Below are 115,343 nucleotides of genomic sequence, written 5' to 3' on the forward strand. Positions count from 1 at the left end.
ATCAGAAGAAGCAAGCTTCTTCATCATTCGCTCGACTTGCATGTATTAGGCACGCCGCCAGCGTTCGTCCTGAGCCAGGATCAAACTCTCCATAAAAGAGAACTTAAAAAGCTCATTTTGTTTTGCTGGCATCATCATTAAATGATGTCAAAATTGTTTTGCTGTCAAGTTAACCGAAGTTAATCTTTCAAGCTATATATCTTAACGTTTTGCATGTTCAGTTTTCAATGTTCATTTTGTCGTTTCGTTTTTTGCGACTCCTCTAATTTATCACCTTCGTTCCAGTGAGTCAAGAAGTTTTTTAAAAAACTTTTTTGTCGTAAGTTTGTTGTTTCGTTTTTGACGACGCTTATTATAATACAACATAAAGTTTTATATTGTCAACAATAAAAACGAACAATTTATTTGTTCGTTTTTATTAAGCGCCAATTATTGGATTACTTTGTAGCATCTATGCATGATCTCATTGCTTTTTGTCGTCTGTTTTTCTATTAAAATAAATCCTTTATCTACTAAGAACTCAATAAAAACTTCAAGATCCACTGAATACTTTTTTAGTTCTTCTTGTTCATGGATCTCTTGGATAGTCCAAAATTCTTTTGAAGACAAAACTTCTAATATATGTTGAGCCCCATCCTTTGTTCTTGAATGAATCAAAAACTCACTAGCTAAAAATAAAAGTTCTAATCGTTTTTCTAATGATTCCTTACTTGAAATAAGTTCATCGTATAATTTATAAATAGCAGGATCTAATTGTTTGACTTGCTTCCATACCATCACCTCTGGATGCATCCCATTTTCGAACACAGCAAGACGCGCTAAATGATGTAAAGAATCTACTATATGGTTATATGCATCTAGATAATTTAACTGTTCAAAAAATACTTTACCTTCCATATACCTTCTACTAAGCTTCGCGAATTCAATACCCATTCTCACTTTTCGGCTATTTATCGGAAAATCATCTAACTCTTTTTTCAACGTTTCTACATATTCATTGCGATCGAAAACAACTCGCCCGTTAAGGATCCAGTCAACTAATTTTGGATTTGTCCCTACAAGCAACCATTTTTTAAGTTGTTTTTCGGTTATAATATGCATCGCGGCTTTCTTTTCATCATAGGAATAATGTTTTGTAAAAATTGGTTGTTCCGCTTCTAAAGTTACTATCAATAAAATAGAATCAAAAGTATCCGTAATAGGACTGACTTCCTCACGCTTTTCTATCGATATGATACCTATCGTATTTGAATCACTTGCTCTCTCTTGATAAATCGGTCTCAATAACGCTTCCAAAATGGAGCCTCCTTTGTTTCCTTCTAATATAGCTTTTCGACAATTAGTTTAAATTTCCTTCTAACCTTTCTTAAAACATTACTGACTCCTAAAATATGATATAGTGGATTTAGAATTTAGGAGGATGAAAAATGAAACCTTATAAAAACAAAATAAATCGAATACGCTCCTTTGCACTTGGTCTCATATTCTTTGGATTCATCATTATGTATGGCGCCATTTTCTTTAGAGAAAATGCAATTTTAGTAACCATTTTCATGACACTTGGATTATTATCCATCATAGGTAGTACAGCTGTATACGGTTGGATTGGCTTATTATCTACTCGAGCAGTTCAAGTCGTATGTCCTAACTGTGGGAAACATACAAAGGTTCTAGGTAGAGTGGATATGTGCATGTACTGCAAAGAACCTCTTACACTTGACCCTAATCTAGAAGGACAAGAATTCGACCAATCACTTAACAGAAAGAAATAACGTATTGGGTTCAATTGCAATAAAAAACGAGCGTAGTCGATACGCTCGTTTTTTATTGCACTTTCGTTGCATGTTCTTTACAAGTAGGACATGTTCCGTATATTTCCATACGATGCGAACTTACATCAAAACCAGTTAAATGGGACGCTAAATGCTCGACTTCATCCAAACCTGGGTAATGGAAATCAACAATTTTTCCACATGTGTTACAAATCATATGGTAATGATCATTCGTAATAAAATCGAATCTACTAGAAGAATCACCGAACGTTAGCTCTTTTACTAATCCCGCTTCTCTAAAAACGCGTAGGTTATTATAAACAGTTGCAACACTCATGCTTGGAAATTTACTTTCTAATGCTTTATATATATCGTCCGCAGTTGGATGGGCCATAGATTGAATTATAAATTCCAATATCGCATGGCGTTGAGGCGTAATTCGTACACCAGTTGATTTTAATGTATCTAAAGCATCTCTTAAATGTACTTCCGTCATCGCTATGCACCTCTTTTCATATTCATTATTAATTTGTAATCGTTATAATAAGTATAAAGAAGAAATGCAGTAGCTGTCAAACTTTAAGAGTACCAACACTTTAGTTGTTCTTCTAATAACCCCTTTTTGCATCAATTGTATTTTCAAATTGTTTGCTTCCATTCAACCATTCCGTCAAATTCCTAGAAAATATCTCTAGCGCTCTTACAACATATTGTGAAGAAAGACTTGAAGCATGGGGAGAAACGATGACATTGTTCATCTTCCAAAATGGGTGTCCACTTGGAAGTGGCTCCTTTTCAAATACATCTAAAACAGCATATGCTACATTTTCATCTTTTAGTGCTTGGAGTAATTCATCTTCTTTTAAAACATCTCCACGACCAAAATTCATAAAGATGGAAGATGGTTTCATACACTGAAAATGCTCGTATGTAAGCAAATATTTCGTTTCTTCTGTGCTAGGAAGGAGCGAGATAACAATATCCGCTTCTGGCAGGGTTTCTTTAAGTTGATTAAAAGAAATCATTGTGTCCATAGAAGATGCTGTGTTGCCGCTTCGATTACACCCAATCGTACGTACGCCGAATGCTTGTAGAATCCTACCGACCTCGCTACCGATTGCACCAGCACCTAGTATTAGTGCAGTAGAACCAAAAAGCTCCGATGACTTCAATTTTCGTACCCACTCCCCATTTCGCTGATTTTCAGCCATAGTTGGAAGTGATTTTTTGATGGAAAGTATATGGGCAATGATGGACTCTGCCATTGGCGTTTTATGAATCCCTCGAGCATTCGTCAGCAGAATATTCCGACTTGCTATTTCCTCTAAAGGCATTTTTTCAAGTCCGGCAGAAGCGACCATAATCCATTTTAGTTGCACCGCTTTTTCTATATGTGACGCAGAAAGATCTTCTCCATACGTCACCAGTATATCAGCCGTTTTTAAAGCTTCTTCGTCTAATGATTTTTGAAAGATGAAGTCTACTTGTGGAAACTTTTCTTTTAAACTACTTTGTTGATCTTGCTTCGGGCAAAAGGAGAATAATATCTTCACTTTTGCTCACCATTTATAGCTATTTCCTTTAATATTTCTAACGCCTCTTCTACATGCCCGGCCACTTTCACTTTCCGCCATTCTTTTACAATTGTGCCTGTTGGGTCGATTAAAAATGTAGAACGTTCAATTCCCATGAATTCTTTTCCGAACATTTTTTTTAACTTCCATACCCCATATGCTTCGGATACTTCATGTGTATCATCGATTAACAACGAAAATGGAAGTCCATGTTTTGCGATAAATTTTGTATGTGCCTGTTCATCATCTGCACTGACACCAAGAATAACCGCATTTAACTCGGCAAACTTCTCGTGTGAATCCCGAAAATCACACGCTTCTGTTGTACAACCTGGTGTAGAATCTTTCGGATAAAAATACAAAACAACATACTGCTTTCCTGCAAAGTCATCTAATGATACAATTTTACCTTGCTCATTTTTCAATGAAAACTTTGGTGCGATCATTCCTTCAAGTACTGTCATCCTATTCCCTCCTTTATTTCTAATTCTATCGTATCGAATTAGCGAAGGAGATTCAATTTCTTTAGCGTTTTTCACTATAATTGTCTACAATAGAAACATACGAAAATAGCGGAGGTTACAAACAATGAAACAAACGACATCTGAACAAATACAAATAGAAGCACTAGAACATATCGTAGGTGGAGTGAATAGCCCATCTAGATCGTATAAAGCAGTTGGTGGAGGAGCACCAATCGTCATGGAGCGAGCAGCAGGGGCTTATTTTTACGATGTAGATGGCAATAAATACATTGATTACTTAGCAGCATATGGACCTATTATTACTGGTCATGCACACCCACATATTACAGAGGCTATCACAAAGGCTGCACAAACAGGTTTACTGTATGGTACACCTACAAAGCATGAAGTGACTTTTGCCAAAATGTTAAAAGAAGCAATCCCTTCTATGGATAAAGTACGCTTCGTAAACTCAGGTACAGAAGCAGTGATGACAACCATTCGTGTCGCACGTGCATTTACAGGAAGAACGAAAGTCATGAAGTTTGCAGGTTGTTATCACGGGCATTCTGATTTAGTATTAGTAGCTGCCGGATCAGGACCTGCTACACTAGGTACACCTGATTCTGCGGGAGTTCCTCAGTCGATTGCAAAAGAAGTGATTACGATTCCTTTTAATGATCCAAAAGCATATGAGGATGCGATGGAAAAATGGGGAGAAGAACTTGCTTGTATTCTAGTAGAACCTATCGTAGGAAACTTTGGAATGGTCGAACCAAATGAAGGCTTCTTACCACTTGTTCATAAAATAGCAAAAGACAAAGGGGCGTTAGTAATTTATGATGAAGTAATTACTGCATTCCGTTTTCACTACGGCGCTGCCTCTACTATGTTAAATGAAACACCTGACTTAACTGCTCTAGGAAAAATTATCGGTGGAGGTCTTCCAATCGGGGCGTATGGCGGGAAAAAAGAAATTATGGAACAAGTCGCTCCATTAGGCCCTGCCTACCAAGCGGGAACAATGGCTGGAAATCCAGCGTCTATGCAAGCAGGTATCGCTTGTCTAGAAGTATTGCAAACTCCCGGTTTGTATGAAGAATTAGACAGACTTGGAGAAATGTTAGAAACTGGAATCGTTGAAGCTGCGAAGAAAAATGATATTACAATTACCGTAAACCGTATAAAAGGTGCTCTATCTGTTTACTTTACAGATGTTAAAGTAGAAAATTATGAGCAGGCGGAAGCAAGCGACGGAGAACAATTTGCAAAGTTCTTCAAACTAATGCTAGCACAGGGGATTAATCTCGCTCCTTCTAAATACGAAGCTTGGTTTATCACGTCTGCCCATACGGAAGAAGATATAAAAGAAACAATTACTGCGGTTCAACATGCATTCGCCCAGTTAAAGCAGTAAACATTTAAAACCGGAACGAACTGAAAGGATAGGATTCAATGAAATTAGGAGCTCGCGTTTTTAAAACTGGAGTAGCTATCGTTTTCTCGTTATTCATAGCCGATTTACTCCAGCTTCCTAGTCCTGTTTTTGCAGGAATAGCTGCGATATTTGCCATTCAACCTTCTATATATAGATCCTATTTGACTGTTATAGAGCAAGTGCAATCTAATCTAATTGGAGCAGCAATTGCAGTGGTTTTCGCCCTTATGTTCGGGAATCACTTTATAGTGGTTGGATTTGCTGCAATCGTTGCAATTATGCTCATGTTAAAATTAAAGCTAGAAAAGACGATTCCTTTAGCACTTGTTACCGTTATTGCCATTATGGAAATCCAAAGCGATAACTTTTTCACATATGCTTTAATACGATTCTCTACCGTATTAGTAGGTGTTATATCCGCATTTATTGTGAATCTAATCTTTCTACCACCGAAATTTGAATCAAAATTATTTAATGCCATTCACTACACGCAAGACGAGATTATTCGTTGGACTCGGATTGCGGTACGTAGTGCATCTGAGCATAACTCTACAAAACAAGCACTCAATCAATTAAAAGAACGTCTGGCTCGCGTAGATCAACTGTATTCATTTTTCAAAGAAGAACGTGGTTATTCCAAAAAAGCAATTTATACAAAAGGAAGAAAACTAGTTGTTTATAGAGAACTTATTTCCACTTCTTATAAAAGTTTAGATGTATTGAAAAGACTTCATCTCCATGAAAATGAGGTTTCAGAACTTCCGGAGCATTTCCGAATGATGATTAAAGAACGATTAGATGCACTTTTAGCTTATCACGAACAACTACATTTAAAATTCACCGGAAAACTAAAGCCTGAACATATTGAATGGCAAAGTTCAGAAGCTTTTATCCAAAGGCAAGAAGTAATGGACATTTTTGTTCAACAAATTGCATTAACTCGAATTGAAGAAGAATTCTCGACGTATCACTTACTTCATCTGCTATCATCTATTTTAAAATATGAAGAACAACTAGAACATATGGATACATTAATCACATCCTATTTGAATTTTCATAGTGAAGAGCTTACGGTACAAATAGAAGAAACGCCTTACTAACCCAAAAAAGTGTCACCTAAGTAGCTAGGTGACACTTTTTTTAATTCTTCATCCTCGGGTCTAAAGCATCTCTTAGCCCATCGCCCATTAAGTTAAATCCTAATACGGTCAACATAATAGCGATCCCCGGGAAAACCATCGCCCACGGTGCATTACGCAAAACGACGCGTGCATCTGCAAGCATTTTTCCCCATTCTGGCTGTGGTGCTTGAGCTCCTAAACCAAGAAACCCTAAAGCAGCAGCTTCAATAATAGCAGAAGCAATGGCAAGTGTACCCGCAACTATTACAGGGGCCATTGAGTTCGGGAGAATATGAGAAAACAAGATTCGTATATCTTTCATCCCGATCGCTTTTGCCGATGTTATGTATTCCTCTTCTTTAATACTCAAGACTTTTGAACGAATGAGTCGACCAAAGTTAGGAATATTAATAATCGCAATGGCAATTAAGGCATTTTGTAAGGATGGACCTAATACAGAAACAACCGCAATCGCAAGTAAAATACTAGGAAAAGCAAGCATGATATCGAATATACGAGAAATAATCGTATCAATCCACTTCCCGTAGTAACCTGCAATAATACCTAAAATACTTCCCGCAACAACGGATCCAACCACTGAAAAAAATCCAACCCAAAGTGAAATTCTCGCACCATGTATGACTCGTGAAAAAATATCTCTCCCCAAATCATCTGTACCAAACCAAAACTCACTAGACGGTGGGAGTAAACGATGATCTTTTATGGACTGCTCATTAATGCCCTGTGGTGCGAACAAAGGACCAAAAATCGCTAAAAGTATGAAGAAAAGAACAATTCCCGCTCCTATAAGTGCCATTTTATTCTTTCGAAAGCTTCGCCATGCATCTCTCCAAGGACCGGTGGACGTATCTTTTTTCACAATTAGTTCATCTGTAGAATTCGGAACCATCTGCGTCATATCTAATTCCCCCTTTTAGTCATATTTAATCCTTGGATCGACTAGGCCGTATAAAATATCAACAAATAAATTAATCATAACAAAGATAAATGCAACGATAAGGATACCTGATTGTATAACTGGATAATCACGGAATTGAATTGCATCATAAATATATCTTCCAATTCCCGGCCAACTGAAGATTGTTTCTGTTAGTATCGCTCCGCCTAACAATAATCCCATTTGTAACCCGATAACAGTTAATACAGGAATGATCGCATTTTTTAAAGCATGTTTGTATACAACCCAAAACATTTTTTGCCCTTTTGCTCTTGCAGTACGAACATAATCGGCACGCATCACTTCTAGCATACTAGATCTTGTCATCCTTGCTATAATAGCCATTGGGATTGTTGCAAGCGCAATACCAGGTAATACTAAATGTTTCAACACTTGTCCAAGTTGATCAAATCTTCCGTTGATAATGGTATCTAGTACATAAAAATTAGTGATTGCGGAAACAGGATTTCTCACTTCTTCTCGACCCGATGTAGGCAGCCATTGAAGTTCAATTCCAAATAACCATTGTTCCATCAAACCTAACCAGAAAATAGGCATGGATACTCCGATTAATGCGATAACCATTGCTAAGTAGTCGAACCATGAATTTTGAAACCAAGCAGAAATAATTCCAGCATTAACGCCGATAATGACTGCAATAATGACTGCAAACAAAGCTAATTCAAAAGTAGCCGCTAAATATGGCCATATCTCGTTAGCAACAGGTTGAACTGTTCGCATAGACTCCCCTAAATCACCTTGAAAAAGACCAATTAAATAATCAAAATACTGTGTATACCAAGGTTGATCTAGTCCTAACTTTGCTCGTAAAGCAGCTACCGCCTCTTCAGATGCAAGTTGTCCTAAAATAACTTGTGCAGGATCTCCAGGAATTGCTCGAATAATCATAAATACAACAAATGTCATTCCAAGTAAAACAGGAATCAGTTGCAATAATCGTTTTCCAATATAGTGAAGCATGCTCTTCACCTCTTTCGTTTGTTTGAATCGGAAAGGGGAGAAATCATGAAGACCTCTCCCCCATCTTACTTTTTACTTAAAGTCGACATGCGATAGTAAATCGGATCCAGTCGGATGAGGTAAGAAATCTACTAGCTCAGCCTTACCTGCAAGTAGTGGAGTTGAGTGAGCAAGTGGTACCCAAGGAGCATCTGCAAAAATAATTTCTTGGGCTTGCTTATACAATTCATTACGAACATCTTCATCCACTTCTGTTTGAGCTTCAATTAGGATCTTGTGTAAGTCTTGGTTGTCATAATAAGTGTAGTTATTGCTTCCAATATTATCACCATCTAGTAATACGTAGATGAAGTTGTCTGCATCTCCGTTATCCCCAGTCCAACCTAGTAAGAATGCATCTGCTTCTCCCTTACTAGCTTTGTCTAAATATGTTGCCCATTCATAAGAGACGATTTCAGCTTTTACCCCAATATCCCCTAGGTTTTTCTGAATAGCTTCCGCTACTTTTCTTCCATCTGGCATATATGGACGTGGAACAGGCATTGCCCATAATTCCATTTCAAAGCCATCTGCAAATCCTGCTTCCGCTAATAATTCTTTTGCTTTTGCCGGATCATATTCATATCCTGCAATATCTTCGTTGAATCCAGGAATAGAAGACGGAAGTGGATTTTTCGCTACTTCTGCACGTCCTTCGAAGAATGCTTCCACAATTGCTTCCTTATCAATCGCATAGTTAATCGCTTGCCTTACTTTTGCATTGTCAAAAGGTGGACGTGTAGTCGTTAAACCTAAATATCCAACGTTCATAGATGGACGTTCAAATAATTGTAAGTTTGAATCTGCTTCAACCGTTTGCCCATCTGCTGGGTTAATGCCATCTGCTAAATCAATAGCACCAGTAAGTAAATCATTTAAACGGGCTGAATTATCTGGAATAGAACGGAATATAACTTTATCTAATTTTGGAAGAGCTGCATCCCAATAACCATCAAATTTCTCAATTGTGATGGAATCATTTCGTTTCCATTCAACAAATTTAAATGGACCAGTACCAACTGGATTATCGCCAAATTTTTCACCGTCTTTTTCAAATGCAGTTGGACTTGCGATTGCAAAAGGACTCATGGCAATATTTTTTAAGAAAGGCGCTTGTGCTCGTTTTAGTTTAAATACGACAGTATAATCCCCGTCTGCAGTAACTGAATCAATGACATGACCTTCATCCCCTTTGAATCCACCAAACATGGAAGCATAGTATGGGAATTGATCCTCTGTACCATTTGCCCAACGCTCAAAGTTTTTCACTACAGCGTCTGCGTTAAAATCAGTACCATCATGGAATTTTACTCCTTCGCGAAGGGTAAATGTATAAGTAAGACCGTCTTCAGAAGGCTCCCATTTAGTTGCTAACCCTTCATGAATCGTTGTATCTTGCTCACCAAAGTCTAATAATGTCTCATAGATGTTTTTCGTAACTTTAAAAGACTCACCTTCTGTTACTCTAGATGGATCTAATGAAGTGGAGTCACCTCCACGCCCAAAGACAAGCACTTTATCCCCAGTCGATGTAGAGCCAGTATCCCCTTCTGTTGAACCTTCATTTTCATTATCTTTTTCTGTGTTGCCTTCCGATGCATCATCAGAACCACATGCAGCAAGAACTACACTTAGTGCTACTAGCATCAAAAGCAAGAATGACCAAATTTTCTTTTTTCCCAAATTAACCCCTCCGTAAATATATTATCAATGCTGCACTTGCTCATTATATAAATGGCAGGCAACAAAATGACCAGGTTTTACTTCATCTAAAGTAGGTACCACAGACGCACAAGTATCCATTTTAAATGGACATCTAGTATGAAATGTGCAACCTGTAGGTGGATTTGAAGGACTTGGAATATCTCCTTCTAGTACAACCTGCTCCCTTTGATGTTTAGGATCAGGAACAGGGACTGCGGAAAGTAATGCTTTCGTATATGGATGAAGTGGCTCCGCATATAAAGACTCACTTGTAGCAAGTTCCGCCATTCTTCCTAGGTACATAACACCAACGCGATCACTTATATGACGCACCACCCCTAAATCATGCGCAATAAATATATAAGTTAGCTTTAATTCTTTTTGTAAATCTTGCATAAGATTAAGCACTTGGGCTTGTATCGAAACATCGAGCGCAGAAACTGGTTCATCCGCAATGATTAGCTTTGGATTTGTCATCAATGCTCTTGCGATTCCAATACGTTGTCTTTGCCCACCGCTAAATTGATGTGGATATCTTTTGGCATGATAACTGCTTAGTCCAACAATTTCTAGAAAATCATGTACTTTCTTTTTTCTGCTTTTTGCATTTCCTATGTTATGGACAATTAGCGGTTCCATTAATATTTTTTCAACCGTATGTCTTGGATTTAACGATGCATATGGATCTTGAAACACCATTTGAATTTCTCTTCGCGCTTTTCTCATTTCCGAACTGGATATACTCGTTAATTCTTTTCCATCAAAGGTTACTCTACCTTCTGTCGGTTCTAGTAATCTCATAAGCATGCGACCAGTGGTAGATTTACCACAACCTGACTCACCCACGATTCCTAGTGTCTCCCCTTCATTCACATGGAAAGATACATTATCTACCGCTTTCACATAACCTGATTGTTTGGCCAATACTCCCGAACGGATAGGAAAATACTTTTTTAATCCTTCAACTTGTAGCAGCGGTTTTGTCATGAACTTCTACCTCCTTCTGATCGTATAAGAAGCATCTCGTTTTATGATTATCAGATGTTTCATATAATGGAGGAGTTTCTTCTGTACATCTTCCAAAAACTGATTCACAGCGAGCAGCAAATCGGCAACCAGTTTTTATCGTACCAGGCTTTGGTACATTTCCAGGTATAGAATATAGACGCTGTTTTTTATAGCGCATATCAGGTACAGAAGCGATTAGTCCTTTTGTATAAGGATGTTGCGGGTCATGGAAAATCGTATCTACTGTTCCTTCTTCTACTACTTTTCCAGCGTACATTACAACTACGCGCTCGCATGTTTCAGCTACGACACCTAAATCATGAGTTATTAAAATAACAGCTGTATTCAGTCTTTCATTCAGCTCTCGCATTAGTTTTAAAATTTGTGCTTGAATTGTTACATCTAATGCAGTCGTCGGTTCATCCGCAATAAGCACCTTTGGATCACAAACAAGTGCCATTGCTATCATTACACGTTGCCGCATACCTCCTGAGAGCTGATGAGGATAATCTTTCATCAATTCTTCCGCTCTAGGTAAACCAACAAGTTTCAACATTTCAATAGCTCTTACCTTTGATTGTTTTTTACTCCAGTCTTTTTTATGCAGTGTAATCGCTTCCATTAGTTGGTTTCCTATTGTAAATAAAGGATTTAAAGACGTCATAGGTTCTTGGAAAATCATCGCTACGTCATTTCCACGAACTTTCCGCATCTCTTTCTCTGAGAACTTCGTTAAATCTTTCCCTTTAAATAAGATTTGCCCATTTGTAATTTTCCCCGGTGGGCTTGGCACAAGACCCATTATTGAAAGCGATGTAACACTTTTACCACAGCCTGATTCCCCTACGATTCCAAGTATCTCTCCTTCTTTTACGTGAAAATCTACATAGTCCACAGATGGAATGACACCGTCATCTGTGAAAAAGGAAGTTTGGAGGTCTTTGACTTCTAATATGATTTCACGTTCTGTCATAACGCACCCCTTTTGTTTTTAAATAATTTATAATTTTCTATTAATTATTAGTTATATTAATATTTTACACAAATTAACCTTATATGCAACACTTTTTTAAAAATGCCAAAGAATGACCCTTCTTAAGAGATATTTTACCTTATAGGGATAAAGCGTCTTAGCAAGTTTAATAAGGAGGCCGCTATATTTCCGCTGGGCAAGTGACGAGCCGCTACGTGGCTAACGCACTTGCAGGGTCTCACACCTCCGAGCAAAATTCCAAAGAATGGCTAAGGGCAATCAAAAAGCAATTGAGAGCAACTAATTTCTTACAATAGCTCTTTACTCGGATGGAGAAGACCATGATTTAGGCATATTATAGGAATAATATGTCTAAAAACCCGTCTAACTCGCCTGGCAGGTATCGGCTCGACTAGTTCATCGAGTTCGCAGTGTATATTGCCTCGTTCAGCCATTTATTGTTAATTTCGGACACTGATAAGTTAGTGTTTTTTCATGGATTTTCGCATCAGGACGGCGACTCCGAAGGGATTAAGTGAGTAAGATGAGACTTCACAACGTACGCGCGTAGGCGCGGCGGTGAAGGCTCATCACTCACCCCACGGAAAGCGTCCGCCCTGCTGCGAAAATCCCTGCGGACACTTCATACAACTCGCTACGACACATTATCCCTAAAAAGTAATACACTTTATATTAATTTACTAAATAGCAAAGCTCCCGAAGTCGTAACTTCGGGAGCTTTTACATGATTATTATTTATCTAATTGTTGTATTTGGAACAAATTATAATATACATTTTGTTGATTCATCAATTCCGCGTGACTTCCGTTTTCGACTACTTGACCATCTTCAATAACGAATATATTATCCGCATGCGTGATTGTTGAAAGTCTGTGTGCAACAATAATGGTTGTACGATTCGATGCTAGACGCTCTAACGAATCTTGAATCAACGCTTCGCTCTCTAAATCTAACGCTGAAGTAGCTTCGTCTAAAACTAAGATAGTTGGATTTTTCAAAAATACGCGTGCTATAGCTACACGTTGCTTTTGACCACCAGAAAGCTTTACGCCACGCTCCCCTACTTTTGTTTCATATCCTTCCGGTAATTCCATTATGAAATCATGCGCATTCGCCGCTTTTGCGGCTTCTATTACTTCTTCATCTGTTGCATCTGGTTTCCCCATTAATATATTTGCTTTAACTGAATCACTAAACAAAATATTATCTTGTAACACGATTCCTATTTGCTTTCTTAATGAATCAATCGTTACATCACGGATATCATGTCCATCGATTCGGACACTACCACTTGTTACATCATAAAATCTTGGAATTAAGCTTATAATAGTCGATTTACCACCGCCACTCATTCCGACAAATGCAATTGTCTCACCGGCTTTCACATGGAAATCCAAGTTGTTCAAAATTGTGCTTCCATCTTTTTCATATTGAAAGGAAACATTCGAAAATGTCACTTCTCCTGTAACATTTTTTAATGTAGAAGCCCCTTTTTTATCAACAATATCATACTTTTCATCCATCAATTCAAAAACACGATCCATCGAAGCAAAAGACTGTGTTAATGTTGTGGAAGAATTAACTAAACGACGAAGTGGACTATATAATCGTTCAATATATGCAACAAAGGCAGCCATCGTTCCGACCGATAGTCTTCCGCTAATCGCTTCGTACCCCGCATATGCAATGACTAGTAAAGGGGCAATATCGGTTATCGTATTAACAACTGCAAACGCTTTTGCATTCCAAATCGTTTGATCGACTGCTTTATCTAAAAATTCCTCATTTGCTTCGTTAAATAATTTTTGTTCATGCTTCTCTAATGTAAATGTTTTAATAATGCTCATACCTTGTACACGTTCATGTAAATAACTTTGAACACCAGCTAGAGCTTGCGAACGTTTTCTCGTTAAATCGCGAAGTCTTCCGAAAAAGTATTTGACACTAAACGCATAGAATGGAAATGCGAGCAATGTGACAAGGGTTAACTTTACATTCATTGTAAGCATTATCCCAATTGCAATGAGTATAGTTGCTAAATCCAACCAAACATTCATGAGTCCAATCATGACAAAGTTCTTTGTTTGCTCTACATCATTTATTACCCTGGAAATAACTTCACCGGCACGTGTATTAGAGTAGTATTTTAACCCTAATTTTTGTAGATGAATATAAAGTTTTTCTCGAATATCATACAGTATTTTATTGCTCACTAACTGCGCTAAATACTGTCTGTAGTACTCAATTGGCGGACGAACAATTAGGAAGACTAAGGCAGTTCCACCAAGCCAATATACTAATTGCTGAATTTTTTGGTCTGCTGTAAGAGTTTCTTCCCCGATAATATCATCAATAACGATTTTAATAAGAATCGGTATAAATAATGGTATGGCGAATTTGATAATCCCAATAACTAGTGTTAAAAATATTTGAAAGTTATATGGTTTAACAAATTGCATATACCTTTTCATAGATCCCATGTAATGACTTCCCTTCCAAAAATCAAATTCGCCTTGGCGTATTTGCTCCTGCGCAAGCTCGTCGCAGAAAACAGTGCGTCCAGATTTTATCGAGCTTGCTCGATAACTTCCTCTAAAAATCTGCGGCATCCGCCGGAGTCTTTAGGCCAACAGGATGTTGGTCACTCAGGCGTTGCCGCACTACGCGGCGATCTTAGCCAGAGTTCCTTGACATTCAGCAGTTTTTGTTTACTGAATGAAGTTAAAAAAACCTGTTGTTTGTATTCAACAGGTTTTTCGTCTACTCGTTTAACTGTTTATAAAAATGATAGCGACTCGTCCATGCTTCGATAAAATCTGGAGCAAATGGACCCCTTCTTTGCTTTATCCAAGAAATAAGTTTTTCTATATTACGATCAAGAATACCGTCCATTTCTTCTGGATACTTCATTTCTTTTTTATGTTGTTCGTATTCATCTTCGTCTAGAATCGTATAGGTCATGTCTGGAAAGACCTTTACATCTAAATCATAATCAATATACTTTAACCGCCCATCACTATAAACAAAAGGCGAACTCATATTGATGTAATAGTATACACCATCTTCTCGTAACATACAAATAATGTTAAACCAATGTTCGGCGTGAAAGTAGCAAATGGAAGGTTCTCGTGTAACCCACGTCCGACCATCCGCCTCAATAACCAGCGTCCGTTCATTTGCCCCAATCACAATATTTTTAGTGCCTTTTAAAACCATTGTTTCCTGCCAGACACGGTGGATACTACCATTATGCTTGTAGCTGTGTATTTGTATCATTTCTCCTTCTGTTGGAATCGCCATCTTTTAGCCACCTTTTCGACAAGCGTTTGATTCAAATTCGCCTTGGCGTATTGGCGTCCAGATCAAGTAAGGAAGTTAGCTTAGGTGCCTTGCGACAACACTAACCGACCTGCATCACGCTAGCCTGAGCTTGCTCGATAAGTTCCTCACAAAATCTGTGACATCCGCCGGAGGCTTTAACTTACTTCAGCGCCCTCCCGAATTAAGTTAAGTTTGTTTACTTATTTACTCATTATAACAATCCGTTTCAAAAAACTATAGTAAAAAAATCATAAGTGGCTATTAAGTGTACATTGTTTTCTGAAACTTCCCATAAATAGTAGTTTGTTCCCTAAAGAGATAGTCCATAGTATAAAGTTCTATTAGTGGATCCGGGTGATGGATGAGCCTTAACCACCTGCTTCTAAAGTGTTACATATATGAGATACTTATTCATTCCCAGACAGTAAAAAAATCAGCGGAGACATAATGTCTCCGCTGATTTTTGGTGAATCCATTTAATTACTTTGTTTGGTTGGAAGAACCATACTTACCGCTAGCTTGTTGTTTTTTCAACTCTGCTTGACGATTTTGTTCTTTCACTTGTTGAATATCAGTTTCAGAAGCAAACTCTTGGTTTTGATTTTGGTTCTGCTGTTTTCTGTTATTCTTTTTCATGGATATCACCCCCGTACATCTATATCATGTACAGTTAATGAGAATGTATTCACTCTTTTTTATTTTTTATCGATTTCCATGCACTCCATATCTTTAACACTGGTACAGGCATTGGGAGCGTTTCGATTTCATCTTTTGTAAACCATTTACATGAAGTTTGAAGTTCCTTTTCTGCTTGTAATTTCCCCTCAAAGCTTTCCATTTCCCAGACTAAATGAGAAAAAATATGCTTGAACGCTATTAATTCTTTACCTTTTAAAATTTCAATCCCGTAATCATGTTCGATTACTTCTTCCGTAGTATGTGTTGCGGTTGGCAGCTCTACCATTGGAAATTGCCACATATTCGCCAGTAATCCTTTCGAAGGTCGTTTTTCAAGTAAAACTTGGCCATCATCATTCTCAATAACAACAGCTTTCATTTTATGTACTTTTGTTTTTTTATTAATTGTTTTAATCGGTAATTGTTCTTGCATTCCTTCAAAGAATGCTGTGCAATTTTCTCTAACGGGACAAAGTAAACATTTTGGTTTTGTCGGTGTACAAATGACCGCTCCCAGTTCCATTAAACCTTGATTGAATGCAGAAGGATTGTCTTCATCTATTAGCTCCATTACCGCTTCTTCAAATATTTTCTTCGTTTTTGGTTTGGCGATATCTTCTTTTATCAATAACAGTCGAGAAAGAACTCGCATGACATTGCCGTCTACTGCATGCTCTGGAACCCCGTACGCTATACTAAGAACTGCTCCTGCTGTATATGGTCCTACTCCTTTTAACGTGGAAATTTCTTTTCGAGTGTTTGGAACGACGCTTCCATATGACTCGACGACTTCTTTCACACCGGCTTGTAAGTTGCGTGCACGCGAATAATAGCCTAACCCTTCCCATTCCTTCAGTAATTCTTCTTCTTTTGCATGAGCAAGCGATTCTAGGGAAGGATATTTTGTGATAAATCTTTCATAATAAGGTATAACAGTATCTACTTTTGTTTGCTGGAGCATTACTTCTGACACCCAAATTTTATATGGATCTTTCGTCTTTCTCCACGGCAAATCACGTTTTTCTTCTAAAAACCAGGATACTAAAGCATTTCTGACTTGGGTTTTATATAGTTCGTTCAATGTAAATCATTCCTTACGATTAGTGACATGAAAAAAAGGGTATATCAACATTAAGTACTTTGTTATTTTACCGTTTTTATTTTATGATGGTAATAACTTAGTATCCAAAAAGGAGTTGGTAAAGCATGGATACAGGTACACATATTGTGATGGGTATTGCACTTGGAGGATTAGCACTTGCGGATCCTGTTGTTGCAAGCAGTACCCTAACTACAACTGCTGTTATTGCAGGTACAATTATTGGATCTCAGGCACCTGATATAGATACTGTTTTAAAATTGCGGAATAATGCCGTGTACATTCGACATCACCGTGGCATTACACATTCTATACCAGCTGTTCTGTTATGGCCACTTCTAATTTCAGGTGTACTATGGCTTATCATGCCAGAAGCAAACTTATTGCATTTATGGTTATGGACGTTTCTAGCTGTTTTTTTACATGTGTTTGTCGATATTTTTAATTCTTATGGAACACAAGCCTTGCGACCATTTTCTAGAAAGTGGGTTGCTTTAGGCGTTATTAATACATTTGATCCGATTATTTTTGGTATTCACATAATCGGTTTGTTGTTTTGGATGTTTGGTGCAAATCCAGTAACGACGTTTCTTATTATGTACGCGATTATACTCGTCTATTACATTTTAAGATTTGCCGTTCAAAGTGCGGTTAAAAATTCCGTCAAACATACAATTCCCGATGCCGACGAAATAATTGTTGCTCCGACGATGAAATTTTTCCAATGGCGAGTGGCTGCTATTTCTGAAACACATCATTATGTTGGACGTGCTTATGGTAGATCCATTTCTATCTACGATAAATTTGAAAAAGTACCGTTACCCGAAACAGATTTAGTAGAGGCTGCACTAGAAGATAAAAACCTTAGTGCATTTACCTCATTCTCCCCAATTTTCAGATGGGAGATAACGAAATTCGAGAAATTATATGAAGTCCGCTTAATCGATCTTCGTTATAGAAGTAATGACTATTATCCATTCGTTGCAGTAGCTCATTTAAATGATGAGCTCGAAATTGTCAACTCTTACACAGGCTGGATTTTTAGCGAAGACAAACTCCGCAAAAAGCTCGACTTCATGCCGAACTAAAATGTTTAAAACGCTAGGATTTAAAATACCCTAGCGTTTTTATTAATGTAAAAAATCATCTGTTTCTAATAAATGTTTGTACTTTTCATTCGTGCTAGCAAATTCATGTAATTGTGCACCGTAGCTTTCAATCCATTTTTTAATAACCATTTCTGTTACAGTAGCCCCTTTATAGTCATAGCCTGCACGGGCATAGGATGATTCAAAATCTGACCAAAGTAATTCAATCCATGCACGTGCCTTAGCTGCAGATAGTTGGTCATTTTTTTCGAGTAATTGATAAGTTAACTCATCTATTTTAGTTTGCATATTATTTTCCTTCCTTTAAAGGCTCTAATAATGAAATAGGTAATGCTTCTTCATACTTATCGCCACCTAATCGGTATCCCCAGGCAAATCTCCCTTTCAAATACTCCACTTGAAAGAATACACCTGGATCACTTGTAATACGGTAAAGTTCACCTGGTTTAATCGAAGATGGATCCGTTAAGAAACTTTGAGCCATTGTTGCTTTCCTTTCATATACTGCATACTCATTTACAATGCCTAATTGCTCCGCTTTTCGAGCTTTCTCTTTTAAATTGGCAATTTCTGTTCTAAGTTCTTGTTCCGTCATATCACTATATTTTTTTTCACTCATCTTGTTGTTCTCGCTCCTTTTTTTCTATATAAAGGTCAATATGTTCAGCAGGAAATCCTTTTTGATACAGCGCTTGTTTAACGCGTCTCCTCAACTCGTAATCATTATACTTAGAAGCGTATTTTCTCCAAATTTTATCACCTTGACTTGCGATTATTTCTTCCCATTCTTCTTCGCTTTTGTCGAGTTCGAATGAGTCTATTGCTTGGGAAATAATTGTAAAATTATATCCTTTTCTTTGCAAAGCATTCTGTACTTTTTGTTTAATTTGGCTTGGTGTTTTTGCTTCGTTTTGATTGATAATTTTCTCGGTTAACGCACGTGCAATAGCAAGTTGCTCTTCCTCTGAATACGCAGCTAATACTTCTTCTTGTAGGTCTTTTTCAATTCCTTTTTTCTTTAACTCTTGGCGAATTGCAGCAGGACCCTTTTTGCTATTTTTCTTTTGAGTTGCTACTAATGCTTTTGTAAAGCTTTCATCATTTAAAAATCCATGTTCATGCAATTTTCGAACTGCTTCTAAAATGACTGCTTCTCCATATTCACTTTGTAGTAACTTCTGTTTTACTTCATGCTCACTCCGCATGCGGTAGCTTAGAAAGTTAATCGCTTTATTATAAGCCTTCCTTACTTCATCATCAAAAACCATTTCATCAATAGTGAAGTCTTCTATTACTTTTCCTTTAGTAAGTTGATACTTTATAAGCACTGCCTCATCCACACTAAAAGCATACTTTTCATCTAAGTATAAATTATACCGTTCATTATTGTTTTTTTGTCGTCCTATTTTTGTAATAACCGGCATTTAATAACCTCTCCATTCATTTCTCTACTATTATAACGTATATATTCATAGGTGTTGAACGTTTCGCATGCTAAGATGTTAGATAAAGGAGGTTGGATGGAATATGAAAATTGCAATAACTGGTGGCACTGGATTTGTTGGAAGAGAAGTGACGAAGCTTTTAATCGAAAAAGGGCATGACGTTTTTATTTTGTCTCGTTCGGTCAATAAACAAACAAATAAAGTAACATATATCAAGTGGCTAACAGAAGATGCTGCTCCTGAAAAAGAGTTAAATGGGATAGATGCATTCATCAATCTTGCTGGGGAATCCATTAATAATGGTCGCTGGACTACAACACAAAAACAGAAAATTTACGATAGTCGTATGCAAGCAACTGAGGAAGTACTTCGTATTATGGAAGCTTTAACAGACAAGCCAAAAGTTCTTGTAAATGCCAGTGCAATTGGGATTTATCCAGCCTCAAATGAAAAAATATACACCGAGCAATCACTTGAAGTTGGGACAGACTTTTTAGCTAAGACGGTTCATGATTGGGAACAAAAAGCGAAACTCGCTGAAAGCTTAGATGTTCGTGTAGCATATGGAAGATTCGGTATCATTCTTGGAAAAAGTGATGGTGCACTCCCTCTTATGGCGCTTCCTTATAAAATGTTCGTCGGTGGTTCAATTGGCTCTGGTCAAAACTGGATGTCATGGATTCATGTGAAAGACGTGGCAAATGCTCTCCTTTTTGCAATAGAACATGAAATCCATGGTCCTTTTAATGTAACAGCTCCCGAACCCATAATAATGAAGGAATTCGGAAAAATATTATCAGCTGTCTTAAAACGTCCACATTATTTCCCTGTCCCTGCATTCCTTTTAAAAATGGCCCTTGGAGAAAAAAGTCAGCTAGTCATCGAAGGTCAACATGTCCTTCCAGAAGTATTGTTGAAAAATGGATTTACTTTTGAATTTCCACATTTACCTAATGCTTTAACTAATATTTATCAGTGAATAAATTAAGTCCCCTAGCGCAATCTACTTGTAAAAGGAGGTTGTGTTTTACATGTGGAAATATCATTTATTTGGGCTTGTTATTGCAGCTTTTGTATTGAGTATGGGATTCGTTTATCAGCCATTTTCCGCACAAGCGCAAGAAATTCATTGGGGATTAAAAAAAGCGACAAAGGAAATTCCAGCAGAAGCAGGTGCGGAGTTAGATGCAATGCTAGAAAAACATGGCGCTATTTATAAAGGTTCTCCGGACGAAAAAATTCTTTATTTCACATTCGATAATGGGTACGAGAATGGCTATACGGAAAGTATTTTAGATACACTTAAAAAAGAAAAAATTAAAGCTACTTTCTTTTTAACAGGTCATTATTTAGAAAGTGCCACGCCGCTCGTTGAACGAATGATCAAAGACGGACATCAAATAGGAAATCACTCATACGGACATCCCAATTTAGCACGGCTTTCTAAAGATGGGATTCAAAAAGAACTCATACAGTTTGACAAGAAGCTAAGTGAATTGACTTCACTCGAAAGAACTACGGTCACGCGTCCACCAGAAGGAATTTTTAACGAAAAAGTATTAGAAGCCGCAAACGAAATTGGCTATCAGCATATTTTTTGGTCCGTTGCTTTTATCGACTGGCATAAAGACCAAAAAAAAGGCGGCAAATATGCTTATGATCAGTTAATGTCTCAAATTCATCCAGGCGCGATCATTTTGATGCATACCGTTTCTCCAGACAATGCAGAAGGACTCCCAATGTTCATAGAGGAAGCTAGAAAAATGGGATATACGTTCGGAACACTTGATGAACTGAATATGAATAATCAGGATATTCCGCTTTCTTTTAATCCTAGATAATCTCCCTTATAATAGAAGGAAGATTATAAGGCGAAACTTTATTCAGTGATTTATTCCACTGAATAGGGTTTTGTCAAAAGGGACGTGAAGCAATGAAAGAACAAACAGTAATACAAGTAGGACAAGAATTTCCCCTAACGATAAAAAGACTCGGCATAAACGGAGAAGGTGTCGGATTCTTTAAACGAAATGTCGTTTTCGTAAAAGGTGCACTTCCAGGCGAGGTAATTACAGCACAAGTTACAGAAGCAAAAAACAAATACGCAGAAGCTAAGATTAAGAAAATCCGTCAAGCCTCAAAAGACCGAGTAACTCCACCTTGTCTCATCTATGATGCATGCGGTGGTTGCCAACTACAGCATATGACGTACCAAAGACAGTTGATCGAAAAAAGAGATTTAGTCATCCAAGCACTGGAACGTTATGTGAAAGATTTAGCTGAGGGAATTGAAGTAAAACAAACAATTGGCATGGAAGATCCATGGAACTATCGCAACAAAAGCCAATTCCAAGTTAGACAACTTGGCAATAAAGTCATTGCAGGACTTTACGCAGAAAGCTCCAACAAACTAATCGATATTAATAAATGTATCGTTCAGCATCCAGTAACAACGCATATTACAAATGAAATTAAAGGATTTTTGCAACAACTGAATATCCCTATTTATGATGAAAAAAATCCACAAGGAATTGTTCGTACTATTGTCGTTCGTACAGGTATGAAAACAGGGCAAATTCAAGTAACTCTTGTTACAACGAAAAAGAAAATGCCACATAAAGAAGAGCTTGTACAACTTATACGAACAATCGATTCTAATATTGTGTCCATCAGCCAAAATATTAATGCAGAAAAAACATCCCTTGTTTTTGGTGAAACGACATTTAATCTGTTCGGCAAAGAAACAATCCATGAAAAACTTGGAGAACTGGCATTTGATTTATCTGCACGTGCCTTCTTCCAGTTGAATCCAGAACAAACCGAACATTTATATAACGAAATTGAAAAAGCAGCTTCCTTAACGGGGAACGAAACAGTAGTTGACGCTTATTGCGGCGTTGGAACAATTGGTCTTTGGCTTGCAAAAAATGCAAAAGAAGTCCGCGGTATGGATATTATAGAAGAATCTATCCAAGACGCCAAGAAAAATGCTAAACGAAATGGCTTTAGTAATACAAAATATGTGCACGGTACAGCTAAGCAATGGCTTGGAAAATGGAAAAACGAAGGCTTCGTTCCAGATGTACTGACAGTAGATCCGCCACGAGCTGGTCTTGATGACGAATTACTAAAAACCATTTTAGACATTAAGCCAAAACGTTTTATTTACACATCTTGTAATCCGTCTACATTTGCCAAGGATTTACAACAACTAACTAAAGTGTACGATGTTAAATATATCCAACCTGTTGATATGTTTCCGCAAACTTCACACGTGGAGTGTGTCGCGAAGTTAGAACTTAAAAAATAAAGTATTGTAGACAGAACTTTTGACTGTAAAGCAAAAGGCACAACTAGACAAGCTCGCTAGTTGTGCCTTTTTGTACAAAAACTTCCGATTGTCCACGATTAAAAACTACTCCCGTGCACTCACTTCGTTAATGAATTTCTTGAATAACTTTTTCTAGGAATTCACCCATTCGCTTAACCGCCGGCTCCGAAAAATCAAAACTGACACCAGTTTCTTTATAAATAGCTGCGATGGATTGATTGTAGTCAGCGCTTGCCCCTTTTTTAAAGGATTCGACAGCTAACTCTGGATCCTTCTGATAATTCTCGAGTAATTGAAGTGCTCCCAGCATTGAGATGGAGTATTCAATATTATAGAAAGGATATTCAATATAATGAAGGGTGCCTACCCAGCTCATCCCAATTTCTTCCTCTAACCCAGAAGTATCTACAGGACTCAAGCCATAACGTTTGGAGATTTCAAAATATTTTTCATCTCGCTCTTTGGCCGTATGCCCTGGATTCGTATACATCCAATGCTGGAAAAGATCACCCGCCAATGGACCGAATAACATTGTAAATGCCCGTCTCAGCTCTTCACGCTGTGCGCTCTTAAATTCCTCTTCTTCTGGATAAAATTGATCCAGCTTATCCAATAAGAGCAATTCCATCCCATGAGAATACAATTCAGCAATTTCCGCTCGTCCTTGGTATTCTTCAAGAGGACCATGCTCTGAAAACTCCAGGTATGCATTCACCGCATGGCCCATTTCATGAATTAAAGCAATAAGAGAGAAAAAGGATGGACTAAAGTTGGCAAAAACAAAGGTATCCCCTGATACAGGTAAGGAAGTACAGAAACCACCTGGGCTTTTTCCTTTCCGATCTCCAAGATCGAGCAACCCATGCTCTCTCATATATTCAAATCGTTCTGCAAAATATGGGTCGGTCTTCGCTAACATCTCAGAGACGCCATCCATAAGAGTAGACACCTCGGAGTATGGTGGTTTTTTTAAGAGCTTAGCGGTGTTATCCCAAGGTCGATAAGTATCCACACCTAGCTTGGACTTAAAAACCTCTGCCAGTCGATTCCAAGCTGGAATAATATGCTTTTCTACATTTTCATGAAAGTCATAACAATTCTGAATGCTATACTCACGATTTTTGGCCACAAACATATAATCACGATAATTTTCAAAACCTGCATTTAAAGCAATTTGATGGCGCAGTTGAACGAGCTCATCCATAATGGCATCCATATCGGGTTTAATTTGTCGATAGGTTGACCCTATTAAGTTATAAGCCTTTTCTCGCACGGCTCTATCTAGATGATCGAGTTGGGATTGGATAAACGGAAAAGGTTTTTCCTCCCCCTCCCATTCAATTGTTAGTCCACCCATAATTTCACTATACTTGGTACAGAGCTCTTGTTCTTTTACAGCTAAAGGGATATTTTCTTCTCTGAACAGTTTAACTTTGGACTCGCGAACGCGACGCATTAAGCCATAACGCTTTTCATCTAATAGGTTTACATAAGGAGATGCACAGAATTTCTCATTGAGTTTTGCTTCATATTTCATTAAAAGTGGTTGAATTACCTGCTGATCATGAAGATAGGTTGCCTTTATATCCGCATCCTCTGTGTTTCGGTAAAAGTCAACTTGGTGACCTGTCATCGCCTCCGTGATTTTAATCGTTACATCCTGTTCATCTTTTAACCACTTTTCTAGGTCAGAAATGGATTCAATAGGAACCTCAAGTAGATTTTTAAGTTGAGCTTCGACTCCTTCTACATCCTGTAAATCAATTAATTCTTTATAATAATTAAGACCTATATCTTGTGTCATGGATAACTCTCCTTCCCCTTTGAATTATTACAATTATCCTAATAATTATAATATAGTTTTCTAGTTACCAAATCTAGCTTATTCAAAAGGTGCAACAATTATTTCTTTAAAGGAAGATGAAAAATCTGCTTCTTTTAACGGTATAAAGCTTTATAAAACGAATGGCAACTCACCAAGTTGCCACCTCCACAGTGGATAAGTGGTAGCTGTTACGCTGTAGAAATTGCAGAAGTAATAGTACATCCCAAACGTAATGACTGCTGACAAATCTTCTCTCAATAGTTCGGGGAATGATATTAAACAAATTACTCATCCTATATTAAAGGAGGGGAGATTAATGATGCTAAAAGCCTTTATTGCAGTCGGAATTTTTCTTACAGCTAATTCAGCACCGTCCTATATTCCGCTTGTTGTTCCTGCACAACAGGAAGCTCCCGCCTACGCTAAGTGGGGACAACTCGCTATAAACGAAACAAAATCCAAATATCCCAACGCGAGTATTATTGATTATTTGCATGAAGGACGCGAATCTAAACAGGATTCCACCATTGAAAAGTTTAAGCTCTGGTTAAAAGACGGTGACCACGAATTCGGTGTTTTTGTAAGAATTGAGTTTACTACTGACACGGAAGAAGTCATTAATATTAAAATGCAAGAAACTTCAAGATAAAACATCTATATTTTGTATTACAGGTTAACCAAGAAATCTGGTTAGCCTTTTTTGTTCTTCTATTCGTCTTTTTACATAAGCAATTCTTTTTACTCATATGATTAAATAGAGTTATTTTATATAGTATCGGAGGTTATCTGGATCATGACAAATGGCGATAGTACAAATCAAAATAATCAAGATTCCAATAAAATACTTAGTGCAGCTGAGCTTGCTGTTCTTGGTGCACTATTCACTACATTTGGTGATGTGTTATCTACTATTTCCGCTGTGCTTGCATTAGAGGAAGAACGAAATGTAGCAACGGACAATAATAATCTGCAGAAACAGATTGACGATTTAACTAATGAAGTAAAAAAACTAAAAAAACAGATGAATAATGACAAACCAAGACTTTTTTAGAAGCTTAAAATCCCTCTCAACTTCTTTAACTATGATTCGCAATGTTATATAATTTTGTATAAAGTTTGCAATATAAATCGCGTTAACCTAATTTCAGTTTCTGCTTTATTAAAAGGGACATATTATGTTATTATGATTCCATAATTACGAAATATTCGAAAATATCTTACGGAATGGTGGCTATAAAATGGGAAGCGACAACAACTCAAAATTAACAATCGAAGCTATTGTACATGCTCCAGTGGATAAAGTTTGGGAATTTTGGACCGAACCGAATCATTTAACTAAATGGAATAGCCCTTCAGAAGATTGGCACACAACATTTGCTGAAAATGACTTAAGAGTCGGTGGTAACTTCCTTTCTAGAATGGAAGCAAAAGATGGTAGCTTTGGATTTGATTTTGCTGGTGTATATGATGAAGTGAAATTGCACGAATTCATTTCTTATACACTTGGAGATGAGAGAAAGGTTGAAATAACTTTTCTTAAACAAGAAGATAACACGAAAATCATTCAAAAATTTGATCCAGAAACAGAAAACCCAATCGAAATGCAGCAACAAGGCTGGCAAGCAATCTTAGATAATTTTAAAAAATATGCAGAGCAACAGTGACGACAAGGACAATCAAGACTTTAATATCTTGATTGCCCTTGTTTTTATTTATCCATTGGACTTGTCATTCAAAAATAAATCTATCAAATTAAAAGGTTTTTAAGTTTTTTTATCACAAAATGGGTAAAGACTAACTAGAAAGCATTTTGAGGAGGAGATTTTTTGAAAGCAGTAACATTCCAAGGGGCAAAGGATATCGAGGTAAAAGAAGTACCAGATGCAAAACTAGAGAAGAATGATGATATCATCGTTAAAATTACAACAACTGCAATTTGTGGATCTGATCTCCATATTTATAGAGGTTCTATTCCTACTCAAAAAGACTTTGTCATTGGGCATGAACCGATGGGAATCGTCGAGGAAGTCGGACCAGGTGTAACTAAAGTTAAAAAAGGAGATCGAGTCGTTATTCCATTTAACGTATCTTGCGGAGAATGTTTTTATTGTCAAAATGATTTGGAGAGCCAGTGTGATAATTCAAATGATAACCCAAACGTCGATTCAGGAGGATATCTTGGATATACAGAGCGTTATGGCAACTACCCAGGAGGACAAGCCGAATTTTTACGAGTTCCATATGGGAATTTCATGCCTTTTGTAATTCCCGAATCTTGTGAGTTAGAAGATGAGTCATTGTTATTTATATCGGACGTCCTTCCTACCGCTTATTGGAGCATAGAAAATTCAGGTATGAAATCTGGCGATACAGTTGCAGTACTTGGATCAGGTCCAATTGGGTTAATGGTGCAAAAGTTTGCTTGGATGAAAGGCGCCAAGCGAGTGATTGCTGTAGATCATCTCCCTTATCGGCTAAATCATGCAGTTAAAATGAATAAAGTAGAAGCATATAATTTTGAGAATTTTGATGATATGGGAAATCATATTAAAGAAATCACAAATGGTGGTGTAGATGTGGTCATCGATTGTGTAGGGATGGATGGCAAACTGAATATCATGGAAAAGGTCGAGCAAAAATTAAAGCTTCAAGGTGGAACGTTGAGTGCCATTGATATCGGCTTAAACGCTGTTAGAAAGTTTGGAACGATTCAGTTAACCGGTGTTTACGGTGCTTTATACAATATGTTCCCTCTTGGAAATATTTTCGAACGAAATGTAACACTCAAAATGGGGCAAGCACCTGTCATCCACTACATGCCAATGCTATTTGACATGATTAATAAAGGTGAATTTGATCCAAGGGAAATTATTACACATAGTGTTCCTTTGGACAAAGCAAGTGATGCTTATCGCATTTTCCATGACCATGAGGAAGAAAGTATTAAGTTCGTCTTAAAACCTTAGCGAGAAGGGCGTTGAATACCAAATTGTTATTTGAATCTGGTATTCAACGCCTATTTCATTCATCGTTATTTGTTCGAGTTGTTGTACTAAATAATCCTAACATTAGCGTTAATCCTGCTACTATTGTTGGAATCCCATAAGTAGTTATTGTCATCAACCAATTTGGAAAAGGCACTGAAAAATTATTTGAGTCAGACGCTAGGTGTTGTGCAAATGTAAAAGCAATAGGGAGATAAATAGAAATGATTAAAAATGGTAAAGTCACACAAAGTATAAACGACCAGTTCCACTTAACGGACCATTTTTTAATAAAAAGCAAAGAAAGATAAACCCCTAATACAAAGTTCGCAATAAAACGGAACCAAATAAAATGGAGCATGTCGAAATTAGTTGCAGCATAAAATTTTACCTTATGCTCAAGTTTATAACTAATAATTAATAAAGCAATTAACCCGGCAGTCCACAATAATTTCCAAATATACGGAAGCCACTTTTCACGCAATATTCATCCTCCTTTCCTATAATCCTCTTTCAAGTATCATATACAAAACTGGATATATTTGCACCTTCTAATTGAATATTCAGCTTTATGTAAAAAACACTACAGAGGCCGCTTTCCTTTAAGAAATACGATTCTGTAGTGCTTTATTAATTTTAATACAATGTCGGTTCATCAAGCTTTCTTCTCTTTTGCGGGTTAGCAAAAAAGAGGATACATGTTAGCGTTCCTAGCAGAAGCGCAACTAACACTAAAAAGCTAACAGTTTCAAAAAGTTGAATAAAAAGACCACCTAAAAATGGACCAGAAAGGCTTCCAATACTAAATGAAATTCCACACAACAAATTGCCAGTCGGCAGAAGTTCCTTTGGCGTCAAATCGGCCATATAAGAAATGCCAAGTGAAAATGTGGATCCAACAAACATACCTGCAATGAAAAATAGTGTACCTATCGTTAATGAGGAAGTTTCGAAAAAGCTCGCTATTCCAAAAGTGATTGCTCCTAGACCTATCATAATGATCAGCACTTTTCGTCTTCCTATTTTATCGCTTAATACACCAAGCGGTAATTGTGTGACAACCCCTCCTATTGAAAAGGCTGCCAATATGTATGATAAGCTTGTTACTTCTATCGTATTACGAAGCGCGTAAACCGGGTAAATGGCGTTAAGCGATGATTCTAAAAAACCATAGCTAAAGGGCGGTATAAAAGCAACCCATGCAACAGCAATTGCCGCTCCAAAACGTTTCCACGTCCCTCCTCCGTGGACAGAAGAACCTTTAACGATCTCTGGCTTTTCATTTTTCACAAAGAAAATAAGTACCCATGCACATAAACAAAGAATACTTGAAATAATAAACGGCAATCCTTCGAAAATTTCTACCAGTTGAACAAACAAAGGACCAACAGCGAACCCTATCCCAAAAGAAAGCCCATAAATAGCAATATTTCGTCCTAATCGATGCTGAGGAGAAAAGCTCGTAATCCAAGTTTGAGTAGAAAAGTGAAGTGCATTATCCCCAACTCCTATAAACAATCTTAAAATAAACCAAAAAGCCACACTTTTCCATAAAGGAAAAAGTAATAAGGACACAATGACGATTAATCCTCCTACGATAATAATCGGCTTATAACCAAATTTACGCAGTGGCGGTTCAATAAAAGGAGAAATTAATAATGTTCCAATATAAAGACCCGTCGCACTTAGCCCATTGATCATTGGGCTTACTCCATCCTGCTCGAATATAACGGATATAAGTGGCAATAACATTCCTTGTGAAAATCCTGATATAGAAACGATTGCGACAAGTATCCAAAACCTTCTTCTTTCAATTGCTGAAAATTGTTCCATACACTACCTCATTACATATTAAAAATTATTCTATTCAGTAGTGTATCAGACAACAGACATTCTTCCTACTTAAAATTTAGTTAAGTATAATACCATTTGTCCCATCATCTTATTTAGTCGTCCAGCTGCCGCAGTTATTCATCGAGCTTTTCTAGACATTCATCCACATTTTTAAATCAACAACAAAAGGCTCAGTCGGTATCTACACTAGATCTGACTGAGCCTTTTACATATAACTAATATCCTCTTGTGTCTTCATAATTGCATTTGCGGCGTTGCCGGTGAAATGTCTAAATCCCCTCCTTCTACTGAATGAATGGTTTCGACTATTCACTACGCCCTCCCTTCTATGTATGGGTTAAAATTACTTTATCATATAGACAGATAAATGTAAATATTCTAAATACATAAAACTTAAAAATAACTCCTTCGACCTATCTTTTCTTCCCGATTTGTTTTATCCTTATGGTATAAAGTGAGGTGTTATTCTGTGGGTAACCAAATTTCAAATCCAGAACAACAAGTATCTTATTTAAAAGATCGACTTCAAATGTTCTTAGAAGTATTAGACACTATCGAACCTGAAAATACTGACCTTGAAGATATCGATCGTCTTATTCAAATGATGGATGATTTAGAGTTAAAAATGGAGCAGTTTAAAAATACACGATTTGAATAATTTGAAAGAAGCTTGGAAAGCACCTTTTCCAAGCTTTTTTTATTTTGTACGTCATATAGGGATAGTGCGTCTTAATTGCTCTATTAGCGTCCGATGTGATTTTCGCTGCAGCCGGACGCTTTCCACCGGGTGAGCGATGAGCCATTCCCGCCGCTTGGGCGTACGTTGGAATGTCTCATTAGCCCACTCATCCGGTAGGAGTCGCCGTCTGCAGCGAAAATCAATGGAAATTACTTGCTTATTCAATATTTGCTTGCTAATAACAAAGCTTAGTCCATTTTATGTGCCTATTTTATCCAGTAAATGGCTAAGAGCAACCAATTCCAGTCTGAAAGCAATCAAATCATCGCGAGAGCAATCAAATAGCCGATGAAAGCAACTAGATTCTTAAATCCGCTCTTTACTTAGGGTGAGACGGCTATGATTTCTATATATTATTGGAACAATATGCTATAAAGCCGTCTGAGCACGCAAGCTAGTATCGGATAGACTGGGGTTGTCGTGTTCAGCTACCATGTTTTCTCTTTCGGGGTGTGCATTGTAATGTCCGGAGTTGTGATTGTGGCGCACACTGTGGATATTGACTCTTTCATCCACTTATTATTAATTTCGGACACCGATAAGTCAGTGTTTTTTCATTGATTTTCGCTGCAGGGCGGCGACTCCGAAGGGATTAAGTGAGTAAGATGAGACTTCACAACGTACGCGCGTAGGCGCGGCGGTGAAGGCTCATCACTCACCCCACGGAAAGCGTCCGTCCTGCAGCGAAAATCACAGCGGTCACCAAATAGAACTTACTACGACGCATTATCCCTATTATGTCCATTAATCCGTATTTGCTAGATCAGGTAGAAACGGATATTTTAGCGCTTTTAGTAATGGAAACGACCGAGTATGCACTGACGCGCTATTTTTGATTGGCTCCCAGTAGAACTGCTCTTTTTTAAATAGAAATATAATAGTATACTAAAAAGTGTTTGAAACTCATACATAAAAGGAGCGTTTACAACATGCAATTGGAGCAATTAGAAAAAAGTATTTACGATTTAATTACTGAAACATCTACAAATCTACCAAAAGACGTACGACGCGCTATAAAAAAAGCAAAAGCAGCAGAAAATGCTGGAACAAGAGCAGCAATGAGTTTAGATACGATTACGAATAATATTCAAATGGCAGATGACAATATTTCACCGATTTGCCAAGATACTGGCTTACCAACTTTCAAAATTAAAACACCAATTGGCGTTAACCAATTAGAAATAAAAGCAGCGATTAAACGAGCGATTGTAAGCGCTACAAAAGATGCAAAGCTTCGTCCTAACTCTGTAGACTCACTAACAGGAGCAAATAGTGGAGACAACCTCGGCGAAGGTGTTCCTGTCATCAAGTTCGAACAATGGGAAGAAGACTATATAGAGATGAAGCTTATCTTAAAAGGTGGAGGCTGTGAAAACAAAAATATTCAATATAGCTTACCAACTGAGTTAGAAGGTTTAGGCCGTGCTGGACGTGATTTAGATGGAATTCGTAAATGTATTTTACATTCTGTTTACCAAGCACAAGGACAAGGCTGTTCTGCCGGTTTTATAGGCGTAGGTATTGGTGGAGATCGTTCTTCTGGGTATGATCTAGCAAAAGAACAATTATTCCGTCATGTAGAAGATACAAATCCAAATCCCGACCTTGCTAGTTTAGAAGCGTATATTATAGAAAAGGCTAATACACTTGGAATCGGAACAATGGGATTCGGCGGAGAAGCAACTTTACTAGGTTGTAAAATTGGTGTCATGCACCGTATTCCAGCAAGTTTCTACGTATCTGTTGCGTACAACTGTTGGGCATACCGTCGTATGGCGATTAACATCCATCCAACGACTGGTGAAATTATCGAATGGCATTACCAAGACGGAGAAAAAGTGGAATTTAAAGAAGAAACAGCAGAAGAAGCTCCTAAAAAAGTAGTGGAACTTCAAGCTCCTATTACCGAAGAACAAATCCGTTCTCTTCAAGTTGGAGACGTCGTATCTATCACTGGTCGTATGTATACTGGGCGTGATGCCATCCACCATCACTTAATGAGTCATGACGCGCCAGTGGATTTAGATGGACATATTATTTATCACTGTGGTCCAGTTATGCAAAAAGATGAAGATGGGAAATGGCATGTTCGTGCAGCAGGTCCAACGACTTCTATTCGTGAAGAGCCATATCAAGGCGATATTATGAAAAAGTTCGGTATCCGTGCGGTTATTGGTAAAGGCGGTATGGGACCGAAAACACTTGCAGCATTAGCAGAACATGGTGGTGTTTACTTGAATGCTATTGGTGGAGCTGCCCAGTATTATGCTGACTGTATTAAAGATGTCGAAGGCGTTGATTTAATGGAGTTTGGTATTCCAGAAGCAATGTGGCATTTACGTGTAGAAAACTTCACTGCTGTTGTAACAATGGACTCTCATGGGAACAGCCTACATGCAGATGTAGATAAATCTTCTTTAGAAAAGTTAGCTACCTACAAAGAGCCAGTTTATAATTAATCTAATCTGTTGACGTTTCACCTCCACTACATTATAATGATTATAAATTAGTAACCAATATAAAATGGATTTCTACCCAGAAATCCATTTTTGCTATTTTATACACTCAAATAAGAGTGAAACTCATTATCAAGGAGGAGATCATATGACAACAATTCAAGAATTTAGACAAAGAAAACCGATAACTCAAATACTAATACCAAATGCAGAATTAGTAGCTGCATTGTTCTCAGGTATACTCATTTTAATTGCCTGGTTAGTTGAAAATGAAACAACTTCTATCTTCTTTTATATACTAGCATTTGTTATTGGAGGTTTCGCTAAAGCAAAAGAAGGTATTGAAGCAACGATACGAGACAAAGAACTTAACGTCGAAATGCTGATGATATTAGCAGCTATCGGCTCCTCTATCATCGGATATTGGACCGAGGGAGCTATTTTAATATTCATCTTTGCTGTAAGTGGCGCACTAGAAACGTACACGATGAATAAAAGTAATAAAGAAATATCTTCATTAATGGAGCTTCAACCAGAAGAAGCATGGAAGATTAATAGTGACGGCACTACTACTCGTGTTGCAATTAGCGAAATTAAGTTAGGCGATCATTTAATAGTAAAACCTGGAGAACGAGTTCCCGCAGACGGTATCGTTCTGAGTGGAGCAACATCTATTGATGAAGCGGCAATTAGCGGTGAGTCGGTTCCTGTATCAAAGCAAGTAAACGATGAATTATTCGCCGGTACAGTTAATATTAGTGGCGCAATTACAATGGAAATGACAAAAGCTAACGAAGATTCTCTTTTTCAAAAAATTATTCAATTAGTTCAGTCTGCACAAGATGAGAAATCACCTGCTCAACAATTTATTGAAAGATTTGAAGGCACTTATGTGAAAGTGGTACTCATTGCAGTTGGTTTCATGCTATTTCTCCCACACTTTTTACTTGATTGGGATTGGAATACGACTTTCTATCGTGCAATGGTTTTATTAGTAGTGGCATCGCCTTGTGCACTTGTCGCTTCTATCATGCCAGCAACACTAGCCGCTATTTCAAATGGAGCAAAAAGTGGTATTTTGTTTAAAGGTGGAGTTCACTTAGAAAACATTAGTGAGATGAAAACAATTGCACTAGATAAAACAGGTACGCTAACACAAGGAAAACCAACCGTAACCGATTTCTTCGTTCGGGAAGATTTAGATGTAGACGCTACACTGACTACTTTGGCCATGATAGAAACGCAGTCCAATCATCCTTTAGCGCAAGCAATTACAACTTACGCTAAATCAAAAGGAATTGGTAAACTCCCTCCTCTTCCTGTTGAGGATATACCAGGATTCGGCTTACAGACGAACATAAATGGGGAAACAATCCTTGTTGGTAAGCCTGACTTTGTCAATAAAGAAGATGCGTATGCATTCCAGCAAGGCATTGCAGAAACTTTAGCTACACAAGGTAAAACAGTCATCTTTATGCGAGATGAAAAAGGAATTGCTGCAGCGGTCGCACTAAAAGACACTGTACGGGAAGAAGCAAAAGAAGCAATAAAACTTCTTCATTCATTAGGTATTAAGACCATTATGCTCACAGGAGACAATGAAACAACGGCAAAAGTTATAGCGAGAGAAGCAGGTATCGATCAGTATTTTGCTGAATGTCTTCCAGAAACAAAGGTAGATCATATGAAATCATTGTTGAAAGAGTATAAATTTGTAGGAATGGTTGGGGACGGCATTAATGATGCACCAGCTCTTGCTACAGCTACTACAGGATTTGCAATGGGCGAAGGAACAGATGTCGCCCTCGAAACTGCTGATGTTGTACTTATGAAAAATGATTTATCCAAAATTGCATATGCTGTGAAAATGTCTCGTAAAATGCAACGAATCGTTAAACAAAACATCGTCTTTTCTATTGCCGTAATAGCGGTGCTCATCATTTCTAACTTCCTGCAAGCAGTAGACTTACCTTTAGGAGTTATTGGTCATGAAGGCAGTACAATTTTAGTAATATTAAATGGTTTAAGAATGTTGAATAGAAATGCTTAAAAAAGCAGAAGGGTCAGTTCCCTTCTGCTTTTTCTATGGCTATTTTACGTTCTTGTGTAACAGCATTTATTTGACCACCTATTAATAGTACAATTCCGGAAATGTACAGCCATAACATAAGTACGATAATCCCTCCGATACTACCGTATGTGGAAGAATAGTTTCCGAAATTATTAACATAATAAGAGAAACCTAGAGATACGATTATCCAGCCTATTGTTGCAAATGCTGCTCCCGGAAATACGCTACGTAGAAATAATTTTTGATTAGGTACAATCCAAAACAATCCAGTTAGAACAATTAGCATAATAAGAGGAGTAATCGTCCATCTTAAACTATTCCAAAGCTTCACAAATCCTTCTTCAAAGCCAAAATAAGAAAATAATATAGTACCAATCTGTTGTCCGAAAATTGGTAGCACAAGCATTACGACAAACAATATGATCATGAGTAATGTAAAGATAACAGACAATCCTCGTACGAGAAAAAATGGTCGAGTTTCATCCAAATTATATGATCTATTTAACGATTTTACTATTGCATTCATCCCATTGGAAGCTGACCAAATAGTACCTATTACACCAAGGGATAACAATCCACCATTTCTAGTTAGCAGTATATCTGAAATAGTTCCTTCGATAAGAATATATACATCTTGCGGCGCATAATTTTCTATAAAGCGAAATACTTGCGCTTCCTCCAAATTTAAATATGGTAATAACGTAACAATAAAAATAAGTAAAGGAAATAACGACAATAAAAAAAAGTAAGCAAGTTGTGCAGCTAATCCTGTAATATCCGTTTTTTGAATATGTACGATTAAATGCTTAAAGTATCCTTCCCATGTCGTTAAATCTTGGGGCTCTTCTGGCTTTTTATCCTTCTTTTTTATATTAAGAAATTTTAATTTACTAAACCAATTATTAGAGGAGGAAGAATGCCCCTTTAGTTGATGTTCTTGTTCTCGTTTATGGTTCATTCCATCCTCTCCTTTCATTGTTATTTATTGTTTGACGACGTACTCATCTGATTCCGATTCGACAATCGATTTGTATTCTTCTTTAGATTGTGCAAATGCTTCTTTCGTGTCGGTTAAAAGTGTTTTCACTTGAGGGGTCATTTCTTTTACTTCATTTACTTTTTGCGAGATATAAGTCGCATCCGAATTAATCTGTTCATAAAAAGATTTCCATTTTGTTAGTTGATCTTCAAGAGTCATTTTTAGTTCTTGTCTATTTGTACTATAATACTTTATTTGACGTCCAATACTATTCGATTTTTGGATAACTGCATTTCTTGTCTTTTCATCTAACATCGTTAATGCGCCACCAATAAGTGCACCACATACTACGCCTTTAACAAATTTGCTCTCACTCATCTCATAACCTCCGTTAAATAAGTTTCTATAAATTAATTATACCCCCGACTCGGAGGAATAAAACAAAAGTATTTTTTATTTCTATTTTAAAATTTATCTTGACTATAACTATAATTTATTGAATATTAGCAATAAGGGGAAATCTAATAGAAAGGTTAGAAATGTTCACTTTATAGCAAAATAGAAAATGGGGGTTTTAAAAAATGGAGAAGTTGAATGAAATTTTAGGAAGTATCTCTTCTGTAATTTGGGGAATACCACTCCTAATACTAATCGTTGGGACAGGTATTTATTTAACAGTACGAGTAGGTGTTCTTCAAATAAGGTTACTGCCTGCAGCGTTAAAACTAGTATTCTCTAAGAAGCATGATAAGACAGCAGAAGGGGACATTTCCCAATTCCAGGCACTTACTACTGCTCTCGCTGCAACAGTTGGTACCGGTAATATCGTTGGGGTCGCAACTGCAGTTGTACTTGGTGGTCCAGGTGCAGTATTTTGGATGTGGGTTTCTGCATTCTTTGGGATGGCAACAAAATATAGTGAAGCTATATTAGCAGTAAGATTTCGCGTGAAAGACGCTAAAGGTCAAATGGCAGGTGGCCCGATGTACTATTTAGAGCATGGGCTTAAGCAAAAATGGCTAGCTGTATTGTTTGCCATTTTCGGTGCACTTGCAGCATTCGGTATAGGTAATGGAACACAGTCTAACTCTGTTGCAGGAGTTGTAAAATCTACGTTTGGTTTAGATACTTGGATTACGGGAGCGGCTCTTATGATATTTACCGCACTTGTTATTCTTGGTGGTATTAAGTCAATTGGTAATGTAACAGCAATTTTTGTTCCTATTATGGCAGTATTTTATTTAATAGCTGGTTTACTTGTTATGGTTATGAACATTACTGCTATTCCAGAAGCATTTGCTACAATTTTTAGAATGGCGTTTTCTGGCGAGGCCGCACTGGGTGGGGCAATTGGTGCAGCTATTCGTTATGGTATTGCGCGTGGGGTATTCTCTAATGAAGCTGGTCTAGGTTCGGCTCCTATTGCTGCAGCTGCTGCAAAAACGGATTTACCTGGAAGACAAGCACTTGTTTCGATGACCCAGGTATTTTTGGACACATTCCTTATTTGTTCCATTACTGGCGTTACAATCGTCATGTCTGGTATGTATAAAGATACTAGTCTTGCTGCAAATGAGTTAACATCTGTAGCTTTCGGACATTTTTTAGGTGACTTTGGACCATATGTTGTAGCGATTGGATTAATCTTTTTTGCTACTTCCACTATTTTCGGTTGGGCTTATTACGGTGAAAAATGCTTCCAGTACTTATTTAAAAATCCTTCTTTATTAATTATTTACCGCATCGCATTTGTTATTATGGTACCTATCGGAGCTATCGTTTCGCTTGATCTTATCTGGACTTTCTCAGATATCGCAAATGGCTTGATGGCGATTCCGAACTTAATAGGTTTGCTTGGACTCTCTGGTATTGTAGTATATGAAACAAAACGTATTCAAGAAAAGTTAAAAGAAGAAAAAGCTGAGGCTAAAGCTACCAAATCAATATAGTATTTGACAATTGAACTAGAGCGTGAAATGATAAAGTTCTAATGTATGAAAGGTAGGTACAAGAGAATGAATTTATCAGAACCCACTGCTGAAAACGTTGCGTTTATGATTGAGACTATAAAAGAAAAACTTCGCATGGTAAATGTCGATGCAATGAAATCAGAACATTTTAATGCATCTCAATATGAAGATCTAGTCTATCTATATGAAATGGTGAAAAAAAGAGATTCTTTTAGCCCAAGTGAAATGCAAGCAATTGCCGCTGAACTTGGAAGCTTACGCAAATAAAAAATTCCTTCCCAATATAACGTTGGGAAGGAATTTTTTCGTTTGCGACCGTTTAAAATTATTTGTTTAGTTCAACTGCGATTTGAGCTCCAACTTTTGCATTGTTATAAACAAGCTCAATGTTTGATTCTAATGATTTACCTTCCGTTAATTCTTTTACTTTTCCAAGTAAGAAAGGTGTCACGTCTTTTCCTTTAATGCCGTTTTCATCTGCTTCTTTTAAAGCTGTATGGATGATGTCATTGATATATGCTTCGTCTAATGAGAATTCTGCTGGAATTGGGTTTGCAATAATTGCTCCTCCGTTTAATCCTAACTCCCATTTTGTTTTAAGCATTTCTGCAACTTCTTTAGGCTCGTCTAAACGGAAGTTAGCTGCAAATTGGCTCGTTGCTGTATAGAATGCTGGGAACGCATCTGTTCCGAAACCTACTACTGGCACACCTTTTGTTTCTAAATATTCTAAAGTTAAACCGATATCCAAGATAGATTTTGCTCCAGCGCATACTACTGCTACATTTGTAGAAGCTAGTTCTTCTAAATCAGCCGAAATATCCATCGTCGTTTCAGCACCTCTATGCACGCCACCAATACCGCCTGTTACGAACATTTTGATACCAGCAAGTTCAGCACAAATCATCGTTGTTGCAACTGTTGTAGCCCCGATTTCTTTAGAAGCAACTACATATGCAAGATCTCTTCTCGATGTTTTTCTTACATTTTTACTTGTAGCAAGCGTTTCAAGATCTTCGTTTGAAAGTCCGATTTTAATCTCGCCATCCATGATCGCAATTGTTGCTGGTACTGCTCCATTATCACGAATAATTTGTTCCACTTTTTTAGCCATTTCTACGTTTTGTGGATAAGGCATACCGTGTGAAATGATTGTTGACTCTAAAGCAACGATTGGTTGTCCTGCTGCCATTCCTTGTTCTACTTCTTGTGAGTACGTTAAATATTGTTTCATAATATATATTCCTCCAATTCATTATTTAAACCGATTTTTGTAAGTTCCGTACGAACCGTTTCAGGGGACTGAAGTGTTTTATTGGCATTGACCATTCCAGTTTGTACTGCTTGTTTTACTTCCATGCCTTCTAGCCATGCATGTAATGTTCCCGCTACAAATGCGTCTCCTGCACCTGTTACATCTACTATATTATCTGCATGAATTGCTGGCGCTACAGTTGTTTCAATCTGCTGTCCAGCAAATACGACGCCTTTACTCCCACCTGTGACAACTACTTGTTTGATCCCTTTTTCTACAAATAACTCTGCAGCTTTTTTCCATGACGACTCATCTTCTATAGTCATTCGGAAATAAGTTTCCGCTTCGTCTTTATTTGTTATTAACCATTCAATTCCTTCTAAAGACTCTGGCATTCTGTTCATCTTCGGAGAAGAAACCGGAATAATTGCGAGTGGTATTTTATAACCTATTGAAATAGTTTGGACATATTCAATAACATCTTTTGGACAATTCATATCAATGATTAACAGTTGAGCTTTTGTTAAATGTGTTTCTTGTTTCTTCAAGTATTCCACTGTAAATTGATCGTAAATATCCATATTCGCTAATGCAAACAACATTTCTCCATGCGTATCTAATATGGCGGAGTAAGTCCCTGTTTGATAATTTGCTAATTTTTCTACTGAGAACAAATTCATCCAAGGGCTTGATGCTTTTTCAATGGATTCATATTCCATATCATTTCCTACCACAGTAAGCATACGCACACTATGTCCTAGTCTCCCCAAGTTTTCTGCAATATTTCTTGCAACGCCACCAATGCTTTGTAAGCTAGTAGTTGGATTGGAAGTCCCCATTTGTAAGTTGCTTTTCACTATATATTTTCTATCGACATTCGCTCCACCTATACAAATAATTTCTTTGTTTTCCGGTAAAATATAGGCTCTTCCAGTTATTTTCCCGCTTTTAATAAGCCCAGAAATAATATTAGCAACAGCTGGCCTAGACATATTTAATTCATTGGCAATTTCTAACTGAGAAGCGTATGGATTCTTTTTAAGATAGTTCAAAATCTTAACTTCTTTCGAGTCCAATTAATTTCCTCCTTTCACTCAAGAATGAACTTTTGTTTTAATTATAAACTTTTGTTTCAAAAAGTCAAAAGAAAACTGACAACAAAATGAGTTGTCAGTTAGTAGTATTACTGTGGGGCATCATTTAATGTACCATCTTCTAACACACGTGGTTGAATCAGTACTTCCACTCTTCTATTTTGTGCACGACCTTCCGCAGTATCGTTAGAGGCTACTGGTTTATTTTCTCCGTATCCTTTAGCACTAAAATAGAGTGGATCAACCGTATTATTTTCAACTAAAATTCTCAAAAAATTAACGGAACGCATAACACTTAGTTCCCAGTTAGATGAAAATTCATTACTTGAAATCGGAATATCATCTGTATGTCCTGTAATAACAACGTTTCTAGGCGGATCAAATACAAGTAAATTCGCTATATCTTCTGCAATTTGTCGATACTCCGGCTTCACTTCCGCTTGTCCCATATCAAATAGGATATTATCTCGAATGGTAACTAATAATCCTTCTCCTGTTAGTTCAGTAGCAAATTGTTTCTCTAATGCATTCACTGCAATATACTCATCTACACTATCTTGAATTTCCGCTAATGCTTGTTGGTCTTCTATATAAGCCGTGCTCTCACCATCTTCACCTTGACCTAAGTCATTAGGCGTGTCAGGCATTTGAATTGGAGATGGCTGTTCAAAAATACCAGTCCCTCCATCGAATACTTGGTTGAAGGCTTGAGACATTTGTTCCAACTTTTGTTGATCTACAGAACTTGAAGCAAATAACACGATGAAAAGAGCTAGCAATAAGGTTAAAACATCGGAATATGGAAGTAGCCAAGCTTCACTTACTTCTTCTTCATGCTTATGTTTTTTATGCTTCTTTGCCAAGGCCAGCCTCCCCGCTTTCATTTAGAACTTTTTTGCGCTCTGACATAGATAGGTAAGAAGACAATTTTTGTTCAATAACTCGTGGAGCATCTCCTTCTAATACGGAAAGAATACCTTCAAGCATCATTGTCTTTTGTCTAATTTCTTGTTTCGATTTACGTTTTAATTTATTGGCAAATGGATGCCATAAAACGTAACCAGTGAAAATACCTAGAAGTGTTGCGATGAATGCCGCTGAAATGGCATGTGCTAATTTATCAATATCACTCATATCACTTAACGCTGCTATTAGTCCAACTACTGCACCAAGTACACCAAGGGTAGGTGCATATGTACCAGCTTGCGTAAAAATTTGGGCGCCTCCAGAATGCCTTTCCTCTAATGCGTCAATTTCTTCTGTCAAGACATCTCGAATATAATCTGCATTTTGTCCATCAATAGCTAATGTCAGACCATTTTTTAAAAATGGATCTTCTACTTCTGTTGTTTTACTTTCTAATGCTAATAATCCTTCTCTACGAGCTAGATCAGCCCAACTTGAAAACATTTTAATAACTTCCACATCAGGTACTAGCTTTGACTCTTTAAAAATTACTCCAAATAGCTTTGGTACCCTTTTTAACTCACTTGTCGGGAACCCAATAACAACCGTTGCAATCGTTCCAAAAATAATGATTAAAATAGCAGCAGGGTTTAATAAGTTTGCTAAACCGGCCCCTTTTAATACCATTCCAACAGCTACTGAAACAAACCCTATTATTAAACCGAATACTGTAGACTTATCCATTCCATTTCCTCCACATTCTATTTCTGTACTTTATTTCGGCATTATTAAACATATTTGAATATCAATCTTTCTTTTCCTTCATATAAATGCAGTAAAATTGAACAAATTTCTACTTTTCTAATACGAATGATTATTGTCATATCATTCGTAAAACTGATACTATGAAAATATGCATAGAAAGGGAGTATGAATATGTCATCGTTTAAAACTAAATTAGAAAAATATGCTTCATTGGCAGTGGAAGTTGGGGTAAATATTCAACCTGGACAAAAATTATACATCGCAGCTTCTATTGATAGTGTAGAACTTGTCCGCTTAATCACAAAAAAAGCTTATGAAATTGGTGCTGGTCAAGTGTTTGTAGACTTCTCTGATGATGAGATTACACGCCTACGCTATGATTTGGCTCCAAAAGATTCTTTTGACTATTATCCATCATGGAAAGTACAAGAACGAGAACTATTAGCAGAAGAAGGTGCTGCGTTTATGAGCATCATGAGTCAAAGTCCTGATCTTTTAAAAGGCGTAGACACAGCTAAAATTGCTGCATTCCAAAAAGCAACTGGGCAAGCTTTAAGTAAATATCGCCAATATGTACAATCAGATAAAATCAGCTGGACAGTAATCGCATCTCCGTCCAAAGACTGGGCAAGCAAAGTGTTCCCAGAACTAGCAGAAGAAGAACAAGTCCCTGCATTATGGGAAGCTATTTTCAAAGCGGTTCGTGCAGATTTAGAAGATCCTGTCGCAGCTTGGAAAGAGCATGATACCCTTTTACACAAAAAAGTAGATTATTTAAATGATAAAAACTATAAAAAACTTCACTATACGGCTCCTGGTACAGATTTAACAATTGAACTTCCAAAAGGGCATGTTTGGTGTGGAGCTAGTAGTGTAAACGAAAAAGGCGAAGATTTCATGGCAAATATGCCGACAGAAGAAGTATTTACAGTTCCTTTGAAAACAGGTGTGGAAGGCTATGTAGCGAGTAGCAAGCCATTAAGTTATGGTGGAAATATTATTGACAATTTCAGCGTTACTTTTGAAAAAGGTCGTATTGTAAAAGTAGAAGCAGAGCAAGGTCAAGAAGTACTGGAAAATCTTGTCGCTACAGACGAGGGTTCTCACTATTTAGGAGAAGTAGCGCTTGTACCTCATGATTCACCGATTTCGAATTCTAATTTATTATTTTATAACACTTTGTTCGATGAGAATGCTTCCAACCATTTGGCAATCGGAAGTGCTTATGCTTTCTGCCTAGAAGGTGGGAAGAAGATGAGTCGTGAAGAGCTTGCGGAACATGGATTGAATGAAAGTATTACGCATGTAGATTTTATGATTGGTTCAGATCAAATGAATATAGATGGCATTAAAGAAGATGGCTCTACAGAACCTATCTTCCGCAATGGTAATTGGGCATTTTAAAACTATTTAACTACTGGTTTCGTTTCTAAATATTTCTTCTTACTTTTTCTAAGTAGATAAGCTATAATAGTAGTATCATAACTAGTGAGGTGTTTAATAATGGGCTTATTCACAGTTACAGTTCTTGGTTTTGCAGTATGTATAGGGATTTCAGGATATACAATTATTCATTACTTCGCTAAAGGCATGAACACACACGACGCTATCCAAGTAGATCCTAAACCTTCTAAATAATCCAAACAACCGCATTTTATGCGGTTGTTTTTTTTCTGTAGTTAAATATCCTTTGTTACCCAATATAATATTTACATTTTAGCATAATGTTTATCTTCGTCTTCAGAGTACTTTAGACTGGAATGTTTAGTAATACCTTTACCGAGGCTTCTAAATACAAAATGGGATGCTTGCTTATTTTTAACTAAAACAGATGTCATTACGTCTCTTTTTCCTTTCTTTTTGGTAACAATAGTATTTCAAATTTATTACAATATAGTACTATCACATCAATTTGCCGAATCTCATTAATCAAAAATAACCATTTTCTATTGAAACATACGTAAACTTCCAACATATAACATATGGCAAACGTCTATTTATCTATTATACTTGACTCAGGTACCATTGGATTGGAGGAACAATAATGTTTTCAAATGCACATATTGGAATAGATTTAGGAACAGCAAATACATTAGTTTATACAAAAAGCAAAGGCTTACTTATAGATGAACCTACAGTTGTAGCAGTGAATACAAAAACAAAAGAAATAGTAGCTTTCGGTGAGGAAGCAAAAAAAATGATCGGTAAAACACCTATATCAATTGAAGTAATAAGACCACTTCAAGATGGGGTTATTGCAGACTTTGATATTACAACTCAATTATTAAAACTAGTAATGCAAAAAGCTAGTAAGAAATTAGGTACTTCGCTTCGCAAACCAACTGTTATCGTTTGTACTCCTTCAGGTGCAACATCTGTCGAGCGTAGAGCAATTCAAGATGCCGTCCGACAAAGCGGTGCAAAAGAAGTACAACTAATGGAAGAGCCTGTAGCTGCAGCAATTGGAGCTGGACTTCCTGTAGATGAACCTGTTGCAAGTATGATTGTTGATATTGGCGGAGGTACAACGGAAGTTGGAATTATTTCATTTGGTGGCGTAGTTGCTTCTAACACAGTAAAATCTGCAGGTGATCGAATGGATGAAGCAATTATCCATTTTATTAGAAAAGAATATAATGTCATCATTGGAGAACCAACTGCTGAAAATATAAAGAAAACAATTGGTCATGCATTAGTCCCTCATACGGTAGAACAAATGGATGTGCGCGGAAGAGATGTTGTGACGGGTTTACCTAAAACGATCCATCTTTCTTCTACTCAAATTCAAGAAGTTTTAAAAGAATCACTTGAAATTATTTTAGAAGTAGTCCGTGCAACACTTGAAATATGCCCACCGGAACTTTCGGGAGATATCGTAGATCATGGAGTGGTACTGACAGGTGGCGGTGCCTTATTAAAAGATATAAAAGAATGGCTTTCAAGTGTTATTGAAGTACCTGTTCACCTTGCACCTGAACCGCTACAATCTGTAGCTATTGGAACTGGAAAAGCTTACTTCTTGTCTAGTCGTAAACAAAAAGTTGCTAAATAAAGTTGCTAACTACCGTTTTAAGTTGAAACAAATAACAAGCATTCCCCTCTCATTTAATATAAAATAAAAAATAAAGTAATTATTAGGGGGAACATTATGTCAAAGCTAGATGAAATTTTATCATTTAATAAATCTTTTGTAGAAAACGAATTATACAAACCTTACGTAACAACGAAGTTTCCCGATAAACGAATGGTCATTTTAACATGTATGGATACTAGACTTACAGAAATGATTCACAAATCAATGAATATAAAAAATGGTGATGTCAAACTTGTTAAGAGTGCCGGCGCCGTTATTAATCATCCATTTGGTGGTATTATGAGAAGCTTGATAGTAGCTGTTTATGAACTACAAGCAGACGAAATTTTCGTCGTTGGACATCATGATTGTGGTATGAGTGCAATCCAACCAGATAAAATAGTAGAAAAAATGATCGACAGAGGTGTAGATCCTCATACTTTCGATGTTTTAAAATATTCAGGTGTTAATATGGATAAATGGTTAGAAGGTTTTTCTGATGTAGAACAAAGTGTTTTACATAGTGTGGAGATGATTAGAAATCATCCACTCATCTTACCAAGCATTCCTGTTCATGGATTAATTATTGATCCAACGACTGGACGTTTAGACTTAGTTACAGATGGTTCTGTCGACAACAAGTAAATTATTTCCCGGGAAATCGACACATAAAAGCCAGTTGTTCAGAAATGGAACAACCGGCTTTTTAATTTTTTATAAAGACTCTTACCCTTTCAATATTCTTCACTCAGTGAAGCATACATATAATGGTCTTCCCACTTACCATTAATGAAGAGAAGTTTACGAAGTAATCCTTCTCGTAGAAATTCATTTTTTTCTAGTACTTTAATCGACCCACCATTTCGTGGAGATACATATGCCTCTATACGGTTTAAATGGACGTGTTCAAAACCAAATGATTTGACGATATGTACTGCTTCTGATGCTATCCCTTTTCCAACAAATTGTTCATCAATCGAGTAACCAATTAGTCCACTAGAAAAGGGCATTCTTTTTAGGCTATATAACGAGATATGACCAATCATTTTATCTGTATTATGCTCGAATATGCCAAAACCAAATTCTCTTTTTTCTTGCATCAAAAGCAGGGATTCTCTAATTTTCTCTCTTTGAACAGTAGTAGTGTAGTAGTCATCTCGGTGCAAAGGTTCATAGATGGACCAATAATACTTATTTCGGTAAACAAGATCTGCTAAACTCGGTGCATCTTTTATACTTAATGTCCGTAAATAACAAGTATCCCCTTCTAAGTAAATCAAGCTTTTTCACCCTTTTGCATTAGTCAATTGAATAAATTCGTTCACATCTTGAATGCAAAGGTTGATACCTTTTATCCAAAACGCTTCTTTCGTAATATCTTCCCCTAAATGCTTCATTGCTAAATCTTCTACTGTCATCACTGCTGTATCTTGAAGTAGAGCAATATATTTTTCTTCAAAGTTAGCACCTTCTGAAATAGCTTTCGCATAGATACTTAAAGAAAATAAATAGCCAAAAGTATATGGGAAATTATAAAATGGTACATCGGTAATATAAAAATGTAATTTAGAAGCCCAGAAATGTGGATGAGTTGTTTCCAATGCATCGCCATACGCTTCTTTTTGAGCAGCTTCCATTAGTTCATTTAATCTAGTTGCAGAAACGATTCCATTTTTGCGTTCCTCATAGAATCTAGTTTCAAACAAAAAGCGTGCATGGATATTCATAAAAAATGCAACACTACGCTGAATTTTATCTTCTAAAAGAGCAATTTTTTCTTCATCTGTTTTCGCTTCTTTTACTGCAGCGTCGGCAACAATCATTTCGGCAAACGTAGATGCCGTCTCCGCTACTCCCATTGCGTATTGACGATTCATCCAATGTACTGGTCTTAAAGCATATGAATGAAAAGCATGTCCCAATTCATGTGCAAGCGTTGAAACATTGGACATAGAGCCACTATACGTCATGAAAATACGAGATTCTTCTGATACTGGCATTCCTGTACAAAAGCCTCCTGGACGTTTTTTTGGACGATCTTCTGCTTCAATCCATCCTTTTTCAAAAGCATTTCTTGAAAATGCTGCAAGTTTAGGACCGAATTCTTTGAAATGCTTCAAAATGAACTCCGCACCTTGTTGAAAGTCCATCTTTTCCGTAGAAGCGCTTACCGGTGCATCCAAGTCATACCAGTGCATTCTTTTTTCGCCTAGCATAGCCGATTTTCTATTTAAATATTCAACGAATGGTGCTTTATTTTTGGCAATAGCACCCCACATTGCGTCTAGTGTCTGTTGTTTCATACGATTAATTTGCAAAGGTTCTTGTAAAACGGAATCCCACCCTCTTTTTTCGTATACAGCTAGTCGAAATCCTGCAAGATGGTTTAATGTTTTAGCGAAAAAGTCTTCTTTCTCTGTCCAAGCAGCCTCTAACGCGTCAAAGGAGTGTTTTCGAATAGCAGCCTCTTCGTGTGAGCTTAAATTATTCGCTTGTCCAACAGATAGCTCTTTTTCCACTCCGTCGATAGTTACTTTGATACGCATATCACCTACTAGTAAATCGTATAATTGACCCCAAGCATGATATCCATCAACACCCAGCGTTGTGATCATATCTTCTTCTTTTTCAGAGAGCATTCGCTTAGCTTCGTCTCTCCATTCGTTTAATACAAATGTAAAGGTAGAGAGTTCATTGGTTTGTAGCAAATCTTGCCAAAGGGATTCTTCAGTCTGACCTAGCATTTGTTGGATCGTAAGCGTTGAGGAAGACAGTTTTGCATAAAGAGACCCTACTTCTCCTTCTAATAATGCAGCTTGTTTATCCGTCGTATCTTGTGCTAACAAGCAGCCGATTACCGCTCCCCCTTCAGATAAATTCACTGCTATATCTTTCAATTTGTCAATCGTATGTACTATTTTATCTACATCTTGAATCGATGATGGAGTAGAAAAATTTTTTAGTTCCCCTTCAAAGGCCACCAATTTGTTCTTTACATCATCTAAGTGCTTTCGAAGTTCCGTTGAACTACTTCCTCCTACAAAAAAGGAGTCTAAATCCCATACAACCGAATAAGTTTCTGCATTCATTTAAATCTTCCCCCTATAATGACAATATATTTAGAAATTTAGTATACCATGTTTTTGACTTCCGATTATGCAGTTTTCGTCACATAATATTCATAATTGTAATTTGTCGTAGGTTTATTTCAAAGGTATACTTACTATATAGAAGGAGGAGATCGAATGGTCAAAATCATCCTTTTGATTTTAAGCTTAATCTCTACAATCACTGTGCATATACTTGCAAATGTACTTCCTATAAATGATCAAACAACTGTAAGTATTTTAAATAGACTTCCTATATTTTTCACACCTGCCCATTATGTATTTTTTATTTGGATTGTTATTTATCTTTTATTGGCAAGTTGGATTTGGAATAGTATAAAAGAGTATCAGGCTACTCGACACCTCCCTTTAAAACGGGTTTTACTCTTTGTCATTACTTCTATTTTACATAGTATATGGATTCTTTTTTGGCATTTTGAGCAGTTTAATTATGCTCTAATTACTATGCTTCTTTTACTTGGGACTTTATTTTTACTTTATACAACTTATCCAGTCAAACAACCTAACTGGATGAGCAGATTACCTATTTCTATTTATTTTGGTTGGGCATTTATTATGACCTTCATCAATCTGGATTATCTTTTGACTTTTTATGAATTCAGCGGTTTAGGAATTACAAAGTCGCTGTGGACAGTTATTCTTTTAACTATTGCTACAGCTATCGCTCTCCATTTTAGATATCATTTTGCAGATCGGGCGATAGTACTTGTTTTTATCTGGACTTTTTTAGGACTCGCCTGCCGTCATCTGTTTAACGAGTTACTCATATCAACTGCATCCATTTTTTTAAGCAGTGTGCTTGTTGTAGGTATATTTTTCATTAAAAAAACGCCACCGAAGGAATAATTTCGGGTGGCGTTTTACTTATTTTAATCTAATTTTGTTAAAAGAATTGGACCTTCTTTTGTTACAACAATTGTATGTTCGATTTGAGCTACCAATGATTTGTCAGGTGTGACGAACGTCCATCCATCTCCAGACTCCACAATATGCTCTGCTTTCGCCGAGATAAATGGCTCCACTGCAAGCACCATACCTTCTTTTAAAATCGTAGGATCCCATGCATCATAATAATTCAATACATGCTGTGGTGCTTCATGTAGAGATTTTCCAATTCCATGTCCCGTTAAATTCATAATAACATGTAGGCCATTGTCTTTTGCTTCTCTTGCAACTGCTTTACCGATTTGATTTAAGCGAGCACCTGTCTTCACTTTTAACATTGCACGGTTGAAGGCACTTTCCGCTACTGCACATAGCTTCTCTTTTTCTGGATAGCCGTCTCCCACAACAAATGAAATACCAGTATCTGCAAAGTAACCATCATATGAACCAGACACGTCGATATTGACCATGTCTCCTTCTTGAATAACACGTGACCCAGGAATGCCATGAGCAACTTCTTCGTTTACACTTATACAAGTATAGCCTGGGAAATCATACTCCCCTTTAGGTCCTGAAATGGCACCTGTTTCTGTGAACATTTTGCCTGCAATTTCATCTAATTCTTTTGTTGTGACACCAGGTTTTGTTGCCGCCTGCATCGCATCGCGTACTTCTGCCACAATTCGGCCGATTTTTTTTAACGCTTCTAACTCTTCATTTGTTTGTACAATCATCTATATAAGATCCCTTCTCCATTAACTGTACAATAATCATATCATATTTATACTCTATTCGGCAGTAAAAGGCGTGGTGCTTTTACGAACAACACCGTACAAATAAATGCTGCGACTAAAAATACTGGTATCATATAAGTAGAATTATAAATGACCGAATATAAAATCGGATTTTGATCTCCAGCGTATTCGCTAAAAAATAGAATACCAGACGTTACATGTGCTAAGTAACGGAGAAATGCCGCAACAAATGTACCAGCAATGACTGCTGTAATCATTTTCTTCGTATCTTTGTTTTCTAATGCTTTTATAAATGAAGGTCTAAAGAAACCAGCAAATCCTGCTACCATAAAGGCGATAAAATAATCGATTCCTACTTGAAAAATAACAAATATAAATGATAAAGGTGCGAAATAAGCACTGCCTGTTGCCACTTGCAATAAACCAATTAAAAATCCTGTAATTAATCCAGCAACAACTCCACGTCTGAAAGCAATTAAAATAACTGGTACAAGCACAAACGTAACTGATCCACCTTGTGGCATGCCAAACCCAATCAGGTCTAATACATATCCTAAAGCTGCAAATATAGCTATCTCCACTAATAATAAAACACGTTGATTTCTCATTGTACTCCCCTTTTTTGCCCACAAAAAAACGACGCCCGGGATAGACCCAGACATCGCGCGATTGTCAGTTTCCATCCACATCCCTACGCAAGCTTGAACTTACAGGTTCGAAGGGTACAATCTCAGCCGCGTAAGCGACGCCCCTTGTGGTTATGAATTATTTAGTTCGAATTCATTGTAGCCCAACAAAATAAGGAATGCAACCCCTCTTCCTTCATTGGTATACTTATAGAAATAATAGATAACGGAGGGGTTACTCAGATGATAGAGTTATTGCAAGATTTAATTCGCATGAAAAGTGATGATTTAGAAGGTGCAAACAAAGCGCTGTTATTTTGTAAATCTTGGCTCGAAGAACGTGGCATTACTCCAATAGTATATGAACATGATGCCAAATTCATGCTAGTTGCAGAAATAGGCAGTGGTAACGATTGTATTATATGGAATGGGCATGTAGATGTTGTTCCAGGTCATCCTGGACAATTTATCCCTATTATAGAAGGCGACAAGCTGTTTGGAAGGGGTTCTGCCGATATGAAAGCGGGAGTAGCCGCTATGATGCAAGCTTTTTATGAGCTCTCATTAGTTCCTCAAAAACTAAGGCAAAAAGTACAGTTGCATATTGTGACAGATGAAGAAACGTTTGGAGACACCTCGAAATTTCTAGTCGATCAAGGTTTTCATGGAGATTTTGTCATTTGCGGTGAACCTACCCATTTACATATTGGACTACAAGCAAAAGGAATTGTTCAGTTAGATGTGGTCCTAAAAGGGAAATCTAGTCATGGGAGTCGTCCATGGGAAGGGATAAATGCGATTGAGCAAGCATTCCTATTTGATCAAGAAATACACAAACTTTCTTTTTTAACAGCAAGTAATGCCTTTTATGATTATCCTTCTTTAAACTTGGCAAAAATACATGCAGGCGAAAGATTCAATGTTGTACCAGACGAATGTATTTTATCTTACGATATTCGCTTTGTTCCGGGGCAACATGCAATAGATATTATTAAGGAAATAAATGATACAGCTAGCAGTCTCTTTCCAACTAGCGAGGTAATCATCCATTCCACCGCTCCGGCCGTAACGACAGAAGAAAATAATGAATATGTAAAAAAACTACAACAAATAACAACTAGTTTAACGAAGCAGCCAACTAATTTATTTGGGCAACACGGCTCTGCTGATACTCGTTTTTATGCGGAAAAAGGAGCTGGTGCCATTGAGTTTGGACCGAGTGGTGCGGATTGGCATGGGGAAAAAGAATATGTTTCCATCTCATCTGTAGAGCAATTCAAACAAGTTTTAGTATCGTTTATTTTGGAATGATACTAAAATGAAAAGGAGATACAATAAGTGAATAATAGTAAAATGTTAAGTGCTCTATCCTATTTTAGTGTATTATTTGCACCATTCATTGTTCCAATTATTGTTTTTTTTGTTTCGCACGATAAAGAAGTAAAGTATCATGCAAAAAAGTCATTAATTTCACATATTATACCAGTCATATTAATGATTGTTTTATTTATTATCATTTTTGCAACGGTCATCCCTGCTTCGTATTCTATGAGCATGACTTTTGAACAACCTTCTTTTTGGATGGCATCTGGTCCTTTATTATTCATTCTTTTATATGCTATCGTTTATATTATTGTTTTAATATGGAATATTATACAAGGCATCCGAGTGTTAAGATAATGTTTATGCTTCACTCTTAATGGGAATATAAACAGCATAGAGAACAGCCAGGGAGAGATCATGATGAAAGTAAAATCTATCGTAAAAACTGCAATCAAATTAGCTCCAATCGTCATTCCAATTGTAAAAAAAGCAATACAAGCTAAAAAATCGACTAAATAATAAAAAGCTGTCTCCTTTTTTTCGGAGACAGCTTTTTAAATAAGTGGCTTTAACTCAGTTAACGAAAAATAATTATCCAGACCTTCTACTTTGGAAACTGGCGATGTTGCGGCTTCTTTTTGGCTATTTAAAATCTCTTCAAATGTTAAAGGATTTGGAATTGGTAGCTCGTTTGGTTGCACTTGCAAGCGTTTATTATATTGTGCCAAAAATGCGTTTGCCATTAGTCTATATCCTTCCATCGAAGGATGCACATCTGCTGGATTCGGAATAAGTTCTTTTGCTTGAGGTGCAAATGCTTCTTCTACGGATACAAATATAGCCCCATTTTCTTCTGCTTGCTCTTTTAATATTGTATGCAATGTATTTAATTCTTTTTGAACACCTTGTTTTTGCGATTCATGTACATGTGGGTAAGCAAAGTAATATCCCATTACATAAACTTTTGCTTTCGGAGCAGCTTCTTTCACTTCTTTTATAATTTCGCTGATGTTTTTCCTTACATTATTTAATGCAAAATCGGCTGGAATTTGTTGATACGAAAGCGATCCATTTGATGGGTTTGCTTGCACAAGTCGTAATAAATCATTTGCCCCAGCAGAAATTGTAACGAGCGTCGCATTTTTTAGTAATGCTTTTGCTTCTTCCGTTTGCACCGTCGATAACACATCCGCAGTAGTAAAACCTGGAAAAGCTAATTCTTTCGAATAAAAAGCAAGCGAGCGTGACCGTTTCAATTCCCCGGCGATTAAATCTGCATAGCCAGCATCTATTGCACGATTTGGCGTTTGCCCAGCGGCCAATGAATCACCGATTGCAATATACACTTCCGAGCTTTTTGCTTCAACTGATAAAGTCGAAAAAGGAAGCAGTAAAAAAACGATTGTAATAAACCATTTCCTCATGCAATGTTCCACTCCTTAAAATGCCCATGTACCTTTTCGGAAAATAGGCTCCATTGTGCCATCTTCTAGTTCACCCATAATATCCATATCAGCGCTACCAATCATAAAATCTTCATGGACAATCGACGTATTAAGACCGATTTGTTCTAGTTCTTCATGAGATAATCCGCGAGCTCCCTCCACACAAGTTGGATATGCTTCGCCAATCGCAAAATGATTCGATGCATTTTCATCAAATAATGTGTTGAAGAACAATACATTCGATGCGGATATAGGAGATTCATGCGGAACTAATGCAATTTCTCCTAAATAATTAGCACCATTATCAGTTTGTGTCAATTCGTGTAAAAGTTCTTTACCAATTGATGCCTCTATTTTTGTAATGGCACCATTTTCAAAAGTTAACGTAAAATCATCCACGATATTTCCTTGATATACAAGGGGTTTCTTATTTTTCACATAACCATTTACACCAGTTTTTAGCGGAGCTGTATATACTTCTTCCGTCGGCATATTAGCAATATAAGGAACATCCTGCGCATTTTTACTAGCCCCTGTTAACCATATATGGTCTTTTGGTAGCTCAACTTGGATATCGGTTCCTTCTGCTTTGTAATGAAGCTTTTTAAAACGCTTTACATTTAAAAGTGCGGCACGACTTTCTAAGTTTTCGATATGCTCTTTCCATTTTTGTACCGCGGTGCCTTCCCCAATTCTTACTACTTTAAAAATGAGATCCCATAATGCTTCCATTTGCTGATCAGCATCTAATTCCGGGAATACTTTAGCAGCCCATTTTTCAGATGGAATCGCAACGATGGACCAAGTTATGACATCATTCATCACTGCTTTTCGATAGTTTTCTAATGCCTTTCCCGCTGCCTTTTGAAAATTAGAAATTCGGTCAACTGACACGCCTTCTAACAAGTCTGGGTTGTCTGCATCAATCCATAATAATGCACCTTTGTTTTCGATTAACTCATCTCGTTGCATTGCCAACCATTTCGGATATTCATGAAATGCATCATCTGGGGCTAAATCGTAAAAAGCACGAGCGTTTACTTCATCCGTATAGTTTACGTCTACTCGTTTTGCCCCTGCTTCATAAGCTTTTTTTACGATAAGTCTTGTAAAATTGATTGTATCTGTTGTTGTCCCAATTAATAAAGGCTGGTCCTTTTGAATGTTTAAGCCAACTTTTACAACTAGCTCAGCGTATTCTTCTAGTTTTTGTTGGAAATTCATTTTTATTTCCCCTTTTTCTCTACAGTTTTAGAGTTGCCTTCTATTAATGCACCGCGGTGCCAGATTTTTTGAACTGGTTTGCTCGGAAGTTCTTTAGTCCATTTTTTATATGTTTTTTCATCTGAATAAGTTAATAAAGTCAATACTTCCCCATCTTTTCCTGCGCGACCAGTGCGTCCAGAACGATGTAAATATTGTTCGATTGAATGGGGAACATCTACATGGATAACATGAGTTAATCCAGAAATATCTAGACCGCGTGCGGCAACATCTGTCGCTATTAATATGCTAACTTTACCATTTTTAAAATCGTCTAATGCTTTTTTACGTTCTTCTTTTTTCATTTCTGAATGAAGTGAGACGATTGGTGCATCTCTATAGGTCAATTTGGAATCTTTCATTAGTAACTGGTCTAAACTATTTACAAATGCAAGTCCTTTCATTCCTTTTATATGCGAAAGTCTTCTTAAAAAATCTGTTTTATCACGAGTCTCTGTTTTAACAAAACTGTGGATGACTTCTCCTTTTGCAGGAATTTCTTCTGCTGCAACTTGAATACGAATAGGATTATCCATCATTCGTTCTGCTACTAGTTCAATTTCATCGGTAATCGTGGCAGATGTAACAACGAGTTGTCTTTCTACAGTTGCATCGATTAAACCTTTGACAGTCGTGCGGTGTTCCCTACTTAACAGTTGGTCCCCTTCATCTAATACAATTGTATTAATTTCATGCATTTTAAGTTTTTTTGTTTTTACAAGTTCTTGCAGTCGCCCTGGTGTTCCTACGACAATTGTCGGCTTCTTTTTCAGTGTGTCTATTTGTCTTTGAATATTGGCTCCACCGATTAGTTGGGCAACGGTAATGTCAGTACCTGCAATCCATTCCCGAAAAACTTCAATAATCTGCATGCCAAGTTCTTGAGAAGGAACAACGACTAATGCTTGTACTTGTTTCTTGGTAGGATCTACTTTTTGTAAAAGCGGTATTACATACGCTAATGTTTTCCCTGTTCCTGTTGGAGATTCTGCTACTATATCTGAACCATCCAACATATGCGGGATTAGTTTTGTTTGTATTGGCATCTCAAATGCGAAATTTGCTTTCTCCCATTTTTCTTGTAATGGTTTATTTAAATTTTGTAAAAAAGTCAAGTTTTATTCCACCTTATCTATGTTTGATTCAAGTGTACCACATTTTTATTATCGGCAATTAGCGTTTCGGAATTGAAAGAATTCACTAATAAAGTGTAAATGGACTTTAAATATGTCCTGTTTGCCGCTACTACCGAAAAAGGGTATTTTACACAATATAGGGAGAATGTGTCGTAGTGAGTTGTATGAAGTGTCCGCAGGGATTTTCGCAGCAGGACGGACGCTTTCCGGGGGGGGAGTGATGAGCCTTCACCGCCGCGCCTACGCGCGTACGTTGGGAAGTCTCATCTTACTCAGGCAGAGGAACAAAGGCTAAGAACGCCACATCGTGTGGCAATGCCTTTGTGACCAACCTCCTGTTGGCCTCCTTCGGAGTCGCCGCCCTGCTGCGAAAATTAATGGAAAATACTTACTTAGCAGTGTCCGAAATTAACAATAAATGGTTGATTGAGACAATCTTGCCTTTGAACACGACACACTAGTCGAGCAGATGTAGGCCAGGCAAAATCGGCTGGCTTTTAGGCTTATTATTCCTCTAATATGTCGAAATCATAGCCATCTCAATACAAGTAAACTTGCTATTGTAAGAATTAGTTGCTTTCATCGGCAATTTAGTTGCTCTCGTGCTGATTTTAATTGCTTTCATACTGAAATTAGTTGCTTTCAATAGCTTTTTAATTGCCCTTAGCCATTCTTTGGCATTTTGCTCGTAGGTGCGAGACCCTGCAAGTGCGTTAGCGACATAGCGGCTCGTCACTTGCCCAGCGGAAATACAATTGAGCATACTAAGACGCATTTTCCCTAAAAAGAGACTTTCTATAGATTTTATAAGCAATAAAAAAGTGCCTTTTATATCGGCACTTTTTAACTTTCTTCTTCTGCTATATATTCTTTCATTAATTCATAATAATTTAGTTGGTATAATTGTCTTCCATCAATTTTAAATACGCCTTTCTTCACTAAATCCTCAATCATATTATCTCGTTTTTCTTCCATTTTTGATTCTTTCATTTGCATGTTCATAGTTGTCTCCTTGCATAGTTAATACATTGTATCTTTACCCATTTAGGAAAACTTTAAACTATTTTTTAAACGCTTTTGCGAAAATCGGAAACCGTCGATGGACGAACAAATAACATATGTACCCTAAAAAAGCCCCTAATGTATTCAACCAAAGATCGTCCACATCGCTACTCCTATTTTGGGGGATTTGTGTAATCTCAATAAAAAGCGAAATGCATAAACCAATGATCACTGTATTCGGAAAATATACCATCCTTCTATAAAGCAGCGGCAATAAGAAACCGATAGGCATAAAGAGAATAATATTTCCAAGAAAGTTAATATAAAAAGGTTGCCAAAATCCTAAATAAACAATCGCATTATACGTTTCTTTGACAACACGGAACATTTGTAAGTTTACTCCCGTTACATATGCTTGCTCCACTCCTGATTTCGGAATAATAGTTTGCGAAAATAATCCGATAAGTACACAAATAAACAGAAGAAATCCGATTTCATGCAAACTTTCCTTTACATTAAATCCTCTTTTCTTCCAACGAGCAATACGCCAAATAATCACAATAGGAAGTGCTATACAAATAAAAAAGAACATATCGTCCAAGTAAGCTATAATAACATTCATTTATTCACCCGCTAACAATTCCTCTAAAAATTTTTCACGATGATCTAAAAAATACTTCGTTATTTGATAATGACCCGTCATTTCATATTCTACTTCTTCAATTTTGCCGTGATCAAAACTAAGAATGGTTGCATTAGGATAACCCAAAATAATCGGTGAATGCGTCGCAATGATAAATTGACAGTCTTCTTCCTCCACAAGATCATGCATAATACGCAAAAAAGACAGTTGTCTTTGTGGAGACAAAGCAGCTTCTGGCTCGTCCAATAAATAAATAGCACGTCCATTAAAACGATGTAAGAACAGTGAAAGAAATGATTCTCCATGTGATTGTTCGTGCAGGGATTTCCCTCCGTAGCTATCTAAAACACCTGGACGCTCTCTTTCCAATTCATCGATATGTGAAGCGAATTGATAAAATGATTCTGCTCGCAAAAAGAAGCCATTTGTTACTTTGGGCATCCAAGACAATCGAATATGTTCACCTAGTGCGCTTTGGATAGCCTCTACTTCATACAAATTATTCCTGCTTCCACCCGCCATATTAAACTCACAATTATCTGCTATCCCTTCAAGCAAGGTTGATTTACCTGTGCCATTTTCACCAACCAAGAAAGTGACACTGCTTGTAAGTTCTAGTTCCGTTAAGTTTTTAATCGTTGGAATCGTAAAAGGATACTGATTCTCAGCGGTTTCTTTGCTATTCAAAATCGAAACTTTTTTCAAAAACATATGTATCTCCTCCTACTCATACTATCTATTAATAACTTCGAAAGGCTGTGAACCTTGAATCTCCCCACTCGAATTGAAACAAAACGTATTTTTAAACATTCGCCAAATGTAAATGTATACTATCCCATTGTAACTAACTTACCTCATCCAAATATAGAAAAAAAGATTAATGCGGATATTATTACACTTTTGAACAAAATGTTAATCGAGCAAGGCTTTTATACAAAAGGCGTACAAGAGATTACTGGCTATTATGAAATAAAAAATAATCAACGTGGAATTTTAAGCATATTATTGATTATCTACACTTTTTCTGGCGGTGCCCATGGATTAACGGTTTGCAAATCGCTAACTTTTGATGTTACTACTGGGAAAATGTATACATTACCAGAACTCTTTAAACCGAATAGTGATTACGTCAAAACCCTCTCTGCAATGATTAATAAAAAAATTATCGAATGGGATGTTCCGCTTCTCGGAGAATTTAAGGAAATACGAACAGATCAAGATTATTATATAGCGGACCATTGTTTAGTCATTTATTTTCAATTATATGAAATTACTCCATATGTATATAATTTTCCGTTTTTCCCGATTGTCATTAAAGATATAGAAAGTATCATACCAGTAAACGGTCCTCTTGAAAAAATGCTCTACTTCTAGTGACACTTCCCCTTTACTAAGTTAAAGTATTAAGTAAGACAGTAAAGGGGGAAAATTCAGAAATGAAAGCAATTTTTTTCGATTTAGACGATACTTTATTATGGGATAAAAAAAGCGTGGAAACCGCTTTTCAAAAAACATGTGCGTATGCGGCTTCGAAAGTAAACGTCGATGCAGCATCACTAGAACTTGCCGTTCGAGAAGAAGCAAGTGCACTATATGATACATACGAGACACGTCCTTTTACACAAATGATTGGTATAAATCCTTTTGAGGGGTTATGGGGAACCTTCGATGACCCGAGCGAAGATTTCCAAAAGATGAAAGCAATTATTCCCCAATATCAAAAACAAGCATGGACAAGCGGGTTAAAAAAATTGGGCATTGAAGACGAAGCACTTGGAACTGAGCTCGCTACATATTTTCCAAACATGCGAAAAGGAAGTCCTTTTATATATGAAGAAACTTTTGAAGTACTTGATCAATTAAAGGACAAATTTACACTTCTTTTAATGACAAACGGTTCGCCAAGCCTACAAAATACGAAGTTAGAAATCTCACCAGAAATTGCTCCATACTTCGACCATATAATAATTTCCGGAGCATTCGGAAGAGGAAAACCAGATCCATCGATATTTGAACACGCCCTAGATTTAGTAGGAATTACAGCGGATGAAGCATTGATGGTTGGGGATAATTTAATGACGGATATACTTGGTTCTTCCAAAGTCGGCATACAATCTGTTTGGATCAATCGGGAAAACAAACCTGCAAACGATGAAATAATGCCTACCTATACTATTGAGAACTTACGAGAGTTATTAGCCATTGTAGAGTAGAACAAAAAGAAGAGAGCTTGTCTCCTAGTCGCTAAATAAACTCTAGGAGACAAGCTCTTTCTATTAGTTTTAATGATTTTCCAACTAAACCAAATTACAAATCAATCGGCGTGGCATCATAAATATCAGCCAAGCCCTTCAATTGCTCCACACCAGTTTCTTCTACATGCTTATCAATAGAAAGCATCATGATTGCATCCCCACCAACTTCAGAACGACCAACTTGCATTCCTGCGATATTAATACCTTCTGTTGCAAGTAGCGTTCCTACACGTCCAATAGCACCTGGTTGGTCTTTATGGCGAATAAACAATAAAAATCCTTCTGGTACAACGTCTACAACAAAATCATCCACCCGTACGATTCGAGCACCTAGACCGTTTAATAGAGTACCAGACACTTTACGAGTTTCCGTAGCAGTTTTTACTTCCACTGTGATTAAGCTAGTAAATCCTTTAGACTTCGTTGTTTTATGTTCATTCACAACTATGCCAATTCGATCAGCAAGGAATTTTGCATTTACATCATTAACTGATTCTCCAAGTTTACTTTTCAATAAACCTTTCACTGCATTCCTTGTCAGCGGTCCTACCGTCATATTAGCTAACTCACCAGAGTAGTAAATATTTAATTCTTCTGCTACACCGTCTGCTAGGTCACTTAAAAATGAACCGAGTTTTTCTACTAGGTTAAAATATGGTTCGATTTTCGCCATAATATCTTTTGGTACAGATGGAAGGTTAACCGGATTCTTTACTACGCCGCCTTGTAAAAAGCTCACGACATCATAAGAAACATCCACTGCAACAATTTCTTGTGCTTCTACAGTACTTGCACCTAAGTGAGGTGTTGCAATGACTTGTGGTAGCGTTAGTAGCTTATGATCTAAAAATGGTTCTTCCTCAAATACATCTAATGCCGCTCCCGCCACTTTTCCTTCTACAATGGCATTGTACAATGCATCTTCATCAATGATTCCTCCGCGTGCACAGTTAATAATTTGTACACCGTCTTTCATTTTTTCAAATGCTTCTTTATTTATTAAATGACGTGTTTCTTTCAGTAGCGGTGTGTGTACTGTGATAAAATCAGCAGCACTGATTACTTCATCGATTGTTCCAAATTGAACGCCTAGTTTTTCTGCTTTTTCAGGTGTTAAAAATGGATCATAAGCAATCACGTTCATTCGTTGACCTTTTGCACGTGTTGCAACTTCTGCTCCTATTCTCCCTAGACCTACTACACCTAATGTTTTGTTTTTAAGCTCTACACCGATAAACGCTTTGCGATCCCATTTTTGATTTTTCAATGCATGGAATGCTTGTGGAATATTGCGAGCTAGTGACATAAGCATAGCTACCGTATGCTCAGCAGCTGAGTTTGTATTACCATCTGGTGCATTTACAACGATAATTCCACGTTCAGTTGCAGCAGGTAGGTCGATATTGTCCACCCCAACCCCAGCACGGCCAATGATTTTTAGTCTCGTCCCTTTTTCAATAATTTCGCGCGTTACTTGCGTCTGGCTACGAACAAGTAATGCATCAAACTCTCCGATTCGTTCTCCAAGTTCCTCTGGTGATAAGTTCGTCTCTATTACTATATTAAAACCTTCTGCTTGTCTTAAAGGATAAATACCATCTTCACTTAGTGGATCACTAATTAATATATTGAATGCCATTATTTATTCTCCCCTTCATTTAAAAAGACTAGTTGTGCTGCAGCTGTTGCTTTACCTAGTTCGATATCTTTTCCGATTTTCTTTAATGCTATTTCAACTGCACTAATAATTTGAAGCACATCAGCTGGAGAGCAATAGCCCATATGGCCGATTCGGAAAATCTTGCCTGTCAAATGCTGTTGGCCGCCTGCAACAGAAATCGCAAATTCCTGCTTTAATATTTTTCTGAATTCCTCTGCATCAAAATCTTCTGGCTGTACTGCTGTAACAGTTGGAGAAGCATCTTCATCTGTTGTTAATAAAGGAATATTAATCGCTTTAAATGCAGCTCGAGTCATTCTTTTCAGTAAATCATGACGACTATATACATTTTCTAATCCCTCTGCTTCTATTAAGCTAAGCACTTGTTTTAGACCAAATAGTAAAGAAAGTGCAGGAGTGAAAGGCGTCGTATCTTTCAATAAATTGTCTCTATATTTCTTTAAGTTTAAGTAAAATCTTGGTTGCTCATTTTCTTCAATAACTTTCCATGCTCGTTCGCTAGCGGCAACAAATGTTAATCCCGCAGGTAACATAAAGGCTTTTTGAGAACCGGTTACCATTACATCGATTCCCCACTCATCCATTTTCGTTTCCACTCCACCGACACAAGAAACACCGTCAACAACGACTAATGCTTCGGACACTTCCTGAATTGCTTTCGCAAGTCGATCAATTGGATTCAATATACCAGTAGATGTTTCGCAATATGTAGAAAAAACAGCTTTCACTTCTGGATGCTCTGCCACATAAGCTTTAACTTCTTCCGGATCTAGAGCTTTTCCCCATTCCACATTTAGCACATGTGTTTTAATATGGTAAGCCTCGCAAATTTTAGTGAAACGATCACCAAATGCTCCCGTTACAACTACTAGTACTTCTTCACCTGGTTTTACTACATTGACTACCGCAGTTTCTAACCCTGCTGTCCCACTTCCAGCAATAATCGCAACTTCTTGTTCAGTTCCAAAAATGCGTTTCAATCCTGGAGCAATATTCTTCAACATTTGAGATGTTTCTTTTCCTCTATGTCCAATCATTGTTTGGTTCATTGCTCGTTGGACACTCGGTGGAATTGGACTCGGCCCTGGAATTCGTAAAATGGTTTGATCTTGTAACATATTCATTCTCCTCCTTATTTTGAAAAACAAAAAAGCCCTTCGCTCCCTACACATATACATGTAAGGGGCGAAGAGCTTGTAAAAAACTCACGCGGTACCACCCAAATTTACTGCAAAAAATCTACAGCCTCAAAAGAAATATGCTTAACGCGCATCGCACGAATGAACCTACTAAATCGTTCAGCTCACCAATTCAAGAGTGGAACTCTATAATCGAAATCACTGATTCGCACCACCCATCAGCTCTCTTAGATTTCAAACTATAAAACTTGTCTCTATCCAAATTGTTAACTTGTTATTGAATTTAAATCCATATTATCAGAGTAATTTTTATTGTCAATATAGTAAAAATACTTGAAAGCGTTATCATTTTAAAATCACTTAATAAAACGTTGATTTAACGCCTTTTTTAAAAATAAAAAATATTTTACGAAAAATTATAATTCGTATTTAAGCGTTGCATATACTAACATATCAACCGATAATAATATATAACATTTAATATACGAACTTAAAATACATAAATAATTATTTCGTTCGTATTAATGAAAATATCCAATCACTAATTACAACAAATATATTGACTGAATCCATTATAATTTGTACACTGTATAAAATCATTTGTTTTTTCTAGAAATACATTCACATATTAAAAAGTAAGGATTTGATAAAATGAAAGTGAGTAAATTTGGTGGGACATCTGTAGCAAATGCAGAACAAATAAAAAAAGTAGCAGCAATCGTAAAAGCGGACTCGTCACGGAAATTTGTAGTCGTGTCAGCCCCTGGAAAACGTCACGATGCGGATAAAAAAGTAACGGATTTATTAATCGAACTGGCAAATGCAGCAATACATAATGAAAACGTGGAAGAAAAATTACAAAATGTAGTTTATCGATATAGAGAAATTGCTGAAGGACTTGGGTTAGATCAAACAATTTGCGATGTGATCGAAAAGGATTTACGCACACGTACTATTGAAAACAAATCCAATGTCGAACTGTTTGTTGATAATATAAAAGCGAGCGGGGAAGATAATAACGCGAAACTCATTTCAACGTACTTTACTAGCATTGGAATACCTGCGCAATATGTCAATCCAAAAACAGCTGGATTAGTTGTGAATGATTTACCAGAACGTGCACAAGCTTTACCAGAAGCATATGACAACTTAAGCACATTACGAAACAGTTCGGAAATCATCGTATTTCCTGGCTTTTTTGGCTATACAAAAGAAGGAGTCCTTCGTACATTCGAACGTGGTGGTTCTGATATAACCGGATCAATCGTAGCAGCGGCTGTACAAGCGGAATTATACGAGAACTTTACGGATGTCGACTCTGTTTTTTGTGCAAATCCAAGAGTTGTTAATAGTCCCGCAGAGATCGAAGAAATAACATACCGTGAAATGCGTGAACTTTCCTATGCAGGCTTCTCCGTTTTCCATGATGAAGCTTTAATGCCTGTTTATAAAAGCGGAATTCCTGTTTGTATAAAAAACACAAATAATCCTTCTGCTCCAGGAACAAAAATTGTAGCAGAGCGAAAAGCTAATCGTCGTCCCGTCACTGGTATTAGCGCAGATAACGGATTTTCCATTTTGTATGTAAGCAAATATTTAATGAACCGAGAAATTGGTTTCGGTCGTAAACTACTTCAAATTTTAGAAGAAGAGAATATTTCGTATGAGCATACGCCATCAGGATTAGATGACATTTCCGTTATTATGCGAAGCCATCAACTGACACTCGAAAAAGAAGTACGTATTATCAATCGTGTATTAAACGAGCTACATGCAGAAGATGTGCACTTCCGTCATGAGTTCTCGATGATTGTCGTAGTCGGTGAAGGTATGAACAATAGCACTGGACTCGCAGCACGTGCAGCAACAGCTATTTCTAGAACCGGTGCCAATATCGAAATGATTAACCAAGGATCATCGGAAGTTAGTCTTGCATTCGGTGTCCATAAAAGCAACGAAAATAAAATATTACGCGAACTATATAGCGAATTCTTCGCACCTGTAACAGTCCAATAATTAATAACCTCCAAGAAGATTTACTCATCTTGGAGGTTATTTTTTAGGCTATATTTATGAACACTAACTTTACTAAAAGCTCAAACGACATCTTTTATTTTAGTATCCATTCATATTGAATATCTGGTAAGTTTTCTTCATTTTCATGTCCTCTACTTATAATTTCAAACCCATGTTTTTCATAAAACCGTTGTGCTTTTTCATTTATTTCAAATGTGTACAATGTTAGTTTCCCACTTGATTGCGCCTTCGCTTTATCTAGTAATGTCTGGCCTATACCAATCCCTTGATACTCTAGATGAATATATAGCTGACTAATTTCTCTATCGTTATAGGCAACCATTCCAACAACTTTTTGATCAATTAAAGCTAAATCTATTTGAAACTGTTCAGGTAATATATGATTTAAAAAATAAAATTGATTTTCAAAATCATGAATTTCTTTTTGACCAATAGCCCGTTCCTTGCTATCTCGCCACATCTTCACTGTTTGTTCGGCGTACTCGGCATTATATGGAATAATGCTGACTTTACATCTTTTCATCTTATGCCACCTCGATTTTTTAAAATGCATTGTCTAACTATAGGAACCAATACTTCAAGCATATCCTTTCACAAACAAATTTGTTACAAGTATATTACAGGTGCCTGGCACCCGTAATAGCACCCGTAATATACTTGTCAAAGACACGGCATATGATTTAATTGAGTTGTTTTCACATAGTGTACGAGCGTCATTTTATCATTTACTTTCCACTTCTCATCCGTTTGTACATATCCCATCTTTTCATATAAATAGCAGTTTCTTTTTTCTTCTTGTATTGTATCCAATTCCCAACGATTCGCTTCTGGGTATAAACCTTCAATACGTGTCATCACTTGTTGGGCAATACCTTTACCTTGGAATTCATCTAAAATATTGATCATATGAAGTCGCATGATCCCTGGTGATTTCGGATAGATATGTACACTTCCAACAAGCGAATTTCCTAGCGTTATTTTAAAGAAATCTCTAATTTTTAAACGCTCCTCAAAACGCTCAAACGTCTGATTTGCCGGGGTTGTTTCATGATCCTCGTATTTTTCATATAATGGTTGAAATACTTTTCTTTGTAATTCGAATAACTCTTCTGCATCCGCTGCAGTTGCTTTTCTTAGAGAAATCTTGGATTGAATCATCGTAAATAATGCATCTAGCATATGATAGGGAATAAATTCACCAGTTTGGACTAAGTCCCCAATTTCCTCCATCGTAGCCCATTTTGCATCCGCTACTTCTTCATATTGAAGGCTTAAATCCTCGGTATTTATGTCTTGCACAACAAGAAAATGATCGTCAAACCCTCTTGCAAATTTAATTGTAAATAAAATCTCTGAATTGACCATCTGTAGATCAATCCCAAGTTCTTCTTTGACTTCACGAATTGCAGCCATTTCACTTGTTTCCCCCGCAAGTGCCGATCCAGCTGCAGAACAGTCCCACATATTAGCCCAACCTTTTTTCCATGGCTGTCTTCGTTGGATTAAAAATTGCCCCTCTTCATTTATTATCCAAACATGTATGACTTGATGAAAATCTCCTTCTTGCATCTCTTCCCCACGGATATGGGTTTTCTCTGTTTTCTCCCTGTTTTCATTATAAATATCCCAAACTTCCATTTTCCCACCTACCCTATATTGATTCGATTATTATATCATTTAAATTCCTTTTGATTGACATTATAATTTATTTATGCGATAATGCGATATGTTGACATTTTTGGTACGACATAAGTTTTAGAAATATGGCATTCTGCTTTATGTGTTTTTGATAATACTTATTCACACTGGCGCGACTATAGGGTCGCAAGGACGTAAAAGAAGGTAGGGTTTACGTTGCTTAGGTTAGAAAGCAACCAGTGGAACAATTTACCGCGGCATTGAAAGGGAACTCTTTCATGTAGATTATTCCCCGAACTTTTTCGGGATGAAATTTAAAATTCAAAAGTTATGTTATACCTATACAAAATCAAGGGGTACTCTTTCTATTAGAGTGCCCCTTGTCCAATTTACATAACTATTTCTTTTTGTCTCTTATCATATTCCTTAAACATTACCAAATAAATAAACCCACTAGCTATCGCTAAAACCGCTAATATAACAAATGTCCATGTAAAGCCGATCCATGTTACAAGCGGAAATACTAATGGCGCTATCGTTCGTCCAATCGTGTACCGCAAACTAGCTGCGGCAAAGTATTGTCCCCGCATATCCGCTGGTGCTAACTTTGACACAAAGCTTTCTTGCAAACCAACCGTCGCTAGCTCCCCAAACGTAAATATCGCCATCGCAATTAGGAACACCCAAAAGTTAGCAGTCATCGGGAAAATGAGCATCGCAATCATATATAAAAATGAGGAAAGAAAAAACACCCATTTTTCTGGATACTTGCTCATCCATCTGGATACAAAAACCGTCAGTAACACAACTAATAGCCCATTCTCGGATAATAAAATACCAAAAGAGCCTTCACCCGTCACAGACCACTCCCGACCAAAGAAATTCCCTAACACTTGCTTATCAATTACTTCTTTCATATAAACAGGTATTAACATATCTAACTGCATAAACGTTTGTGCAAGCAAAATCCCTGCAATAACATAAAGGAGAAATACTCTATCCTTCACGATTAACCCATAAGCTTTCACTTGATCAACCACTACTTGCTTCCAACCATTCCCGCCTTTTGCAGCTAGTTGATTTTTCATCTCTTCAGGCAATGTTTCTTCCGTTAAAAATCGCAGAGCCAAACCAACTAAACAGAATATAATACCAGCAACAAGCAGTAAAACAAAACGATGTTGGAAAAACAGTACTGCCCCTACGATTGGTCCGATCACAACCGAAATATTGATAGATGTATAGAACACTGAAAAAACAGTACTTCTCTCATGCTCCGGTACAACATCCGCAACAATGGCTTGACTCGCAGGATGATAAAATGATCCAGCTATTCCAGCAATCGTGAAAGCTACGAAACTGAGCATCGGTGAATCTAACCAAGGAGAGTTGGCAAACGCAAAAAGTATAAATGCTGCCCCTTCTACTGTGGCTGAAAAGAATAACATCGTCCTTCTACCAAACCGATCCGCACAATAACCTCCGATTAAATTTGCCGCGACGGAAAATACTTGTGAAATCACAAGTAGTATTCCAGCCATACTAGTTCCGAATTCATCTGCAAAATAAATAGCAAGAAACGGAAACACCATCCAAAAACTTAAATTACTAAAAAACTCACCAAACAATCGAACTTTTAAAGGTCTATCCCAATCTCTAATTCTCATCTTTTTTTCCTCGTATCTTATAGATTATACAATCCTATCATAATATTTCGGATTTCGAAACAGAAAAAAAGACTTTTACATACCTTTTACATTAAAAAACTATCCTTCGACGAGAACGCCATTCAGGATAGCAAAAGTTTATATTTTTTAGTGTTTATTTTAGGGATAATGCGTCGTAGTGAGTTCTATTAGGTGACAGCTGTGATTTTCACTGCAGGACGGACGCTTTCCGTGGGGTGAGTGATGAGCCTTCACCGCCGCTTAGGGGTACGTTGTGAAATCTCATCTTACTCAGGCAGAGGAACAAAGGCTAAGAACGCCACATCGTGTGGCAACGCCTTTGTGACCAACCTCCTGTTGGCCCCCTTCGGAGTCGCCGCCCTGCAGCGAAAATCAATGGAAAATACTCACTTATCAGTGTCCAAAATTAACAATAAACGGTGAACGAGATAATCTTGCCTTTGAACTCGACAAACTAGTCGGGCAGATACCGGCTATACAAGTTCGGTAGGCTTTTAGGCATATTATTCCTATAATATACTTAAATCATGGTCATCTCAATCTAAGTAAACTTGCTATTGTAATAAATTAGTTGCTCTCATCGGCAATTTAGTTGCTTTCATGTTGATTTTAGTTGCTTTCAGTGTAGAATTAGTTGCTTTCAACAGCTTTTTGATTGCCCTTATCTATTTTTTGGAACTTTCCATGACAGTGTGAGACCCTGCAAGAGCGTTAGCGACGTAGCGGCTTGTCACTCGCCCGGGGGAAATATAGTAGCCTCCTTACCGAACTCTCTAAGACGCATTTTCTCTACAGTGCACATTAGTCTACTAAAAAAATTATCAATGAATCTATCATATTTCCTTAATCGTATCATCTAATAATTTGGCAGACTCAAGAATTTGTATGGAGGCATTTCCAATAGACTCTATCGCTACAGTTAAACTGTTTATTTCCATTCCAATTTCATTAGATTCTACAGATACTTCTTCCACCATATGAGCGATATTCGAAAATGCATGCACCGTTTGTTCACTTTCTGTTAATCCTAAAACAGCTAATTGTTGCACTGCTTGAAGAGCATCGACTACTTCCATTTGTGCGTCATTTGAAACCCCTACTAACAAATCAATTTGTTCTACTGAGGTTTTCGTTTGTTCTGCTAATTTTCGTACTTCATCCGCCACTACTGCAAAGCCTTTTCCATATTCACCAGCTCTTGCAGCTTCGATCGCGGAGTTTAATGCGAGTAGATTTGTTTTTATTGCTATTTCTTTCACCATTTTAACTACATTTAATATTTCATCCGATGATTGATTTAATTTATCAATCATTTTTGTCATGGAAGAGGTTTTATCATATATTTCTTGTGTATTATTCGTTAATGCCCGGATTGCTTGTTTTCCATTTTCTGCTGTTTGAATAGTCTGTATGGACGTTTCTATTCCTTTTAATACATCCTCTTTTACTTCTTTGGACGTCCCAATTAGTTCTTCCACGGAGGCGGTTGTTTCAGATGATTGTTTCTCTAGCAAACTGACTATGCCACTCAATGTTTCTTTTATGGTGCTTTTCATTCCTTCTTCTTTTTCAATCGATTGTTGTGCGGCATATCGATCATACTCTTCTATCACTAACTGTTGTTCATAACTCATGATTATTTGGAGTGCTTCTAGAAATTCAATTTCTTGTTCTTTTAGGAGGTTCTTCATCAAAATTTCTTTCATCAGTGAATTTTGCAATTGATGACATGCTGCTAAGTACCATTTTGTTTCTAATCCAATATGTACATGTATTTTAGCTAGATTCTTCCGTCTATTTATGTAAGCGTCATCTATCGTTCCACTAAACCATTCTGCGATATGTGTTTTAAGTGTTTTCTCTAAACGTTGCCTTGAACTATGCTTATTTATAATAGCTACTAACGCGGGATTTTGCATAATTGAGTCATAAAAAACTTGTACTGCTTTTGGGATGTATTCTACTATTAAATGTTCCATTTGACGTAACGATAGAAGGACTTCTTTTGTTAAATTAATTAATCTTAACTGTTCCAAATGTTCTTTATCCGTGACCTCTAGCTTTATCTCAAAATTTTCTGCATTGATGACTGAAACTATATTTCTTTTTTTCCAATACAACTTTTATCACTCCTCGATATAATTGTAACAAGATAAAAACCTAACTACAGTGACTTTTGTCACCACCTATAATTATTTTTACCTACAAAAAAAGCACAGAGATATGAGAATCTCTGTGCCTTTTATTTAACTTATTTTTTAAAAGGAATCATATTGAAGATAATGTTCAGCACGATTGCTGTTACACTGCCTGCTACAATTCCATTGCTCGTTAGGATCTGGAAGCTGGCTGGAAGCGATACAAATAAGTCCGGAACTACTGTAACCCCAAGCCCCATCCCAATCGAACAAGCAATGATCATTGAATTATCACCCGAACCAGATACTACTTTGCTAAGCATTTTTACGCCTTGTGCTACTACCATCCCGAACATAGCAATCATGGCGCCACCTAGCACAGACTCTGGAATAATAGTCGTAAGGGCGGCTATTTTAGGAATGAACCCTAGCGCGATCAGCATACCACCTGTTATGTAAATAATATTTTTCGTTTTAACACCCGACATTTGCATTAAACCAACGTTTTGTGAAAAAGTGGTGTACGGGAATGAATTAAAAATACCACCTAATAACACGGCAATACCTTCTGCACGATAGCCTTTTGATAAATCTTTTTTCTCTATTTTTTTCTCCAAAATATCACCAAGTGCAAAGTAAACGCCTGTCGATTCGACCAATGACACCATTGCCACCAAGATCATTGTAAAAATTGGCGACCATTCAAAAGTTGGTGCACCAAAGTAGAATGGCTGAATCATATGAAAATAACCAGCTTCGACTACAGGAGAAAAATCTACTTTCCCCATAAATATCGCTGCAACGGTACCCAAAACAATACCGAGTAAAATAGAAATCGCCTTAATAAAACCAGTTGAAAATCGATAAAGCAACACGATGAAAAGTAATGTACCAAATGCCAATGAAATATTGGAAACCGACCCAAAATCACTTGCACCTTGTCCCCCACCCATATTATTAATCGCAACAGGAATAAGGGTAATCCCAATAATCGTTACAACAGAACCGGTTACTACCGGCGGAAAAAACATCACAAGATATCCAAAAACACCACTGACTAATATAACAAAAATACCAGATACGATAATGGCCCCATAAATAGCGGAAACACCATATTCCCCGCCAATGGCAATCATTGGGCCTACTGCTGTAAAGGTACATCCTAAAACTACGGGTAGTCCAATACCAAAAAAGCGATTGCTCATCACTTGTAAAATGGTTGCAACACCGCACATTAAAATATCAATGGCAACTAAATACGTTAACTGCTCCGAGTTAAGACCAATGGCCCCACCTACAATAAGGGGAACAATAACCGCTCCTGCATACATAGCAAGAACATGTTGAATACCAAGTGCTGTATTTCTTACGGCATTATTCATGAGATAGAGTCTTCCTCAAAAAAAGTGACTTGTCCATCTACTAAAGATTTAATATTCGCAAGTGACTCTACTCGAATTCCTTTTTCACGGATCAGGCTTCCACCTGTTTGGAATCCTTTTTCAATAACGATGCCAATTCCAGCATTTTTAGCATTTGCTTGCTCTAAAATTTCTAATAGTCCAAGAGCAGCTTGTCCATTTGCAAGGAAGTCATCAATAATTAATACTATATCATCGCTGTTAATAAAGTCTTTTGATACAGAAATCTCATTTGTTTCATTTTTCGTAAAGGAATGTACTTTCGACGTATATAAGTTTCCAGATAAAGTGAGTGATTTACGTTTTCGAGCAAAAACAACCGGAACACCTAACGTTAAACCTGCAAACATACTCGGTGCAATACCAGAAGACTCGATTGTTAAAATTTTCGTAATACCTGCTTCTTTAAAGCGTGCAGCAAATTCTTCTCCAATTGCTTGCATTAGGACAGGATCAATTTGATGGTTCAAAAATGTATCTACTTTCAACACATTTTCAGATAATACTTTACCCTCTTGCATAATTTTTTCTTTTAATAATTTCATCACTAATTGATTCCCTTCATATTCAATTTTTTTAAAACAAAAAAGCTCGAAGCCATTGCGTCCAACCATACTAGGAGTGGAACAATGTCATTCGAGCTTGATCAATTCGAATTAAAATAAAAGAAATCATGACAATTATGCCATAATCCGATCATTTCATTGTGCGCTCATAGTCAGCTTATTTATGGTAAGCCGGTAGAAACTTGCAGGCCATATCCCTGCGATTATACGAGTTGATTATTTTAATATTTCTCATTATAGCATGACCATTCTCTAATTCAATGACTATAAAATAAGTTGAACGATTCACAAAATTCAGTAGTAAAGTATTACAATATCGTTGCGGGTGCCAGGCACCTGCAACAATACTGTAATAAACCCAAAATAATTGTTATATTTTATTGTCTGCTTTTAGTGATTTGAAGGCATGGATGAAAGAAGTTGGATTGACTTGAATTTTATACGAAAATACTCCTTGGTTTGTATGTAAGTATAGGATTCCTCCGCCAAACGAAAAGGTTTTGTGAGAGATGTCGTGGACGTTTCGAAGCTCAAACTGATGGCTGGCTGAAGTAATTTTGTCCGAGTTTAGTAGGAGTTCGTACTGCATTTCAATTTGTTGCATTTGATAATAAAAATCTATTTTTCGTTCAATTTCTATATAAATAATGGAATGCTCATTCAACATTTATCCCTCCTATTTCACTCTACAGTGTATCACGTCTTAGTAATTGCTATACTACCACAACTAGCTGAGGGCTATCCCCAATAGAGATAGCCCCAGTTTTGAATATAATTAAATAAGCTTAACGAACTCTTTCGTTTGCGCCTCTAACTTCTCGGAAGCTGTGGTGATACCTTTAAATTCCTCGAGTGCTATACGAATTTCATCTTGGCTTTTTTCGATACTTTGCTGAGATTTTCCGTTACTTTGCGTCACTTTATTCACTTCTTTTGTAATACCTTCTATATTTTCACGGACTTCCACAATAGAATCTTCTACTCTTGCTGCGAGCTTTCGAACTTCTTGTGCTACGACATTAAATCCTCTTCCATGTTCTCCCGCCCGTGCAGCTTCAATCGCTGCATTTAATGCAAGTAGATTCGTTTGAGCTGCTATTTCTCTAATGGTTTGAACGATGCCACGAATAGAATCAGCTTGTACTTGTAAGTTTTCTAATGTTGCGGTGTTTTCTTTTGAAACGCCGGCAATTTCATCGATTCTCTCGAGCAATTCTTCATTTCTTTTAATACCCATTTCTGCACGGTCACTCAAGTCTTCGGACATTGTATTAAGTTCTTTCGTTACTCCCATGATCGTATTATGTCGATCTGTAACGTTCATAGCCACCTTCGTTACGCCTAATACTTGACCACGCTCGCCAAAAATTGGCATATACGTTGCTTCTAACATAACACTGTTTCCTTTAGCACCTTTACGCTCTACTTTAATATGACATGTCTTTCCTGAGAACAACTCTTTCCAGAGCTTCTCATATTCAGCACTTGTCGCATATTTTGGAAAACAAAATTCTCGGTGATTCATCCCCATCATTTGTTCCTTCGTATAGCCAAGTTCATTGGCAAAATTATCATTCACATAGGCTACCCGACGGTCTAAATCAAACCGAATAATCGCTAAGTTTTTTTCTAACGCGCTTACAACTGTCATGTCATTTACTTCTTCCACTTGAGAAAAACCCATCCTATTATCCCATCCCTCTTTCAATCAATTCGGGGCGTATGCAGATATATCAAGCACTGTTTCTTTCCCCAACGCTAATCTAGCAAGTTCAGCACCTACAAATGGTCCCGCCGTTAATCCCGATGCTCCTAGACCATTCGCAAAATAAATCGTTTCAAAGCCAGGTAAATTCCCTATTACGGGGAGAAATTCAGGTGTGTACGGCCTAAATCCTACCCGCACTTCTTTTACCTCAGCGTTTTCAATAGATTTAGCAATATCAATAGCATTCTCTAGTAACTCTCGTTTTCCTTCCTCTGTTACACGAATATCATACCCAGTATTTTCTTCGTAGGTAGAACCAGCTATTACTTTCCCATGTTCGAAAGCTAGCAAATACTGATTGGTTGGTGGCAACACTACCGGCCAGTCCTCAGTTCTTTCGTCCGCTATTTGGAAGTGCATAATTTGCGCTTTTTGAAAACTCACTTTCATATCTTTTTCTAATGTAGATGGAATTTCATTGCCCCAAGCACCTGCAGTTAAGATAATCTTATCCGCTACTAATTGTTTGCCATCAACGAGAACATTACCATCCTGAAGACGCGCATCCCCATGAATTACTTCCGCACCAAGCTTTGTTGCAGCACTGGTTAAAGCATCTCGCATTGCCCGACCGTCTACCCTTGCAGCTCCTCCGACGTATAAGGAGGAAAAGTCTTCCGAAATAAGTGGAAATAAGGACTTTGTTTGGTCCGGAGAAAGTATTTTCAAGTCCCCAATTTCAGGAGCTTCTTCTCTTTTTTCAATTGCACGCTCCAACATTTTTTGTAGCTTTTTCTCATCATTTTGCAAGGCAATTGCCCCTACTTGTTTATATCCAATCGAAGTTTCCCCTAACTCCTCAAGCTCTTTTACAAGTTGTTTATAGTATTTCGCTCCATTTCGAACGAGTGCATACCATTTTTTATTTCGACGCTGTGAGATCCAAGGACAAATAATTCCTGCTGCAGCCGCTGATGCTTGCCCTAAATCCTGTCGATCAATTAGTGTCACTTTCACATCCTGTTTTGCCAAATGATACGCAGTGGAGGCACCTAAAATTCCTCCACCGATCACGATAAAAGAAGCCATTTATTACTCCACTCCACTTTCTAAAATAGAAAAAGCACGATTATCACAATCGATTTCTGCCATAGCTCCATATGGTAAAACAAATTTTGGTTCGGTATGGCCGAAATTTAAGTTGTAAAGAATCGGCAAATCCGTTATATTCAATTCCTTCATAATTCTCAAAATGGATTCTTTATATTCCTCATAATATTTTTCATGTTGTGGTTTTCCGAAGACAATTCCTTTTACATTTTGTAAAATGCCTTGCGAGCCATAGTTTCTTAGCCAATATTCGATATAGGTAGGTTCAGGAGTATCTTCCGATGTTTCAAAAAATAAAATACTATTCTTCCAATAAGATTGGTCTGGCCAAAGAGACGTCCCTTTTGCAAATTCTAATACTTCAATACATCCACCAATTAGTCGACCTTGTACTACTCCTTTGCCTTGAAGTACTTCGTATCCTTTATTCGGATTCATTTTACGTTGTGTATTTTTATTCTCAACAACCCATAACAGACGTTCACTAGTCCATTCCTGTGCCTGTTTTATATCCCCGATTACTTCATTCGAGAACAATGACTTTTTCAAAGCTTCTACTGTGTAATCATACATTTCCACATTTTCGGCGAAGTCCGTTAATATTGCAGGACCGTAAAAAGAAGAAATTCCTGCTTTGTGGCAAAATAAATGCGTTACAGTAGCATCTGAGTAGCCAATAAATATTTTCGGATTGGAACGAATGACGTCAAAATCAATATATGGAAGCAGTCGAATGCTTTCACTCCCACCAATATTGGAAATGATTGCTTTAATTGTTGGGTCTTTAAAAGCATTCATCAAATCCTCTGCACGAACCTGCGGATTTTCGTATAAGTAATCAGCGCCCTTTAAACTGTTTGGCATAGCAACGACTTCAAGCCCAAACACTTTTTCTAGACGTTCGACTCCTTGTTCATATCTCCACTTTAAATCAGGTTCCCCTGCTCCGCCCCAAGATAAACTAATCGTAGCCACTTTATCTCCTGCTTGAAGCATCTTTGGTTTTATTAGCATCATTATCAATCCCCATCCTTTTCATATAATTATAGCGTAAATATTCCATTTATTATTGTCTAAAGTTAATAAAATTGGGTATAAGATAATTATACAAGCTACGAATGGAAGTGAACGAGATGAAATGGCAAGGTAGAAAGCAGAGTACCAATGTAGAAGACAGACGCGGAAAAGGCGGCGGAAAAGCTATTGCTGGTGTAGGCGGAGGTCTAGGATTAATAATAGTGCTTATCGTAACCTTGCTTGGTGGAAATCCAGAAGATTTAATGGGCAATCTAGGTATAAATGAGCAATCTAGCTCTATCCCATACGAAGAAACAGAACAGGAAAAAGAACTAGCAGAATTTGTATCTGTTGTACTCGCCGATACAGAAACAGTTTGGACAAAAATATTCCAAGAACATGGCTTACAATATACAGAACCAACGCTTGTGCTCTATACAGATAGTGTAAATTCGGCATGTGGTGCTGCTGGTGCATCTGTCGGACCTTTTTATTGTCCAGGTGATCAAAAATTGTATATCGATTTAAGCTTCTACCAGGAACTACAAGAGAAATTCCATGCACCTGGTGATTTTGCTATGGCCTATGTGATCGCTCATGAAGTAGGTCATCATGTACAAACACTGTTAGGAACTTCGGACAAAGTAATGCCCCTTCGTCAACAATTAAGCGAAGAAGAATTCAATAAATATCTTGTCCGGTTTGAGCTTCAAGCAGATTATTTCTCTGGAGTATGGGCAAAACATGCACAAGGAATGGACTTGTTGGAAGAAGGAGATTTAGATGAAGCACTGACTGCTGCAAGTGCGGTCGGCGATGACACCTTGCAAAAACAAGCTATGGGTTATGTCGTACCGGAAAGCTTTACGCATGGTACTTCTGAACAACGTAAATCTTGGTTTTACAAAGGATATGAAAACGGAACAATTGAAGGTGGAGACACATTTAATACGAGTTCCCCTTAATGCAGATTCTTCTAGAGTCTGCTTTTTTAATTGACCTGAACAAAAGAAACTGATTATAATGAAAATAAATTGTTCCTTTTAATGGAAATGAGAGTGTGCAAAATGAATATACCTTTTACAAAAATGCATGGCTGTGGAAATGATTATATATATATTAATTGTTTTGAGAATGATATCGAACAGCCCGAAAAACTAAGTATAGCCATTTCCGATCGCCATTTTGGTGTCGGAGGAGACGGGATAGTGCTTATCTGTCCATCTGAACACGCAGATGCGAAAATGCGAATGTTTAATATAGATGGCAGTGAAGGTAAAATGTGTGGCAATGCTATTCGTTGTGTAGCCAAATATGTATACGACAATAATATTGCAAAAAAAGAATTGCTTCAAATCGATACACTTAGTGGTATTAAAACGATTAAAGTACAAGTAAAAGGTGACCAAATGTATGCTGCGACAGTTGATATGGGAGAAGCTATTTTAACACCCTCCGCTGTACCAATTTTAATAGATGCCAAAGAACCATTGATTGATTTTCCTTTACAAATTGAGGAAACGATTTACAATATTACGACAGTCTCCATGGGGAATCCCCACTGTGTTTTATTTTACGATGATATCGCATCCCTTGATCTACCCGTTATAGGACCAAAATTTGAGCATCATCCTTTATTTCCGGACAGCGTGAATACAGAATTCATCCAAATCGAAAATCGACATACGATTCATATGCGCGTTTGGGAGCGAGGAAGTGGAGAAACTCTCGCTTGTGGCACAGGTGCTTGCGCGGCGGTAGTGGCATCTACTTTAAACGGCTATTGTGATAAAGATACAGATATTACCGTCAAGCTACTCGGTGGAGAACTGATTATTCGTTATACTGACAATAGCGTTTTTATGACAGGTCCGGCTGAAAAAGTTTTTGAAGGTATGTATCAGTGGAAGGAATAAAAATGCATAATTCCTCTATTTGCTGTGTTTGGAAGAGATTTCCCAAATCTGCAAAGATTGTCCCGTTTTCGAAAGGGATTGTCCAACTATTTAGCGAGATCGTCCAACTTTACAGAGAGATTGTACAGCTTAGTGGAGAGATTGCTCAACTTACGCGCAATTGGCAGGAATGGCTCATCGTTCCTACAGCGGGAATAATCATAGCGGATATACTACGACACACTTTCCCTATACTACCTTCAATCGAAAAAATAACATAACTTAATTGCGACATGTAAAAGTTATCCGTATTTTATAGTTTACTAAGCAGAAATAAAAGCCCTTCAAATATTTATTTGAAGGGCTTTTTACATTTCCAAATGACAAAATCCTACAATTTTTTATTGTTTTGTAATATTAGACTCCTACTTTGTAATGTTATTGGTAAACCGTCGTAATATTCCTGTAATATAACACTGCTAATATATTGATTAGACTAAATAGCAAGGGGTAGAGTATTTGAGAAAAATTCTTGGGACACTCATCATCACATTTGCATTATTGGTTAGCGGAACTACAACAGGTGTGGCCGCATCTTCATCGCACACCGTACAAAAAGGAGACACATTATATAAAATTGCAAAAACATATAATGTCTCGATTTCCAATTTGAAATCATGGAATAACTTAAAATCTGATACTATTCAACCGAAACAAATACTAAAAATCACGTCTACAAAACAAGCTGCAAAAACGAAAAATCCTTCTCGCTCGAATTCAGAAGATAAAGTCGTGAAGGAAATTGTTGTATCTGCAAGTGCATTTACTGCCAACTGCAACGGCTGCACTGGGATTACAAGTACAGGGATAAACTTGAAAAAGAATCCGGATATTAAAGTAATAGCGGTAGATCCAAGTGTTATTAAACTGGGGACAAAAGTCCATGTAGAAGGTTACGGCTATGCTATTGCAGGTGATACTGGCGGAAATATTAAAGGAAATAAAATTGATGTGTTTTTCTCCTCAAAAAGCGATGCGTATAAATGGGGACGTAAAAACGTAACGATTAAAATATTGGAATAGCCAAAGATGACTCCGACATTTAGTTGGAGTCATTTTCATATTAATGCGTAGTTTAAAGTTTTTGAATCAGGCGACTTAGTAACTATCTCTGATTATTTTCCGGATACCATGAATTATATCTACATAATAAGACTGGTCATGTAGTACAAAGTTACTTTTCGTTACGATTTTATTGATTAAAACTCTTTTCCCGGTTTTATCTATTTCGAAACCTTCTACTAGAATCTCTTCTAAATCTCCTAACCAAAGCTTCGAAAATTGGTTGAATTCTGCTCGAACAACTCCTGAAACCTCTTCTGTTTGAAGGACAAAATCATCAAAACTTACATTACATTTATACACATAAACATTTGCCAACTCTTTATCAATAAGTTCCCCTGTAGTCACCGAATAATCCAATACCCCAAGTGAAACTAACTCCTCAAACGAAACACCGATTCCAAGTTCTTCCTCCACTTCTCTAACACCATCACGTACCGTCTCGGTAGCTAATAAATGACCAGCAGCCGTGATATCTAACAGTCCAGGATAATCCTTTTTGGACTCACTGCGAATTTGCAAATAGATATAATCTATTCCTTCTTCCCTACTAACAAACCAACAATGAAACGTTTCATGCCAATACCCTAGTCTATGCACCTCATGGCGTGAAGCCTTCCCAATAGCATTTCTCTTACAATCAAAAATTCTAAGCAATTCCTCTTCCATCTCTATACCCTACCTCCTTTTATTACAAAATTGTTACAGGTGCCTGGCACCCGACATTATCCTTTTATTAGATTTACAAATTCGTTTAGTTTGTCTAATGAGGTTAAGTTATGGTTACATTTTTGACTGTCTTGGCAAATATAATTGCCTCTTTTAATATAAGCATCTTGTGTTGCGCCTTTTACTGCAGAGGTGAACATTCCAATTTCCTCGATGCGATTGCATAGCGCACAAATACCTTTTTTGTTGGAAACGGTGTAGTCTCCTATAATTCCCACTAGTTTACCGTGATTTTCTACAATAAGGAATTTTTTATTGGAGCCTTTATCCAACCATCCTAAATAAGAAATCTCTCGAAAGTCTATATTTTCAAGAGTAGGTGTTTTTAGCTTCTTTACTTTTGGAAATAACTTTTTAATCGTTTGTTCTGTTACTTGTTTAAAAGGGATGACAAAGGGTTTTATTTGTTCCAATAATGCTTCGGCATCTGCTTTTTCTTTAATTTCTATAATGGGATCTAATGGTTGTTTTTGTTCTTCGTTTAGATTTTCGAATAAATTGGATATTTTTTCGCTAGTGATAGACTTTAAAGCATTTAATACGCGCTGATCGTTTACGGTAGAATGACCATTTATTAACGCTTGCCCTTGTTTTTTTATAAAATTAAATTGATCATTTCTAATGAAAGGATCCATAATTATCTCTCCTTAATACATTTTTCCCCACTGTTTTCTACTAGTTTATTGTAACGGGAAGTTATCTTTTAATAAATGGAAAAGACGATTAGGAAATGTTCTTTACATACAAAAAGCTGATAATCCTTTTACGAATTTATCAGCTCCAAAAATCACTTCGTATAAATAATCTTTTTAATCGTTTCAACAGATAGGAAAAACTCTTCCGCTAATTGATTCATCGAAATTCCGCTTTTATAAGCCTGTTTAATCGAATAATTTCTATCATCGATTCTCTGTCTTTCTCCAGATAGTGTTCCCCACTGTTTGTAGTTGTTATCTAGTTTCGGAATATAGATAGTTTCCCCTTGTATATACTTCTGGATTTCCTTTATAAGATCTTCAGGTAATACAGAAGTTGCTTTTACATATGTCATTTTGCTCGCTCCTTATCTTGTTTAACTTTCAATAAGGTGCAAAGCCGACATTATGAAATGGCGATTAAAGGCCTTCCCACGCAAAGTATCGCCTTTCTATAAGTAGGCTTTGCATGAGATGTTGCACTATCTGGCAATCTATAATTATTTGCCACGAAACTCACCTCTCTTTATTCATAGTTTATAACAAGCATACATGGATTACCAAATACATATAGTTTTAAAAAAGAGATTCAAAACTATATTAGGAGTGGTCCATTTCATGAAAAGATATTTAATAATATTCGCAGCTTTTATCATTTCTACTATTTTTAGTACAACCATTGGACAAGCGGCCGCTGTTCCTGTAACTTATCATATAGCTTTCCAAGATCAATTGCTTGATTTTAGTGATATTAAAGTTATTAATCAAGATACAAAAGTTCCACTGGAAGAAATTGCAGCTGATCTAGATATCCCTTTTGAAATAGAAAAAGGCATTACTTACATACGAAAAAACGGCATAGAAATTAGTTACAACGAAAAGTCACAACTCACAGCCAAAGACGCTGTAGTACTCGAGTGGTCTCCAATTGTTAAAGTCGATGGCAAACTTTTTATCAGTGTGGAATATATCGTAAGTGAAATTGGATACAAATTGAAAAAATTCCAAAAACAGAATACACAACGTATATACAAAGAAGATTGGGCTCACATGACGCACGCTAATTTTGAAATCTATTTAGACAAACTTTTGAATAAAAAACAACCCTCGACGATTAAGTCAAAAGCGAATGTCTATATAACATTCGACGATGGTCCTAACAAATTTACAGCAATCAATAACTCCATATTAAAAAAATATAAGGCCAAAGCAACTTTCTTCTTTTTAGGTAAACATATGAAAAAGAATGCATCCATTATCAATTCGGTAGTAAAAGATGGGCATTATATTGGGACGCATAGTATGACACATGATAAAAACAAAGTTTATCTTTCTTCCAAATCGTTCATAAATGAAATGATTGAAGGAGCGAACCTAGTCAAAAAAATGACGGGAGAAGACGCAAAACTTGTCCGTACTCCCTATGGCAGCAAACCACATATAACAACTGCCATGAAAGAAGAGCTAGTCAACAATGGCTTTAAACTATGGGATTGGGACGTCGATTCAAACGACTGGAAATACACCGATAAAGAAGCCAACAAAATCGTCCAAAACGTCCAAGTCGGAGTTGAAAAAGCCTACAAATCTGGAGACAAAGACATTATTATCCTTCTCCACGATCGTAGCCAAACAACAAAAGCACTGCCAGAAATAATAGAATGGATTCAAAAAGAAGGCTATACACTTAAAACATACGAACCGGACCATCACATCGTACAAAACTTCCTGCGCGACAACACCCTTTAAGCAATTATGACAGATACGTTACGGGTGCCTGGCACCCGTAACATATCTGTCATAATAACAATTTTATTTTCGCGCGTTTTTCAACTGTTCCAGTAATCCTCGTACTTTTTCTCTTTGGTTCTCTGTATCCTGTACTAATGGTTCCACTTTGTATTTGTTATTCTCCAAGAACACATTTACAATATCTCCCTCTTTTATGCTCTCATCAAGTTCTGAAGTAGGAATATGCAGTGTTTCTATTTCATACGGGTGTTTTAAAAATACCGCGTGCTCCCCTTCTATTCGATCAAGTGTGTATTTATTCGACTTCACTCATCACTACCCCTTTCTCATTTAGTAGCTGCGCTGCATCTCCTTCGTTTCTCCACATTTGTCGAGTTGTCCATTTTAAATGGCTTGCATCTTCTTTTGCATCAGGACCGCTCGTAATATAAATGGTTTCTCCCGCATCGATAGACATATTTGGAAAATTGTATACTTGATTGCCCGCAACCGAAAGCAATTGCCATCCTGCTAAATTTACTGCTTCTTCCCCTTGATTTGTAATACCGACAATTTCTTCATGTACATCTTTTTTCGAAATATAAAGCGGTGTGTCTGCTACACTTTCTTCTTCCTTCCGAATAGAATCCGTCTCCACAGTGTAATCTCTTCCATCCGTTTTCACTACAATATTTCCTACTTCTGCAGTGCTATAAATGTCTGAATCCACTTTTTTCAATCTAGTCACGACTTCAGGAGTAGGATGACCATACATATTATTTTCTCCATAACTTAAAATCGTCACTTCCGGTTGAACTTCGCGAATAAAAGCATCTGAACTACTCGTATCTGAACCATGATGCCCAGCTTTCAAAACGGTAGATTTCAAATCATATTCGCTAAGCATACTTTTTTCCACACCTGCATCGGCATCACCTGTCAATAAAAATGAGATATCCTCATATTGCACTTTTAACACAATAGAAGCCTCATTATTATCATTGGCATTTCCCCCAGTATTCAATACAGTGATTTCTAGATCCGAATCTAAAGGAATCGTATCGCCTACACTTGGTACAATAAACGGGATATGCTTATCCAAAATAAGCTGTAACATATTCTCATATGTTTCGGTAGTATGCTCTTTACCCGAATCTATGAAGTTTTTAATTGAAATTGAGTTGAGCACCGCTAGCAGTCCACCAATATGGTCAGCATCCGGATGAGTCGCTACAACATAATCTAACTTTTCTATTCCCTGTTGCCTTAAATAGGTCACTACATCCTTTCCTTTTTCCTTTTTTCCTCCATCGATGAGCATTTTCTTTCCTTCTGGAGATTGAATAAGAATCGAATCTCCTTGTCCAACATCTATAAAATGAACACTCATTTCTTTATTAGCGTTTGAAGATGTGTTTACTTTCGTTTCTTGACTTCCATTTTGCGTATCTAATGTGCAACCAAATGTTAGGAGCACCATCAATACACTAATAATCGATAAAACTTGTTTCATATAAATCCTTCTTTCTTTATACCGCTCCCAATTTACTATAGTAAATTAAAGAACCAATTATTTCCTTAAAAGTGTTACAGTTATATTGCGGGTGCCAGGCACCCGTAATATAACTGTAACACTCTCCTTGACAAAGGTTCTACTTTTGTCATAGAATTATCAATTGTGATTACAAATTACGTGGTTCGAGAACCTCCCACGGAAAAAAACTAAGGAGAAATGAATAATGAAAACGAAAACTCTTGCAATAAGTGGTATTATTGCAGCTTTATATGTTGCGGTTTCGCTTCTAATCGCACCTTTTGCATTTGGTGCAGTGCAATTTCGTATTGCTGAAATGTTCAATCATCTGATTGTCTTTAATAAAAAATACTTTTTTGGAATTGTACTTGGTGTAATAGTGACGAATATGTTTTCTCCAATGGCTGCATATGATTTAACATTTGGGGTAGCACATTCAATCATTACTTTATCACTTACTGTTTTTGCATCGAAGTTTATTAAAGGTCATGTTGCACGCATGGTATTCAATACGCTAATCTTCACATTTACAATGTTTATCATTGCATTCGAGTTACACCTTGCTTTGGATTTTCCATTTTTCTATACATGGTTAACAGTTGCAGCTGGTGAATTTGCTGTATTAGCAGTAGGTATTCCAGTTATAAATGCTTTAAATAAACGACTAAATTTTAAAGCAATGATTTAAATAATTTGCACCCGGTTCCTAACTTAAATGGAACTGGGTGCTTTTATTTTATTTATCGATTAAACCTTTCTCCACTAAGAAATCATGCGCAACATCTTCTGCTTTTTCTCCATCAATATCTACTTTTGCATTCATCTTTAACATATCCTCTTCAGAAATTTTCCCAGCTAACTCATTTAACACTTCATCTAGCTCCGGAAACTTCTCTAATGCTTCTAAACGTACAACAGGAGCTGCATCATACTTAGGGAAAAATCCTAAATCATCTTTAGTTGTTTGTAAGTTAAAACGTTCAATACGTCCATCTGTTGTAAATGCTGGAATCACATCGACTTCTCCATTTTTGACCGCTTCATACATCACATTAGGATCGAGGCTTTTCGTTTCCGTGAATGTAAATGGATAGGAGTTAATCAAATCATCAAAGCCATCACCTTGCCGCTCATAAAAAGCATGAGGTGCCCCAAACACCATGTTCCCAAACCTGGAAACTTCCACAAGATCAGAATAAGTCTTTGCTTCATAGTCTTTGTCACTGGCATAAGCTAATGTATACGTATTTTCAAATCCAAGCGGACTTAACCAAGTTGCTTGAAACTGCTCTTCATATCCTTTTTTTACTCGTTCCATTACACTTTCTGAGCTTTCACCTACTTCAGATGACTCTTTTAGCACATCTTTTAAACCGGTACCTGTGTACTCCACATATAAGTCAATATCACCTTGCTCAAGTGCTGGTGTCATAATTGCCACTTCTCCAAGTCCTTCTTTATACTCTACTTGATAATCTGTACGCTCTTCAATATATTGCCCTAAGATTTGCGGCAATATATATTGTTCCGTCCAGGGCTTCCCACTTATAACGAGCGTTTCTCCTGAGTTCGAACAAGCACTTAATAATACAATTGCTGCAGTTCCGATCATGACGAACACTTTCTTCATACTTCATCATCTCCCCGTATTTATTCCTTTTGGTGTCGCTTTTTTCTCGATCCATTTCAAAGCAAGATCAAACAAAATGGCTAATAAAGCAACGGGTAACGCTCCTGCTAAGACGAGCGCATTATTATATGATTGTAAACCTCGATAAATAACATCCCCTAGCCCCCCTGCCCCAACAAAAGTAGCTAGTGTCGCGATTCCAACCGTTAAAACAGTAGCAGTCCGAATACCCGCCATGATAAAGGGCAAAGCAAGCGGAAACTCAATTTGCCATAACAATTGATTGGTCGTCATCCCCATTCCACGACCTGCTTCAATTATCGAATCATCTATTGATATAATTCCAGTATATGTATTTCGCAAAATAGGTAAAAGTGCGTAAATAATTAAGGCAATTAATGCAGTCATCGTGCCTATTCCGATAAGTGGCACTAAAAATCCAAACAAAGCCAGACTAGGAATCGTTTGAAAAACAGCGGTCACCCCAATAATTGGTTCCGCAAATTTTCGGTACCTCGCCACAAAAATACCTAATGGCAAAGCAATGCCAATACCTATCGCTAACGCAATAAAAGATAAATAAATATGTTGCAAAAACGAAGCCTGTATTAAGTCAGCTCTACTTTGAATCGTATCTAAAAAAATTTGCATTTAAGATACCTCCTCCTTTGCAAGGATTGCACGTAGAAGAATAGATTGATTCACAAAGCCCAACTCTTTGTTTCCCTTTTTTACTAGCAACTTTTTCGTTCCTTCATTTTCTAATAAAGCAATTGCTTCTTCTACTAAAGTGGAGGCATCTACTACTAAATACGAGGATTGTTCGTCTTGTTCAAAAAAAGATGTAAACTCATCTAGCATACGCTTTCCAACTGATCGCTTTCGATTGATTCGCTCTATACCTATGAAGTTTTTAACAAAATGATTGATTGGAGTTTCTATTATTTCAGTAGGTGTACCTATTTGCTCAATCTGACCATTTCTCATCAAAACAATTATGTCCGCTATTTTTAAAGCTTCATCCATGTCATGTGTAACAAATACAATTGTTTTCTTCAGTTTTTTTTGTATTTTTTTTGTTTCTATTTGTAATTGCTCGCGACTTATGGGATCAAGTGCACTAAATGGCTCATCCATTAAAACAATCTCTGGATTTCCAGCTAACGCCCTTACCACTCCGATTCGTTGCTGTTGTCCGCCACTTAACTCCAAAGGATATTTAGACAAATACTGTGCAGGATCCAGACCAACCATTTGCATTAGTTCATAAATCCTTCCATATGTTTTATCTTTTGGCCAACCTTTCAAATTCGGAACAAGCGATACGTTTCTTTCAATCGACATATGCGGAAACAAGCCTATTCGTTGAATAACATAGCCAATTGTTTTTCGAAGTTCCACTGCATCTACCGAAGAGACTGCTTTCCCTGCTACATATACTTCTCCGGAGGTTGGAACTTCTAAACGATTGATCATTTTCATCAACGTTGTCTTCCCGCAACCACTTGGACCTATAATAGCAACTAACGCTTCTGCGGGAATGGACAATGAAATATTGTTTAATGCCTTTGTTCCATCTTCAAATACTTTCGTAATCTTATCAAATTGGATCAACTAGGCTTTCCCCCTTATTACACTATATTTAACTGTAACTCTATATACCCTAAAAAAGTTTTATTGAAGCATAAAAAAAAGTAGAGGATGGAAATTATATTCCCCTCTACTTTTCTAACAAGCAAGACAAGCCTATTTAATTTTCTTTCATCCCCGTCACTTCTGCCACTATTTCATACGAGCGGAGTCGGGCTTTATGGTCGTAAATCGTGGAGTTAATAATTAATTCATCCGCATCTGTTTCTTCCGCAAATGCTTGAAGTTTCTCTTTTACTTCTTCTGGATTTCCGATAATTGTCGATTTTAATTGATTCAGAATACTTTCTTTTTCAAGTGGATTCCAAATTCCTTCCATCGTTTCAACTGGCGGTTGGATTTGACTAGGGTTGTTTCTGATTAAACTTAAAAACTGCTGTTGATGTGTTGTCGAAAGTATTTTTGCCTCTTCTGTTGTATCTGCTGCCACGACATTGACGCCAACCATCACATACGGTTTGTCCAATACTGCTGATGGCTCAAAATATTGACGATAGCGTTCAAGTGCTGGCAATGTATTTTCCGGAGAAAAATGACTGGCAAACGAAAAAGGTAATCCAAGTTGGCCAGCTAAAGTAGCACTGAAGCCGCTAGATCCAAGTAACCAAATTGGAATATCTTGTCCCTCACCTGGTATTGCTCGTACTTTATTAAACTTAGAATTGGCATCTAAGTAGCCACGTAACTCTTCTAGTTGCTGAGGAAAATCATGCCCACTGCTTCTTGAATCACGACGTAGAGCCATTGCTGTTATTTGGTCCGTTCCTGGTGCTCTACCAAGCCCTAGGTCAATTCTTCCGGGATATATTGCCTCTAGCGTACCAAATTGCTCGGCAATAACTAAAGGTGCATGGTTCGGTAACATAATACCACCCGAACCTATCCGAATTTTTTCTGTTGCTGCTGCCACATACCCCATTACTACCGAAGTAGCGGAACTCGCTATACCTGGCATACTGTGATGCTCGGCAAGCCACACACGATTATATCCCCACTTTTCTGCATGCTGCGCTAGATCTTTCGTATTTTGAAATGCTTCTGATGGAGAGCTGCCTTTTGTAATAGGTGCTAAATCCAATACAGAATATTTGATATGTCCGGATGCTTTTGTATTGCTCAATTATCTCGTCCCCTTATTATTAATAATGGTTTCAGTTAAACGATAACGCACTCTTCATGAAAAACAAAATAATTGAACCTAAAAATAGCAGACCTTATACAAAACCCGATTGTATAAAATCTGCTACTTTTCTATTTACTTAATTTAATTTAAAATCCGAAACGACATCTTGAAGTTTCTCGGACATCTCTGCCAAAGCACGTGATGCAGCAGTCATTTCAACCATGGATGCATATTGTTCTTCTGCAGCTGCTACTACGTTTTGTGTGTAATCAGTGGATTTTTCTGTTACATCTTTTGTTTTATTTACTTCTGTTACAAGTACTTCTGTATTACTATTTATTTCTTGAATTTCCCCTGAAATAAAGGAAAGTTTATTATTGATCAAGTTTATATCATCCGAAATTTTTTCAAATGTTTTTCCGGCATTGGAAACATACTTCATACCACTTTCTATTGCAAGTTTTCCTTCCGTTGCAGTTTGTACGGTATGTTTTGTATTGTCTTGTATTTCACTGATTAACGAAGAAATATTTTTAGCAGCGTTTCCGGATTCCTCCGCCAACTTCCGTACTTCATCAGCTACTACTGCAAAACCTTTTCCATGTTCTCCCGCTCTAGCTGCTTCGATCGCTGCGTTTAAAGCTAGTAAATTCGTTTGTTCCGCTATACCTGTAATGACATTAATAATTTCACCAATTTCTTGTGATTTCCGTTCAAGTACTAACATTGCTTCTGTTGTCGCCGTACTTTGATTATTGATTTGATTCATTTGTTCCACCGTTTGCAAAATCACCTCATTACCAGAATCGGAAACTTTAGACGTTTCAATGGAAAGATCGTTTAATTCTTTAATATTGGTCGTTATTCCTGTAATGCTAGATGAAATTTGGGATACCGAGTTTTTCGCTTCTTGCATGCCAAATAATTGGCTTTCTTGTCCAGAAGAAATTTGTTGGATAGACTCTGTAATCTCCTCTGATGCTCTACTCGTTTGCTCACTACTAGCCGTAAGCTCTTCAGATGTAGCAGCAACTTGCTGTGCTGAATTGGAAACAGAATTGAGGACTTCTTTTAAATTGGCAGTCATTGTATTTAATCCATTTGCTAAATCGCCCAACTCATCTTTATTTTTTATCTTAATATTTTTTACTGACAAGTCTTGATCAGCAATCTTTTTCAGATTTTGAGCGATTAACTGGATTGGGTTTCCTAAATGTCTAGAAAACAGGATGATCACTACTATACCTACTAATGTACTCACGGCAAGTGTAATGATAATAGTCATCAGGATAGAATTAGATCCTTTATTAAAAGCTTCCATATAAGTTCCTGCACTTACTACCCACCCCCAATTTGGATCTATTGTATTGTAGGTAATTTTTGTCGCTGCGGTACCAGGCTGATTTGGTAAGTCCCATTTATAATAATAAAACCCTCCACCTGCTTCAGCAGTTTTAATCATATCTTGGACAATGTATTTCCCATCAATATCTTTATTTTCCCAAGCATTTGTTCCTTCTAAGGAAGGGTGGGCAATTTCTTCTCCGTCTGTACCATAGATAACAAAGTATCCATTCTCCCCTAAATCTACTTTCGTTGTTAAGGCACGTTTGCCATCACTTTGTAAATCACCAAGTAAATATTGCTTTACTTGTTCTTGTGCTTCTTCCAGTGTCATTTCACCATTTTCAACAGATGTATTCATTGCATCAATTACTAGAAGCGCCATCTCAACGCCATTTTTTAGGGTTTTTTCGCCCAATTCATCCAAGTTATTCTTAGCTGAAAAATAGCTAGTTACACCTATTACTAAGCTCGGTATTAATAATAAACAAATAGAAATGATAAAAAGTTTTGTGCGTATTCTCATTTTCTAGTCCCCTTTTACACAACCATGACATTCATCATGTGTATTTATAACTACTTATATGTATCGGCTGAAACTTTGGAATCTTTAACTTTTATCCTAAATAGGAAATAAAAACTATTATTAAAAGTCTTTCCACACAAAAAGCTCACTTCCCCATCGGAAGTGAGCCCTTACATGTTTATTCTTTTACAAAGTCAATCGTACTTCTTACCGTATCGATAGGACGAACTAAGCTTTCTATTTGTTCACGTTTTGGTTCTAAAAAAGGTGGTAAAGATAATTTTTCTCCAAGTGTTTCGTAAGGCTCATCTCCCATGAATCCTGGACCATCTGTCGCAAACTCAAACAAAATGCCGTTTGCAACTCTTGCGTATAAACTTTGGAAGAAGAAGCGATCCACGAAACCAGATGTTTGGAACCCAAAACTCTCCATGCGAGTAGTCCATTCATCCAACACAGAACGATCTTCTACACGGAAAGCTGCATGGTGAACTGTACCAAACCCTTGTCGTCCTGGAGGAAGAATAATGTTTTTTTCTACAATAACTTGTGCACCATTTCCGCCTTCTCCAACTTCAAATAAATGCAAGGAACCTTCTTGGGCAATCTCTTTAAATAGCATTACTTTTTCTAATACTTCCTTCATATAATCGAATTCTGCAATTCGAATATGAATTGGTCCAAGTCCTGTAATTGCATACTCTAAAGGAATCGGTCCTTTTTGCCATGGTGTACCTGATGCAATTCCTTCATTGTTTTCATCAGACACTAATTGATATTGTTGGTCATCAAAGTCTACGAATGAGAGAACTTTTGTACCGAATTGTTCTTCAATTCCTGTATGTTTTACTTCTAGACGATCGAAACGTTTTACCCAATAGTCTAATGCCGCATCGCTCGGAACACGGAATCCAGTTTTATAAATTTCATTTGTCCCATGTGTCCCTTTCGGAATGCCTGGGAAATCGAAGAAAGTCATATCTGTTCCTGCGCCGCCTACATCATCCGCAAAGAACAAGTGATAAGTTTGTATATCATCTTGGTTCACAGTTTTCTTGACTAAACGCATTCCTAATGTATAAGTAAAAAATTTATAGTTCTCTTCTGCACTACTTGTAATCGCTGTTACGTGGTGCATACCTTTTAAATGATTCATATTATATTCCTCCTATATTATATTACTTTTAATTAAAATATCTCTAATTCAAAGTAATTTTAACATGTGTAAAATAACTTGTCAATCAAATAGAAACTGTCTCCAAAGTGTAAACTTTTGGAGACAGTTTCTATTTTCAATATGACCATGTTAAGTAATAATATTACATGTCTATTTCGTTACCTATTTGTTGTTCTTTCGCTTTGGCATATACGCCTTTTGCAACAGCTAAATCAAAGTAAGCAGCTCCGACCGATTTAAAAAAGGTAATCTCTTCTTCATTTTCTCTTCCTTTTATCGCATCAACCACAAGCTTCCCTAATTCACCGTGAACTTGTTCAAAAGACCATTTCCCTTTATCTTGTGCATCCATTAGTTCTCCAGCTTCTTCTTTTACGCCTGCTAAATCATCCACTACAATTTTTGTTGCACGAGTAATCGTCGTTATGTCTACTTCATGCATATGTGGCAAGTAAGAGCCTACACCGTTTATATGTGCACCAGGTTTTAAATCTTCTCCGTTAAATACAGGATCGATTGCACGCGTTGCACAGTTAATAATATCTGCTTGTCTGACAGCTACCCCTACATCGTTAATAATTTCAAAGGAAGTTTCTACTCCAAAAGCACTCAGTTTTTCTCCAAACGCTTTCGCTTTTTCTAAATTACGGTTTACGAGTAGAATGCGCTCGATTGGACGAACAGCAAGGACTCCCAGCACTTGTTCAAATGCCATCGCACCTGTTCCAATTACCGCTAATACGTTTGCCTCTTTTTTTGCTAAGTAATTTGTTGCTATTCCACTTAACGCGCCAGTGCGAAGTCTCGTTAAATAGGAGGCACTCAACATAGCTAAATGCTCCCCGTTTGATCCATCTGACAACATGATAACTCCTTGTGTTGTTGCTTTACCGATCGCTGGGTTATGTGGAAAAATGGTGACCAGTTTTACCGCCGCCACTTCATCTACTAAATCCGCACTCGGCATATATAATGCGGACGCTTCTTGCTGCGGAAAGTCAATTACTGTACGAAGAGGGCTAGCAATCTTATCTGCTTCCTTCACTTTTAAAACTTTGGTGATATCTTCAATTGCATCATCCATAACATACGTATTCATAATCTGTTGTTCATTTACCACTAACATGCAAAAACCTCCATTAATAAAGAAAAACTCGTCTGCCACTATTCTTAGCGACAGACGAGATATTTCTTTTTATCGCTTTACTTATTATGCTTTACCAAGTACTTTGGAAACTTTAGAATTCTCTTTTGAATTATCAACATCTACTTTGTTAATATCATCCAAATTCTCTTGACTGCGATCCTTTACAGCCCATATTGCTATCAATGAAATAACTGCTGTAAAGATGATATAGCACGCAACTGGAATATAGGAATCATTGAACTTAAGCAGTAAGCTTGCCGCAACTAGCGGAGCTGTACCACCAGCTACCGCTGCTCCGATTTGATACCCGAGTGTAATTCCTGTATACCGCACTTTTGCATCAAATATTTCAGAGAACATCGTACCTAGCACCGCGGTAATCGGTGACCAAATAATACCTAAACCGATTATCGTTGCAATCACTAGTAATGCAACAGATTGTTGATGTAACATCCAAAAATACGGGAATGCAAAAAGAATCATTCCAACAGTTCCAGTGACATATAGTTTTTTGCGGCCCACTTTATCCGAAAGGCTTCCCATTATCGGGATTAATATCGTCGTAACAATTGTAGCTATCATCACCGAGTTTAACACTGCTGTTCTAGAAAAACCTAAATTGGTTGTTGCATAAGATACGACAAACGTACCAAAAATATAAAATGGTGCGGTTTCCACCACTTTCGCACCGATTGCAATTAGGACTTCACACCAATGATACTTTAACGTATCTACTATCGGCAGTTTTGGAATCTCGCCAGATTCTTGTACCTTTTTAAATGATGGCGTTTCATCAATTCCCTTACGAATCCACAACCCAAAAACTACCAATAATGCACTAAAGATAAATGGAATACGCCAACCCCAAGTCATAAAAGAACCTTCAGGCAACAATGTCATAATCGATAATGCGACCGTTCCTAGAACCATCCCTATTGTTACTCCCATTTGAGGGATAGCGCCATATAATCCACGTTTTTCTTTCGGAGCATATTCAACTGCTAGAAGTAGCGCTCCTCCCCATTCTCCGCCAATACCTAGCCCTTGGACAAGACGTAACGTGATTAAAAGAATTGGAGCCCAAACACCTATCGCTTGATAAGTAGGAAGTAACCCCATACCAAATGTTGCAATCCCCATTAAACTTAATGTTAGAACAAGCGTCTTCTTACGCCCGATTCTATCGCCAATATGGCTGAAAATAACTCCTCCGAATGGACGTATAAAAAATGCTAATGCAAATGATGCATACGCAAGAATAGTTCCAACCGATGGGTCTTCCGTAACAAAGAATAACTGGTTAAATACTAGAGCTGCTACTGTCCCATATAGAAAGTAATCGAACCATTCAATCGAACTTCCTACTAAACTAGCAATCCACACTTTTCTCATTTGTTTTGGATCCATTTTTTCTCTCCCCTTTAAAATTGAAGTGACACTTTAATTCTCCCATTTCCATTGTATAAAGTTTAAAATTTTCTGTCAATAAAAACTGAAAATTATTTGCATTAGTCGTCCCCTAAAAATTAAGATATGATTAAACCGAGAGTTATAAAACAAAGGAGAATTATCTATGTCTTCTCATTCAATAGGACAGATTTTAAAAGAACTTAGAAAAGAACGAAAACTTACCCTAAAAAATTTAGCTGAACTCACAGATGTCTCTATTAGCTTTCTATCCCAAGTGGAACGTGGAAAATCGAGTGTCACGTTAGAATCTTTGAAGAAAATAGCAGATGCATTGAAGGTAAATCCAACTATCTTCTTTTCCAATGATTCTAAAAGCGATGACTTAGAAACTATTAGACAACAGTTTTATTATCAAGATTTGTCTAATGGAATTCCTGACGCTAGCTACTTACCAATCCTCGTAACATTACAGCCTGGAGAAAATGAAGGAAATGCTTTTTCACATAGTGGACATGAGTTTTTATTTGTTGTTGAGGGGACACTCACAGTAGTTGTGGATGAAGAAGAAATGAATTTATTCGAGCAACAATCTATCATGTTCGATGCAAATAAAACGCATTACTGGTATAACCTCACGGATATGCCGGTACGATTTTTAGTCGTATCGTCCAAATAAAATACATATAAAGACTTTTAACTCGACCTCTATACAATTTTTAAATCGTATAGATTGTTTCTAACTAACCCAAAAGGGTGTTAACACTTTTTGGGTGAACTTATTTAACTAACGAAGAAATTTAGCTATTAATACAACGTATTTTTTGTCAAGAGTATAATTATGAGAAGGATGTATTGAAAGGATTGACTAGATTTTGTTTATTTTAGATGGTAGTCAGTATAAAGGGCAGGAGATTACAGAAAGAAAAATCCGGTATGATTCTAAAATTGTAGATTATAAATGTAGTTTGTTAAGTGCTCAAAATCAATGTATCGTTTTGTTTCACATTATTAAAGAATCTTTTACAATGCAAATTAATCATATTAAAATAACAATTCCAATAGGGAGTTATACAATTGCTTATTATTGGGAAGATCGTCCATATAATTTATATTTTTGGAGAGATAAAGAAGGAAATTATTTAGCTTCGTATTTTAACATTGTAAAGAATACAAAATTCGAAGAGAATATGGTTTCATTTGAAGATTTAATAATAGATGTACTAGTACTTCCAAATGGTGAATATTTTATTTTGGATGAGGATGAATTGCCTGAAGCATTCGAAAGATTCGAGAATGGTTCAGTTAAACGTGCAGTAGAAACATTATTAAGGTCAATTAATGACGTACTCTCTCAAACTATTACAGAATCTGAAAGTATCTATAACCATAAAAGATTTACTCCACTGTTAGATAAGGGTTGTGAAGACCTTTTCAGCTGACTGGTGCTTTAGTTTAATAAGTACCTTCCACAACCTGGTGCTATTCTTTAGCAAGAATTGTGTCTTTTTCTTTAGGTTGAAAGCAAAATTGTTGAGGAACGTATTAAAAAAACATGCTGAAGATTGTAATGTTTTACTAAATTAACTGGATCCAAAAGGATTTGGACTTAAATTGTAGAATTCTTATTACAATCAAACTTTTCAGGAGGAAGGCTATGCAAAACTTGTCAGGCAAAGTGATTCTTATTACTGGAGCAAGTTCAGGGATTGGGCGTGCCACAGCCGACTTATTGGCATCTAGAGGAGCAAAAGTTATTATTAATTTTCATTCAAACGAAAAAGGCGCAATGGAGACTGTCCAACTTATTAGAGAAAAAGGTGGAGATGCTATTGCTATTCGGGCTGATGTTATGAAAAAAGAGGAAGTGAACTCAATGGTTGATCAAGCTCTTTCCTCATTTAATACGATTGATGTTCTGGTTAATAATGCTGGAGGAGGAATCGGTCAAAGCAGCTTTATGGATATAAGTGAAGAATTGTGGGAAGAAACGTTTAGATTGAATGTAAATAGTGTTCTTTTATGCTCTCAAGCCGTCTTAAAACATATGATTCCTAAGAAAGATGGTAAAATCATCAATGTATCTTCGGCGGCAGCTCGAATTGGTGGTGCAGGAGAAAGTATTCACTATGCATCTACTAAAGGAGCAGTAAATACAATGACCATTGGTATGTCCAGAGAGTTAATTGAATATGGAATTATTGTGAATGGTGTGGCACCAGGAATGGTAGAAACGCCATTTCACGAGAAATTTGCTCCAAACGATAATCGTCTTGAGCGAATGGTTTCATCGGTACCTATTAAACGGGCAGCATCACCATTGGAAATAGCAGAGGTAATTGCTTTCCTTTCTTCCGATGCTTCAAATTACATATTAGGAGAAATTATAAATGTTAGTGGTGGAAGGTAACGAAAAAGGTAATAGTCAAGACCGTCTTCTTTCCAAATGGATGTGTATTTTGAAGAAGCTACTCTTATCTTAAAAGCTCTCATTTTGATCACAAAGCAACAACTAAAGAGGCCAAACATATTTGATTTATATAATATGTTTGAACTCTTTATTTACATACGTTTGAATGTCGTTGCCCTAAGATAAATAAATTATCGATCTTTATTTCAAAGCTAAACATGCTTAGTTGGATATAAAAACTGAATGCTTCTTGGAAAATAGTGAAGAAAAAATGGATCATCATGGACGCCTTCTGGATCTGTTTCAAATAACAAATTTTCGGATGGCTGCGCAATCGTATTTTGTAAAATATGAAATGCCCTTTTACTATTTGGCACCATATTCTTTTGAATATTTGTCTTCGTGATACCTTCTTTTTCACCAACATACATATACACTTTCGGATGATAATCCATTGCGGTTGATTCCATATATTCCATAAAGTTTGTGAACCATACTGAACTCGACAATAAAATGTATTTTTGAAATAAGTTTCTCTTTCTGTACATTGCATACATAGAAATTAAACCGCCTAAGGAAACACCCCCTAATGCAATATCCTCTGAAATACGGAACTGTTCTTTAATATAGGGATATAGCTGTTCATATATAAAATCCAAATAGTTATCTCCCAACCCACCGAAGGACCAATCACTAAATAGCGCATCATGCTTCCAAGGGGTGTATTCATTATTTCTATTATCCGAATCAATTCCAATAAAAACTACTGGCTCTGTTAAACCTGCTTTTACATTTTGTTCAATTACATCAATTGACTCTCTAAATAAAAAGTCTCCATCATGCAAAAAGACAGCTGGAAAAATACTTTCTACATCTAATCTGTACTCTTTTGGCAAATAGACGCTTATTTTTCTTTCCATTAGTTGTAGTTCTATAAACTCTCCTTCAACTTTCGAAGTCACTAGCATTCCTCCTTATTTATTCATAAAGCGAAAGGCTCTACTCATAATGGTTGGAACAACAGACGCATGATTTTCACCTTCCGCAATATACAACTCAACTTCCAATTGTTCTGTTTGGTGCTCGCTCATATTCGCATACAATTGCTTAGCATCATCTACCATAAAGTCCTCTTCACTGCCAACCATCATTAATAACTTTCTATGGGCATGTGGCATTGCCTTCTGAAAATATTGGTCCGCATGCATGAATAGCTCATGCTCATTCCACCAAATAGAAGGACTAACTGCTACATAATAAGGGAACAATTCTGGACGTTTAAATAGAGCCCAAACTACAAATAATCCACTTAATGAATGACCAAATAGTGTCTGTTTTTCCTGATTAATCGCATATTTTTCATTAATAACTGGCATTAATTCTCGCTCGATAAAAGCAAGGAGTTTTTCTGCGCCACCATGATCCCAAATTTGTGTTCCTTTGAAACGTTCTGGGTATTTATATGTTTGAGCAAAAGGCGTAAACTCATAAAATCTTCGTTTTCCTACATCTTCTTTCGTACCTTTATGTCCAATCCCTACAACTATTGCAGGAGAGATGAGCGTTTTTGGTCCATTTCCTGATTGTAATCGTACAACATCACGACCAAAGTGAAAATACCAATTCCCATCTAACATATAATAGACAGGAAAACCTTCTTCTGGGGCTTCTTCCTTTGGAATGGACACTTTTATGTCATAGGTATAATCCATTATATTTGATTTCATTTCCCAAAACTCAGTATCTTCTAGCCAAACTTTAGCTGTCATTTCCGCTTCCTCCATTTAAATGTCATAGCCATAACAAACTGGCGAGCCGTTCTCTTCATCTATCATTATCTTGGCATCAATTTGAAAGACGCGCTTCATTACTTCCTTCGTTAAAATTTCTGACGGCGTTCCAACAGTAATAATTTCTCCGTCTTTCATTGCAATAAGCTCATCTGAAAAACGAGCTGCATGATTAATATCATGCAACACCATCACGATTGTACATTGATGTTTTTTATTTAAATCGTTTACAATTTTAAGCATTTCCAATTGATGGGCCATATCTAAGTATGTAGTAGGTTCATCTAGAAGTAGGATATCTGTTTCTTGTGCTAATGCCATAGCTAGCCATACTTTTTGGCGTTGCCCGCCTGACAATTGATTGATTTCTCTTTTACGAAAGTCAGTAGTTTTCGTTACTTCCATTGCCCATTCAATTACTTCGATATCTTTTTTCGAGAGAGTTCCAACGTTTTTTCGATGGGGATAACGACCGTATGATATAAGCTCTTCCACTTTTAGCTGTGCTGGTGCTTCCGGATTTTGTGATAGAAGTGCTAGCTGCTTTGCAATTTCTTTCGTAGAAATTGCTTGCATATCTTGTTCTTGTAAAAACACGTTTCCACTTTTTTGTTTTAAAATTCTTCCGATTGTTTTTAAAAGTGTAGATTTTCCACATCCATTCGGTCCAATAATCGTTGTAATCTTACCTTCTTGAATAGATGTACTCAAATTTGTAAAAACGGTTTGCTTTTCGTAACCGGAACATAAATCCTCCACTCGCAATACACTGTTTACCATTAGAATCCTCCTAAGCTTTAGATTTCACTAACAAATATAAAAAGTATGGAATTCCAATGATCGACACCACAATCCCTACTGGTAATTCGGAAGGCTCAAATACCGTCTTAGCAATATAATCAGAAAAAACAAGTAAAAACATGCCAATCATTGCACTCATCGGAATAACAAAACGATGATTAATACCGACAAGTCGTTTGGCAATATGTGGTGCCATTAATCCGATAAATCCAATACCTCCAGAAACCGAAACACAGGCACTCACGATTCCTACACTGCTTAACAATAAGATAGACTTTTCTTTTTCCACTGCTATTCCCAAACTTTTCACACTTGCCTCTTCCAGTTGAAAATAATCTAATAAGTGGCTTTTCCGATAAATAACATATCCTAAAATAACCACCCAAGGTAACGTCGACATAACAAAGGTCCAGTTTGCACTATAAATACTCCCGGCAATCCAAACAGCCGCCATTTCATAGTCACTTGCATTCATTTTAAGCGAGATATAAAGAGACAATGCACCAAATCCACTACTTATCGCTATCCCGGTTAAAATAAGTCGTTGCATATCCAACACACCATTTCGCCAAGCAAAAAGATAGATTAAACCAGCTGCTACTGCCCCTCCAACGAAGCCAAAAATCGGCATCATCAAAATAGAAGACCAACTATCATCCGTCAAATTATTAGAAGACATTTGAAAAAAGAACATAAAAATAACAATAGATGCCCCAGCACCTGCATTAATCCCTAAAATACCGGGATCTGCTAAACCATTTCTTGTTACCCCTTGTATAACAGTCCCCGCTATTCCTAATCCGATACCTACTAATGCTGCAATAACAATACGAGGTAAACGAAACTGGAAAATAACTAAGTCATGTTTTTCATTCGGATCTATTCGAAGCATTGTCTTCACCACATCCATAACGGACATGTCAAATGCTCCATTCGTAATATGAAAATAAAATGCAACGAGTGTCAGCCCTAAAAAAATGAGCATCATTGTTAAAAAACGAATAAATTGTTCTTTACGCACGCTGTTCTCCTCCTCTCGTACGAATTAAATAAAGGAAGAAGGGAACACCGATAATTGCTGTTACTACTCCAACAGGCGTTTCAAACGGAAAGTTTATAAACCTGCTAATGATGTCACAAAACGCCAAAAAAACGGCTCCAATTACTGCTGAGCACGGAATTACGAAACGATAATCCACTCCAACGATAAAGCGGGTAATATGTGGGATCACAAGACCAACAAATGCAATTTTCCCGACTAGTGCAACTGCGGTCCCGGTTAAACACACAACCGATAAAATACTAATCACTTTCACCCATTTTGTTCGCTGCCCTAAATTGACTGCGATATCTTCTCCTAACGAAGAAATTGTCACCGACTTTGCAATACTCAAAGCAAGTATTAGTCCAACTAATCCAAAAGGAATGGATAGCAAAAGCATATCTGGATTCACTGTATGTATTTTAGCGTTATACCATACACTAACACTTTGCGAAACTTGAAAGTACATTGCAACAGCAGATGCCATGCTGCTAAGGAACGTTCCAATAACTGTCCCAATAATGGCTAGCCTAACTGGTGATAATCCACCTTTTATAAGCGATCCAAAGCCGAATACTAAACCGGCCCCAATGGCAGAACCAACCATTGATAGTAAAATCATTTGATAATTCGGTAATCCTGGAAAAAACACCATCGCCAACGTAATAACAAATGCCGAACCGTCATTTACACCCATAATGGAAGGGGATGCAAGATAATTTCGTGTTATGCCTTGCATCACAGAACCAGCAACTGCTAAAAATGCGCCAACTAGTAAAGCAGCGATTACGCGCGGTAATCGAGACGTTCTAATAATGTTGTGATCCACATTATTAGCGTCGAATTGCGTAATCGCTTGCCATACAGTTAATGCACTAATATCCTTTGCACCATATAAAACGGATAAGACAATTGCTAGTACGATGAACACTGGGGAGGTTACTAGAATAGTAGTTGCTATCCAATTTTTCTTGTTCATTTACATTCATCGCACCTTATCTTTTACTTCAGTAAGTCTTCAATTGCCGCGTCTAAAAATTTCACTTTCGACCATGCAGTACCACCTTGTGCTAATGGATCTACAGCATTCACAAATACATGATCGTTTTTAGCAGCTTCTACACTTTTGAAAATTGGGTTATTTAATAAATCGTCAAGCGCTGTTGCATTATCGGTATTTTCGCTCGTTTCGAATTGTAAGAAGATATAATCTGGATTAACGTCTGCTAAAGCTTCTAGTGAAAGTTCTGCTTGTGCCTCTGTCTTAGTAATAACTTCCGGAACTGTTGCACCTAAATCTTCATAAATAACTGGATTCAAATAAACTCCTGCTGGATAGACACACATGCTGCCTTGGCGAATACGAACTACTAAAATATTTTTATCTTTCAGAGATTCTTGTATTTTTCCTTTCGCTTCAGATGCTTTTGCATCATAATCCGTAATAATAGTTTCTGCTTCCGAATCTTTTCCTGTTAATTGACCTAGTAATCTTAAATTCTCTTTCCAGTTAGTTGAAATATGTGAATAAGGAATCATTGTTTGAATTTTGTTTAAGGACGCTACAACATCTTCACCATGTTTAGATGAGCCTAAAATAACGTCTGGATCTAATGCTAAAATTGATTCATTGTTTGGTGCAAATTTATCCCCAACTAATGCTGCTCCATCTAGCTCCGTTGCTAAATAACCTGGAATCTCACCGGCAATTTCCAAAACTCCTGTTGGCTTCACACCTAAAATAGCAGCGTCTTCCATTGATTCAAGACTAGCAGCTACAATATTATTTACTTGTGCTGGTAATACATAGTCTTCCCCTAAATATGTAATCGTTTGTTCTGTAGCAGCCTCTTCTTTTACTTCTGTTTCCGCTTCTGCAACTTCTGTTTCCTTATTTGCTGAAACTGCTTCCTCTTCTTTATCTCCACAAGCAGCTAAACTTAAAGCTAAAAGTGCTGATGCACCCATTAACCAATACTTTTTGTTCATCATTGTAAAATCTCGCTCCCTTTTTATATTATTAAACTGGCCTAGTTCAACTGATAACGATTATCATTATCATATTAATGGAAATTAATAATAAACGCAATATTATTTTTAAAATAATGGAAAACTTTTTATACAAAATAACCCCGAACCTCTTTTTGATAGAGTTTCGGGGGTTTTGTTTAACAAATGTTAATTGGTAATTAATAACTTTCTAATACAAAAGCGCAAAAACACCTGCATCAGATCCGCTATAGCAAATGAGAATGACGTACACGATTAGAAATAATCGGGATAATGCGTCTTAGCGACCGCTGAACACGACAAATTAGTCGAGCAGATGCCGGCCAGGAGAAATCGGCGGTGTTTTAGGCATATTATCCCTATAATGTGTTGAAATCATAGTCGTCTCAATCCAAGTAAAGAGCTATTGTAAGAATTAGTTGCTCTCATCTGCAATTTAGTTGCTTTCATACTGATTTTAATTGCTTTCGTACTGAAATTAGTTGCTTTCAATAGCTTTTTGATTGCCCTTAGCCATTCTTTGGTATTTTGCACGACGGTGCCAGACCCTGCAAGTGCGTTAGCGACGTAGCGGCTCGTCACTTGCTCAGCGGAAATACGGCGGTCACCAAATAGAGCTCACTAATTCCCATTATCCCTATATCATGCACACTTTTAAGAAGACATACAAAAAATCCAATGGCTCGGAACCATTGGATTTTTGAGTAAATTTAATATTAGTGAAAGAAAATCATTTGAATCGCAAAAATAATCCCGAAAATGTATATAATCGGATGTACTTGTCGACCTTTACCACTCACAAGTTTAAGAATAGGATACGTAATGAATCCAACTGCAATCCCAGTTGCAATACTTCCGGTTAAAGGCATCGTTAATATAATCATAAAAGCCGGAAATGCATCATCGAACTTTTTCCAATCAATTTTTGAAAGTCCATCCATCATATAACAACCAACAATGATTAAAGCGGGAGCTGTAATCGCCGGAAGGGATGAAATAGCCGACACCAATGGAGAGAAAAACAAAGCAACAAAAAATAGAATGGCTACTACAAGCGCAGTTAAACCAGATCGTCCACCTGCGGCTACTCCGGTCGATGATTCAATGTAGGCAGTTGACGGGCTCGTCCCAAGAGTTGCTCCAACAGTTGTAGCAACCGCATCTGCAGCAAGTGCAGATTTCGTTTTCGGCGATTTCCCATCCTTTACTAAACCTGCCTGCTCTGTCACACCGATCAATGTTCCAGTTGTATCAAATATCGTCACAAGTAAAAATGAAAATACGACGGCATATAATCCACTCGTAAACACTCCTGGAATATCTACATCAAAAAATACGATGGATGGCGGAGTAGAAACAACTCCGTCTAGTTGCAACATTCCCATAAAGTAACCGATAATTGCAGTAACGAACATACCAACAAATAATGCCCCTTTTACTCGTAGTGCGGTTAATATAATCGTTACAAACAATCCGATAATCGATAGGACTGCGATTGGATCACGCAAATCTCCCAGTGTTACAAGCGCATCACTATTTCCAACAACAAGTTTAGACATTTTCAATCCGACAAAAGCGATAAATAACCCAATGCCAGCAGTAATTCCATACTTTATAGAAGCAGGAATCGACTCAATTAATAGTTCCCGTAATTTCGTTAACGTTAACAATAAAAAGATAATACCTGCTACCAAGACTGCCCCAAATACCACTTGATAACTAACACCTTGTGTAGCGACAACACTTGTAAAATAAGCATTCATCCCCATACCTGGTGCAATCGCGATTGGATAATTTGCAAACAAAGCCATAATTAATGTCCCTATTACTGCAGCAACAATCGTTGCAATAAATACTTGATCGAAAGGGACCCCTGCTGCCGAAAGAATGGCAGGATTAACGAAAATGATGTATGCCATCGTTAAAAAAGTAGTAACGCCCGCTAATACTTCTGTTTTCACACTTGTACCTAATTCACTTAATTTAAATAAACGTTCCATAATTCCTCCTAAAAATAAAAAATCTAACTAAAAATAGATAGACGAAATCTATCCATTCATAGTTAGAAATTAACGGTTTCTACTAGAAACTCTCAGACCATATTACTGAGAATATACGAATGTCTATTAATTGTTTAATTATCTTACTCCGAACATTATAATATACGAACGATAACCAAGTGTCAACACCAAATGTTCGTATATAGATTCCCATTTTATCTGTGACCGCAAGTTTCCACACTAGCCAACTCATCCTATACCAAAGTGTGGCTTAGTCATTGTCTTCTCATACGAAGTAAACTTGTAATTTCAACTATTTGTTGCTCTAAGCAAATTACTAAAAAAAGACGGCTCTCCATTTAATATGTTAATGGAAAACCGTCTGCTTTTATTTTAATTTACTTTTACTTTCCCTTTCCAATACATTTCACGGAGTAAGAACTTTTGAAGCTTACCTGTTGCTGTTTTTGGTAAAGCTTCCACGAACTCAAATGATTTTGGGGTTTTGAAATGAGCCATATTGGATCTACAATAGTCGTTCATCTCTTGTTCTGTCACATTACTTCCTTCTTTCAGGACGATAATCGCTTTTGGAACTTCTCCCCATTTTTCGTCTGGGACAGCTATTACGGCTACTTCTAATACATCTGAATGCTTGTATAATACTCCTTCAATTTCTGTTGAAGAAATGTTCTCTCCACCCGAGATAATCATATCTTTTATACGGTCTTGGATTTCGATGTAACCATCTGGATGCGTTATTGCCAAATCACCGGTATGAAACCAGCCATCGACAATTGCTTCCGCTGTTTTTTCTGGGTCTTTGTAATAACCTTCCATTACTACATTTCCTCGTGTGACGATTTCTCCAATTTCCTTGCCATTCCAAGCTACTTCTTTTCCATCTTCTTGGCTAACAACTTTTGTTTCCCCGTTAAAAGCTAATTCAATTCCTTGCCTTGCTTTAATCGTCGCTTGTTCCTCTGCTGACTTCTTATCAAATTCTTTCTTCCATTCACTATATAAAATGAATGGCGACGTTTCAGTAAGCCCATAAACATGCATCATTTCGAGTCCGAGAATTTCTTGAGCTTTTCCAATGAGTGCTGCGGCTGGTGGTGCTCCTGCTGTAGCCATTCGAGGGTTTGTTGTAATTTGCACTTCTTTCGCTTTTGGTTCATTCACTAACATATTAACAACGGTAGGTGCGCCACATAACAAGCTGATCTTGTGTTTTTCAAAAAGCTCCAAAATATAAGGTGGGTCTACTTTACGCAAGCATACATGTGTTGCTCCAGTGGCCGTAATAGCCCACACTCCTCCCCAACCGTTTGCGTGGAACATTGGCAATGTATGAAGATACACATCATCATGATTCACATTTAGATGATACATGAAATTTGCTGCATTTAAGTAATTACCTCGATGCGTTAACATAACACCTTTTGGTTTGGAAGTAGTACCACTTGTATAGTTGAGTGTAAGTAACTGATTTTCATCTATATCCACTTTTGGCAAAGAAGAAGTTTCAAAGTCCTGATTGATAAACTCTTCATATTCAGTACCTTCCAGTGAGTTGGAATGACCTTCCACTGCAACGACAATTATTTTTTCTAGTGACAAACTATGACGGATTCCTTCTATCAAATGACTATACTCTTCATCCACGATAAGCATTTTGGAATCACTATGTTTAATAATATACTCTAAGTCTTCTGCGTTTAATCGATAATTTAATGGGACATGTACTGCACCTAGCTGGCAAATTCCATAAAAACTTTCTAACATATAATGTGTATTTGGCAACATAACTGCAATATGATCACCTTTTTGAACACCAGCATTCATTAAAGCTGTAGAAAGTTTATCTGTCCGTTGCCCAAATTCCTCATAAGTGAACTGTTTATCGCCATCGATTACCGCTACTTTTTTTGGATAATATTTAATCGCTCTTCTTTTCCAATCCAATGGTGTTAATGCAGCAAACATTCTACCCAGCTCCCTTTTATAAAGTTATCTCTTTTTTTGTAAGTGCATATATTGCTTCTTCGGTTAAGCCTATTTCTTTCAAAATTTCTTCCGTATCATTTCCTGTTTGTACACCGGTGAACTGATATTGTGCTTGCTCAGTAGAGAACTTAATAGGAAAAGCAATCTGATGCTGTGTGCCTCCATTTTTCTTTGGTACAGAAACAACCATTTCCCTTGCCTTTAGTTGTGGATGATTTACTGCTTCCGCAAAACTCAAGACAGGTTCGATACATCCATCAAAATCATTCTCTAAAATACGTACCCACTCTTCCAAAGTCTTCTGTTTAATAGCTTTTATTAGAATTTCTTTAAAAGCTTGTTGATCCTCTACAAGCGTACTTCCACTTAGTTTTATTAAGCTTGGATCACCGATCAATTCACAAAGCATTGTTTGAAATTGCGGTTCTAAACTACCGATAGAAAGATAGCGATGATCTTTCGTTTCATAATAATCATAAAAAGAGCCCCCATTTAACAATAATGTCTCTGGATTTGGTTCCTCTTTACCTACTAGATATCCCGGACCATACATTGCATTCAACGAAAAAGCTACATCTGTCAGACTTACATCAATCTGCTGACCTTCCCCAGTTTTTTCACGATGATAGACAGCTGCTAAAATTCCTATTACCGCAGGCATAGATCCACCTGCAATGTCGGCCACTTGGACACCAGGAGGCACAGGAATCTGATTCTTTCTATAGGAATAACTCGTTACACCTGCTAAAGATAAATAGTTAATATCATGCCCTGCTCGATTACGAAGAGGACCAGTTTGGCCGTATCCTGTAATAGAGCAAAAAATAATTTTAGGATTAATCTCTTTTAACTGTTCATAGCCTATTCCTAATTTATCCATTACATCTGGACGAAATTGTTCTATCACAATATCGTATTGTTGAATTAGCTGATAGATAATCTCTTTTGCTTCCGGTTGTTTAAGATCCAATGCTAAAGATCTTTTGGAACGATTTAAATGTCCAAAAGTAGCCGATACATCCCCATCCATTGGTCCTAAATATTTCACTAAGTCCGTACGATTTGGGGCTTCCACTTTTACTACTTCTGCTCCCATATCAGCTAACATCATCGTTGCAAATGGTCCAGGTAATAATGTCGAAAAATCTAATACTTTTAAACCATTTAAGATTCCCAAATACTCACCCCTTTTAAATGTAAAATTACAATTCTTCAAAATTTTCTTTCTATTATATTATTGTAGAGAATATTGTATACGTTTTCAAGAGTCGTTCTGTTAAAATGCTCTGATAGTTTTCTTTCTCTTAATCTAGGGAATACAAAGAAGGAATTAGTGTAAGTAGGAGGAAACACAGATGGTTAAAAAGTCAAAAAAGCGGTTTTTCATTAGTGTTGTCATTTTGTTCATGCTTATTTATATAGCAATTATTTTATGGCATACATATAAACCTCTTCCCGACGGGGTTTCATTCGAGGGAAACGTACATAAAACAGATAACGTAGAATTCATAACAGACCTTACATATGCACAAGATCAAGAAGGAAATGGCATGGTACATGAGAATTTTATATTTGATAAAGTAAATGAAATGATTGATGAAGCCGAAAATTTTGTAGTTGTCGATTTCTTTTTGTTTGATGGTTACTACGATGAAGAGGAAGATTTCCCTAAAATTGCAGATACCTTATCAACTACCCTGGCCAATAAAAAGAAAGAGAATCCTAATATGCCGGTAGTATTTATAACAGATCCGCTCAATCGTGGGTACGGCTCTTATGAAAATGAATGGTTCAAAAAAATGAGAGATGCTGGCGTAGAAATAGTCTATACCGACTTGGAACCATTGCGAGACTCAACTCCAATTTACTCCGGCATTTATCGAATATTTTTTCAGTGGCTAGATATAGGTGGAAAAGGTTGGATCGCAAATGCAATGGCAAGTGATGCCCCTAAAATGACAATTGCGTCGTATATGACGTTATTAAACGTAAAGGCAAATCATCGAAAAGCAGTTATAACGGAGAAAGAGGCAATGGTGACCTCGTCCAATCCTCATGATGCGAGTGGCTTCCATGGAAATATTGCATTAACCGTTACCGGTCCAATCATTAATGATATTTTAAAATCAGAAGAAGTTGTTTCCTTATTTTCCGGAGGTCCTAAACTTCCACGCATCGAAGCGGAAGAAACGGACGGAGAATATGAAGTCCAGTACTTAACAGAGAAGAAAATTTTGGATAAGTTGTTGACGGATTTGGCGGACACGAAAGAAGGAGATAAAATTTGGCTTGGCATGTTTTTTGTCGCAAAGCGAGATATCGTAAACGCATTAATTGATGCAGCTAATCGGGGAGTTCAAGTGAATCTCATTTTAGATCCAAATGAAAACTCATTTGGCCAAGAAAAGTCCGGGCTACCTAATAGGCCTGTAGTGCAAGAGATGCTGGAAGATACAAAAGGCAAAATGAATATTCGTTGGTATAACACCGTCATCGGCCAATACCATACGAAAGCTATTTGGATTCAAAATGATGAACATACGATTATTTCAAGTGGATCTGCAAACTATACTGAACGCACATTGGATGACTATAATTTGGAAAATAATTTGCGCGTAATTGCCCCAAATGATAGTGAGCTAGTATCTGCCATGGAAACCTATTTTGAACGACTGTGGAACAATGAAGATGCACTCTATACATTGGATGTGGAAGAATATCAAGATGGATTTACTTGGTGGCAACGTTGGATTTATTCGTTACAAGTTTTTTTAAAAATAACAACTTACTAGCATTAAAAATGAAGGTACTAAATCATTTCAATTATGATTTAGTACCTTTCGTCTTTAAATATATAAATAGAATACTAATTTATATATTCTATCAACCAGCAATCTCGATACTCACCTTCATGGAGTTCATTTTTGGGCAAGAGCTTAACCTTTTTAAATCCACATTTTTCATAACAACGAATTGCCCGTTCATTCCATATTTGAGGATCCATTACTACTCTGTCCGCATCATTTTGTTCCACTAAGAAGCTTACCATTGAATTCACTAAAAGGGTTCCAATTCCATTGTTCCAATAGACAGCTTCTCCTATAAATTGGTCCATCCCATATATTACATCTGAAACATCTGCGTACCCATATGAATTTCGTTCCTCATTACCAAGTGGGTAATATTGGATATATCCGATTGGAATATTATCAAACTCCACAATACAACATACTACTCCATTTTCACGGTTATAAAATTTCTCCTGCACCTTCTCTAAGTCAAATGCATTGTCTCGTCCTTCATAAAACTCAAGTATAATTGGATCAGAAAGCCACTTGACTATTAACGAACTATCCTTCTGTTCTAATAGACGAACAGATAACTTGTCGTTTTGAAATAACATCTTCCAGACTCCCCCTTCTTCGTTAACTTCGAGAAGCAAACAACATAACAGATACACCAATTATGCATATTAAAGCCCCAATCCAATCATATGTATCCGGCACTTTTTTATCGACTCCCCATCCCCATAGGACTGATAATACGATAAATACTCCTCCATAAGCTGCATACACTCTGCCGAAAGAAGGAAACATTTGAAAAGTAGCAATAACTCCGTAAAGAGCTAATGTTATTCCGCCTAAAAGTCCTAAATAAGCAGACTTTCCTTCTCTCAACCATAACCATATAAGATAACCGCCCCCAATTTCAGCTAAACCCGCTGCAAAAAATAAAGCAATCACTGTAATCAAACTAGCCTCACCTCTCGAACTTCGACAATATCATTATTTCACTTCTACTACATGTCCTATATGCATTGGTAATTCTGTTATTCTTTCTTTTAGAAATAATGGATATAAGTTCGTATCGTTTATTTCCTCCAACGGTTTCCAGTAATACGTATGTATTTTTCCATCTTCGTTTACAGTAAATTCATTGCCTCTGCTAAGTAATTCATCATTTTTTAGCTCTAATAAATAGAAAAAGCAAATCTCATGAAACTTTTCCTGTAAAGTGGCTTCCATAAAGAAATTTTCATTCACCCATAACATATGTTTTACATTCGCTTCTATAGAGAGTTCTTCCCTGATTTCCCGTTTTATCGCATCTTCACTTGTTTCGTTCAACATTACTCTACCACCTGGGACATAATAATACGATTGATGTTCATCTTTCATAATGAGCAATTTATCATCATGTATTAATAACCCTGCTACCCTGTAATTAAATCTGCCCTCTGCTGTTTGAAATGAAATATCCATGATTCTCCCCTTTTCCTTTATTCCCATCCTTTGCAAACATCGACCCATTTCCGGCCTCTTGCATATGTATATAACTCTTCACACGAAAGTTCTATAGCACTATTACTGCTCCCACATGCAGGAAAAACTGTTTCAAACCGTTTTAAAGACTCATCTAAATAAACCTCTATATCATCTGGAATACCAAATGGACAGACACCACCTACTGCATGTCCTACCTGCTCAAGTACTTCATCTGGAGTCAGCATCTTAGCTTTGACACCAAAAGTTGCTTTAAATTTGGCGTTATCAATTTTTGCATCGCCTGCAGCTACTACTAAAATACAGCCGTCCTCTTTTTTAAAGGATAATGTTTTAGCAATACGTGCGCCTTCTACATTAAGCGCTTGAGCAGCTAACTCAACTGTTGCACTGGATGCCTCATATTCCAAAATTCTTTCTTCCATTTCAAAGCCTTTAAAATAATCTCTTACTTTTTCTATTGCCACTTTCTACACCTCTTATTTTCAATATTTTAATTTCTCTTATAATCTTATCATTATTTTGTTTAAAATTTAAAAAGGGTAACCAAAAAGATGGTTACCCTAGATGCATTACGATTCTGGTTCAAATGTTTTGCAATCTGTTTCTTCACTATTAGACGCTTGTTTTCCTTTATTACTTACTACATAAATCGCAGTAGCATGGCATTTGTTTCCAGATCCCCAATACGTACAGTTATTTACTTCACAAAGAACATCTTGAGCCAAAGTAATACACCTCCTTTTTATTAGCATTAACAATTCGGAAGTGATTAATACTAGTAAAAACGAGCTCGTCTTGATTTAGTAAACTCAATCAATTGCAATAGTAGCTACTTTTTTAGGCTATATATACTCATTTGAAAAACTTGTTTTTTATAATATCCCTCTTCCTCCACCTTACCTATCTCAATAAAATGGCACTTTTCTAAAAGTCGTACAGATGCTTCGTTGTTTGCCTCCGTATAAGCTAATAGTTCCTTTAAATTCATTACATCAAAACCATACCCAACAACATTAAGTAATGCTTCTTTCATAAAACCTTTCCCCTGAAAATCAGGCATTATTCCATATCCTAGCTCACCATTCAACTGCTCCTCATTAATGTTCCAAATACTAATAGATCCAATAATCTTTTTATGTAATTTGTGTTCAATCGCCCAAATAATCCACTTATTTTCTTCTATACCTTTATTCATCTTTTCGATATAATCTTTTGTTTCGTCTACAGTTTCATCTATCTTCGAATCCGTATATTCTATCATATTTGGATTGTTTCTCATTTCAAATAAATCGTGTCGATCATTGTCATTCATTCTTCGTAGTAAAAGATTTTTCGTTTCCATGATTGGAAAAGGATAAAAATTCATTGTATAGCTACCTACTTTCGTTAATGATGCACCTATTATTCTAAATTTTATACTATTATCTAACGGAAAACTTCCAAACATAGTTAGTCATGATAAAATGAGTGTAGTTCATATTGGGGGAATTAATAATGCAAAAGCTTGAGTTTGAATCATCATGGGACAAAACGATATCCAATAAAGATCGTCAAAAAATTGAAGCTAACTTTCTTGAAACAAGCCATGCTAACAATCAAGGTATTCTGCTAACGCCGCTATGGCAATCTTCCAATCATAAAGGCGAATTATTAGTAACTGTGCTCATCCATAATTTCACTACGCATCCTTTTTCATTTCAAAACACGAAACTAAAATACATCGAAGCTAATGTAGTACGCTTCGAGCATTCCTTTACATTACCTTCCCTTAGCATACAAGCAGGAAGTAGTACGCCATGGACATTTATTTTTCCAAATGAAAGTCTGGACAATAAACTTTCCTTTGAAAATGGGTATTTGGAGATAATTTAATACTACTGTGTAAATTACTATAGGGAAAATGTGTTGTAGTAACCGCTGTGATTTTCGCAGCAGTCGTACGCTTTCCGCCAGGTGAGCGATGAGCCATCCCCGCCGCCCTGGGGCGTGCGTTGGGATGCCTCATTTTGCTCAGGCAAAGGAATAAAGGCTAAGAACGCCACATCGTGTGGCAACGCCTTCGTAACCAACATCCTGTTGGCCTCGGCAGGAGTCGACGCTTGCAGCGAAAATCAATGGAAATCACTTGCTTATAGAATATTTGCTTGCTAATAACAAAGCTTCCTACATTTTATGGGCCTATTTTATCCAGTAACTGGCTTAGAGCAACCAACCATTCATTGAAAGCAACCAATTCCAGTCTGAAAGCAATCAAATCATCACGAGAGCAACCAAATAGCCAATGAAAGCAACTAAATTCTTAAATCAGCTCTTTACTTAGGGTGAGACGACTATGATTTCTATATATTATTGGAACAATACGTTATAAAGCCATCTGAGCATGCAAGCTAGTATCGGATAGACTGGGATTGTCGTGTTCATCTACCGTGTTTTCTCTTTCGGGGTGTGGATTGTAATGTTCGGAGTTGTGATTGTCGCACACATTGTGGAAATTGGCTCATTCAACCATTTATTGTTAATACAAGACCATGATAAGTAAGTTTTTACCATTTATTTTCACTGCAGGGCGGCGACTCCTAAGGGATCAAGTGAGTAAGATGAGACTTCACAACGTACGCGCTTAGGCGCGGCGGTGAAGGCTCATCACTCACCCCACGGAAAGCGTCCGTCCTGCAGCGAAAATCTCAGCGGTCACTAATAAGAACTCTTTACGACACCCTTTCCCTATTATGCGCAGCATCTCAAATCATTTTCACTTTGGTCTGTACTACTTTTGCAACTATTAATTCATACCGGAAGCGGTAAGAGATTATTCTCAAGAAGAATAACTATTTCCTCATAGCTAACTGGCTTACTTATATAATACCCTTGTATCAATTCACAATTATAACTTTGAAGTCTTTCAAATTGTTCCTTATGTTCCACTCCTTCTGCTACAACCTGTAAGCCTATCGTATGCGCTAAATTGATAATTGTCTCGATAAACTTACCGTCTTTTTCAGACTGTAGCATTCCATCTACAAAACTCTTATCAATTTTTACATGATTGATCGGTAAACTGTTTAAATAACTTAAAGAAGAGTAGCCTGTTCCAAAGTCGTCGAGATGAATGGATATTCCAAGCTGCTGAAGTTCCTCTAACTTTTGCTTGTTCAAATCAAATGATTGCATCAAAGAGGTTTCCGTAATTTCAAGCTCGATCCAGTCGTGACAAACACCTGATGCTTCGATTATTTCCCTTATATTATAAACAAAATCTTGTTGCATAATATGAACAGTAGAAATATTGACTGCTATTCTAACTGGTTGTTCCCTATCTCTATTAATCTCTTGAATTGTCTTGCATGCTTGCTTTAATACCCATTTGTCTATTTCTACTATTTGACCTGTCATTTCAGCGATTTGAATTATTTGAAAAGTATTATAGTTAGACAGAGCAGAAGTTTTTGTTCGTAAAAGTGCTTCTATGCTCGCAATCCTTCCTTCATCTGGTTTAAATAATGGTTGGAAATATAACTCGAAGTCATCATTATCTAGACATTCTCGAATGCCTAGTTCTATTTTAAATTTTTCTTCTAGTTGCTTTTTCATCCCCTCATCAAATATTCTGTATCCATTTTTCCCATAACTTTTTGCTTCATACATGGCCATATCCGCTAGTTTTAACAATTCTTCTGAAGTGATGGCATGGGTCGGATATAAGGAAACACCTACGCTTGCGGTAATATTTAATATTCTAGATTCTACTTCAATAGGCATATCGAATTGCTGGATAATGGCTTCTACTTCGGTTCTCGCTTGTTCTACTGATTCTAACTCATGTATCACTACGATAAATTCATCACCGCTAATACGAGCAACATCTTTATTTTTCGCTGACAGTGCATTTAGTTTTTCGGCTACCTCTGTAATTAGCTTATCTCCGAACGAGTGACCAAGCGTATCATTTACAGTTTTAAAGTTATCTAAATCGACGAAAATGATTGCTTTTAAGTACTCGGTGTCATCGTTTTCGAGTGATTCTGTAAGCAATTCTTGTAAGCTTCTTCTATTTAATAACCCTGTTAGTGAATCATATGATGCTAAATGGTTAATCTGATTTTCTCTTGTTTTTATCGACATAATCATACTATTAAAACCATTGGCTAACCGTTCTATTTCTTCGTAATCCTTTACGTTTGCTTGCACGTCATAATTTCCATTTTCCACAGAAACCATTAGCTTACCTAGTTTTTTTAATGGTCGGACTCCTCTTAACGTTGCAAAATAGGCTATAACGCCAAATAGCAGGAGACAAAAAAGTCCGATTGCTAGTATCGGTTGATGTCTTTTTATTAGGGTTCGAATGATTTCTTCTTTACTTATCGCTGTAACGATGCTCATATCATTTTGCACAATTGGATGAGAACGTAATAGATACTCCTTATTCTGCACAATATACGGTACATAATTTTCTGCACTGTCCTTGATCATTTCGGAGTATTGACTGCCAAAAAGATTTTCACCAATTAGATGATTATCACGGTTTGCCAGTATCGTCCCATTTCTACTTAACAACAGAACTAAGCCGTCTTCTCCGATTTTCGAATTACTTATTTGACTACTAATTTCTTGAAGATTCATATCTAGCGCAATAACCCCAAGCATACCTTTAGGACCCACTACAGACTTAGAAGCTGTAATAATAATCTCCTGTGTCACATAGTCAAGATACGGTTCCGTCCAATATACTTTTTCTGTATTTTGCATCGCAAGCTTGTACCAAAGTTGTTCTTGGGCATGATAGCTACTTGGTATTTCTTTATATTCTCCTCTATAAAATTTACCATTCGCTAAACCATACATAATTTTCCCGTTAACGTTGGAATTTTTTTGATAATCTTCTAACACGGATATAATCTCGTCCTCACTGCCAGCATAATTATTTAGCAACAAGAGGGACTGGCTGAGCTGCTCCAATGTATTCTCAACAGTTGAAAATTGATATCCGAAAGATAGAAGCGTTTGCATTAAGACAGATTCCGCTTCTTTTTTATATAGCTGTTCTAAGCTTTCATTCAAATTTTTATATGACAATAAAATGAATAATGACATGGTGACAATACACATAAATACGATCAAAGTCGTTGCCCAAAACTTAATGCTCCTTATTTTCAAAAGGTCCACCTACTTCCCCGCTTGCGCCTATTATTGCCCTTTTAAAAAATATTTGTACATATACTCTTTCCCAAGAATAGTTGCTATATTTCTGATGGGATTATAATATTTAATATCTACTTCAATGTACTTTTCAATCGTATTATCATAACTATTTAAAGCATCTGGTTCATTCGTATGTAGTGCTAGCATAGCTTTTGAAAAGCTTTCTTGTATCTCTTTATCTAATTCACTTCTTGCAACAAACGGAGATCCTGGTATATTCTCTGATTTCCAAATAACAGTCATATCTTCTTCGTTTACAATTCCTTTTTCTATCAAATTACTATACTGAACACTACTAATAGCTCCAGCATCTACCTCGTTATGGAGTATATTAGCTAGAACTTGATCATGGGAACCTGCGTACACTATTTCACCGAGAAATGTTTCATATGCTATATTTCTACTTTTCAATAAGGCGTAAGGAAGAACAAACCCAGATGTAGATCCAGTGTCAACGAATGCAAACCGCTT

The 115,343-nt window shown here is 37.0% G+C and carries 114 protein-coding genes, 1 rRNA gene, 1 pseudogene, 4 riboswitches and 1 other annotated feature (1 of these 121 running past the window's edge); of the genes and pseudogenes, 36 read left to right on the forward strand and 80 right to left on the reverse strand.

The window, feature by feature from the left end; genetic code table 11:
* A 16S ribosomal RNA gene (locus ACIQ38_RS18320) occupies positions 1 to 96 on the reverse strand; the annotation flags it as partial.
* Between the two features lie 333 nt (positions 97 to 429).
* The gene (locus ACIQ38_RS18325; RefSeq protein ID WP_402826410.1) at positions 430 to 1,296 is read right to left on the reverse strand and encodes a nucleotidyltransferase-like protein; all 867 of its coding nucleotides are present in this window, start codon (positions 1,294 to 1,296) and stop codon (positions 430 to 432) included.
* Between the two features lie 131 nt (positions 1,297 to 1,427).
* Here ACIQ38_RS18325 and ACIQ38_RS18330 point away from each other — a divergent pair, with 131 nt between their 5' ends.
* On the forward strand, positions 1,428 to 1,772 hold the full coding sequence (locus tag ACIQ38_RS18330) for a YgzB family protein (RefSeq protein ID WP_402826413.1): 345 nt from the start codon (positions 1,428 to 1,430) through the stop codon (positions 1,770 to 1,772).
* Positions 1,773 to 1,824: 52 nt separating this feature from the next.
* Here the strand turns inward: ACIQ38_RS18330 and perR are convergent, their stop codons facing one another.
* The 3 genes from perR to bcp all read right to left on the reverse strand — a co-directional run bounded on the left by perR (position 1,825) and on the right by bcp (position 3,810).
* Positions 1,825 to 2,268, reverse strand: coding sequence for a peroxide-responsive transcriptional repressor PerR (gene perR / locus ACIQ38_RS18335; protein ID WP_402826416.1), 444 nt, complete (start codon positions 2,266 to 2,268; stop codon positions 1,825 to 1,827).
* Between the two features lie 112 nt (positions 2,269 to 2,380).
* Positions 2,381 to 3,325, reverse strand: coding sequence for a D-2-hydroxyacid dehydrogenase (locus tag ACIQ38_RS18340; RefSeq protein WP_402826419.1), 945 nt, complete (start codon positions 3,323 to 3,325; stop codon positions 2,381 to 2,383).
* Positions 3,322 to 3,810: a thioredoxin-dependent thiol peroxidase gene (bcp, locus tag ACIQ38_RS18345; RefSeq protein ID WP_402826422.1), complete on the reverse strand. Its 489-nt coding sequence runs from the start codon at positions 3,808 to 3,810 to the stop codon at positions 3,322 to 3,324. The genes ACIQ38_RS18340 and bcp overlap by 4 nt, the downstream gene beginning before the upstream one ends.
* 124 nt (positions 3,811 to 3,934) lie before the next feature.
* Here bcp and ACIQ38_RS18350 point away from each other — a divergent pair, with 124 nt between their 5' ends.
* On the forward strand, positions 3,935 to 5,227 hold the full coding sequence (locus ACIQ38_RS18350; RefSeq protein WP_402826425.1) for a glutamate-1-semialdehyde 2,1-aminomutase: 1,293 nt from the start codon (positions 3,935 to 3,937) through the stop codon (positions 5,225 to 5,227).
* Between the two features lie 38 nt (positions 5,228 to 5,265).
* The gene (locus ACIQ38_RS18355; protein ID WP_402826428.1) at positions 5,266 to 6,348 is read left to right on the forward strand and encodes an FUSC family protein; all 1,083 of its coding nucleotides are present in this window, start codon (positions 5,266 to 5,268) and stop codon (positions 6,346 to 6,348) included.
* A 40-nt stretch (positions 6,349 to 6,388) separates the two neighbouring features.
* Here ACIQ38_RS18355 and ACIQ38_RS18360 read toward each other — a convergent pair whose 3' ends face one another.
* The 9 genes from ACIQ38_RS18360 to mutY form a co-directional block, all read right to left on the reverse strand.
* Positions 6,389 to 7,279: an ABC transporter permease gene (locus ACIQ38_RS18360; RefSeq protein ID WP_402826943.1), complete on the reverse strand. Its 891-nt coding sequence runs from the start codon at positions 7,277 to 7,279 to the stop codon at positions 6,389 to 6,391.
* A gap of 24 nt (positions 7,280 to 7,303) precedes the next feature.
* Complete coding sequence (locus ACIQ38_RS18365; protein WP_402826431.1) at positions 7,304 to 8,308, reverse strand: ABC transporter permease; 1,005 nt, start codon at positions 8,306 to 8,308, stop codon at positions 7,304 to 7,306.
* Positions 8,309 to 8,380: 72 nt separating this feature from the next.
* Positions 8,381 to 10,030, reverse strand: a complete 1,650-nt coding sequence (locus ACIQ38_RS18370; protein ID WP_402826434.1) for an ABC transporter substrate-binding protein — start codon at positions 10,028 to 10,030, stop codon at positions 8,381 to 8,383.
* A 24-nt stretch (positions 10,031 to 10,054) separates the two neighbouring features.
* Positions 10,055 to 11,038: an ABC transporter ATP-binding protein gene (locus ACIQ38_RS18375; RefSeq protein ID WP_402826436.1), complete on the reverse strand. Its 984-nt coding sequence runs from the start codon at positions 11,036 to 11,038 to the stop codon at positions 10,055 to 10,057.
* Complete coding sequence (locus ACIQ38_RS18380) at positions 11,013 to 12,032, reverse strand: ABC transporter ATP-binding protein (protein WP_402826439.1); 1,020 nt, start codon at positions 12,030 to 12,032, stop codon at positions 11,013 to 11,015. Before ACIQ38_RS18380 ends, ACIQ38_RS18375 begins: the two co-directional genes overlap by 26 nt.
* A 752-nt stretch (positions 12,033 to 12,784) precedes the next feature.
* On the reverse strand, positions 12,785 to 14,533 hold the full coding sequence (locus ACIQ38_RS18385) for an ABC transporter ATP-binding protein (protein WP_402826442.1): 1,749 nt from the start codon (positions 14,531 to 14,533) through the stop codon (positions 12,785 to 12,787).
* 280 nt (positions 14,534 to 14,813) lie between these two features.
* On the reverse strand, positions 14,814 to 15,353 hold the full coding sequence (gene ntdP / locus ACIQ38_RS18390; RefSeq protein ID WP_402826444.1) for a nucleoside tri-diphosphate phosphatase: 540 nt from the start codon (positions 15,351 to 15,353) through the stop codon (positions 14,814 to 14,816).
* 501 nt (positions 15,354 to 15,854) lie between these two features.
* Positions 15,855 to 16,010 carry a gamma-type small acid-soluble spore protein gene (locus tag ACIQ38_RS18395; RefSeq protein ID WP_402826447.1) on the reverse strand — a complete coding sequence of 52 codons (156 nt, stop codon included), beginning with the start codon at positions 16,008 to 16,010 and terminating at the stop codon, positions 15,855 to 15,857.
* Between the two features lie 49 nt (positions 16,011 to 16,059).
* Positions 16,060 to 17,133 (reverse strand): A/G-specific adenine glycosylase, encoded by a 1,074-nt coding sequence (mutY, locus tag ACIQ38_RS18400; RefSeq protein ID WP_402826450.1) that lies wholly within the window; start codon positions 17,131 to 17,133, stop codon positions 16,060 to 16,062.
* A 125-nt stretch (positions 17,134 to 17,258) separates the two neighbouring features.
* Here mutY and ACIQ38_RS18405 point away from each other — a divergent pair, with 125 nt between their 5' ends.
* Positions 17,259 to 18,239, forward strand: coding sequence for a metal-dependent hydrolase (locus tag ACIQ38_RS18405; protein WP_402826453.1), 981 nt, complete (start codon positions 17,259 to 17,261; stop codon positions 18,237 to 18,239).
* Positions 18,240 to 18,281: 42 nt separating this feature from the next.
* Here ACIQ38_RS18405 and ACIQ38_RS18410 read toward each other — a convergent pair whose 3' ends face one another.
* From ACIQ38_RS18410 to recX, 3 genes are read right to left on the reverse strand one after another with little or no spacing between them, the layout of a single operon-like run.
* On the reverse strand, positions 18,282 to 18,548 hold the full coding sequence (locus ACIQ38_RS18410; RefSeq protein ID WP_402826455.1) for a YfhJ family protein: 267 nt from the start codon (positions 18,546 to 18,548) through the stop codon (positions 18,282 to 18,284).
* Between the two features lies 1 nt (position 18,549).
* Complete coding sequence (locus ACIQ38_RS18415; RefSeq protein ID WP_402826457.1) at positions 18,550 to 18,879, reverse strand: YfhH family protein; 330 nt, start codon at positions 18,877 to 18,879, stop codon at positions 18,550 to 18,552.
* A complete protein-coding gene (recX, locus tag ACIQ38_RS18420; RefSeq protein WP_402826460.1) occupies positions 18,872 to 19,684 on the reverse strand; it encodes a recombination regulator RecX in 813 nt (270 codons plus the stop codon). The genes ACIQ38_RS18415 and recX overlap by 8 nt, the downstream gene beginning before the upstream one ends.
* A gap of 103 nt (positions 19,685 to 19,787) precedes the next feature.
* On the opposite strand from recX, the gene ACIQ38_RS18425 reads away from it, so the two are divergent.
* From ACIQ38_RS18425 to rlmD, 3 genes are all read left to right on the forward strand, one after another.
* Positions 19,788 to 20,684 carry a TIGR01777 family oxidoreductase gene (locus ACIQ38_RS18425; RefSeq protein ID WP_402826463.1) on the forward strand — a complete coding sequence of 299 codons (897 nt, stop codon included), beginning with the start codon at positions 19,788 to 19,790 and terminating at the stop codon, positions 20,682 to 20,684.
* Positions 20,685 to 20,736: 52 nt separating this feature from the next.
* The gene (locus ACIQ38_RS18430) at positions 20,737 to 21,546 is read left to right on the forward strand and encodes a polysaccharide deacetylase family protein (RefSeq protein ID WP_402826465.1); all 810 of its coding nucleotides are present in this window, start codon (positions 20,737 to 20,739) and stop codon (positions 21,544 to 21,546) included.
* 92 nt (positions 21,547 to 21,638) lie between these two features.
* A complete protein-coding gene (gene rlmD, locus ACIQ38_RS18435) occupies positions 21,639 to 23,015 on the forward strand; it encodes a 23S rRNA (uracil(1939)-C(5))-methyltransferase RlmD (protein WP_402826468.1) in 1,377 nt (458 codons plus the stop codon).
* A gap of 127 nt (positions 23,016 to 23,142) precedes the next feature.
* Here the strand turns inward: rlmD and ACIQ38_RS18440 are convergent, their stop codons facing one another.
* Complete coding sequence (locus ACIQ38_RS18440) at positions 23,143 to 24,840, reverse strand: M3 family oligoendopeptidase (RefSeq protein WP_402826471.1); 1,698 nt, start codon at positions 24,838 to 24,840, stop codon at positions 23,143 to 23,145.
* A gap of 337 nt (positions 24,841 to 25,177) precedes the next feature.
* Here ACIQ38_RS18440 and ACIQ38_RS18445 point away from each other — a divergent pair, with 337 nt between their 5' ends.
* The 4 genes from ACIQ38_RS18445 to ACIQ38_RS18460 all read left to right on the forward strand — a co-directional run bounded on the left by ACIQ38_RS18445 (position 25,178) and on the right by ACIQ38_RS18460 (position 27,827).
* Positions 25,178 to 25,510 carry a DUF3889 domain-containing protein gene (locus ACIQ38_RS18445; protein WP_483880214.1) on the forward strand — a complete coding sequence of 111 codons (333 nt, stop codon included), beginning with the start codon at positions 25,178 to 25,180 and terminating at the stop codon, positions 25,508 to 25,510.
* A 144-nt stretch (positions 25,511 to 25,654) separates the two neighbouring features.
* Positions 25,655 to 25,912 carry a hypothetical protein gene (locus ACIQ38_RS18450; RefSeq protein WP_402826474.1) on the forward strand — a complete coding sequence of 86 codons (258 nt, stop codon included), beginning with the start codon at positions 25,655 to 25,657 and terminating at the stop codon, positions 25,910 to 25,912.
* Between the two features lie 187 nt (positions 25,913 to 26,099).
* Complete coding sequence (locus ACIQ38_RS18455) at positions 26,100 to 26,525, forward strand: SRPBCC family protein (protein WP_402826476.1); 426 nt, start codon at positions 26,100 to 26,102, stop codon at positions 26,523 to 26,525.
* A gap of 162 nt (positions 26,526 to 26,687) precedes the next feature.
* Positions 26,688 to 27,827, forward strand: a complete 1,140-nt coding sequence (locus ACIQ38_RS18460) for a zinc-dependent alcohol dehydrogenase (RefSeq protein ID WP_402826479.1) — start codon at positions 26,688 to 26,690, stop codon at positions 27,825 to 27,827.
* Positions 27,828 to 27,882: 55 nt separating this feature from the next.
* Here the strand turns inward: ACIQ38_RS18460 and ACIQ38_RS18465 are convergent, their stop codons facing one another.
* Together ACIQ38_RS18465 and ACIQ38_RS18470 are read right to left on the reverse strand one after the other, a co-directional pair.
* The gene (locus ACIQ38_RS18465; protein WP_402826482.1) at positions 27,883 to 28,329 is read right to left on the reverse strand and encodes a hypothetical protein; all 447 of its coding nucleotides are present in this window, start codon (positions 28,327 to 28,329) and stop codon (positions 27,883 to 27,885) included.
* Positions 28,330 to 28,481: 152 nt separating this feature from the next.
* Complete coding sequence (locus ACIQ38_RS18470) at positions 28,482 to 29,678, reverse strand: MFS transporter (RefSeq protein WP_402826485.1); 1,197 nt, start codon at positions 29,676 to 29,678, stop codon at positions 28,482 to 28,484.
* Positions 29,679 to 30,168: 490 nt separating this feature from the next.
* Here ACIQ38_RS18470 and ACIQ38_RS18475 point away from each other — a divergent pair, with 490 nt between their 5' ends.
* The 3 genes from ACIQ38_RS18475 (at position 30,169) to ACIQ38_RS18485 (ending at position 34,944) form a co-directional block, all read left to right on the forward strand.
* Entirely contained in the window at positions 30,169 to 30,357 is a 189-nt protein-coding gene (locus ACIQ38_RS18475; RefSeq protein ID WP_402826489.1) for an SE1561 family protein, read from the forward strand.
* Positions 30,358 to 31,367: 1,010 nt separating this feature from the next.
* Positions 31,368 to 32,897 (forward strand): fumarate hydratase, encoded by a 1,530-nt coding sequence (locus ACIQ38_RS18480; protein WP_402826492.1) that lies wholly within the window; start codon positions 31,368 to 31,370, stop codon positions 32,895 to 32,897.
* A gap of 145 nt (positions 32,898 to 33,042) precedes the next feature.
* On the forward strand, positions 33,043 to 34,944 hold the full coding sequence (locus ACIQ38_RS18485; RefSeq protein WP_402826494.1) for a heavy metal translocating P-type ATPase: 1,902 nt from the start codon (positions 33,043 to 33,045) through the stop codon (positions 34,942 to 34,944).
* Positions 34,945 to 34,957: 13 nt separating this feature from the next.
* Here the strand turns inward: ACIQ38_RS18485 and ACIQ38_RS18490 are convergent, their stop codons facing one another.
* Both ACIQ38_RS18490 and ACIQ38_RS18495 read right to left on the reverse strand, forming a co-directional pair.
* On the reverse strand, positions 34,958 to 35,923 hold the full coding sequence (locus ACIQ38_RS18490; protein ID WP_402826496.1) for a YihY/virulence factor BrkB family protein: 966 nt from the start codon (positions 35,921 to 35,923) through the stop codon (positions 34,958 to 34,960).
* 24 nt (positions 35,924 to 35,947) lie between these two features.
* Positions 35,948 to 36,322 (reverse strand): YtxH domain-containing protein, encoded by a 375-nt coding sequence (locus ACIQ38_RS18495; RefSeq protein WP_402826499.1) that lies wholly within the window; start codon positions 36,320 to 36,322, stop codon positions 35,948 to 35,950.
* Positions 36,323 to 36,525: 203 nt separating this feature from the next.
* On the opposite strand from ACIQ38_RS18495, the gene ACIQ38_RS18500 reads away from it, so the two are divergent.
* Both ACIQ38_RS18500 and ACIQ38_RS18505 read left to right on the forward strand, forming a co-directional pair.
* Positions 36,526 to 37,893: an alanine/glycine:cation symporter family protein gene (locus ACIQ38_RS18500; protein WP_402826502.1), complete on the forward strand. Its 1,368-nt coding sequence runs from the start codon at positions 36,526 to 36,528 to the stop codon at positions 37,891 to 37,893.
* Between the two features lie 66 nt (positions 37,894 to 37,959).
* The gene (locus ACIQ38_RS18505) at positions 37,960 to 38,181 is read left to right on the forward strand and encodes a DUF1128 domain-containing protein (protein ID WP_402826504.1); all 222 of its coding nucleotides are present in this window, start codon (positions 37,960 to 37,962) and stop codon (positions 38,179 to 38,181) included.
* A 58-nt stretch (positions 38,182 to 38,239) separates the two neighbouring features.
* On the opposite strand, the gene ACIQ38_RS18510 is transcribed toward ACIQ38_RS18505, so the two are convergent.
* The 4 genes from ACIQ38_RS18510 to motA all read right to left on the reverse strand — a co-directional run bounded on the left by ACIQ38_RS18510 (position 38,240) and on the right by motA (position 41,913).
* Positions 38,240 to 39,148 (reverse strand): pseudouridine-5'-phosphate glycosidase, encoded by a 909-nt coding sequence (locus ACIQ38_RS18510; protein ID WP_402826507.1) that lies wholly within the window; start codon positions 39,146 to 39,148, stop codon positions 38,240 to 38,242.
* On the reverse strand, positions 39,145 to 40,245 hold the full coding sequence (locus ACIQ38_RS18515; RefSeq protein ID WP_402826511.1) for a PfkB family carbohydrate kinase: 1,101 nt from the start codon (positions 40,243 to 40,245) through the stop codon (positions 39,145 to 39,147). Before ACIQ38_RS18515 ends, ACIQ38_RS18510 begins: the two co-directional genes overlap by 4 nt.
* A gap of 107 nt (positions 40,246 to 40,352) precedes the next feature.
* Positions 40,353 to 41,126, reverse strand: coding sequence for a flagellar motor protein MotB (gene motB / locus ACIQ38_RS18520; RefSeq protein WP_402826514.1), 774 nt, complete (start codon positions 41,124 to 41,126; stop codon positions 40,353 to 40,355).
* Complete coding sequence (gene motA, locus ACIQ38_RS18525) at positions 41,110 to 41,913, reverse strand: flagellar motor stator protein MotA (RefSeq protein ID WP_402826517.1); 804 nt, start codon at positions 41,911 to 41,913, stop codon at positions 41,110 to 41,112. The genes motB and motA overlap by 17 nt, the downstream gene beginning before the upstream one ends.
* Before the next feature lie 192 nt (positions 41,914 to 42,105).
* Here motA and ACIQ38_RS18530 point away from each other — a divergent pair, with 192 nt between their 5' ends.
* From ACIQ38_RS18530 to ACIQ38_RS18545, 4 genes are all read left to right on the forward strand, one after another.
* A complete protein-coding gene (locus tag ACIQ38_RS18530; protein ID WP_402826520.1) occupies positions 42,106 to 43,338 on the forward strand; it encodes an aminopeptidase in 1,233 nt (410 codons plus the stop codon).
* A gap of 99 nt (positions 43,339 to 43,437) precedes the next feature.
* Positions 43,438 to 43,572, forward strand: a complete 135-nt coding sequence (locus ACIQ38_RS18535) for a hypothetical protein (protein WP_402826523.1) — start codon at positions 43,438 to 43,440, stop codon at positions 43,570 to 43,572.
* Between the two features lie 406 nt (positions 43,573 to 43,978).
* On the forward strand, positions 43,979 to 44,986 hold the full coding sequence (gene mreBH / locus ACIQ38_RS18540; protein WP_402826526.1) for a rod-share determining protein MreBH: 1,008 nt from the start codon (positions 43,979 to 43,981) through the stop codon (positions 44,984 to 44,986).
* Between the two features lie 96 nt (positions 44,987 to 45,082).
* Positions 45,083 to 45,652 (forward strand): beta-class carbonic anhydrase, encoded by a 570-nt coding sequence (locus ACIQ38_RS18545; RefSeq protein ID WP_402826529.1) that lies wholly within the window; start codon positions 45,083 to 45,085, stop codon positions 45,650 to 45,652.
* Positions 45,653 to 45,741: 89 nt separating this feature from the next.
* On the opposite strand, the gene ACIQ38_RS18550 is transcribed toward ACIQ38_RS18545, so the two are convergent.
* Together ACIQ38_RS18550 and ACIQ38_RS18555 are read right to left on the reverse strand one after the other, a co-directional pair.
* Positions 45,742 to 46,287, reverse strand: a complete 546-nt coding sequence (locus ACIQ38_RS18550) for a GNAT family N-acetyltransferase (protein WP_402826532.1) — start codon at positions 46,285 to 46,287, stop codon at positions 45,742 to 45,744.
* A 6-nt stretch (positions 46,288 to 46,293) separates the two neighbouring features.
* On the reverse strand, positions 46,294 to 48,096 hold the full coding sequence (locus ACIQ38_RS18555) for a M3 family oligoendopeptidase (protein ID WP_402826535.1): 1,803 nt from the start codon (positions 48,094 to 48,096) through the stop codon (positions 46,294 to 46,296).
* A gap of 156 nt (positions 48,097 to 48,252) precedes the next feature.
* On the opposite strand from ACIQ38_RS18555, the gene ACIQ38_RS18560 reads away from it, so the two are divergent.
* Complete coding sequence (locus ACIQ38_RS18560; RefSeq protein ID WP_402826538.1) at positions 48,253 to 48,981, forward strand: tryptophan-rich sensory protein; 729 nt, start codon at positions 48,253 to 48,255, stop codon at positions 48,979 to 48,981.
* A gap of 23 nt (positions 48,982 to 49,004) precedes the next feature.
* On the opposite strand, the gene map is transcribed toward ACIQ38_RS18560, so the two are convergent.
* Together map and thiT are read right to left on the reverse strand one after the other, a co-directional pair.
* A complete protein-coding gene (map, locus tag ACIQ38_RS18565; protein ID WP_402826541.1) occupies positions 49,005 to 49,754 on the reverse strand; it encodes a type I methionyl aminopeptidase in 750 nt (249 codons plus the stop codon).
* 47 nt (positions 49,755 to 49,801) lie between these two features.
* Entirely contained in the window at positions 49,802 to 50,383 is a 582-nt protein-coding gene (thiT, locus tag ACIQ38_RS18570; RefSeq protein ID WP_402826544.1) for an energy-coupled thiamine transporter ThiT, read from the reverse strand.
* 63 nt (positions 50,384 to 50,446) lie between these two features.
* Positions 50,447 to 50,538, reverse strand: a riboswitch (TPP riboswitch).
* A gap of 106 nt (positions 50,539 to 50,644) precedes the next feature.
* Here thiT and ACIQ38_RS18575 point away from each other — a divergent pair.
* Positions 50,645 to 51,712 (forward strand): M20 family metallopeptidase, encoded by a 1,068-nt coding sequence (locus ACIQ38_RS18575; RefSeq protein WP_402826547.1) that lies wholly within the window; start codon positions 50,645 to 50,647, stop codon positions 51,710 to 51,712.
* Between the two features lie 42 nt (positions 51,713 to 51,754).
* Positions 51,755 to 52,081: a magnetosome magnetite crystal formation protein family gene (locus tag ACIQ38_RS18580; RefSeq protein ID WP_402826949.1), complete on the forward strand. Its 327-nt coding sequence runs from the start codon at positions 51,755 to 51,757 to the stop codon at positions 52,079 to 52,081.
* Positions 52,082 to 52,278: 197 nt separating this feature from the next.
* Here the strand turns inward: ACIQ38_RS18580 and ACIQ38_RS18585 are convergent, their stop codons facing one another.
* From ACIQ38_RS18585 to ACIQ38_RS18615, 7 genes are all read right to left on the reverse strand, one after another.
* Entirely contained in the window at positions 52,279 to 53,148 is an 870-nt protein-coding gene (locus tag ACIQ38_RS18585; protein ID WP_402826549.1) for an SGNH/GDSL hydrolase family protein, read from the reverse strand.
* 15 nt (positions 53,149 to 53,163) lie between these two features.
* The gene (locus tag ACIQ38_RS18590; protein ID WP_402826551.1) at positions 53,164 to 54,393 is read right to left on the reverse strand and encodes an aminopeptidase; all 1,230 of its coding nucleotides are present in this window, start codon (positions 54,391 to 54,393) and stop codon (positions 53,164 to 53,166) included.
* Positions 54,394 to 54,395: 2 nt separating this feature from the next.
* On the reverse strand, positions 54,396 to 55,547 hold the full coding sequence (locus ACIQ38_RS18595) for a DEAD/DEAH box helicase (RefSeq protein ID WP_402826554.1): 1,152 nt from the start codon (positions 55,545 to 55,547) through the stop codon (positions 54,396 to 54,398).
* A gap of 535 nt (positions 55,548 to 56,082) precedes the next feature.
* Positions 56,083 to 56,331, reverse strand: a complete 249-nt coding sequence (locus ACIQ38_RS18600) for a hypothetical protein (RefSeq protein WP_402826557.1) — start codon at positions 56,329 to 56,331, stop codon at positions 56,083 to 56,085.
* Between the two features lie 80 nt (positions 56,332 to 56,411).
* Positions 56,412 to 56,570 (reverse strand): Fur-regulated basic protein FbpA, encoded by a 159-nt coding sequence (locus ACIQ38_RS18605; protein WP_402826560.1) that lies wholly within the window; start codon positions 56,568 to 56,570, stop codon positions 56,412 to 56,414.
* A gap of 58 nt (positions 56,571 to 56,628) precedes the next feature.
* Positions 56,629 to 57,192, reverse strand: coding sequence for a VanZ family protein (locus tag ACIQ38_RS18610; protein ID WP_402826563.1), 564 nt, complete (start codon positions 57,190 to 57,192; stop codon positions 56,629 to 56,631).
* Positions 57,193 to 57,924: an AAA family ATPase gene (locus tag ACIQ38_RS18615; protein WP_402826565.1), complete on the reverse strand. Its 732-nt coding sequence runs from the start codon at positions 57,922 to 57,924 to the stop codon at positions 57,193 to 57,195.
* A gap of 54 nt (positions 57,925 to 57,978) precedes the next feature.
* Here ACIQ38_RS18615 and ACIQ38_RS18620 point away from each other — a divergent pair, with 54 nt between their 5' ends.
* Positions 57,979 to 58,587 (forward strand): DUF3298 and DUF4163 domain-containing protein, encoded by a 609-nt coding sequence (locus ACIQ38_RS18620; RefSeq protein WP_402826568.1) that lies wholly within the window; start codon positions 57,979 to 57,981, stop codon positions 58,585 to 58,587.
* A 62-nt stretch (positions 58,588 to 58,649) separates the two neighbouring features.
* Positions 58,650 to 59,426, forward strand: a complete 777-nt coding sequence (locus ACIQ38_RS18625; RefSeq protein WP_402826571.1) for an HAD family hydrolase — start codon at positions 58,650 to 58,652, stop codon at positions 59,424 to 59,426.
* A 94-nt stretch (positions 59,427 to 59,520) separates the two neighbouring features.
* On the opposite strand, the gene serA is transcribed toward ACIQ38_RS18625, so the two are convergent.
* Together serA and ACIQ38_RS18635 are read right to left on the reverse strand one after the other, a co-directional pair.
* Complete coding sequence (serA, locus tag ACIQ38_RS18630; protein WP_402826574.1) at positions 59,521 to 61,107, reverse strand: phosphoglycerate dehydrogenase; 1,587 nt, start codon at positions 61,105 to 61,107, stop codon at positions 59,521 to 59,523.
* Positions 61,107 to 62,267, reverse strand: coding sequence for a pyridoxal-phosphate-dependent aminotransferase family protein (locus ACIQ38_RS18635; protein WP_402826577.1), 1,161 nt, complete (start codon positions 62,265 to 62,267; stop codon positions 61,107 to 61,109). Before ACIQ38_RS18635 ends, serA begins: the two co-directional genes overlap by 1 nt.
* A gap of 60 nt (positions 62,268 to 62,327) precedes the next feature.
* Positions 62,328 to 62,558: a binding site (T-box leader), on the reverse strand.
* 381 nt (positions 62,559 to 62,939) lie between these two features.
* Between ACIQ38_RS18635 and ACIQ38_RS18640 the strand changes: the two genes are divergently transcribed.
* Positions 62,940 to 64,304, forward strand: coding sequence for an aspartate kinase (locus ACIQ38_RS18640; protein WP_402826580.1), 1,365 nt, complete (start codon positions 62,940 to 62,942; stop codon positions 64,302 to 64,304).
* Between the two features lie 94 nt (positions 64,305 to 64,398).
* Here ACIQ38_RS18640 and ACIQ38_RS18645 read toward each other — a convergent pair whose 3' ends face one another.
* From ACIQ38_RS18645 to ACIQ38_RS18695, 11 genes and pseudogenes are all read right to left on the reverse strand, one after another.
* Positions 64,399 to 64,848, reverse strand: a complete 450-nt coding sequence (locus tag ACIQ38_RS18645) for a GNAT family N-acetyltransferase (RefSeq protein ID WP_402826583.1) — start codon at positions 64,846 to 64,848, stop codon at positions 64,399 to 64,401.
* A 137-nt stretch (positions 64,849 to 64,985) separates the two neighbouring features.
* On the reverse strand, positions 64,986 to 65,504 hold the full coding sequence (locus ACIQ38_RS18650) for a GNAT family N-acetyltransferase (protein WP_402826951.1): 519 nt from the start codon (positions 65,502 to 65,504) through the stop codon (positions 64,986 to 64,988).
* Positions 65,481 to 65,963, reverse strand: a pseudogene (locus tag ACIQ38_RS18655) (NUDIX hydrolase); the annotation flags it as partial. The pseudogene ACIQ38_RS18655 and the gene ACIQ38_RS18650, both read right to left, overlap by 24 nt.
* A 389-nt stretch (positions 65,964 to 66,352) precedes the next feature.
* Positions 66,353 to 67,630 carry an MDR family MFS transporter gene (locus ACIQ38_RS18660; protein ID WP_402826586.1) on the reverse strand — a complete coding sequence of 426 codons (1,278 nt, stop codon included), beginning with the start codon at positions 67,628 to 67,630 and terminating at the stop codon, positions 66,353 to 66,355.
* Positions 67,631 to 68,484: 854 nt separating this feature from the next.
* Positions 68,485 to 69,771: a methyl-accepting chemotaxis protein gene (locus ACIQ38_RS18665; RefSeq protein ID WP_402826589.1), complete on the reverse strand. Its 1,287-nt coding sequence runs from the start codon at positions 69,769 to 69,771 to the stop codon at positions 68,485 to 68,487.
* Between the two features lie 131 nt (positions 69,772 to 69,902).
* Entirely contained in the window at positions 69,903 to 71,171 is a 1,269-nt protein-coding gene (locus ACIQ38_RS18670) for a nucleobase:cation symporter-2 family protein (protein WP_402826592.1), read from the reverse strand.
* On the reverse strand, positions 71,168 to 71,755 hold the full coding sequence (locus ACIQ38_RS18675) for a xanthine phosphoribosyltransferase (protein WP_402826954.1): 588 nt from the start codon (positions 71,753 to 71,755) through the stop codon (positions 71,168 to 71,170). Before ACIQ38_RS18675 ends, ACIQ38_RS18670 begins: the two co-directional genes overlap by 4 nt.
* Positions 71,756 to 71,905: 150 nt before the next feature.
* Positions 71,906 to 72,007, reverse strand: a riboswitch (purine riboswitch).
* A gap of 139 nt (positions 72,008 to 72,146) precedes the next feature.
* Positions 72,147 to 72,443: a hypothetical protein gene (locus tag ACIQ38_RS18680; RefSeq protein WP_402826595.1), complete on the reverse strand. Its 297-nt coding sequence runs from the start codon at positions 72,441 to 72,443 to the stop codon at positions 72,147 to 72,149.
* A 108-nt stretch (positions 72,444 to 72,551) separates the two neighbouring features.
* A complete protein-coding gene (locus tag ACIQ38_RS18685) occupies positions 72,552 to 73,460 on the reverse strand; it encodes a methyl-accepting chemotaxis protein (protein ID WP_402826598.1) in 909 nt (302 codons plus the stop codon).
* Between the two features lie 24 nt (positions 73,461 to 73,484).
* Positions 73,485 to 74,573 (reverse strand): NAD(P)/FAD-dependent oxidoreductase, encoded by a 1,089-nt coding sequence (locus ACIQ38_RS18690; protein ID WP_402826600.1) that lies wholly within the window; start codon positions 74,571 to 74,573, stop codon positions 73,485 to 73,487.
* Positions 74,574 to 74,576: 3 nt separating this feature from the next.
* On the reverse strand, positions 74,577 to 75,608 hold the full coding sequence (locus ACIQ38_RS18695) for a S66 family peptidase (RefSeq protein ID WP_402826957.1): 1,032 nt from the start codon (positions 75,606 to 75,608) through the stop codon (positions 74,577 to 74,579).
* Between the two features lie 119 nt (positions 75,609 to 75,727).
* On the opposite strand from ACIQ38_RS18695, the gene ypfJ reads away from it, so the two are divergent.
* The 3 genes from ypfJ (at position 75,728) to ACIQ38_RS18710 (ending at position 78,589) form a co-directional block, all read left to right on the forward strand.
* A complete protein-coding gene (ypfJ, locus tag ACIQ38_RS18700) occupies positions 75,728 to 76,576 on the forward strand; it encodes a KPN_02809 family neutral zinc metallopeptidase (protein WP_402826603.1) in 849 nt (282 codons plus the stop codon).
* A gap of 102 nt (positions 76,577 to 76,678) precedes the next feature.
* Positions 76,679 to 77,527 (forward strand): diaminopimelate epimerase, encoded by an 849-nt coding sequence (gene dapF, locus ACIQ38_RS18705; RefSeq protein WP_402826606.1) that lies wholly within the window; start codon positions 76,679 to 76,681, stop codon positions 77,525 to 77,527.
* A 498-nt stretch (positions 77,528 to 78,025) separates the two neighbouring features.
* Complete coding sequence (locus ACIQ38_RS18710) at positions 78,026 to 78,589, forward strand: 3D domain-containing protein (RefSeq protein ID WP_402826609.1); 564 nt, start codon at positions 78,026 to 78,028, stop codon at positions 78,587 to 78,589.
* A 75-nt stretch (positions 78,590 to 78,664) separates the two neighbouring features.
* Here ACIQ38_RS18710 and ACIQ38_RS18715 read toward each other — a convergent pair whose 3' ends face one another.
* The 3 genes from ACIQ38_RS18715 to ACIQ38_RS18725 form a co-directional block, all read right to left on the reverse strand.
* On the reverse strand, positions 78,665 to 79,297 hold the full coding sequence (locus ACIQ38_RS18715; protein WP_402826612.1) for an NUDIX hydrolase: 633 nt from the start codon (positions 79,295 to 79,297) through the stop codon (positions 78,665 to 78,667).
* A gap of 56 nt (positions 79,298 to 79,353) precedes the next feature.
* Entirely contained in the window at positions 79,354 to 79,992 is a 639-nt protein-coding gene (locus ACIQ38_RS18720; protein ID WP_402826615.1) for a FusB/FusC family EF-G-binding protein, read from the reverse strand.
* A 152-nt stretch (positions 79,993 to 80,144) separates the two neighbouring features.
* Positions 80,145 to 80,408: a CD3324 family protein gene (locus tag ACIQ38_RS18725; protein ID WP_402826618.1), complete on the reverse strand. Its 264-nt coding sequence runs from the start codon at positions 80,406 to 80,408 to the stop codon at positions 80,145 to 80,147.
* Positions 80,409 to 80,670: 262 nt separating this feature from the next.
* Here ACIQ38_RS18725 and ACIQ38_RS18730 point away from each other — a divergent pair, with 262 nt between their 5' ends.
* Positions 80,671 to 81,801, forward strand: a complete 1,131-nt coding sequence (locus ACIQ38_RS18730) for a polysaccharide deacetylase family protein (RefSeq protein ID WP_402826621.1) — start codon at positions 80,671 to 80,673, stop codon at positions 81,799 to 81,801.
* A gap of 63 nt (positions 81,802 to 81,864) precedes the next feature.
* On the opposite strand, the gene ACIQ38_RS18735 is transcribed toward ACIQ38_RS18730, so the two are convergent.
* Positions 81,865 to 82,113, reverse strand: a complete 249-nt coding sequence (locus tag ACIQ38_RS18735) for a DUF3006 domain-containing protein (RefSeq protein ID WP_402826624.1) — start codon at positions 82,111 to 82,113, stop codon at positions 81,865 to 81,867.
* Positions 82,100 to 83,296, reverse strand: coding sequence for an MBL fold metallo-hydrolase (locus tag ACIQ38_RS18740; protein WP_402826627.1), 1,197 nt, complete (start codon positions 83,294 to 83,296; stop codon positions 82,100 to 82,102). The genes ACIQ38_RS18735 and ACIQ38_RS18740 overlap by 14 nt, the downstream gene beginning before the upstream one ends.
* Before the next feature lie 174 nt (positions 83,297 to 83,470).
* A riboswitch (PreQ1 riboswitch) is annotated at positions 83,471 to 83,515 on the forward strand.
* A 7-nt stretch (positions 83,516 to 83,522) separates the two neighbouring features.
* Between ACIQ38_RS18740 and ACIQ38_RS18745 the strand changes: the two genes are divergently transcribed.
* Entirely contained in the window at positions 83,523 to 84,005 is a 483-nt protein-coding gene (locus tag ACIQ38_RS18745) for a QueT transporter family protein (protein ID WP_402826630.1), read from the forward strand.
* A 48-nt stretch (positions 84,006 to 84,053) separates the two neighbouring features.
* On the opposite strand, the gene ACIQ38_RS18750 is transcribed toward ACIQ38_RS18745, so the two are convergent.
* The 8 genes from ACIQ38_RS18750 to ACIQ38_RS18785 form a co-directional block, all read right to left on the reverse strand.
* Positions 84,054 to 84,947, reverse strand: coding sequence for a glycine betaine ABC transporter substrate-binding protein (locus ACIQ38_RS18750; protein WP_402826633.1), 894 nt, complete (start codon positions 84,945 to 84,947; stop codon positions 84,054 to 84,056).
* A gap of 6 nt (positions 84,948 to 84,953) precedes the next feature.
* Positions 84,954 to 85,598: an ABC transporter permease gene (locus tag ACIQ38_RS18755; RefSeq protein ID WP_402826636.1), complete on the reverse strand. Its 645-nt coding sequence runs from the start codon at positions 85,596 to 85,598 to the stop codon at positions 84,954 to 84,956.
* Positions 85,599 to 86,561 carry an ABC transporter ATP-binding protein gene (locus ACIQ38_RS18760; RefSeq protein WP_402826639.1) on the reverse strand — a complete coding sequence of 321 codons (963 nt, stop codon included), beginning with the start codon at positions 86,559 to 86,561 and terminating at the stop codon, positions 85,599 to 85,601.
* A gap of 136 nt (positions 86,562 to 86,697) precedes the next feature.
* A complete protein-coding gene (locus ACIQ38_RS18765) occupies positions 86,698 to 87,717 on the reverse strand; it encodes an LLM class flavin-dependent oxidoreductase (RefSeq protein WP_402826642.1) in 1,020 nt (339 codons plus the stop codon).
* A gap of 139 nt (positions 87,718 to 87,856) precedes the next feature.
* Complete coding sequence (locus ACIQ38_RS18770) at positions 87,857 to 89,590, reverse strand: methyl-accepting chemotaxis protein (RefSeq protein ID WP_402826645.1); 1,734 nt, start codon at positions 89,588 to 89,590, stop codon at positions 87,857 to 87,859.
* A gap of 178 nt (positions 89,591 to 89,768) precedes the next feature.
* A complete protein-coding gene (locus ACIQ38_RS18775; protein WP_402826647.1) occupies positions 89,769 to 90,746 on the reverse strand; it encodes a ring-cleaving dioxygenase in 978 nt (325 codons plus the stop codon).
* A gap of 163 nt (positions 90,747 to 90,909) precedes the next feature.
* Positions 90,910 to 91,893 (reverse strand): ornithine cyclodeaminase family protein, encoded by a 984-nt coding sequence (locus ACIQ38_RS18780; protein ID WP_402826650.1) that lies wholly within the window; start codon positions 91,891 to 91,893, stop codon positions 90,910 to 90,912.
* A gap of 84 nt (positions 91,894 to 91,977) precedes the next feature.
* A complete protein-coding gene (locus ACIQ38_RS18785) occupies positions 91,978 to 93,321 on the reverse strand; it encodes an MFS transporter (protein ID WP_402826653.1) in 1,344 nt (447 codons plus the stop codon).
* A gap of 166 nt (positions 93,322 to 93,487) precedes the next feature.
* On the opposite strand from ACIQ38_RS18785, the gene ACIQ38_RS18790 reads away from it, so the two are divergent.
* The 3 genes from ACIQ38_RS18790 to ACIQ38_RS18800 all read left to right on the forward strand — a co-directional run bounded on the left by ACIQ38_RS18790 (position 93,488) and on the right by ACIQ38_RS18800 (position 95,731).
* The gene (locus ACIQ38_RS18790; protein WP_402826656.1) at positions 93,488 to 94,000 is read left to right on the forward strand and encodes a helix-turn-helix domain-containing protein; all 513 of its coding nucleotides are present in this window, start codon (positions 93,488 to 93,490) and stop codon (positions 93,998 to 94,000) included.
* 202 nt (positions 94,001 to 94,202) lie between these two features.
* Positions 94,203 to 94,763 (forward strand): ribonuclease FAU-1 family protein, encoded by a 561-nt coding sequence (locus tag ACIQ38_RS18795; protein WP_402826959.1) that lies wholly within the window; start codon positions 94,203 to 94,205, stop codon positions 94,761 to 94,763.
* 215 nt (positions 94,764 to 94,978) lie between these two features.
* Positions 94,979 to 95,731, forward strand: coding sequence for an SDR family NAD(P)-dependent oxidoreductase (locus ACIQ38_RS18800; protein WP_402826659.1), 753 nt, complete (start codon positions 94,979 to 94,981; stop codon positions 95,729 to 95,731).
* 212 nt (positions 95,732 to 95,943) lie between these two features.
* On the opposite strand, the gene ACIQ38_RS18805 is transcribed toward ACIQ38_RS18800, so the two are convergent.
* The 9 genes from ACIQ38_RS18805 to ACIQ38_RS18845 all read right to left on the reverse strand — a co-directional run bounded on the left by ACIQ38_RS18805 (position 95,944) and on the right by ACIQ38_RS18845 (position 106,561).
* Complete coding sequence (locus tag ACIQ38_RS18805; protein WP_402826662.1) at positions 95,944 to 96,693, reverse strand: alpha/beta hydrolase; 750 nt, start codon at positions 96,691 to 96,693, stop codon at positions 95,944 to 95,946.
* Positions 96,694 to 96,705: 12 nt separating this feature from the next.
* Positions 96,706 to 97,500, reverse strand: a complete 795-nt coding sequence (locus tag ACIQ38_RS18810; protein ID WP_402826665.1) for an alpha/beta hydrolase — start codon at positions 97,498 to 97,500, stop codon at positions 96,706 to 96,708.
* 15 nt (positions 97,501 to 97,515) lie between these two features.
* The gene (locus ACIQ38_RS18815) at positions 97,516 to 98,301 is read right to left on the reverse strand and encodes an ABC transporter ATP-binding protein (protein WP_402826668.1); all 786 of its coding nucleotides are present in this window, start codon (positions 98,299 to 98,301) and stop codon (positions 97,516 to 97,518) included.
* A 10-nt stretch (positions 98,302 to 98,311) separates the two neighbouring features.
* On the reverse strand, positions 98,312 to 99,343 hold the full coding sequence (locus ACIQ38_RS18820) for a FecCD family ABC transporter permease (RefSeq protein ID WP_402826670.1): 1,032 nt from the start codon (positions 99,341 to 99,343) through the stop codon (positions 98,312 to 98,314).
* Complete coding sequence (locus ACIQ38_RS18825) at positions 99,336 to 100,343, reverse strand: FecCD family ABC transporter permease (protein ID WP_402826673.1); 1,008 nt, start codon at positions 100,341 to 100,343, stop codon at positions 99,336 to 99,338. The genes ACIQ38_RS18820 and ACIQ38_RS18825 overlap by 8 nt, the downstream gene beginning before the upstream one ends.
* Positions 100,344 to 100,366: 23 nt before the next feature.
* Positions 100,367 to 101,353, reverse strand: coding sequence for an ABC transporter substrate-binding protein (locus ACIQ38_RS18830; RefSeq protein WP_402826962.1), 987 nt, complete (start codon positions 101,351 to 101,353; stop codon positions 100,367 to 100,369).
* A gap of 737 nt (positions 101,354 to 102,090) precedes the next feature.
* Positions 102,091 to 103,374, reverse strand: a complete 1,284-nt coding sequence (locus ACIQ38_RS18835) for an NCS2 family permease (RefSeq protein WP_402826676.1) — start codon at positions 103,372 to 103,374, stop codon at positions 102,091 to 102,093.
* A 39-nt stretch (positions 103,375 to 103,413) separates the two neighbouring features.
* Positions 103,414 to 103,513: riboswitch (purine riboswitch) on the reverse strand.
* Between the two features lie 254 nt (positions 103,514 to 103,767).
* Complete coding sequence (locus ACIQ38_RS18840; RefSeq protein ID WP_402826679.1) at positions 103,768 to 105,363, reverse strand: long-chain-fatty-acid--CoA ligase; 1,596 nt, start codon at positions 105,361 to 105,363, stop codon at positions 103,768 to 103,770.
* Between the two features lie 16 nt (positions 105,364 to 105,379).
* Complete coding sequence (locus tag ACIQ38_RS18845) at positions 105,380 to 106,561, reverse strand: CaiB/BaiF CoA transferase family protein (RefSeq protein WP_402826682.1); 1,182 nt, start codon at positions 106,559 to 106,561, stop codon at positions 105,380 to 105,382.
* A gap of 178 nt (positions 106,562 to 106,739) precedes the next feature.
* Here ACIQ38_RS18845 and ACIQ38_RS18850 point away from each other — a divergent pair, with 178 nt between their 5' ends.
* Complete coding sequence (locus ACIQ38_RS18850; protein ID WP_402826685.1) at positions 106,740 to 108,176, forward strand: phospholipase D family protein; 1,437 nt, start codon at positions 106,740 to 106,742, stop codon at positions 108,174 to 108,176.
* A gap of 74 nt (positions 108,177 to 108,250) precedes the next feature.
* Here ACIQ38_RS18850 and ACIQ38_RS18855 read toward each other — a convergent pair whose 3' ends face one another.
* The 6 genes from ACIQ38_RS18855 to ACIQ38_RS18880 all read right to left on the reverse strand — a co-directional run bounded on the left by ACIQ38_RS18855 (position 108,251) and on the right by ACIQ38_RS18880 (position 111,036).
* Positions 108,251 to 108,787: a GNAT family N-acetyltransferase gene (locus tag ACIQ38_RS18855; protein WP_402826688.1), complete on the reverse strand. Its 537-nt coding sequence runs from the start codon at positions 108,785 to 108,787 to the stop codon at positions 108,251 to 108,253.
* Between the two features lie 22 nt (positions 108,788 to 108,809).
* Entirely contained in the window at positions 108,810 to 109,136 is a 327-nt protein-coding gene (locus ACIQ38_RS18860; protein ID WP_402826691.1) for a YnfA family protein, read from the reverse strand.
* Positions 109,137 to 109,169: 33 nt separating this feature from the next.
* Positions 109,170 to 109,646 carry an NUDIX hydrolase gene (locus ACIQ38_RS18865; protein ID WP_402826693.1) on the reverse strand — a complete coding sequence of 159 codons (477 nt, stop codon included), beginning with the start codon at positions 109,644 to 109,646 and terminating at the stop codon, positions 109,170 to 109,172.
* A gap of 17 nt (positions 109,647 to 109,663) precedes the next feature.
* Positions 109,664 to 110,134, reverse strand: coding sequence for a YbaK/EbsC family protein (locus ACIQ38_RS18870; RefSeq protein WP_402826696.1), 471 nt, complete (start codon positions 110,132 to 110,134; stop codon positions 109,664 to 109,666).
* A gap of 105 nt (positions 110,135 to 110,239) precedes the next feature.
* Positions 110,240 to 110,395 carry a DUF1540 domain-containing protein gene (locus ACIQ38_RS18875; RefSeq protein WP_402826698.1) on the reverse strand — a complete coding sequence of 52 codons (156 nt, stop codon included), beginning with the start codon at positions 110,393 to 110,395 and terminating at the stop codon, positions 110,240 to 110,242.
* A 104-nt stretch (positions 110,396 to 110,499) separates the two neighbouring features.
* Positions 110,500 to 111,036, reverse strand: a complete 537-nt coding sequence (locus ACIQ38_RS18880; RefSeq protein WP_402826701.1) for a GNAT family N-acetyltransferase — start codon at positions 111,034 to 111,036, stop codon at positions 110,500 to 110,502.
* Between the two features lie 128 nt (positions 111,037 to 111,164).
* Between ACIQ38_RS18880 and ACIQ38_RS18885 the strand changes: the two genes are divergently transcribed.
* Positions 111,165 to 111,542 carry an SLAP domain-containing protein gene (locus tag ACIQ38_RS18885; RefSeq protein ID WP_402826704.1) on the forward strand — a complete coding sequence of 126 codons (378 nt, stop codon included), beginning with the start codon at positions 111,165 to 111,167 and terminating at the stop codon, positions 111,540 to 111,542.
* 915 nt (positions 111,543 to 112,457) lie between these two features.
* Here the strand turns inward: ACIQ38_RS18885 and ACIQ38_RS18890 are convergent.
* Both ACIQ38_RS18890 and ACIQ38_RS18895 read right to left on the reverse strand, forming a co-directional pair.
* The gene (locus ACIQ38_RS18890) at positions 112,458 to 114,827 is read right to left on the reverse strand and encodes an EAL domain-containing protein (protein WP_402826708.1); all 2,370 of its coding nucleotides are present in this window, start codon (positions 114,825 to 114,827) and stop codon (positions 112,458 to 112,460) included.
* Positions 114,828 to 114,857: 30 nt separating this feature from the next.
* Positions 114,858 to 115,343, reverse strand: the 3' portion of a protein-coding gene (locus ACIQ38_RS18895; RefSeq protein WP_402826711.1) for a phosphate/phosphite/phosphonate ABC transporter substrate-binding protein. The gene runs 405 nt beyond the window's last position; only the last 486 of its 891 coding nucleotides appear in the window; its start codon lies off the right edge, out of view — the gene reads right to left on this strand; it ends in the stop codon at positions 114,858 to 114,860.

Source organism: Psychrobacillus sp. NPDC096389, assembly GCF_044762855.1.
Lineage (GTDB): Bacteria > Bacillota > Bacilli > Bacillales_A > Planococcaceae > Psychrobacillus.

Coding starts and splice junctions, on each gene's coding strand:
- ACIQ38_RS18770 (WP_402826645.1), bottom strand. CDS start 89,590: ATGAGAATACGCACAAAACTTTTTATCATTTCTATTTGTTTATTATTA.
- ACIQ38_RS18715 (WP_402826612.1), bottom strand. CDS start 79,297: ATGGAAGAGGAATTGCTTAGAATTTTTGATTGTAAGAGAAATGCTATT.
- ACIQ38_RS18755 (WP_402826636.1), bottom strand. CDS start 85,598: ATGCAAATTTTTTTAGATACGATTCAAAGTAGAGCTGACTTAATACAG.
- ACIQ38_RS18600 (WP_402826557.1), bottom strand. CDS start 56,331: ATGCTCAATTGTATTTCCGCTGGGCAAGTGACGAGCCGCTATGTCGCT.
- ACIQ38_RS18485 (WP_402826494.1), top strand. CDS start 33,043: ATGACAACAATTCAAGAATTTAGACAAAGAAAACCGATAACTCAAATA.
- ACIQ38_RS18810 (WP_402826665.1), bottom strand. CDS start 97,500: ATGACAGCTAAAGTTTGGCTAGAAGATACTGAGTTTTGGGAAATGAAA.
- ACIQ38_RS18775 (WP_402826647.1), bottom strand. CDS start 90,746: ATGAATCATTTAAAAGGTATGCACCACGTAACAGCGATTACAAGTAGT.
- ACIQ38_RS18575 (WP_402826547.1), top strand. CDS start 50,645: ATGATAGAGTTATTGCAAGATTTAATTCGCATGAAAAGTGATGATTTA.
- ACIQ38_RS18720 (WP_402826615.1), bottom strand. CDS start 79,992: ATGGATCCTTTCATTAGAAATGATCAATTTAATTTTATAAAAAAACAA.
- ACIQ38_RS18355 (WP_402826428.1), top strand. CDS start 5,266: ATGAAATTAGGAGCTCGCGTTTTTAAAACTGGAGTAGCTATCGTTTTC.
- ACIQ38_RS18750 (WP_402826633.1), bottom strand. CDS start 84,947: ATGAAGAAAGTGTTCGTCATGATCGGAACTGCAGCAATTGTATTATTA.
- ACIQ38_RS18455 (WP_402826476.1), top strand. CDS start 26,100: ATGGGAAGCGACAACAACTCAAAATTAACAATCGAAGCTATTGTACAT.
- ACIQ38_RS18695 (WP_402826957.1), bottom strand. CDS start 75,608: ATGCTAATAAAACCAAAGATGCTTCAAGCAGGAGATAAAGTGGCTACG.
- ACIQ38_RS18880 (WP_402826701.1), bottom strand. CDS start 111,036: ATGAATTTTTATCCTTTTCCAATCATGGAAACGAAAAATCTTTTACTA.
- ACIQ38_RS18830 (WP_402826962.1), bottom strand. CDS start 101,353: ATGAACAAAAAGTATTGGTTAATGGGTGCATCAGCACTTTTAGCTTTA.
- ACIQ38_RS18330 (WP_402826413.1), top strand. CDS start 1,428: ATGAAACCTTATAAAAACAAAATAAATCGAATACGCTCCTTTGCACTT.
- ACIQ38_RS18690 (WP_402826600.1), bottom strand. CDS start 74,573: ATGGCTTCTTTTATCGTGATCGGTGGAGGAATTTTAGGTGCCTCCACT.
- ACIQ38_RS18585 (WP_402826549.1), bottom strand. CDS start 53,148: ATGAGGAAATGGTTTATTACAATCGTTTTTTTACTGCTTCCTTTTTCG.
- ACIQ38_RS18375 (WP_402826436.1), bottom strand. CDS start 11,038: ATGACAAAACCGCTGCTACAAGTTGAAGGATTAAAAAAGTATTTTCCT.
- ACIQ38_RS18530 (WP_402826520.1), top strand. CDS start 42,106: ATGTCATCGTTTAAAACTAAATTAGAAAAATATGCTTCATTGGCAGTG.
- ACIQ38_RS18640 (WP_402826580.1), top strand. CDS start 62,940: ATGAAAGTGAGTAAATTTGGTGGGACATCTGTAGCAAATGCAGAACAA.
- ACIQ38_RS18505 (WP_402826504.1), top strand. CDS start 37,960: ATGAATTTATCAGAACCCACTGCTGAAAACGTTGCGTTTATGATTGAG.
- serA (WP_402826574.1), bottom strand. CDS start 61,107: ATGGCATTCAATATATTAATTAGTGATCCACTAAGTGAAGATGGTATT.
- ACIQ38_RS18680 (WP_402826595.1), bottom strand. CDS start 72,443: ATGTTGAATGAGCATTCCATTATTTATATAGAAATTGAACGAAAAATA.
- ACIQ38_RS18410 (WP_402826455.1), bottom strand. CDS start 18,548: ATGCAAACTAAAATAGATGAGTTAACTTATCAATTACTCGAAAAAAAT.
- ACIQ38_RS18580 (WP_402826949.1), top strand. CDS start 51,755: ATGTTAAGTGCTCTATCCTATTTTAGTGTATTATTTGCACCATTCATT.
- ACIQ38_RS18425 (WP_402826463.1), top strand. CDS start 19,788: ATGAAAATTGCAATAACTGGTGGCACTGGATTTGTTGGAAGAGAAGTG.
- ACIQ38_RS18385 (WP_402826442.1), bottom strand. CDS start 14,533: ATGGGATCTATGAAAAGGTATATGCAATTTGTTAAACCATATAACTTT.
- ACIQ38_RS18835 (WP_402826676.1), bottom strand. CDS start 103,374: ATGGAACGTTTATTTAAATTAAGTGAATTAGGTACAAGTGTGAAAACA.
- recX (WP_402826460.1), bottom strand. CDS start 19,684: ATGCCGGTTATTACAAAAATAGGACGACAAAAAAACAATAATGAACGG.
- ACIQ38_RS18555 (WP_402826535.1), bottom strand. CDS start 48,096: ATGAATGCAGAAACTTATTCGGTTGTATGGGATTTAGACTCCTTTTTT.
- ACIQ38_RS18480 (WP_402826492.1), top strand. CDS start 31,368: ATGCAATTGGAGCAATTAGAAAAAAGTATTTACGATTTAATTACTGAA.
- ACIQ38_RS18440 (WP_402826471.1), bottom strand. CDS start 24,840: ATGACACAAGATATAGGTCTTAATTATTATAAAGAATTAATTGATTTA.
- ACIQ38_RS18495 (WP_402826499.1), bottom strand. CDS start 36,322: ATGAGTGAGAGCAAATTTGTTAAAGGCGTAGTATGTGGTGCACTTATT.
- ACIQ38_RS18360 (WP_402826943.1), bottom strand. CDS start 7,279: ATGGTTCCGAATTCTACAGATGAACTAATTGTGAAAAAAGATACGTCC.
- ACIQ38_RS18590 (WP_402826551.1), bottom strand. CDS start 54,393: ATGAATTTCCAACAAAAACTAGAAGAATACGCTGAGCTAGTTGTAAAA.
- ACIQ38_RS18865 (WP_402826693.1), bottom strand. CDS start 109,646: ATGGATATTTCATTTCAAACAGCAGAGGGCAGATTTAATTACAGGGTA.
- dapF (WP_402826606.1), top strand. CDS start 76,679: ATGAATATACCTTTTACAAAAATGCATGGCTGTGGAAATGATTATATA.
- ACIQ38_RS18500 (WP_402826502.1), top strand. CDS start 36,526: ATGGAGAAGTTGAATGAAATTTTAGGAAGTATCTCTTCTGTAATTTGG.
- ACIQ38_RS18725 (WP_402826618.1), bottom strand. CDS start 80,408: ATGACATATGTAAAAGCAACTTCTGTATTACCTGAAGATCTTATAAAG.
- ACIQ38_RS18605 (WP_402826560.1), bottom strand. CDS start 56,570: ATGAACATGCAAATGAAAGAATCAAAAATGGAAGAAAAACGAGATAAT.
- ACIQ38_RS18405 (WP_402826453.1), top strand. CDS start 17,259: ATGGATACAGGTACACATATTGTGATGGGTATTGCACTTGGAGGATTA.
- ACIQ38_RS18395 (WP_402826447.1), bottom strand. CDS start 16,010: ATGAAAAAGAATAACAGAAAACAGCAGAACCAAAATCAAAACCAAGAG.
- ACIQ38_RS18625 (WP_402826571.1), top strand. CDS start 58,650: ATGAAAGCAATTTTTTTCGATTTAGACGATACTTTATTATGGGATAAA.
- ACIQ38_RS18445 (WP_483880214.1), top strand. CDS start 25,178: ATGATGCTAAAAGCCTTTATTGCAGTCGGAATTTTTCTTACAGCTAAT.
- thiT (WP_402826544.1), bottom strand. CDS start 50,383: ATGAGAAATCAACGTGTTTTATTATTAGTGGAGATAGCTATATTTGCA.
- ACIQ38_RS18610 (WP_402826563.1), bottom strand. CDS start 57,192: ATGAATGTTATTATAGCTTACTTGGACGATATGTTCTTTTTTATTTGT.
- ACIQ38_RS18470 (WP_402826485.1), bottom strand. CDS start 29,678: ATGGAACAATTTTCAGCAATTGAAAGAAGAAGGTTTTGGATACTTGTC.
- mreBH (WP_402826526.1), top strand. CDS start 43,979: ATGTTTTCAAATGCACATATTGGAATAGATTTAGGAACAGCAAATACA.
- ACIQ38_RS18840 (WP_402826679.1), bottom strand. CDS start 105,363: ATGTTTGCTGCATTAACACCATTGGATTGGAAAAGAAGAGCGATTAAA.
- ACIQ38_RS18670 (WP_402826592.1), bottom strand. CDS start 71,171: ATGAATAATGCCGTAAGAAATACAGCACTTGGTATTCAACATGTTCTT.
- ACIQ38_RS18635 (WP_402826577.1), bottom strand. CDS start 62,267: ATGTTACAAGATCAAACCATTTTACGAATTCCAGGGCCGAGTCCAATT.
- ACIQ38_RS18510 (WP_402826507.1), bottom strand. CDS start 39,148: ATGAAACAATATTTAACGTACTCACAAGAAGTAGAACAAGGAATGGCA.
- ACIQ38_RS18560 (WP_402826538.1), top strand. CDS start 48,253: ATGGTCAAAATCATCCTTTTGATTTTAAGCTTAATCTCTACAATCACT.
- ACIQ38_RS18740 (WP_402826627.1), bottom strand. CDS start 83,296: ATGAAACAAGTTTTATCGATTATTAGTGTATTGATGGTGCTCCTAACA.
- ACIQ38_RS18825 (WP_402826673.1), bottom strand. CDS start 100,343: ATGAACAAGAAAAATTGGATAGCAACTACTATTCTAGTAACCTCCCCA.
- ACIQ38_RS18660 (WP_402826586.1), bottom strand. CDS start 67,630: ATGAGAATTAGAGATTGGGATAGACCTTTAAAAGTTCGATTGTTTGGT.
- ypfJ (WP_402826603.1), top strand. CDS start 75,728: ATGAAATGGCAAGGTAGAAAGCAGAGTACCAATGTAGAAGACAGACGC.
- rlmD (WP_402826468.1), top strand. CDS start 21,639: ATGAAAGAACAAACAGTAATACAAGTAGGACAAGAATTTCCCCTAACG.
- ACIQ38_RS18855 (WP_402826688.1), bottom strand. CDS start 108,787: ATGTTATTTCAAAACGACAAGTTATCTGTTCGTCTATTAGAACAGAAG.
- ACIQ38_RS18685 (WP_402826598.1), bottom strand. CDS start 73,460: ATGGGTTTTTCTCAAGTGGAAGAAGTAAATGACATGACAGTTGTAAGC.
- ACIQ38_RS18800 (WP_402826659.1), top strand. CDS start 94,979: ATGCAAAACTTGTCAGGCAAAGTGATTCTTATTACTGGAGCAAGTTCA.
- bcp (WP_402826422.1), bottom strand. CDS start 3,810: ATGACAGTACTTGAAGGAATGATCGCACCAAAGTTTTCATTGAAAAAT.
- ACIQ38_RS18450 (WP_402826474.1), top strand. CDS start 25,655: ATGACAAATGGCGATAGTACAAATCAAAATAATCAAGATTCCAATAAA.
- ACIQ38_RS18885 (WP_402826704.1), top strand. CDS start 111,165: ATGCAAAAGCTTGAGTTTGAATCATCATGGGACAAAACGATATCCAAT.
- ACIQ38_RS18675 (WP_402826954.1), bottom strand. CDS start 71,755: ATGAAATTATTAAAAGAAAAAATTATGCAAGAGGGTAAAGTATTATCT.
- ACIQ38_RS18430 (WP_402826465.1), top strand. CDS start 20,737: ATGTGGAAATATCATTTATTTGGGCTTGTTATTGCAGCTTTTGTATTG.
- map (WP_402826541.1), bottom strand. CDS start 49,754: ATGATTGTACAAACAAATGAAGAGTTAGAAGCGTTAAAAAAAATCGGC.
- ACIQ38_RS18350 (WP_402826425.1), top strand. CDS start 3,935: ATGAAACAAACGACATCTGAACAAATACAAATAGAAGCACTAGAACAT.
- ACIQ38_RS18615 (WP_402826565.1), bottom strand. CDS start 57,924: ATGTTTTTGAAAAAAGTTTCGATTTTGAATAGCAAAGAAACCGCTGAG.
- ACIQ38_RS18745 (WP_402826630.1), top strand. CDS start 83,523: ATGAAAACGAAAACTCTTGCAATAAGTGGTATTATTGCAGCTTTATAT.
- motA (WP_402826517.1), bottom strand. CDS start 41,913: ATGGATAAGTCTACAGTATTCGGTTTAATAATAGGGTTTGTTTCAGTA.
- ACIQ38_RS18790 (WP_402826656.1), top strand. CDS start 93,488: ATGTCTTCTCATTCAATAGGACAGATTTTAAAAGAACTTAGAAAAGAA.
- ACIQ38_RS18490 (WP_402826496.1), bottom strand. CDS start 35,923: ATGAACCATAAACGAGAACAAGAACATCAACTAAAGGGGCATTCTTCC.
- ACIQ38_RS18535 (WP_402826523.1), top strand. CDS start 43,438: ATGGGCTTATTCACAGTTACAGTTCTTGGTTTTGCAGTATGTATAGGG.
- ntdP (WP_402826444.1), bottom strand. CDS start 15,353: ATGGCGATTCCAACAGAAGGAGAAATGATACAAATACACAGCTACAAG.
- ACIQ38_RS18545 (WP_402826529.1), top strand. CDS start 45,083: ATGTCAAAGCTAGATGAAATTTTATCATTTAATAAATCTTTTGTAGAA.
- ACIQ38_RS18780 (WP_402826650.1), bottom strand. CDS start 91,893: ATGTTAGTGGTAAATGAACAACAGATTATGAATACGTATGTTATGGAT.
- ACIQ38_RS18730 (WP_402826621.1), top strand. CDS start 80,671: ATGAAAAGATATTTAATAATATTCGCAGCTTTTATCATTTCTACTATT.
- ACIQ38_RS18415 (WP_402826457.1), bottom strand. CDS start 18,879: ATGAGTGAAAAAAAATATAGTGATATGACGGAACAAGAACTTAGAACA.
- ACIQ38_RS18650 (WP_402826951.1), bottom strand. CDS start 65,504: ATGCTAGATGCATTATTTACGATGATTCAATCCAAGATTTCTCTAAGA.
- perR (WP_402826416.1), bottom strand. CDS start 2,268: ATGACGGAAGTACATTTAAGAGATGCTTTAGATACATTAAAATCAACT.
- ACIQ38_RS18380 (WP_402826439.1), bottom strand. CDS start 12,032: ATGACAGAACGTGAAATCATATTAGAAGTCAAAGACCTCCAAACTTCC.
- ACIQ38_RS18785 (WP_402826653.1), bottom strand. CDS start 93,321: ATGGATCCAAAACAAATGAGAAAAGTGTGGATTGCTAGTTTAGTAGGA.
- ACIQ38_RS18645 (WP_402826583.1), bottom strand. CDS start 64,848: ATGAAAAGATGTAAAGTCAGCATTATTCCATATAATGCCGAGTACGCC.
- ACIQ38_RS18850 (WP_402826685.1), top strand. CDS start 106,740: ATGGTTAAAAAGTCAAAAAAGCGGTTTTTCATTAGTGTTGTCATTTTG.
- ACIQ38_RS18815 (WP_402826668.1), bottom strand. CDS start 98,301: ATGGTAAACAGTGTATTGCGAGTGGAGGATTTATGTTCCGGTTACGAA.
- ACIQ38_RS18365 (WP_402826431.1), bottom strand. CDS start 8,308: ATGCTTCACTATATTGGAAAACGATTATTGCAACTGATTCCTGTTTTA.